This is a genomic window from Collimonas antrihumi (assembly GCF_018304965.1).
In the GTDB taxonomy this organism is placed as follows: domain Bacteria; phylum Pseudomonadota; class Gammaproteobacteria; order Burkholderiales; family Burkholderiaceae_D; genus Collimonas; species Collimonas antrihumi.
On the sequence record NZ_JAGQED010000006.1, the window covers coordinates 1 to 112536 of the forward strand.

General features: G+C 55.2%; 116 protein-coding genes, 4 tRNA genes and 1 pseudogene (1 of these 121 only partly in view). 87 read left to right on the forward strand and 34 right to left on the reverse strand.

From position 1 onward, the window contains the following. Window positions 1–552: 552 nt before the first annotated feature. Both KHU29_RS07415 and KHU29_RS07420 read left to right on the forward strand, forming a co-directional pair. On the forward strand, window positions 553–1251 hold the full coding sequence (locus KHU29_RS07415; protein WP_211452209.1) for a dienelactone hydrolase family protein: 699 nt from the start codon (window positions 553–555) through the stop codon (window positions 1249–1251). A 524-nt stretch (window positions 1252–1775) separates the two neighbouring features. Next, window positions 1776–5513 carry a transporter substrate-binding domain-containing protein gene (locus KHU29_RS07420; protein ID WP_211452210.1) on the forward strand — a complete coding sequence of 1246 codons (3738 nt, stop codon included), beginning with the start codon at window positions 1776–1778 and terminating at the stop codon, window positions 5511–5513. Window positions 5514–5647: 134 nt separating this feature from the next. Here KHU29_RS07420 and KHU29_RS07425 read toward each other — a convergent pair whose 3' ends face one another. Beyond that, window positions 5648–7489 (reverse strand): TRAP transporter large permease, encoded by a 1842-nt coding sequence (locus KHU29_RS07425; RefSeq protein WP_211452362.1) that lies wholly within the window; start codon window positions 7487–7489, stop codon window positions 5648–5650. 26 nt (window positions 7490–7515) lie between these two features. Further along, window positions 7516–8568 carry a TRAP transporter substrate-binding protein gene (locus KHU29_RS07430; RefSeq protein WP_211452211.1) on the reverse strand — a complete coding sequence of 351 codons (1053 nt, stop codon included), beginning with the start codon at window positions 8566–8568 and terminating at the stop codon, window positions 7516–7518. Window positions 8569–8831: 263 nt separating this feature from the next. Here KHU29_RS07430 and KHU29_RS07435 point away from each other — a divergent pair, with 263 nt between their 5' ends. The 5 genes from KHU29_RS07435 to KHU29_RS07455 all read left to right on the forward strand — a co-directional run bounded on the left by KHU29_RS07435 (window position 8832) and on the right by KHU29_RS07455 (window position 13349). Further along, entirely contained in the window at window positions 8832–9752 is a 921-nt protein-coding gene (locus KHU29_RS07435; RefSeq protein ID WP_211452212.1) for a LysR substrate-binding domain-containing protein, read from the forward strand. 342 nt (window positions 9753–10094) lie between these two features. Further along, window positions 10095–11462: an NAD(P)H-dependent oxidoreductase gene (locus tag KHU29_RS07440; RefSeq protein ID WP_211452213.1), complete on the forward strand. Its 1368-nt coding sequence runs from the start codon at window positions 10095–10097 to the stop codon at window positions 11460–11462. An 8-nt stretch (window positions 11463–11470) separates the two neighbouring features. Then, window positions 11471–11806 (forward strand): putative quinol monooxygenase, encoded by a 336-nt coding sequence (locus tag KHU29_RS07445; protein ID WP_246541669.1) that lies wholly within the window; start codon window positions 11471–11473, stop codon window positions 11804–11806. Further along, complete coding sequence (locus KHU29_RS07450) at window positions 11803–12690, forward strand: NAD(P)-dependent oxidoreductase (protein WP_211452214.1); 888 nt, start codon at window positions 11803–11805, stop codon at window positions 12688–12690. Before KHU29_RS07445 ends, KHU29_RS07450 begins: the two co-directional genes overlap by 4 nt. Before the next feature lie 122 nt (window positions 12691–12812). Further along, window positions 12813–13349, forward strand: a complete 537-nt coding sequence (locus KHU29_RS07455; protein WP_211452215.1) for a DUF2058 domain-containing protein — start codon at window positions 12813–12815, stop codon at window positions 13347–13349. 124 nt (window positions 13350–13473) lie between these two features. Here KHU29_RS07455 and KHU29_RS07460 read toward each other — a convergent pair. The 4 genes and pseudogenes from KHU29_RS07460 to KHU29_RS07475 all read right to left on the reverse strand — a co-directional run. Next, window positions 13474–13746: pseudogene (locus KHU29_RS07460) on the reverse strand (GNAT family N-acetyltransferase); the annotation flags it as partial. A gap of 126 nt (window positions 13747–13872) precedes the next feature. Beyond that, window positions 13873–14235 carry a type II toxin-antitoxin system PemK/MazF family toxin gene (locus KHU29_RS07465; protein WP_211452217.1) on the reverse strand — a complete coding sequence of 121 codons (363 nt, stop codon included), beginning with the start codon at window positions 14233–14235 and terminating at the stop codon, window positions 13873–13875. After that, window positions 14235–14489, reverse strand: coding sequence for an AbrB/MazE/SpoVT family DNA-binding domain-containing protein (locus KHU29_RS07470; protein ID WP_211452218.1), 255 nt, complete (start codon window positions 14487–14489; stop codon window positions 14235–14237). Before KHU29_RS07470 ends, KHU29_RS07465 begins: the two co-directional genes overlap by 1 nt. Window positions 14490–14677: 188 nt before the next feature. Then, window positions 14678–15268 carry a substrate-binding domain-containing protein gene (locus KHU29_RS07475; protein ID WP_211452364.1) on the reverse strand — a complete coding sequence of 197 codons (591 nt, stop codon included), beginning with the start codon at window positions 15266–15268 and terminating at the stop codon, window positions 14678–14680. Here KHU29_RS07475 and KHU29_RS07480 point away from each other — a divergent pair. From KHU29_RS07480 to KHU29_RS07495, 4 genes are all read left to right on the forward strand, one after another. Next, entirely contained in the window at window positions 15255–15548 is a 294-nt protein-coding gene (locus tag KHU29_RS07480) for a hypothetical protein (protein WP_246541674.1), read from the forward strand. The genes KHU29_RS07475 and KHU29_RS07480 overlap by 14 nt on opposite strands. A 106-nt stretch (window positions 15549–15654) precedes the next feature. Beyond that, window positions 15655–17100 (forward strand): MFS transporter, encoded by a 1446-nt coding sequence (locus KHU29_RS07485; RefSeq protein WP_211452219.1) that lies wholly within the window; start codon window positions 15655–15657, stop codon window positions 17098–17100. Window positions 17101–17107: 7 nt separating this feature from the next. Next, complete coding sequence (locus KHU29_RS07490; RefSeq protein WP_211452220.1) at window positions 17108–17788, forward strand: aspartate/glutamate racemase family protein; 681 nt, start codon at window positions 17108–17110, stop codon at window positions 17786–17788. Between the two features lie 41 nt (window positions 17789–17829). Then, window positions 17830–18597 carry a fumarylacetoacetate hydrolase family protein gene (locus KHU29_RS07495; RefSeq protein WP_211452221.1) on the forward strand — a complete coding sequence of 256 codons (768 nt, stop codon included), beginning with the start codon at window positions 17830–17832 and terminating at the stop codon, window positions 18595–18597. Window positions 18598–19208: 611 nt separating this feature from the next. Here KHU29_RS07495 and KHU29_RS07500 read toward each other — a convergent pair. Continuing rightward, window positions 19209–19817: a hypothetical protein gene (locus tag KHU29_RS07500; protein ID WP_211452222.1), complete on the reverse strand. Its 609-nt coding sequence runs from the start codon at window positions 19815–19817 to the stop codon at window positions 19209–19211. 214 nt (window positions 19818–20031) lie between these two features. Further along, window positions 20032–20928: a LysR substrate-binding domain-containing protein gene (locus tag KHU29_RS07505; protein ID WP_211452223.1), complete on the reverse strand. Its 897-nt coding sequence runs from the start codon at window positions 20926–20928 to the stop codon at window positions 20032–20034. Between the two features lie 178 nt (window positions 20929–21106). Here KHU29_RS07505 and KHU29_RS07510 point away from each other — a divergent pair, with 178 nt between their 5' ends. The 5 genes from KHU29_RS07510 to KHU29_RS22510 all read left to right on the forward strand — a co-directional run bounded on the left by KHU29_RS07510 (window position 21107) and on the right by KHU29_RS22510 (window position 26170). Further along, a complete protein-coding gene (locus KHU29_RS07510) occupies window positions 21107–21982 on the forward strand; it encodes a transketolase (protein WP_211452224.1) in 876 nt (291 codons plus the stop codon). Beyond that, window positions 21979–22980, forward strand: a complete 1002-nt coding sequence (locus KHU29_RS07515) for a transketolase family protein (protein WP_211452225.1) — start codon at window positions 21979–21981, stop codon at window positions 22978–22980. The genes KHU29_RS07510 and KHU29_RS07515 overlap by 4 nt, the downstream gene beginning before the upstream one ends. 8 nt (window positions 22981–22988) lie before the next feature. Continuing rightward, window positions 22989–23834, forward strand: a complete 846-nt coding sequence (locus tag KHU29_RS07520; protein WP_211452226.1) for an NAD(P)-dependent oxidoreductase — start codon at window positions 22989–22991, stop codon at window positions 23832–23834. Window positions 23835–23905: 71 nt separating this feature from the next. Continuing rightward, on the forward strand, window positions 23906–25225 hold the full coding sequence (locus tag KHU29_RS07525; RefSeq protein ID WP_211452227.1) for an MFS transporter: 1320 nt from the start codon (window positions 23906–23908) through the stop codon (window positions 25223–25225). Window positions 25226–25615: 390 nt separating this feature from the next. Then, on the forward strand, window positions 25616–26170 hold the full coding sequence (locus KHU29_RS22510) for a recombinase family protein (protein ID WP_425514452.1): 555 nt from the start codon (window positions 25616–25618) through the stop codon (window positions 26168–26170). 114 nt (window positions 26171–26284) lie between these two features. On the opposite strand, the gene glmS is transcribed toward KHU29_RS22510, so the two are convergent. Beyond that, window positions 26285–28102: a glutamine--fructose-6-phosphate transaminase (isomerizing) gene (gene glmS / locus KHU29_RS07535; protein WP_211452228.1), complete on the reverse strand. Its 1818-nt coding sequence runs from the start codon at window positions 28100–28102 to the stop codon at window positions 26285–26287. A gap of 162 nt (window positions 28103–28264) precedes the next feature. On the opposite strand from glmS, the gene KHU29_RS07540 reads away from it, so the two are divergent. Beyond that, entirely contained in the window at window positions 28265–28729 is a 465-nt protein-coding gene (locus KHU29_RS07540) for an Lrp/AsnC family transcriptional regulator (RefSeq protein WP_211452229.1), read from the forward strand. Window positions 28730–28792: 63 nt separating this feature from the next. On the opposite strand, the gene glmU is transcribed toward KHU29_RS07540, so the two are convergent. From glmU to KHU29_RS07570, 6 genes are all read right to left on the reverse strand, one after another. Then, the gene (gene glmU / locus KHU29_RS07545; RefSeq protein WP_211452365.1) at window positions 28793–30151 is read right to left on the reverse strand and encodes a bifunctional UDP-N-acetylglucosamine diphosphorylase/glucosamine-1-phosphate N-acetyltransferase GlmU; all 1359 of its coding nucleotides are present in this window, start codon (window positions 30149–30151) and stop codon (window positions 28793–28795) included. A 222-nt stretch (window positions 30152–30373) separates the two neighbouring features. Next, window positions 30374–30967: a YXWGXW repeat-containing protein gene (locus KHU29_RS07550; protein WP_211452230.1), complete on the reverse strand. Its 594-nt coding sequence runs from the start codon at window positions 30965–30967 to the stop codon at window positions 30374–30376. Between the two features lie 147 nt (window positions 30968–31114). Beyond that, window positions 31115–31447 carry a YegP family protein gene (locus KHU29_RS07555; protein WP_211452231.1) on the reverse strand — a complete coding sequence of 111 codons (333 nt, stop codon included), beginning with the start codon at window positions 31445–31447 and terminating at the stop codon, window positions 31115–31117. 159 nt (window positions 31448–31606) lie between these two features. After that, complete coding sequence (gene ttcA, locus KHU29_RS07560; protein ID WP_246541675.1) at window positions 31607–32566, reverse strand: tRNA 2-thiocytidine(32) synthetase TtcA; 960 nt, start codon at window positions 32564–32566, stop codon at window positions 31607–31609. A gap of 54 nt (window positions 32567–32620) precedes the next feature. Further along, window positions 32621–33019: a dihydroneopterin aldolase gene (locus KHU29_RS07565; protein ID WP_211452233.1), complete on the reverse strand. Its 399-nt coding sequence runs from the start codon at window positions 33017–33019 to the stop codon at window positions 32621–32623. Window positions 33020–33026: 7 nt separating this feature from the next. Then, a complete protein-coding gene (locus tag KHU29_RS07570; protein ID WP_211452234.1) occupies window positions 33027–33806 on the reverse strand; it encodes an SDR family NAD(P)-dependent oxidoreductase in 780 nt (259 codons plus the stop codon). A gap of 182 nt (window positions 33807–33988) precedes the next feature. Here KHU29_RS07570 and KHU29_RS07575 point away from each other — a divergent pair, with 182 nt between their 5' ends. Both KHU29_RS07575 and KHU29_RS07580 read left to right on the forward strand, forming a co-directional pair. Next, window positions 33989–35173 carry a class I SAM-dependent methyltransferase gene (locus KHU29_RS07575; RefSeq protein ID WP_211452235.1) on the forward strand — a complete coding sequence of 395 codons (1185 nt, stop codon included), beginning with the start codon at window positions 33989–33991 and terminating at the stop codon, window positions 35171–35173. 35 nt (window positions 35174–35208) lie between these two features. Further along, window positions 35209–35403, forward strand: a complete 195-nt coding sequence (locus tag KHU29_RS07580) for a DUF2905 domain-containing protein (RefSeq protein WP_211452236.1) — start codon at window positions 35209–35211, stop codon at window positions 35401–35403. Between the two features lie 98 nt (window positions 35404–35501). Here KHU29_RS07580 and arsC read toward each other — a convergent pair whose 3' ends face one another. The 3 genes from arsC to kefF all read right to left on the reverse strand — a co-directional run bounded on the left by arsC (window position 35502) and on the right by kefF (window position 38435). Then, window positions 35502–35858, reverse strand: a complete 357-nt coding sequence (gene arsC, locus KHU29_RS07585; RefSeq protein ID WP_211452237.1) for an arsenate reductase (glutaredoxin) — start codon at window positions 35856–35858, stop codon at window positions 35502–35504. After that, window positions 35855–37705, reverse strand: a complete 1851-nt coding sequence (gene kefC, locus KHU29_RS07590) for a glutathione-regulated potassium-efflux system protein KefC (protein ID WP_211452238.1) — start codon at window positions 37703–37705, stop codon at window positions 35855–35857. Before kefC ends, arsC begins: the two co-directional genes overlap by 4 nt. 142 nt (window positions 37706–37847) lie before the next feature. Next, on the reverse strand, window positions 37848–38435 hold the full coding sequence (kefF, locus tag KHU29_RS07595) for a glutathione-regulated potassium-efflux system oxidoreductase KefF (protein ID WP_211452239.1): 588 nt from the start codon (window positions 38433–38435) through the stop codon (window positions 37848–37850). Between the two features lie 208 nt (window positions 38436–38643). Between kefF and KHU29_RS07600 the strand changes: the two genes are divergently transcribed. From KHU29_RS07600 to KHU29_RS07670, 16 genes are all read left to right on the forward strand, one after another. Next, window positions 38644–39723, forward strand: a complete 1080-nt coding sequence (locus KHU29_RS07600; RefSeq protein ID WP_211452240.1) for a gamma-glutamyl-gamma-aminobutyrate hydrolase family protein — start codon at window positions 38644–38646, stop codon at window positions 39721–39723. Between the two features lie 171 nt (window positions 39724–39894). After that, window positions 39895–39980, forward strand: a tRNA-Tyr gene (locus KHU29_RS07605). An 81-nt stretch (window positions 39981–40061) separates the two neighbouring features. Next, a tRNA-Gly gene (locus KHU29_RS07610) sits at window positions 40062–40135 on the forward strand. Window positions 40136–40225: 90 nt separating this feature from the next. Continuing rightward, window positions 40226–40300: transfer RNA gene (locus KHU29_RS07615), tRNA-Thr, on the forward strand. A 170-nt stretch (window positions 40301–40470) separates the two neighbouring features. Further along, the gene (tuf, locus tag KHU29_RS07620) at window positions 40471–41667 is read left to right on the forward strand and encodes an elongation factor Tu (protein WP_211452241.1); all 1197 of its coding nucleotides are present in this window, start codon (window positions 40471–40473) and stop codon (window positions 41665–41667) included. A gap of 126 nt (window positions 41668–41793) precedes the next feature. Continuing rightward, window positions 41794–41869, forward strand: a tRNA-Trp gene (locus KHU29_RS07625). 45 nt (window positions 41870–41914) lie between these two features. Further along, window positions 41915–42298: a preprotein translocase subunit SecE gene (gene secE, locus KHU29_RS07630; RefSeq protein WP_092360182.1), complete on the forward strand. Its 384-nt coding sequence runs from the start codon at window positions 41915–41917 to the stop codon at window positions 42296–42298. Then, the gene (gene nusG / locus KHU29_RS07635) at window positions 42298–42897 is read left to right on the forward strand and encodes a transcription termination/antitermination protein NusG (protein ID WP_061936347.1); all 600 of its coding nucleotides are present in this window, start codon (window positions 42298–42300) and stop codon (window positions 42895–42897) included. The genes secE and nusG overlap by 1 nt, the downstream gene beginning before the upstream one ends. Window positions 42898–43092: 195 nt before the next feature. Then, a complete protein-coding gene (gene rplK, locus KHU29_RS07640) occupies window positions 43093–43524 on the forward strand; it encodes a 50S ribosomal protein L11 (protein WP_038484621.1) in 432 nt (143 codons plus the stop codon). After that, window positions 43524–44219 (forward strand): 50S ribosomal protein L1, encoded by a 696-nt coding sequence (gene rplA / locus KHU29_RS07645; protein WP_211452242.1) that lies wholly within the window; start codon window positions 43524–43526, stop codon window positions 44217–44219. The genes rplK and rplA overlap by 1 nt, the downstream gene beginning before the upstream one ends. 373 nt (window positions 44220–44592) lie before the next feature. Next, on the forward strand, window positions 44593–45090 hold the full coding sequence (rplJ, locus tag KHU29_RS07650) for a 50S ribosomal protein L10 (RefSeq protein WP_211452243.1): 498 nt from the start codon (window positions 44593–44595) through the stop codon (window positions 45088–45090). A 73-nt stretch (window positions 45091–45163) separates the two neighbouring features. Then, on the forward strand, window positions 45164–45538 hold the full coding sequence (gene rplL / locus KHU29_RS07655; protein WP_211452244.1) for a 50S ribosomal protein L7/L12: 375 nt from the start codon (window positions 45164–45166) through the stop codon (window positions 45536–45538). Between the two features lie 292 nt (window positions 45539–45830). After that, window positions 45831–49937: a DNA-directed RNA polymerase subunit beta gene (gene rpoB, locus KHU29_RS07660; protein WP_211452245.1), complete on the forward strand. Its 4107-nt coding sequence runs from the start codon at window positions 45831–45833 to the stop codon at window positions 49935–49937. A gap of 147 nt (window positions 49938–50084) precedes the next feature. Further along, on the forward strand, window positions 50085–54323 hold the full coding sequence (gene rpoC, locus KHU29_RS07665) for a DNA-directed RNA polymerase subunit beta' (protein WP_211452246.1): 4239 nt from the start codon (window positions 50085–50087) through the stop codon (window positions 54321–54323). A 249-nt stretch (window positions 54324–54572) separates the two neighbouring features. Further along, window positions 54573–55004, forward strand: coding sequence for an STM2901 family protein (locus KHU29_RS22515; protein ID WP_425514455.1), 432 nt, complete (start codon window positions 54573–54575; stop codon window positions 55002–55004). Window position 55005: 1 nt separating this feature from the next. Next, window positions 55006–55362, forward strand: a complete 357-nt coding sequence (locus KHU29_RS07670) for a DUF1493 family protein (RefSeq protein ID WP_211452247.1) — start codon at window positions 55006–55008, stop codon at window positions 55360–55362. Here the strand turns inward: KHU29_RS07670 and KHU29_RS07675 are convergent. Further along, the gene (locus KHU29_RS07675; RefSeq protein ID WP_211452248.1) at window positions 55359–55610 is read right to left on the reverse strand and encodes a hypothetical protein; all 252 of its coding nucleotides are present in this window, start codon (window positions 55608–55610) and stop codon (window positions 55359–55361) included. The genes KHU29_RS07670 and KHU29_RS07675 overlap by 4 nt on opposite strands. Before the next feature lie 197 nt (window positions 55611–55807). Then, window positions 55808–57607 carry a phosphoethanolamine transferase gene (locus KHU29_RS07680; protein ID WP_343216037.1) on the reverse strand — a complete coding sequence of 600 codons (1800 nt, stop codon included), beginning with the start codon at window positions 57605–57607 and terminating at the stop codon, window positions 55808–55810. 436 nt (window positions 57608–58043) lie between these two features. Between KHU29_RS07680 and rpsL the strand changes: the two genes are divergently transcribed. The 36 genes from rpsL to KHU29_RS07860 all read left to right on the forward strand — a co-directional run bounded on the left by rpsL (window position 58044) and on the right by KHU29_RS07860 (window position 80713). Further along, window positions 58044–58427, forward strand: coding sequence for a 30S ribosomal protein S12 (rpsL, locus tag KHU29_RS07685; protein ID WP_014004389.1), 384 nt, complete (start codon window positions 58044–58046; stop codon window positions 58425–58427). A 137-nt stretch (window positions 58428–58564) separates the two neighbouring features. Further along, the gene (gene rpsG / locus KHU29_RS07690; RefSeq protein WP_014004390.1) at window positions 58565–59035 is read left to right on the forward strand and encodes a 30S ribosomal protein S7; all 471 of its coding nucleotides are present in this window, start codon (window positions 58565–58567) and stop codon (window positions 59033–59035) included. A 124-nt stretch (window positions 59036–59159) separates the two neighbouring features. Continuing rightward, entirely contained in the window at window positions 59160–61265 is a 2106-nt protein-coding gene (gene fusA / locus KHU29_RS07695; RefSeq protein WP_092440522.1) for an elongation factor G, read from the forward strand. Between the two features lie 102 nt (window positions 61266–61367). Further along, the gene (gene tuf / locus KHU29_RS07700; protein ID WP_211452241.1) at window positions 61368–62564 is read left to right on the forward strand and encodes an elongation factor Tu; all 1197 of its coding nucleotides are present in this window, start codon (window positions 61368–61370) and stop codon (window positions 62562–62564) included. Between the two features lie 108 nt (window positions 62565–62672). Further along, on the forward strand, window positions 62673–62990 hold the full coding sequence (gene rpsJ / locus KHU29_RS07705; protein ID WP_014004392.1) for a 30S ribosomal protein S10: 318 nt from the start codon (window positions 62673–62675) through the stop codon (window positions 62988–62990). A gap of 337 nt (window positions 62991–63327) precedes the next feature. Beyond that, window positions 63328–63984, forward strand: a complete 657-nt coding sequence (rplC, locus tag KHU29_RS07710; RefSeq protein ID WP_092356334.1) for a 50S ribosomal protein L3 — start codon at window positions 63328–63330, stop codon at window positions 63982–63984. A gap of 3 nt (window positions 63985–63987) precedes the next feature. Beyond that, window positions 63988–64608 carry a 50S ribosomal protein L4 gene (rplD, locus tag KHU29_RS07715; RefSeq protein ID WP_014004394.1) on the forward strand — a complete coding sequence of 207 codons (621 nt, stop codon included), beginning with the start codon at window positions 63988–63990 and terminating at the stop codon, window positions 64606–64608. After that, window positions 64605–64919 carry a 50S ribosomal protein L23 gene (rplW, locus tag KHU29_RS07720; RefSeq protein ID WP_092356331.1) on the forward strand — a complete coding sequence of 105 codons (315 nt, stop codon included), beginning with the start codon at window positions 64605–64607 and terminating at the stop codon, window positions 64917–64919. The genes rplD and rplW overlap by 4 nt, the downstream gene beginning before the upstream one ends. Next, on the forward strand, window positions 64919–65746 hold the full coding sequence (gene rplB / locus KHU29_RS07725) for a 50S ribosomal protein L2 (protein ID WP_014004396.1): 828 nt from the start codon (window positions 64919–64921) through the stop codon (window positions 65744–65746). The genes rplW and rplB overlap by 1 nt, the downstream gene beginning before the upstream one ends. A gap of 10 nt (window positions 65747–65756) precedes the next feature. Then, complete coding sequence (rpsS, locus tag KHU29_RS07730) at window positions 65757–66032, forward strand: 30S ribosomal protein S19 (RefSeq protein WP_014004397.1); 276 nt, start codon at window positions 65757–65759, stop codon at window positions 66030–66032. A gap of 6 nt (window positions 66033–66038) precedes the next feature. Then, the gene (gene rplV / locus KHU29_RS07735) at window positions 66039–66371 is read left to right on the forward strand and encodes a 50S ribosomal protein L22 (protein WP_170851020.1); all 333 of its coding nucleotides are present in this window, start codon (window positions 66039–66041) and stop codon (window positions 66369–66371) included. Window positions 66372–66380: 9 nt separating this feature from the next. Next, on the forward strand, window positions 66381–67220 hold the full coding sequence (gene rpsC, locus KHU29_RS07740; protein ID WP_211452249.1) for a 30S ribosomal protein S3: 840 nt from the start codon (window positions 66381–66383) through the stop codon (window positions 67218–67220). Between the two features lie 2 nt (window positions 67221–67222). Continuing rightward, complete coding sequence (gene rplP / locus KHU29_RS07745; RefSeq protein ID WP_092356322.1) at window positions 67223–67642, forward strand: 50S ribosomal protein L16; 420 nt, start codon at window positions 67223–67225, stop codon at window positions 67640–67642. Window positions 67643–67654: 12 nt separating this feature from the next. After that, window positions 67655–67846 carry a 50S ribosomal protein L29 gene (gene rpmC, locus KHU29_RS07750; protein WP_014004401.1) on the forward strand — a complete coding sequence of 64 codons (192 nt, stop codon included), beginning with the start codon at window positions 67655–67657 and terminating at the stop codon, window positions 67844–67846. Then, entirely contained in the window at window positions 67846–68118 is a 273-nt protein-coding gene (rpsQ, locus tag KHU29_RS07755) for a 30S ribosomal protein S17 (RefSeq protein WP_014004402.1), read from the forward strand. The genes rpmC and rpsQ overlap by 1 nt, the downstream gene beginning before the upstream one ends. Window positions 68119–68342: 224 nt before the next feature. Then, window positions 68343–68711, forward strand: coding sequence for a 50S ribosomal protein L14 (gene rplN, locus KHU29_RS07760; RefSeq protein WP_014004403.1), 369 nt, complete (start codon window positions 68343–68345; stop codon window positions 68709–68711). 9 nt (window positions 68712–68720) lie between these two features. Next, entirely contained in the window at window positions 68721–69035 is a 315-nt protein-coding gene (gene rplX / locus KHU29_RS07765) for a 50S ribosomal protein L24 (protein ID WP_211452250.1), read from the forward strand. A gap of 6 nt (window positions 69036–69041) precedes the next feature. Next, window positions 69042–69581, forward strand: a complete 540-nt coding sequence (rplE, locus tag KHU29_RS07770) for a 50S ribosomal protein L5 (protein ID WP_061936382.1) — start codon at window positions 69042–69044, stop codon at window positions 69579–69581. 7 nt (window positions 69582–69588) lie between these two features. Beyond that, entirely contained in the window at window positions 69589–69894 is a 306-nt protein-coding gene (gene rpsN / locus KHU29_RS07775; protein ID WP_014004406.1) for a 30S ribosomal protein S14, read from the forward strand. A gap of 14 nt (window positions 69895–69908) precedes the next feature. Beyond that, window positions 69909–70304: a 30S ribosomal protein S8 gene (rpsH, locus tag KHU29_RS07780; RefSeq protein WP_092356317.1), complete on the forward strand. Its 396-nt coding sequence runs from the start codon at window positions 69909–69911 to the stop codon at window positions 70302–70304. A 10-nt stretch (window positions 70305–70314) separates the two neighbouring features. Beyond that, a complete protein-coding gene (rplF, locus tag KHU29_RS07785) occupies window positions 70315–70848 on the forward strand; it encodes a 50S ribosomal protein L6 (protein ID WP_061936388.1) in 534 nt (177 codons plus the stop codon). Window positions 70849–70860: 12 nt separating this feature from the next. Next, on the forward strand, window positions 70861–71223 hold the full coding sequence (gene rplR, locus KHU29_RS07790; RefSeq protein WP_041741098.1) for a 50S ribosomal protein L18: 363 nt from the start codon (window positions 70861–70863) through the stop codon (window positions 71221–71223). A gap of 12 nt (window positions 71224–71235) precedes the next feature. Then, on the forward strand, window positions 71236–71754 hold the full coding sequence (rpsE, locus tag KHU29_RS07795) for a 30S ribosomal protein S5 (RefSeq protein ID WP_014004410.1): 519 nt from the start codon (window positions 71236–71238) through the stop codon (window positions 71752–71754). 10 nt (window positions 71755–71764) lie between these two features. Next, entirely contained in the window at window positions 71765–71944 is a 180-nt protein-coding gene (gene rpmD / locus KHU29_RS07800; protein WP_041742931.1) for a 50S ribosomal protein L30, read from the forward strand. Window positions 71945–71970: 26 nt separating this feature from the next. After that, window positions 71971–72402 (forward strand): 50S ribosomal protein L15, encoded by a 432-nt coding sequence (rplO, locus tag KHU29_RS07805; RefSeq protein WP_092356311.1) that lies wholly within the window; start codon window positions 71971–71973, stop codon window positions 72400–72402. Between the two features lie 34 nt (window positions 72403–72436). After that, the gene (gene secY / locus KHU29_RS07810) at window positions 72437–73768 is read left to right on the forward strand and encodes a preprotein translocase subunit SecY (RefSeq protein WP_211452251.1); all 1332 of its coding nucleotides are present in this window, start codon (window positions 72437–72439) and stop codon (window positions 73766–73768) included. 35 nt (window positions 73769–73803) lie between these two features. After that, window positions 73804–74022, forward strand: coding sequence for a translation initiation factor IF-1 (gene infA / locus KHU29_RS07815; RefSeq protein WP_014004414.1), 219 nt, complete (start codon window positions 73804–73806; stop codon window positions 74020–74022). A 25-nt stretch (window positions 74023–74047) separates the two neighbouring features. Further along, on the forward strand, window positions 74048–74161 hold the full coding sequence (rpmJ, locus tag KHU29_RS07820; protein WP_014004415.1) for a 50S ribosomal protein L36: 114 nt from the start codon (window positions 74048–74050) through the stop codon (window positions 74159–74161). 27 nt (window positions 74162–74188) lie between these two features. Then, entirely contained in the window at window positions 74189–74554 is a 366-nt protein-coding gene (rpsM, locus tag KHU29_RS07825) for a 30S ribosomal protein S13 (RefSeq protein ID WP_092414068.1), read from the forward strand. 66 nt (window positions 74555–74620) lie between these two features. Continuing rightward, window positions 74621–75025 (forward strand): 30S ribosomal protein S11, encoded by a 405-nt coding sequence (rpsK, locus tag KHU29_RS07830; protein ID WP_014004417.1) that lies wholly within the window; start codon window positions 74621–74623, stop codon window positions 75023–75025. A 191-nt stretch (window positions 75026–75216) separates the two neighbouring features. Then, complete coding sequence (rpsD, locus tag KHU29_RS07835) at window positions 75217–75840, forward strand: 30S ribosomal protein S4 (protein WP_092356384.1); 624 nt, start codon at window positions 75217–75219, stop codon at window positions 75838–75840. 142 nt (window positions 75841–75982) lie between these two features. Then, a complete protein-coding gene (locus KHU29_RS07840; RefSeq protein ID WP_014004419.1) occupies window positions 75983–76960 on the forward strand; it encodes a DNA-directed RNA polymerase subunit alpha in 978 nt (325 codons plus the stop codon). A gap of 170 nt (window positions 76961–77130) precedes the next feature. Next, window positions 77131–77526, forward strand: a complete 396-nt coding sequence (gene rplQ / locus KHU29_RS07845) for a 50S ribosomal protein L17 (RefSeq protein ID WP_211452252.1) — start codon at window positions 77131–77133, stop codon at window positions 77524–77526. A 197-nt stretch (window positions 77527–77723) separates the two neighbouring features. Continuing rightward, window positions 77724–78056, forward strand: a complete 333-nt coding sequence (cutA, locus tag KHU29_RS07850; RefSeq protein ID WP_211452253.1) for a divalent-cation tolerance protein CutA — start codon at window positions 77724–77726, stop codon at window positions 78054–78056. Next, on the forward strand, window positions 78049–79950 hold the full coding sequence (gene dsbD, locus KHU29_RS07855) for a protein-disulfide reductase DsbD (protein ID WP_211452254.1): 1902 nt from the start codon (window positions 78049–78051) through the stop codon (window positions 79948–79950). The genes cutA and dsbD overlap by 8 nt, the downstream gene beginning before the upstream one ends. Before the next feature lie 121 nt (window positions 79951–80071). Next, window positions 80072–80713 carry a peroxiredoxin gene (locus KHU29_RS07860; RefSeq protein WP_211452255.1) on the forward strand — a complete coding sequence of 214 codons (642 nt, stop codon included), beginning with the start codon at window positions 80072–80074 and terminating at the stop codon, window positions 80711–80713. 101 nt (window positions 80714–80814) lie between these two features. On the opposite strand, the gene KHU29_RS07865 is transcribed toward KHU29_RS07860, so the two are convergent. The 4 genes from KHU29_RS07865 to yihA all read right to left on the reverse strand — a co-directional run bounded on the left by KHU29_RS07865 (window position 80815) and on the right by yihA (window position 85407). Next, entirely contained in the window at window positions 80815–81999 is a 1185-nt protein-coding gene (locus KHU29_RS07865; RefSeq protein ID WP_211452256.1) for a magnesium transporter CorA family protein, read from the reverse strand. Next, window positions 81977–83233 (reverse strand): sterol desaturase family protein, encoded by a 1257-nt coding sequence (locus KHU29_RS07870; RefSeq protein ID WP_343216038.1) that lies wholly within the window; start codon window positions 83231–83233, stop codon window positions 81977–81979. The genes KHU29_RS07865 and KHU29_RS07870 overlap by 23 nt, the downstream gene beginning before the upstream one ends. A 173-nt stretch (window positions 83234–83406) precedes the next feature. Further along, the gene (gene hemB / locus KHU29_RS07875; RefSeq protein WP_211452258.1) at window positions 83407–84420 is read right to left on the reverse strand and encodes a porphobilinogen synthase; all 1014 of its coding nucleotides are present in this window, start codon (window positions 84418–84420) and stop codon (window positions 83407–83409) included. 258 nt (window positions 84421–84678) lie between these two features. Continuing rightward, a complete protein-coding gene (yihA, locus tag KHU29_RS07880; protein ID WP_211452259.1) occupies window positions 84679–85407 on the reverse strand; it encodes a ribosome biogenesis GTP-binding protein YihA/YsxC in 729 nt (242 codons plus the stop codon). A 198-nt stretch (window positions 85408–85605) separates the two neighbouring features. On the opposite strand from yihA, the gene KHU29_RS07885 reads away from it, so the two are divergent. The 6 genes from KHU29_RS07885 to KHU29_RS07910 all read left to right on the forward strand — a co-directional run bounded on the left by KHU29_RS07885 (window position 85606) and on the right by KHU29_RS07910 (window position 92265). Next, window positions 85606–86271 carry a c-type cytochrome gene (locus KHU29_RS07885; protein ID WP_211452260.1) on the forward strand — a complete coding sequence of 222 codons (666 nt, stop codon included), beginning with the start codon at window positions 85606–85608 and terminating at the stop codon, window positions 86269–86271. 75 nt (window positions 86272–86346) lie between these two features. After that, window positions 86347–88509, forward strand: a complete 2163-nt coding sequence (locus tag KHU29_RS07890; RefSeq protein ID WP_211452261.1) for a cytochrome c biogenesis protein ResB — start codon at window positions 86347–86349, stop codon at window positions 88507–88509. A gap of 184 nt (window positions 88510–88693) precedes the next feature. Continuing rightward, entirely contained in the window at window positions 88694–89839 is a 1146-nt protein-coding gene (gene ccsB / locus KHU29_RS07895; protein ID WP_211452262.1) for a c-type cytochrome biogenesis protein CcsB, read from the forward strand. 4 nt (window positions 89840–89843) lie between these two features. Further along, the gene (locus KHU29_RS07900) at window positions 89844–90515 is read left to right on the forward strand and encodes an HAD family hydrolase (protein ID WP_246541679.1); all 672 of its coding nucleotides are present in this window, start codon (window positions 89844–89846) and stop codon (window positions 90513–90515) included. Window positions 90516–90593: 78 nt separating this feature from the next. After that, entirely contained in the window at window positions 90594–91580 is a 987-nt protein-coding gene (gene msrP, locus KHU29_RS07905) for a protein-methionine-sulfoxide reductase catalytic subunit MsrP (RefSeq protein ID WP_211452263.1), read from the forward strand. A gap of 16 nt (window positions 91581–91596) precedes the next feature. Beyond that, on the forward strand, window positions 91597–92265 hold the full coding sequence (locus KHU29_RS07910) for a protein-methionine-sulfoxide reductase heme-binding subunit MsrQ (protein ID WP_211452264.1): 669 nt from the start codon (window positions 91597–91599) through the stop codon (window positions 92263–92265). Here the strand turns inward: KHU29_RS07910 and KHU29_RS07915 are convergent. From KHU29_RS07915 to lptM, 3 genes are read right to left on the reverse strand one after another with little or no spacing between them, the layout of a single operon-like run. Beyond that, window positions 92232–92999 carry a transporter gene (locus tag KHU29_RS07915; RefSeq protein ID WP_211452265.1) on the reverse strand — a complete coding sequence of 256 codons (768 nt, stop codon included), beginning with the start codon at window positions 92997–92999 and terminating at the stop codon, window positions 92232–92234. The genes KHU29_RS07910 and KHU29_RS07915 overlap by 34 nt on opposite strands. Window positions 93000–93023: 24 nt before the next feature. Continuing rightward, window positions 93024–94310 carry a diaminopimelate decarboxylase gene (gene lysA / locus KHU29_RS07920; RefSeq protein ID WP_211452266.1) on the reverse strand — a complete coding sequence of 429 codons (1287 nt, stop codon included), beginning with the start codon at window positions 94308–94310 and terminating at the stop codon, window positions 93024–93026. 8 nt (window positions 94311–94318) lie between these two features. Then, window positions 94319–94567 (reverse strand): LPS translocon maturation chaperone LptM, encoded by a 249-nt coding sequence (gene lptM / locus KHU29_RS07925; RefSeq protein WP_343216039.1) that lies wholly within the window; start codon window positions 94565–94567, stop codon window positions 94319–94321. Between the two features lie 41 nt (window positions 94568–94608). On the opposite strand from lptM, the gene cyaY reads away from it, so the two are divergent. Further along, window positions 94609–94935, forward strand: coding sequence for an iron donor protein CyaY (cyaY, locus tag KHU29_RS07930; RefSeq protein WP_211452267.1), 327 nt, complete (start codon window positions 94609–94611; stop codon window positions 94933–94935). A gap of 182 nt (window positions 94936–95117) precedes the next feature. After that, window positions 95118–96425 (forward strand): MORN repeat-containing protein, encoded by a 1308-nt coding sequence (locus tag KHU29_RS07935; RefSeq protein ID WP_211452268.1) that lies wholly within the window; start codon window positions 95118–95120, stop codon window positions 96423–96425. 153 nt (window positions 96426–96578) lie between these two features. Here KHU29_RS07935 and KHU29_RS07940 read toward each other — a convergent pair whose 3' ends face one another. Next, entirely contained in the window at window positions 96579–98951 is a 2373-nt protein-coding gene (locus KHU29_RS07940; protein WP_246541682.1) for a penicillin-binding protein 1A, read from the reverse strand. 483 nt (window positions 98952–99434) lie between these two features. Here KHU29_RS07940 and KHU29_RS07945 point away from each other — a divergent pair, with 483 nt between their 5' ends. From KHU29_RS07945 to KHU29_RS07980, 8 genes are all read left to right on the forward strand, one after another. Further along, on the forward strand, window positions 99435–100514 hold the full coding sequence (locus KHU29_RS07945) for a pilus assembly protein PilM (RefSeq protein WP_246541685.1): 1080 nt from the start codon (window positions 99435–99437) through the stop codon (window positions 100512–100514). Beyond that, entirely contained in the window at window positions 100514–101188 is a 675-nt protein-coding gene (locus KHU29_RS07950) for a PilN domain-containing protein (RefSeq protein WP_211452270.1), read from the forward strand. Before KHU29_RS07945 ends, KHU29_RS07950 begins: the two co-directional genes overlap by 1 nt. Beyond that, entirely contained in the window at window positions 101185–101844 is a 660-nt protein-coding gene (locus tag KHU29_RS07955; protein WP_211452271.1) for a type IV pilus inner membrane component PilO, read from the forward strand. Before KHU29_RS07950 ends, KHU29_RS07955 begins: the two co-directional genes overlap by 4 nt. After that, complete coding sequence (locus KHU29_RS07960) at window positions 101841–102389, forward strand: pilus assembly protein PilP (protein WP_211452272.1); 549 nt, start codon at window positions 101841–101843, stop codon at window positions 102387–102389. Before KHU29_RS07955 ends, KHU29_RS07960 begins: the two co-directional genes overlap by 4 nt. Then, window positions 102386–104560 (forward strand): type IV pilus secretin PilQ, encoded by a 2175-nt coding sequence (locus tag KHU29_RS07965; RefSeq protein WP_425514453.1) that lies wholly within the window; start codon window positions 102386–102388, stop codon window positions 104558–104560. The genes KHU29_RS07960 and KHU29_RS07965 overlap by 4 nt, the downstream gene beginning before the upstream one ends. A 63-nt stretch (window positions 104561–104623) precedes the next feature. Beyond that, window positions 104624–106372: a bifunctional shikimate kinase/3-dehydroquinate synthase AroKB gene (aroKB, locus tag KHU29_RS07970; protein WP_211452274.1), complete on the forward strand. Its 1749-nt coding sequence runs from the start codon at window positions 104624–104626 to the stop codon at window positions 106370–106372. Continuing rightward, complete coding sequence (locus tag KHU29_RS07975; RefSeq protein WP_211452275.1) at window positions 106369–107511, forward strand: deoxyguanosinetriphosphate triphosphohydrolase; 1143 nt, start codon at window positions 106369–106371, stop codon at window positions 107509–107511. Before aroKB ends, KHU29_RS07975 begins: the two co-directional genes overlap by 4 nt. 96 nt (window positions 107512–107607) lie before the next feature. After that, the gene (locus tag KHU29_RS07980) at window positions 107608–108297 is read left to right on the forward strand and encodes a DUF4197 domain-containing protein (protein ID WP_211452276.1); all 690 of its coding nucleotides are present in this window, start codon (window positions 107608–107610) and stop codon (window positions 108295–108297) included. A 126-nt stretch (window positions 108298–108423) separates the two neighbouring features. Here KHU29_RS07980 and hpf read toward each other — a convergent pair whose 3' ends face one another. Beyond that, window positions 108424–108774, reverse strand: a complete 351-nt coding sequence (hpf, locus tag KHU29_RS07985; RefSeq protein WP_061532045.1) for a ribosome hibernation-promoting factor, HPF/YfiA family — start codon at window positions 108772–108774, stop codon at window positions 108424–108426. Window positions 108775–108942: 168 nt separating this feature from the next. Continuing rightward, window positions 108943–110433 (reverse strand): RNA polymerase factor sigma-54, encoded by a 1491-nt coding sequence (locus tag KHU29_RS07990; RefSeq protein ID WP_211452277.1) that lies wholly within the window; start codon window positions 110431–110433, stop codon window positions 108943–108945. 110 nt (window positions 110434–110543) lie between these two features. Continuing rightward, entirely contained in the window at window positions 110544–111290 is a 747-nt protein-coding gene (lptB, locus tag KHU29_RS07995) for an LPS export ABC transporter ATP-binding protein (RefSeq protein ID WP_211452278.1), read from the reverse strand. Then, window positions 111287–111841, reverse strand: a complete 555-nt coding sequence (gene lptA / locus KHU29_RS08000) for a lipopolysaccharide transport periplasmic protein LptA (RefSeq protein ID WP_211452279.1) — start codon at window positions 111839–111841, stop codon at window positions 111287–111289. The genes lptB and lptA overlap by 4 nt, the downstream gene beginning before the upstream one ends. A 101-nt stretch (window positions 111842–111942) precedes the next feature. Beyond that, window positions 111943–112536 (reverse strand): LPS export ABC transporter periplasmic protein LptC, encoded by a 594-nt coding sequence (gene lptC, locus KHU29_RS08005; protein WP_211452280.1) that lies wholly within the window; start codon window positions 112534–112536, stop codon window positions 111943–111945. Then, on the reverse strand, window positions 112533–112536 hold the 3' end of the coding sequence (locus KHU29_RS08010) for a KdsC family phosphatase (protein ID WP_211452281.1). 587 nt of this gene lie beyond the right edge of the window; the window shows 4 of its 591 coding nt (coding positions 588–591); the start codon falls outside the window, past its right edge; it ends in the stop codon at window positions 112533–112535. The genes lptC and KHU29_RS08010 overlap by 4 nt, the downstream gene beginning before the upstream one ends.

Sequence of the window (112536 nt, forward strand, 5' to 3'; positions counted from 1 at the left end):
ACATCGTCGGCTTCTACAACAACGAACGTTTGCATTCAGTTCTGGGCAATCTGCCGCCCTCCGTCTACGAACGGAACATGGCAGCAAACAAACCTATCGTCGTGTCCGAATTTACTTGACCACTACAGACTGATTATTGCCGATGCACCGGCAATGCCAATTCCCAGCAGGGTCTGTCGACGTGTGTTATTCATTGGGTGAGGTGGTTGAAGTCGCTCATATATAAGTAGGGTGCAGGTAGGGTGCAGGTAGGGTGCAGGTAGGGTGCAGGTAGGGTGCAGGTAGGGTGCAGGTAGGGTGGGCAGGTTTTTTTGCCCACGCTGAATTCACTTCTCAGAAGATTGACGTTCCGCGTGGGCACAGGCGCCCACCCTACCCAGGTCCCACGCAACTCGTCGTCCTGGTATCTGGTAGCATGTTATCCGGGCATTGACTTGTACCGATACAGAGGTTCGTCCCAGGTACAGATGAAACCAGATAATTTCTGCTGCCGCAAGCCCGGCTTCCCCCCAAACACACCGATTTTTATTTCTCGCATAGAGAGGACCCATCATGAGCGTTACCACCAAATGGATCGACATCAAGGCCGCCGACGGTGCCTTCGGCGCTTACCTGGCCATCCCGCACACCGGTAAAGGCCCCGGTATCGTACTGATCCAGGAAATTTTCGGCGTCAACGAGCACATCCGTTCGGTCGCCGAGCAATACGCTGCCGACGGCTACATGGTATTGGTGCCGGATTTGTTTTGGCGCAGCGGCCACCGCATCGAATTGACTTATGACGACGCCGGCTGGAAACAAGCCTACGATCTGATGAAAGCTACCGACGTCACCAAGGCGCAATCGGATATCGCACTGACTGTTGCGGCCCTGAAGGCCCAGCCCGGGCTGGACGGCAAGCTGGCCGCCATCGGTTATTGTTTCGGCGGCTTGCTTGCGTATCTCACGGCGGCCGACGGCCTGGTCGATGCGGCGATCGCGTATTACGGCGGCGGTATCCAGAATCAATTGCAGCGCGCCGACGACATCAAGGTGCCGCTGCTGATGCATTTCGGCGGTGCGGACAGCCATATTTCAATGGACGCCGTGCAGAGCATTGCCGAGCGCTTCGAAAACAATGAGGATGTCGAGGTCCACATCTATCCGGGTGCCGAACATGGTTTCAATTGTTCACACCGGTCCAGCTATAACCAGCGCGCCGCGGCAGAAGCACATGGCAACTCCCTGACTTTCCTGAGCGACAACTTGTAAGGAATGACCGCTGGCGGCCTTTGCGGCTGCGAGTTTAAAAAGCGCTTCTCGGGGTAATGCCGTTCAGTTAAGACGCCAGAGATATCTCCGTCATGCGTCGTTCCCGCGAACGCGGGAATCCATTTTCATTGTTTCACTCGGTAATTTGGATCTCCGCGTTCGCTGGGATGACGGAGCCGCCGTGGCGGCTGGCCACGTCATATCACTTAACTGAACGGCATTGGCTCCTCGGGGCGCTTTTTTCATGGTGCGGCGATTTTGCCTACATCACATTGGGAAAATTCCGATATCTATTCCAAATCGAATATCGGACCATACGAACCGGCCTGCCAGGCAAGTTCATAGAGAAATCATGTCAGGGAAATCGGCGTTGACTGACCCCATTCAGTATTGTTACGCGCCAGTAGAGTGTTGTATGGCAATATTGTGTCAATGTGACCATAAAAAATGTCGCGACGGACAAGTCGCCAGATGACGAACATCTCATGAGTCATATTTCATAGACAGATCTTGCGGAGTATAGCTTGGGTAAAATTTTGATCGTCGAGCATCACTCAATCATCCCGCTGGCAATGCGGGCCTTCGCACGGTATATGCTGTGCGCGTTGGCGGTCTGCGCGTTTAGTCTGACTGCAATCACGGCTCAAGGCGCCGACCGTGAGGAAAAGCCCCTCACATTGTTGGGACGTTCCAACTTGGATCAACTTCATTTCAAATTGTCTGGGGACGATTGGGCGTGGCTGGGACGCAAGCGCGAACTCGTGCTCGGGACTGCTGCCCCCGATTTCCCGCCGTTTGATATCACTACCAGTGGCCGCGACTACGAAGGCATCACCGCAGACTACATGGCTATCCTGGGAAAAATAATGGGAGTCAAAGTCAGTGTGCTGCAGTATCCGACACGCGCGGCTGTGCTGAACGCTTTGGCCAATGGCCAGATTGATTTGCTGGGCACTGTAAACAATATCGACGCCAGTGATCGTCGCTTCGTCCTTTCTTCGTCGTATGCTCCCGATCGCCTGGCATTAGTCACTCGCATTGACGAACAACGCGAGATCGGCACCGGCGCCGGCCTGCGCCTGGCGATGGCGGCCGACTATCGCTCACCTGACGCCAGCAAAAAATTATATCCCGACGCAAAATTGGAAGTCTACGCTAGCAATCAAGCCGCGATGGCGAGCGTGGCATATGGCCAGGCAGACATGTTTCTCGGCGATGCCACCTCGGCAAATTATCTGATCACCACAAGTTATTTCAATCAACTTCATTTGGACACGGTGATTCCCGCTGGCGGCAGCGGCTTTGGTTTTGCCATGCGCAAAGAAGATCAACAGTTACTACGCGCGATTAACACGATGCTTGGCGCTATCCCGAAAGAAGAAAGCAGCACGATCGAGCGTCGCTGGAGTCTGGGCAGTGAAGCGTATTTGTCGAGTGCGACATTGGATTTGACCTCGCGTGAGCGGCGCTGGATAGACCAGCATCGCAAAATACGTGTATTGGTCGATGACCAATTTGCACCGCTGACCTTCTTTGAAAAAAATGGCAGGGTATTAGGTCTCACGGCGGATATCTTGCGGCTGATCAGGCTGCGTACCGGATTGGAATTCGAGGTTGTGCGCAGCAAATCGATCACCGGGTTGACGCAGCAATTGCTTGATGGGGATGCGGATTTGATCGCCACGCAGGGCATTAGTGAAGAACGCAGGGATAAAATCGACTTCACGCGTCCTTATTTTGTTAATCCATTTGTCTTGGTGACGCGGATAGGTAAAGATGCGCCGCGCAGCCTTGACGATATGAATGGCCATACGCTGGCACTGTTGAAAGATCATCCGCCGTTACCGATGTTGCGGCAAAAATACCCGGGGATTCGCCTGCTGTTTGTGGCAAATGCATTTGAAGCCTTGGATAAGTTGAAACAGGGTAAGGCTGACGGCGCCATTTTTATTCATGCCGGCGCCAATTTTTTCATTGGCCGTTATTTCAAAGATGATCTGCGGGTTGCCACTGCGGTGGGGGATGAGCCGTCGCGCATTGCTTTTGGCGTGCGTTACAAGACACCGGAATTACGCACGATTCTCGATAAAGCATTATTAACCATCTCACCAGAAGAATTAACCACAATGGCAAGCCGGTGGCACAGCAATGACGCGGTCCCGACAGGCACGTGGAACAACTACCGTGGTTACATCTACCAAATCATCGGCGGCGCCGCATTGCTGGCGATGGGTTTGTTGGCATGGATATTCTATTTGCGCCGCCAGATAACCCGGCGCAAGCTCGCCCAGCTCACCTTGAGCGATCAATTGGAATTCGTGCGCGCCATGATTGACGGCACCCCTCATCCTATTTACGTATTTGATATTCATGGCCGGATGCTCCAATGCAATCGCGCTTATCTGAGTTTCTTTGATGTCGAACCTGAGCAGGTGTTGGGGAAGAATCTGCGAGACTTATCGTATATTCCCAATGCAAATGCCGACAAATACCGGCTTGTCTATCAGGAAATGCTGCGAACCGGCACCCCGTATTTCGAGGAGATCGAGGTCCCCGCACGCGGCAGCGTGTTCCGCATTTATCGCTGGCTGTTTCCTTACAAGGATTCGCAGGGAAATACGGTGGGCGTCATCGGCGGTTGGATAGACATCACTGAACGAGACCATCTGATGCAGGAACTGGTGAGTGCGAAGATCCAGGCTGACGAAGCCAGTCTTGCCAAGAGCACCTTCCTGGCCACCATGAGTCACGAAATCCGCACCCCTATGAACGCCATTATCGGTATGCTCGAACTCTCGCTCAAGTATGCCGATCAAGGACGTTTGGAGCGTTCATCAATTGAGGTAGCCTATAACTCGGCCAATTCATTGCTAGGGCTGATCGGCGATATCCTGGATATCGCCAAGATAGAGTCCGGCAAGCTCGATCTATTTCCGCAACGCGCTAATCTGCGTGAACTGATTGAATCGGTGGTGCGCGTGTTTGATGGCGTGGCGCGGCAAAAGGGCTTGATCCTGCGGCTGCAGATCGATTCGCGGATCCAGGGCGATGTCTTGATCGATCCGCAACGCTTTACGCAGATCGCTTTTAATTTGATCGGCAATGCGATCAAATTTACCGGCCAGGGATCGATCCAGGTTCGCCTGGACGGCGAAATCAAGGGAGCGGATCGTCTCCAGATCCGCCTGAGCGTGGAAGATACCGGAATTGGCATCAGCGCAGAAGATCAGGAAAAGCTGTTCTTGCCGTTTTCCCAGGTCGGGGCAACAAAAAGCCAGGCAAATTCAGGTACCGGACTGGGGCTGGTGATCAGTCGTAAGCTGATTGAAATGATGGGTGGGCAATTGCAGCTCTCCAGCGAACCGGGATTGGGAACCTTGATTATGGTGACCGTATCCGTGTTGAAGCTGGAACCCGTAGCCGCGCCAGTCCATCCGGCGATTGCGGGATCGGGGCCGGCGCAGCCCGCCGGCAGATTGAGCGTGCTGGTGGTCGATGATCACGTACCGAACCGCATGGTGATTACGCAGCAGCTGCAGTTCCTTGGTCATGATGTGACCATCGCAGAGGAGGGCGAAGCGGCGTTGAAATTGTGGGCGCCGGCATTGTTCGATCTGGTTCTCACCGACTGCAACATGCCAGTGATTGACGGCTATGAACTGGCCCGAGCCATTCGCAAAATCGAACAAGCACATCCGGATATCAGGAAATGCACGATTTTCGGCTTCACCGCCAACGCCCAGGCCGAAGAAATCGTCCGGTGCCGCGAGGCGGGCATGGACGATTGCCTGTTTAAACCGATCGGCTTGGAAACTCTCCGTAGTCGCCTGGAGGCATTAGAGACTATCCGCCTGCCGGTACCTACTGGCGGTAGCGGAAAAGTGTCACCGTTGCCGGCCGCAGAAGGAAGCGTGTTCGATGGCGCCGCGCTGGATAAGCTAACCGGGGGTAACGTGGCAATGACTGAAGACTTGTTGAGAGAGATGATTAAATCCAATCAACAGGATCTGATTCAATTAAATGCCCACGCAGAGGGAGAAAAATGGGCCGATGCGGCTGACGTCGCCCACAGGCTAAAAGGTGGAGCACGGATTGCAAAAGCAGATTCTCTCATCGCCGCATGTCTGGCATTGGAGACCGCATGCCGTGAACCGGTCAATATCACCCGGGCACGGGGGAGTGCAGAGATGGTTTATACAGAAATAGGCAAGCTCGAAGCCGCACTAAGCATCGAATTATCCAAACTGGGATCGCTCCCATAATTGCAATACAACGGGAAAAAGTCATCGCCTTTTCAGGACAGCCAGTCGTGCCATTGCCTGGGAAAATGGCAGTGCGGTTTGAATGAGCAGCGTCGTTGTTAACGCTGCTCCCCACGCTTTCCATGGTTTCACTATCAAAGGAATCCGATCGATATCCAGGGAATGAAAGTTATTGCAATCAATCCCAACAACAACATCCCGAGATACAGCCAGATGCGCTTCAATGCGACTTCCGGTTTCACTTCGCCGATGATACAGGCGGCGTAATAGCAAAGACCGAACGGCGGAGCAAAGACACCGAGGCCCATCGCCAGGATCACTACCATCGCATAGTGGATTTCATGAATGCCCAGCTGGCGCGCCACCGGGAACAGCAAAGGCCCGAACAGCACGATGGCGGGAATCCCTTCCAGTACGCTACCCAGCGCGATAAAGGCAACGATGGATATCAGCAAGAAACCGGTAGCGCCGCCCGGAACGACGGACATCATCGCCGCCAGGTCATGCGAAAAACCGGATTGGGTCAATGCCCAGCCCATCGCGCTGGCGGCGCCGACGATGAACAGAATCGCTCCCGATAGCGCCGCGGTCTGTACCAGAATCGGCAAGGCCATGTGCCACTTCAGGCTGCCGCGATAGATGATCAGTCCCACAACCAGCGAATAGGCGATGCCGATGGTCGACACCTCGGTCGCAGTCGCCACACCTTCCACCACTGCCGTGCGGATGACAAACGGCAGCAGCAGGGCAGGCAAGGCAATCGCGAATGTCTTCAGCACATGTTTGAGTGGCGCACGGCCGGTCTCTACATGATCCGGTCCGGCGCGCCACCAGGCGACAACGGCCAGCACGATCGCCATCACAATAGCGGGCAGGATGCCGGCGGTAAACAGTGCTGCGATCGAAATGCCGGTGACCGAGGCAATCGCGATCAGCACCAGCGACGGCGGGATGGTTTCGCTCATTGCGCCGGAAGCCGCCAAGAGCGAAATCAATTCGCTGTCCTGCATGCCGCGCTTGCGCATTTCGGGAAACAGCACTGGCGCGACTGCCGCCATATCTGCGGTTTTGGAACCGGAGATGCCGGACACCAGCAGCATTGCGCCAAGCAGCACATATGACATGCCGCCGCGCACATGACCCACCAGCGCCGCCAGAAATTCAACCATGACGCGCGCCAGTCCGGTGGCATGCACCAGCTGGCCCAGCAGCACGAACATCGGCACCGCCAGCAGGATCAGGCTGCTCATGCCTTCATCCATGCGGCCGACAACGATCACGACCGGGGTTGAGGTGGTTGTCAGCAGATAGGCACAGGTGGCCGTGGCGAAAGCAAAGGCAATCGGCGCACCGGCCATCACTGCCGCGCCAAGCACGCCGATGAAGAAAATCGGCAAGGCGCTCTGACCCATCGCCGTCAGCATCGGCGCCGCCAGGTAACAGGTGCCGGCAACGATTGCCAGCAGCGCGGCGACACTGATGATGTCCCGCTTGTTGTGATGCATCAAACGCAGGCCGCAACTGGCAAAAGCGATCAGGAAGCCGACCGGCAACGCCAGCGCCCGCACCGTGCCGCTCCAGCCAAGGGCCGGCGTTTCGACGAAACCCTGGTCCTCGACGTAGTCGAAGCTCGGATGCAGCAGCATCGCCAGCAGGACGGCGGTAATGCCGACCGCCAGGGTTTCGGCCCATGCCTGCGCGCGCGGCGACAGCTTCGAGACAAAGAAAGTCAACCGCATATGGCATGAACGCTGTACCGCCAATGTGCTGCCCAGCATTGCCAGCCACAGGAACAGGATGGATGCCAGTTCGTCGCTCCAGATCAGAGAGCTATGCAGCACCGAACGGGCGATGATACCGATGAACAGCAGCGCCACCTCGGCAACCAGCACGCCGGCAGTGACGATTTCGACCGATTTCTCCAGCCAATGCTGAACGTTATCCAACAGTTTCCCGGTCGGCCCGTTCAGCGGCATCGGCGGCGCCACGCTATGCACCGCGCTCACGACATTTTCCCTACGGTGGCCTCCAGCGCAGCCCACGGGGCAGCGCCGAATTTATCGCGCCATTCCTTGTAAAAGCCTGCGTCGGACAGCGCCTTGCGGAAAGATTCGCGATTGGCGGTGTCGAAAATGATGCCTCTCTTGGTCAACTGTTCTTTCAGCGTTCTGTTGAGCTGTTCGACGTCGCCGCGTTGTTCCATGCTGGCGCGGTCGAATTCACGCTGCACGATTTTCTTCAGGTCGTCCGGCAGGTTGGCGTAGGCGCGGCGATTTCCCAGAAGCCAGAACGGGTCCCAGATGTGATTGGTCTGGCTGATGTATTTCTGCACCTCATACAGTTTTCCGGACTCGATGGCGACCAGGCCGTTTTCCTGGCCATCGACCAGTTTGGTTTGCAGCGCGGTGTACAACTCGTTGAAGTTGATTGAGGTCGGATTCGCGCCCAGCGATTTGAACAGCGAAGTAAACATCGGCGATACCGGAACGCGGATGCGGTAGCCCTGCAGATCGGCCGGCGTTTTGATCGGCTTGGTCGCCGACGAAATCTGGCGGAAGCTGTTGTCGCTTGCTTTCGATACCGAGACGAAGCCGCTCTTGTCGATCTGCGCGCGGATCAGTTTGCCGAGCTCGCCATCGACGCTGCTCCATACCTGCTGATAATCGGAATAGGCAAAACCGACATTGGTGATCGCGGCAAGCGGCACCACCGTCGAAAGAACCGATCCGGCGATGTTGAGAAATTCGACGCCGCCTGAGCGGACCTGGGTCAACAGATCGGTATCGGAGCCTAACTGGCTGGCCGGGAAGAAACGGATATCGATACGCCCGGAAGTGGCTTCCCGAATGCGGTCGGTAGCTTGTTTCAGGCGGGCGTTGATCGGCTGGTCGAGCGACTGCCCGGTGGCCAGCTTGTAGTTGAATTCGGCAGCGCGCGCAGGGCGTGACCAGACCGTAAATAACGGCAATGTCGCAGCCGCAGTCAGTATGGTGCGGCGTTTGGCGGAAGGCAGGGTAGACGATGAGTCGCCACCCGGCGGTTTAGCTTTGTTCATGCTGTTGTCTCCAATTTTTTATAGTCCAAGATCCGGCGCCCAACGCTGATCCATCGATGGATCAGCCGTCTTGCTTCCAGACTAATGCGATGCAGCCTTGGTTAGCTGCTGCAATCGGCAAATATGCCGGTGCATTCGAGATCCCCGGGGTGTCTTCTGCGAGCTTTCCAGGGGAGTTCGTGAATTGAATGTAAAAGATTTGTCGGTGAAGTACAATTAATTTAATTTTGACTATTGTGTAGAAAATTTAAAGAGTCGATTCCATGTATCTTCCTCTTCGCTCCATCAGTGTGTTTAACGCGGTAGCCCGCTCCGGCAGTATTTCCAGCGCAGCGGAGGAACTCAATGTTACGCCATCGGCGGTCAGCCAGCAGATCCAGGCGCTGGAGACCCACCTTGGTACCTCCCTGATGGTCAAGGTCGGGCGAGGGGTGGCGCTCACCGAGGCCGGTGAACGCTATTTTTCGATGATCACAGAGGAAATCGACCGCATATCCGAGGCCACGCAAAGCATACGCGGCCTGCGCCCGGTGACTTTGCTGACGGTAAGGGCAACGCCGACTTTATCGAGCAAGTGGCTGCTGCCACGCCTGCGCTCGTTTCTGGATGCCAACCCGGATCTCGAAGTCCGCCTCAACGGCACCAACGAAGTGACCGATTTCACCCGTGAAACGGTGGACGTTGAAATCCGCCATGGGCGCGGACAGTGGCCGGGTTTGCATACGGAAGGCTTGACCGAAGAATGGTTTTTCCCGGTGTGCCGGCCGGACTATGCCGCTGCCGGCAGCCTGGAAGTGGCCGATGTGGCGCAGCATCGCCTGATTCAGTCGGTGAAGTCCCAGGTGCAATGGCCGTTTTGGTTCTCGATGAGTAAAATCACGCCGCCAAATCAAATCCGGCGTGTGCTGTTCGATCGCAGCCATATGGCAATCGACGCAGCGGCTGACGGCATCGGCCTGGCTTTGGAAAGCAGCCTGATGATGTGGCGTGAGCTACGCGACGGCAGTCTGGTGTGCCCGGTGCGAAATCCGCCTAGAATATCCCAGACCACGCAGTGGATCGTCTGCCCCGTCGATCATCTGCGCAAAAACAAGGTCAGCCTGTTCATCGACTGGCTGCGCGCGGAAGTGGCGCAATGGCAGGCAGAGCAGGCGCAACAATTGAAGTTGCCGTTTCTGGATTAACGTCACATCGAACGCCGTTTCATCCCCCGCGTTCTCCGCCTCCCGTCATTGCCTCCTTTAATTACTTAGGAAAACTAAGTAATTCGATCATAAATGTTAATTGTTTTAACAGGACGTGCTGAGTAAACTTTTTACACGAATCAGGCGAAGTTCCAAATTGCAAGAGAAGCAGTTCGCCCGGTACGTAAGAGTCTGTCGGCTGGCTGGTCCGATGGCGTCGGTTGTTTCGGCGCGGCCGGACCAGGCATTGCGGCAATTTCACGCTTCCCGGCATCGCATCCAAAGCCTAAAACGCGAGAGACAAATGCGATGCCTCCTGTTATTGACGAGAAGGATTTAAAAATGAATCTGTACAGCTTGCTGCGCGAACGCGCGGCGGCCGGCCGCCCGGTGCGCGTCGGTTTGGTTGGCGCCGGTAAATTCGGTTCGATGGTTCTGGCCCAGGCCCAACATATCGAAGGCATGCATATCGTCGGCGTTGCTGATTTGAATGTGGAAAAGGCGCACGCATCGCTGGCGCGCGTCGGCTGGGCTGCGGACAAGTACAAGGCAAAAAGCCTGGGCGAAGCCGTCAAGAACGGCACTACTTGCGTGCTGGAGAATGCGGCGGCGCTGGCCGACTGCGAAGAGATAGAGTGCATCATCGAAGCCACCGGCCATCCGATTGCCGGCGTGCGCCATGCGCTGGCGGCCATTGAAGCGGGCAAGCATGTGGTGATGGTAAATGTAGAAGCGGACGCCATGTGCGGGCCGTTGCTGGCGGCGCGAGCCAAAGCCCGGGGCGTGGTCTACAGCATGGCCTATGGCGACCAGCCGGCGATCATCTGCGAATTGGTCGACTGGGCGCGCTCTTGCGGTTTCGAGCTGGTCTCTGCCGGCAAGGGGATGAACTTCGAGCCGCGCTATCGTTATTCGACGCCGGATACGGTCTGGGGCTTTTTCGGCTGGACCGAAGAAGAGGTCGCCAAGGGCGATTTCAATCCCAAGATGTACAACTCGTTCACCGACGGCACCAAAGCCGCAATCGAAATGGCCGCTGTAGCCAACGGTACCGGTCTCGATTGTCCTGACGACGGCCTGGCGTTTCCGCCGGCCGGCCTGCATGACCTGGCCAGTGTATTCCGTCCGGCGGCAGACGGCGGCCGTCTCTCGCGTAGCGGCCTGGTGGATATCGCCGCCAGCCAGGAACCGGATGGCCGTGAAGTGCTCAACAACATCCGCTATGGCGTATTCGTCACCTTCAAGGCGCCGACTGAATATGCGCGCGCCTGCTTCAAGCAATACGGGCTGCTGGTCGACAAATCCGGCTGGTATGGATCGATGTGGAGACCGTTCCACATGATCGGCCTGGAAACCAGCATCAGTGTGTTGTCGGCTGTGTTGCGCGGCGAAGCCACCGGTTGTTCGAAAGAATTCCGTGGCGATGCGGTAGCGACTGCCAAACGCGATCTGCAAGCTGGCGAAATGCTGGACGGCGAGGGCGGTTACGCTGTATGGGCCAATGCCATCCCTGCTTCGAAGAGTCTGGCAATAGGTGCCTTGCCGATCGGCCTGGCGCACAACGTCAAGCTCAAACGTCCGGTCAAGAAAGACACCATCGTGCGCTTTGAAGATGTCGAACTGGCGCACGATCTGGACGTCGTGAAGCTGCGCCAGGAAATGGAGCGCCATGCACGGGCGAATCTCGGCAGCAGCATCTTGCTGCGCTAGGAGCGGCGATGACAAATGCAATGGAAGTTGCAACCACAGCAACTGCATTTGTCGTCATCGCAGAGTTCGAGGTCAAATCCGCTTGCGTGGCGGATTTCCTCGCGCTCGCGCATGACGACGCGCGGCATTCGGTAGCTGACGAAGCCGGTTGCCGGCAGTTCGATGTAGTTTGTTTCCCGGACTCGACGCGGGTTCTGTTCTATGAAGTCTATGCCGATCGCGCTGCTTTCGATGCGCATCTGCAAACACCGCATCTGGCGCGTTTCAAGGCTGGCTTTCCTACCTGTATCGAGCGTGAGTTGCCGGTACGTTTTGGCGTCCTGGCGGCGGGAGCCGCAGCATGACGGCGCCGCTCACAATCGGGTTTGTCGGCACCGGCATCATGGGATATCCGATGGCGCGCCATCTCGTGCAAGCTGGCTATCACGTACAGGCCTGGAATCGTACCAGGCAAAAAGCACAGCGGCTTGGCGAGTTCGGCGCCTCAGTGGTCACCGAAACCAGAGATGTGGTGCGCAATGCCGACGCGCTGGTGTGCATGCTCAGTTCTGGCCCCAGCTGCGATGAAATCCTGCTGGGTGAGCATGGCTTGATCGCGGCCATGCAGCCCGGATCGCTGCTAATCGTGATGAGCTCGATTCCGGTCGAGACCGCGCGCAATCAGGCGCAGCAGGCGGCGGCGCGCGGTATCGCCTACGTCGATGCGCCGGTGTCAGGCGGCGAAAAGGGGGCGATCGAAGCAACACTGGCGATCATGGCCGGCGGCACTGCGGAAGCGTATGAACAGGCGCGCCCGTTGCTGGAAAAAATGGGCCGCCCCACCCATGTCGGACCGGCAGGCTCCGGCGAGTTGGCCAAGCTGGTCAATCAGATGATGGTGGCAAACAACATTGCCAGCGTCGCCGAAGCCATGTTGCTGGCCGAGTGCGGCGGCGCCGATCCCGCCAAAGTAAGAGAGGCGCTGCTAGGTGGCTTTGCCGATTCGACGATATTGCGGCAGCATGCCTTGCGCATGATTTCCGGCGATTTTGTCCCGGGAGGGCCGGCGCGTTATCAGGTCAAGGACACAAGCACCGCAATTCATTTCGCGCGAAGCGTGGGATTGGATTTGCCGATGCTAAACAAGGCCGATCAATTGTTCTCCGACATGCTGGAAAGTGGCGATGGAGATCTGGATCACAGCGGAATCATCCGTGAATTACGTCGCCACAACCATCTTCCAGCATGAGAAGGAGATTCGATGCAACAAGTAGTCCGGCCTGCGGGAGGCGATATTTTTGCTATGCTAGCGTCTTTCCAATGGTCGGCACCGCTATCTGAGCCGGCCACCCTATTTGCGGAGCAGTATATATGGCCTCGTTACAAGAGCAATTTTTGAAAGCCGGCCTGGTCGACAAAAATAAAGTCAAACTGGTCAACCAGGACAAGAACAAGCAGAAGAAGGCCGAGCGTCGGAGCGGCACGACCAGTGTCGACGAAACGCGTCTGGCGGCACTCGAAACACAACGCAAGAATGCCGACCGGGCTCGCGAACTGAACGCCCAGCGCGATGCAGCCGCCACCCAAAAGGCGATCATGGCGCAAATCGCCCAGATGGTGCAGAAAAATCGCCAAAGCAAGGGCGCCGGCGACATCGCCTACAATTTTACCCACGACAAGAAGGTTGAGCGGCTATATGTGTCGGCCGCGGTCCAGGCGCATTTAATGGCCGGGCGCCTGGTGATCATCTGCCAGGGCGATGCCAGAGAATTGGTGCCCAGGATAATCGCCGACAAGATCGCGGAGCGCGATGCCTCGCTCGTCGTGCGGGTGAACAAGACCAGCACCGAGATCGATGCCGACGATCCGTATGCGGCCTTTCAGATTCCGGACGACTTGATGTGGTAGCTTCGGCGCTTGTTATCGCTGAAAAATTTCCTTTTCGCAACTATTGGCGAACATAGAGTCTTAACAGCGATCGCCCCAGATAATGGCCACGACATTATCTGGGGCGATTGACCGGCCTTCATGATCAGGGCGTTTTTGTACTGTCCGGATCGGTGCGCGAGTCCAGATTGAGTTGCAGAAACGCCAGGTCGAGCCACTGGCCGAACTTGGTCCCGACCTCCGTCAGCAGTCCTGCTTCCTCGAAACCGAACTTCTTGTGCAGCGCAATCGAACCGACGTTCTTTGCCTCGATGCCTGCAACCATGACATGCTTGCCGATGGCGCGGGCACGCTCGATGAGGGCCACCATCAACGCCTTGCCGATGCCGCCGCCCTGGCAGTCTGTGCGCACCTGCACGAAAAGTCACCCGAGATGCTGGTGGCGTATGAGCCGGTTAAACACCAGGATAGTGCGGCAGCCCGTGTGTTTGGTAAAACCAACGTCACCATAGCGGTTAATGCCGAAAGCTGCTTTCGTGCTGCCCTATTCGCAAATTGAAATAATTTGATTCAACATTTCACCCGCAAGAATCAGAACTTCTTCCGGTACTTTCTTCCAAGGGTGCGGCTTCGCGTCTCTTAATCGCCAATCGAAGCTTTTGGGCTGATGGGCAAGTACGTAGCTGACCTTACCCTTCCCGCCAATGAATTTCACTGCAAACGGGTTGTTTTCGTTGGACTCCGCCGTTGTCATCGGCAGGCCAATCACGATCCTTGTACGGTCGTTAAATTCTTTTGGCGACAAGACAAGCAACGGGTGAACATCTTTCATTTCTCGCCCGACTTGCGGGTTGCAATCGATCCAAATAATGTCACGGCGCTCTGGCACCCAAATCTTGCTCGCCATCAAAATGCCTCGGCACCAATGCGGCCTGATGCCATCGCTTCACCGCCGTGCTTTTCTGGATCAAACGCTGCCAGCCTTTGCTCAAGCGTGAGTTTCGGTGAACCCTTTCGGTGAACCACTACGCCGAAATCGTCAGTGGTGACTTCTACTGGCTGTCCCGCCACAAAATGCACTTTCCGCGCAATAGCTGCAGGAATTCGCACCGCCAGGCTATTGCCCCATTGTTGAACAGTTAAGGTTGCTGTCTTACTCATAGTAACTCCTTCTATGTAGATACGAGTATATACAAAATGCCTGACGTGTCAACGCGTATATACTTAATGGAGAGACTATAGTCTGTATCCAAAATCCACCATCGCCCTAGAGGCTGTCTTGGCGTGAAAGCCAGAACCAACTTTAGGGGGAGACTTACCGCTGAACACTGCGGGTCATGAGCCGGTAGTTAACTTGATCTTTGCTTTAACTGATCCACAAACCACCTGCCCGCTGGACCAGGCGGCATATCCTTGCGGTATATGGCATGCATGGAAAAGGCTGAGCCAATCGAAGGATGGGCTTCCAGTTCAATCGTCACGAGTGTCCCGCGTGCGATGTCTTCTTCTACCATGTGTTGCGGCATGATGCCCCAACCCAGGCCCGCACGCAAAAAAGCATGCTTGGCGCCCAGGTCTGCAAGTCGCCATATCAGCGGTGACATGACGCCAAAATTACGACCTTCCGTGAGGGTGGATCGGTCCGTCAACACCAGTTGCACATAACCGGCGGCAGTGGCGCGAGGAATCATGCCGCGCAGGCTGGCGAGTGGATGCGAGGGAGACACTACCGCAATGGCAGGAACACTCAATAGATATTCGGATCCGCAATTGCTTGGCACTTCCGGCAGAGAACCGATGATGCCGATCCGGCTGCGGCCATCCAGAACTGGCTGGATTACTGCTCCAAGCGCCTCGACATACAGCCTCAGCGGTGTGATGGGAAATGCGGCATGAAAGGCGCGTACCGCTTCAGTAAGCGCTGCAATGGGATACCGGATCGACGCTTTGGCGTTTCCGCATCAACGCCGCTTGGTTGCTCCCATCGGCGAGACGCAATCTGAACGCAACGGCGTACTCGCATCTGCCACCGGTTTCCCATCCATTGCGATCCCGGCAGGTTTTTCCACGCCAGGTCAGAATGCGCCGCTGGGCGTTCCGGTAGGCATGGAATTTTTTGGCCGCCCCTTTTCCGAAGCTGTCCTTATCAGGCTTGCTTACGCGGCAGAGCAAGCCATTCATGCACGCAAAGCCCCTTATGCAACGCCGGCACTGGAGTGAACGAAGCAAAGAGAATTTTCACGGCCGAACCTAAAACATAAAACGATCCCGGTGGCAAATAGTCCGAGGCACACCTCGGCAACCCCCAAACCTGCAGGAGACAACCATGGGTGCAGAAGTAACGGTTCAAACGTCGAATTCCCCGCAACAGCATGAGCTTGATCGGGCGATGGACGATATCGGTGTAACGGCTTCTCATAAAAAAATCATCTTCATGATCATGCTCGGTGTGATGTTCGACGTATTCGAACAGAACGCCGTGGGATTGATCGGGCCCATGTTGCGCGAGCAATGGGGTATTTCGATTGCACAGATAGGCTTTCTGAATACCCTGACCTTCAGTGCCGCCGCACTCGGGCGCATCGGCTCAGGCTATATCGCCGATCGATACGGCCGGCGCACGATGCTGAGCGCCAACCTGCTGCTGTTCACGTTGGGTGCAATCATTTGCGCACTCGCACCGAACTATACGGTGCTGGCAGCGGGCCGCTTTATTGTCGGCATGGGTCTTGGTGGAGAGATTTCCATTGCCGTGACGATGCTGGCCGAACTGTGCTCCACCCGTTTTCGAGGCACTGCGGTGGGTATGGTCAGCGTGGGCAGCGGCGGGCTCGGCAATATGCTGGCCCCAGCGTTCGGCTTAGCTGTATTCGCCATGTTTCCGGGACCGGACAGCTGGCGCTGGCTGTTCGGCTGCCTGGTCGTGCCTGCCTTCTTCGTGGTGTTCTACCGACGCTTTATTCCGGAGACCCCGCGTTTCCTGTTATCTAAAGGCCGTGTCGACGAAGCTAATCGTGTGTTGTCGATCTTGGCCTCGGGGCGGCTGGGTAAACTTGAGGGACAACCAAAGGCCTATATCAAAGCATGGACGCAAGACAATACCTCGCACCAGAAAGTGCGGCTGCGCGAGGTATTTTCAGGACAGTTAAGGCGCCGCACAATTGCCCTCGGCATTGCGGTTTCGATGACCTATGGCGCCCAGATTTCAGTGTTGACACTAATGCCCACCATCTTGATCGCCCAGGGCTACACCATCTCGAAGAGCTTGATTTTCACGATGGTGATGCAAAGCGGTAGTCTGTTCGGTGCGTTGGCAGCTTCCTATTGCGGCTATCACATCCCGCGCAAGCGCGTGCTGACCGTCGGTGCGGGATTGGCCTGCACTGCCGGTTTGTGCTTCGCTTTCCTCACCTTTAACGTGGCGTTGGTACTGTTATTCGGAGCAGCCTTTACGTTTTGCGTGGTACTCCTCAATACCTCGATCTGGATTTTCGCTCCGGAGCAATATCCGACCCGTGTGCGCGCCTTCGGCACATCTATGATCCTGGCGCTCGGCACACTGGCAGGCGCATTGACGCCGCTGGTCAGTGGCCGAGTGTTCCAGTCTTATGGAGTCGGCGGTATGTTTACCATGCTAGCGGCGATGTATGCAGTGTTTGCGCTGAGCGTGCAATTTGCGCCCGAAACTTTTGGCCGCCCTATGGGCGACACAGCGGACGATGAACAGGCAGATGCCGAGGTGAGCGATGCAGCCGCCGCAAGACAGGTTTGAGGATCGCATGAAGCCCATCTTGCTAATCAACCCGAACACGTCCGTGCTCACCACCCAGATGATGGTTGACATCGCTCGTGCTTGCCTGGCCGACTGGCCGGGCAGGGTGCCGGCGATACACGGTTTAACGATGCCGCATGGGGTACCGATGATCATCGAAGAAGCTGACTTGCAGGCTGCTGCGCAGGCTGTAGGTGAATTGGCTTTCACTCAAACGGAATTGGTGGCAGATGACGTGTGCGGTGTCATCGTCGCGGCCTTTGGCGATCCTGGAGTGACGGCGCTCAGGCAACGGCTGGCTGTGCCCGTCGTGGGTATCGGCGAAGCCGCAATGCGTGAGGCTGCGCAGCATGGGCGCCGGTTTGGCATTGCGACTACTACACCATCCATGGCCGCCTCGATAGTGGCTAATGTGCGGCGCCATGGGCTCGAAGCTGCTTTTAGCGGCGCGCGCTTCACGAGTGGCGATCCGCAGGCGTTCGCCCGACAGCCGGCGGCGCTGGAAGCCGCGCTGGCTGATGCAGTGGGAGCGTGCATCGACATCGACCGCGCGCAGGCCGTGGTGATCGGCGGCGGCCCGCTCGGCCAGGCGGCACAAGCCTTGAGCAAGCGCTTCGATATTCCCGTTATCGGTCCGGTGCCGGCAGCATGCCGCAGCCTGTTGCACATGCTTGCCGGCATGCGGTGATCTACTGATTCCAACAAAGTCTTTGTACAGGATGTCGAACCATGAATACCTCAAATATTGCCGCCGTGACAGAAGCACTGACTCGTGCAAGACACGAACGACGCACAGTGGACTCTGCGTCCTATGCCGATGTGCTTGGTAATGCCGCCGAGGCTTACGCTGTGCAATCCGCAGTGGCGCAATCGTTGGGCTGGCAGACGCCAAGCGCAGGGCGGTATTGGAAATCCGGCGGCTCATCGCGTGATGCGGAGTTGACCCACGCGGCATTACCACCTGCAGGTGTGTGGGGCAGTCCGGCGGATGCCGGTAGTTGGCCATTTACGTGGCGTGGCATTGAAGCGGAGATTGCATTGCGCCTGGGATGCGATGTCGATGCCGCGCTGGCCGCCAAGCTCGACTACACAGCTGCCGCAGAGTTGATCGATGCTATGACAGTCTCCATTGAAATTGTCGACTCCCGCTGGGGGCAATACATCAATGCACCCCCGTTGCTGAAGTTGGCAGACCTGCAGTCACATGGCGCGCTGGTACTTGGCGACTGGCAGGCTTTTGAGCCAAGAGATTGGGCTGCACAACGCTGTCGAGTGCAGATCGCCCAGAAGATCACGGAACGCTGTGGCACGCATGCACTTGGCGATCCAGCTTTCTGTCTCCCCGCATGGTTGCGCCACGCCACGCGTGAAGACCGGGTCGTCGAAGCTGGCAGCGTAGTTACCACTGGAACATGGGTCGGTATTCTCGACGCTGCGGTCGGGGATCTTGTGACCGTAGTGTTCGAGGGCGTTGGACACGCGTCAGTCCAACTATAAGCGGGTTTGGCATCATGCTGGCGTAGTTATTTTATTAATTTTATGGGGAGGGAGGGCGAAGCCGATTTTGGTGAAGGAGTTTAGAGAAATCGTTACCGATTATACGAATTGCAGGAATGATGGGAGCAACTCGTCTCGTGTGGTTTTGTCGCGTTAGCGAAAACAAGTCGGATTTTTGGTGGGCAGTTGTATCAGTTCTCACACTGGAGAACGAGTGGCGCGTCAGCTGCCCGTCGCAACACGCATCAGTCGGTCATGACGCCCCGTGAGGTCAACGCGGGTCAGTGGAGTCGGTCATTTCGTACCAGCGCATGAGCAACTAGCGCATTTCCACAAGCGTTACTATTCCGACCAATTAAAGTCGAAAACAGGGCCATAGTATCCATGCGGGTTCCAGACCTCGCGGATCCAGCTACAAATTTTCCAAAGTCGAAAACACATTGGTGCAAGCTCAAGAAGTCGGCATTCTTCCAGCAAATAAAGTCGAAAACTAACCGTTTCGATACGTCGGCATGCTGCGAAAACCTTGGCCCAGCCCGAGGGGTTCACTCCAAAGTATATCAATTGCTTGTTATACGTACCTATACTTAGTTATATATTGGTAGATATCGTTATATAGCATCCGGTGTCCAGCGCCTGAGATAATCGGCCAGCCGGATGAATTGGCCGTCATCTGCCAAATTCGGATCAACGTCGCGAATGGTGCGGAGGCAATCAGCCAAGTGGGTTGGAGGCCACTGCGTGGCGTCCCCAATTACGATATTTAGAAATTCAAGAACAGACTTGGGAAATTGATCAGAAAGTCTGGTCTCATTGATCAGATGCACAATAAAATCTGGATGCTCGATTGCTTGCAGCCAGTGCCTCAGAGTGTCTAATGCATCTGGGAAAGAAAATTGAGCAGCCACTGCGAGGCGTGCAAAGCTTTCGGAAATGTCGGGTGTAACGGCGGCGCGAGATTTTGGCCAAATTGACTTCAGATATGGTTGAACACGGTGTTGCCAATATTCGGATCGTTGGTCGCCGGCTCCCTCGAGTGCGCGAACGAGAGCCTGTGCAGCTTCGGCCAATCCGTTCGCAGGTAGCGAGCGGGTTCGGCCCACAAAATTGTCCTGCAGAGTGCTCGCCATTGGTTTTGTTGCGGCATACCGTGCCGATGCGACGAAGGCCAGCACAAAAATTGCTGCTTGCCGGTTGGCGTTGGAAAAAGCGGTGTCCATTGGCGCGACTGAGCTGCATCTGGATGGCGTTGGTGCAACGACGGCGGTAAAGAAGGAAGGCCTTGTTTGGCGCAGCCATCATCATGGAATATGTCTGTAACACCGAAGATCCATATCGGTAAATGACTTTAACAAATCGAGTAGTCGCCGCCGTCGCGTGCAATCAAGAAACTGGAAGAAGACCTGGGCGTGACGCTATCCCATTCAGAGCGCATCAGAATACCCAGTCCTTCGATAGTCCTAACTCAGCTAGCAGCCAAGTCTTAAACGTTTCAAAAGCCTCATTGCGGTGAAGGCGCCGTGGATGTACCAGATAATGCCCGATATATTTAACCTCGCGCGTGCTGCCCGTCAGAGGCCGCACGAGCGCGCCACTTTTCAACTCCCGCTCAGCCAGCAGTGTCGATTCGAGCACTACGCCCAAGCCGTCGACAGCAGCGGCGATCGCCATCGCACTACGGTCGAAGCGCAACCCATAGTGGATCGGTGGCGCCAGTTGGTTGACCTCGAACCAGCCCTTCCACTGGAAAAGCTGAACCTCGCACTGAATCAGTTGCTGACGATACAGATCCTCAGGCGTGCGGATGTCCCGTGCGAGTTCGGGTGTACACAGCGGCGCAAGCCCCTCCACACCCAACGGAATGATTTCGTGCGGCGACAATTTCGGCTCGCCGTACACGATATCCAGATCGAAGTCGTCGTCGAAGCGCGCGTATTCCGTGCTGGCCGAGAAGCGTAGGTCGATGTTCGGATGCGCCTTCACGAAACCGGCGAGCCTTGGTAGCAGCCACTGCGTCGCGAAGCTGGGCGCCGTGTGCAGTCGCAAGGGTGTCGGCTCATCGCTCGTGATGAGCGCAAAGCCGCGCTGCATTTCCTCCATGCCGCGCTGGATGTGCTCCAGCAGCACCGCGCCTTCATGTGTCAGCTTGACTTCCCGTGTGCTGCGCTGAAAAAGACGCAGGTTTAGCATTTCCTCCAACTTGCGGATCGAATGGCTGACCGCACTCGGCGACAGATTCAGTTCATGCGCCGCCACGGCGAACGACGTCATGCGCCCTGCCGATTCGAAGACGCGGATATACGAGAGCGGGATTTTCCGGAAAATGCTCATTAGTGAATCACATTCAACAGTTGTTGCATTTTTTTCTTTTGTCGACGGACATTTCGCAGAATATATTAGCACCACTTCGTTTCCACACGTCCTGATTATTGAATGGGAGACACCTGTTTCAACCGGCGTTGTCGAAGTGTTCGTTACCTTCCAGCAGGAATTACATAGGAATTGCATAATGACAACGATTGCAGAAGCCGAGCCTCTGGCCGACTCCAACCTGGCGAAGCTCGCTGATCACGCTTACCGCATCCGGCGTTTCGCGCTGCGCATGGGTGAAGTGCAGGGCCAGGGTTACATCGGTCAGGCGCTTGGCCTCGCCGACGTACTCGCCGTAGCCTGGTGCCACGCCATGAATGTTCGCGCGAGCGACCCGGAATGGGAAGGACGCGATCGCTTCCTGTTGTCGCACGGACACTATGCGATTGCTCTCTACGCCGCGCTGATCGAAGCCGGCATCATCCCGGAAGCCGAGCTCGAAACCTACGGCTCCGACGACAGCCGGCTTCCGATGTCGGGGATGGCGACTTACACACCGGGCATGGAAATGTCGGGCGGATCACTCGGCCAGGGCCTGACGATAGCCGTGGGCATGGCGCTCGGCTTGCGCCAGAAAAAAAATCCCGCCTTCGTCTACAACTCGATGTCCGACGGCGAACTCGATGAAGGCGCAACCTGGGAGGCCGCGCTTTCCGCTGCGCATCATCATCTCGGCAACTTGATCGTGCTCGTCGACGTCAATCGCCAGCAGGCGGACGGCCCGTCGAACGACATCCTCAGGTTCGAGCCATTGGCGGACAAATGGCTGGCCTTTGGCTGGCACGTCGAGCGCGTCGACGGCAACGATCTCCGCGCAGTGGTTGACGCATTCGATCGGGTGCGCAAGCTTCCCGATGAAAAGCCGCGCGTGATCCTGTGCGACACCCTGATGGGCAAGGGCGTTCCGTTTCTGGAGGAGCGCGAGAAAAACCACTTCATTCGCGTAGATCAGGAAGAATGGCAGCAAGCGATTGCCGTACTTGATGAGAACCACACCCAAGGAGATCGCTCATGAGCGCCGTCACTGACAAGAAGCCTCGCCTGACCACATCTGCGATGATCGCATCCATTGCGTCGGAGGGGCAGCGCACGCGCTCGGCGCCCTTCGGTCACGCGCTGGTGGCAGAGGCGGAGAAGCGCCAAAACATCGTCGGCATGTCCGCAGATCTGTCGAAGTACACCGACCTGCACATCTTCGGCAACGCCTTTCCCAAGCGATTTTTCCAGATGGGCATGGCCGAGCAGCTCCTCATGGGGGCCGCAGGCGGAATGGCGAAAGAAGGCTTCATCCCCTTTGCCACGACGTATGCAGTCTTCGCGACACGCCGGGCCTACGACTTCATTCATCAGGTTATTGCCGAGGAAAACCTCAACGTCAAGATCTGCGCCGCGTTGCCGGGACTGACAACGGGCTATGGGCCGAGCCATCAAGCAACCGAAGACATTGCGCTGATGCGCGGCATTCCCGGATTAACTATCGTCGACCCGTGCGACGCGCTCGATACCGAGCAGGCTGTGGCGGCGATCGCGGCCCACAATGGTCCGGTTTATATGCGTTTGTTGCGTGGCAATGTCCCGGTCGTGCTTGACGAATACAACTACCAGTTCGAACTGGGCAAGGCGAAGCTCCTGCGCGACGGCCGCGATGTGCTGATCGTCTCGTCCGGGATCATGACCATGCGGGCGCTAGAAGCAGCGCAGCAACTCGACGACGGATCCGCGAGCGTAGGTGTGCTGCACGTCCCGACGATCAAGCCTCTCGATGAAGCCACCATCATCGAGCAATGCAAACGCCCGGGGCGGCTCGTCATCGTCGCGGAGAATCACAGTTGTGTCGGCGGACTGGGCGAAGCCGTGGCAACCGCGCTGATGCGCGCGCGTGTCATGCCCGAGTTCCGGCAGGTAGCGCTTCCCGATCAATTCCTTGACGCAGGTGCCTTGCCGACGCTCCACGACCGCTATGGCATCTCCACCTCGTCGATCGTCGATAACATCAAACACTGGCTGAAGTAGGAGGTATCATGAACGTAACTTTTGTGGGTATCGGTGCAATCGGTCTGCCGATGGCGCTGCAGGTCAAGAATGCAGGTCACAGCGTGACCGGCGTCGACCTTTCGAGTGTTGCGCGGAAAATCGCGCAGACGACAGGCCTCAGCGCTGTCGACGCCTACGATGCAGCGCCGGCCGCCGAGGTGGTCGTTGCGATGGTTGCAACGCCTGCGCAACTGGCCGCGTTGATCGACGGTGTCGGCCAAGCGGTTGCTGGCCAGTACTGGGTAATCATGTCGACAGTGGGCCCCGCGAGCGTACGCGAGCAGGGCGAGCGCCTGCGCCGGGCTGGCGCGCGCGTTGTCGATGCTCCTGTGACTGGTGGCGTCGCGCGGGCGCAGACAGGCCAACTGGTGATATTCGCCGCCGGCGACAAGGACGACATCGGTGCCGTGCGCCCGGTGCTCGATGCGATGGGTAGCGTGCGTATCACCGGCGACAACCTCGGCGATGGGCAGAGCATCAAGGTGGTGAATCAGCATCTTTGCTCGGTGCATATCGTCGCTGCTGCCGAGGCGCTGAACCTGGCTCGCTTGCTTGGCCTCGAACCTGCTACGGTGCTTGAACTGATTGAGAAAGGTGCTGCCGGTTCGTGGATGCTTTCTGACCGCGGTCCGCGCATGCTGGCGGGAACGGATGTAAGCGTAACAAGCGCAATCAACATCTTCGTGAAGGACAGCGACCTGGTAGCCGCAGCCGCCGAGGGCTGCGGCGCAGAGATTCCGATGCTGGCGGTGGCGAACGCCCGATACCACCAGGCAGCCGACACCGGGCTCGGAACCCGCGACGACAGCCGGGTAATCGAAACCTGGTCCTGAGTCAAAAATTCGGCACCCACACAAACAAACAAACGGTCAATGTAACCGAAGCAAATATTGGAGACAGCATCATGGATACGAACATAAGCACTTATTCCGCCCCGGCGGGAAAGCCCTTCAAGGTCGCCTTTGCGTCGATGATCGGTTCGGCGGTGGAAAGTTACGACTTTTTTATCTACGGGACCGCAGCCGCGGCGTGGTTCGGCAAGATTTTTTTCCACACCACTGAACCGATCATCGGAATACTCGCGTCCTTTGCGACGCTCGCAATCGGCTTCCTGATGAGGCCGCTCGGTGGCTATCTGGCCGGCCACTACGGAGACCGTATTGGACGCAAGGCCGTGTTGTTCTGGTCACTGGTATTGATGGGCGGAGCAACGGTCCTGATCGGCATGCTGCCCACTTACGACCAGGTTGGTGTGGCAGCGCCGATCATGCTGATCCTGCTTCGCATGCTTCAGGGGATCGGCTTTGGAGCCGAGTGGGGCGGCGCCGTGCTGATGGCGTGTGAGCATGCACCGGCGCGACGGCGCGGATTCTTCGGCGCGGTTCCACAGGTCGGCATTCCGATGGGCCTGCTACTCGCGAACGGCGCATTCTTGCTATCGGGGTCGCTCTTCGAAGGCGACTGGGTGTGGCGCATGCCGTTCTTGCTCTCGTTCGTCATGGTGGCGGTCGGTATATTCATCCGTCTGGGTGTCGACGAATCACCCGCGTTCGAAGCCGTCAAGGCTGAGAACAAGGTAATGAAGCAGCCGGCGCTCGAGGTGATTCGCAGCGACTGGCGCATCATCCTTAAGATCGTCGGCCTGCGCCTCGCGGAAACCGGTGGTTACTACATCACGACCAGTTTCATGCTGTCGTACGCGGTGCTCGCTCACGTATCGACGACCCGGCAGATCCTGTGGGGCACGCTCATCGGCTCGGCGATTGGCCTCGTAAGCCACCTGATCTACGGAGCCTTAAGCGACAAGATCGGGCGCCGCCCGGTCTTTATGTTCGGCGCGCTCTTTACCATCGCCTTCGGCGTGCCTATGTTCATGCTGATCAACACCGGTGCCGGCATCATGATAGTGGTCGCGGTCTCCATGTCGCTGCTCTTCAGTCACGATCCTATTTTCGCGGTGGAAGCGAGCTGGTTTTCCGAGCAGTTCCCTGCGAACGTACGTTCGTCCGGTATCTCGCTCGGCTATAACGGCGCGTCGGTGATCGCAGGCCTCCTTCCCATCGCCGCCACGGCAATGTATGGCAGCTTCGGTTGGATCGGACCGGCGCTCATGTTCTCCTCACTGGGTGTGATCTCGGCGTGCTGCGCGCTATCGATGCGAGAAACCGCACCGGCGGTCGTCGACAAGCAGAGCGCTTCGTCGGGGCGGAGGATCACCGCATAGCTGTTGGTTGCGACGGGTATCCAAATCTTGTTCGGCATCAAAATGTCACAGCACCGATGCAACCAGAAGTCATTGGCCCGCCACAGTGCTTCTCCGGATCAAACGCTGCCAGCCTTTGCTGTAATGTGAGCATTTTTTGGGCGGGCTTCCAGTGAAAGACTGAGCCGACATCGTCGCTTGAAACTTCCACTGGCTGTCCCGCCACAACATGCACCTTTCGTGCAAGAGTTGCTGAAATGCGGACAGCCAGGCTATTGCTTGTTACTGTACCGTTGAGGTTGCCATCTTGCTCAGAGCAACTCCTTTAATGTAGAAGCCGGTAATGTCATGTTTTTGACTTTAATTGTAAGGAATATTAGCTAGAATCGGCGCAGTGGTCATTTCGCGCCAGTGCCTGCAGTTGGTTCTTGTGTCAAACTTTTTTATCTTGAGTCAAACATTGTTATTTTGTGTCAGACTTTTTTATTCGCCGATAACTTGGCTGACGGCGTGGTAGAAGGCAATCTCGAGGATTTGCGCCGCATCGTGCAAACGCTGACGCAGCGCGGCGTACATATTGAATTCGTCAAGGAGCATCTTTCTTTCACCGGCGAAGACTCGCCGATGGCGAACCTGATGCTGTCGGTCATGGGTGCATTCGCCAAGTTCGAACGCTCTCTGACCCATGAGCGCCAGCGTGAAAGTATCGCGTTAGCCAAACAGCGCGGTGCCTATCGCGGCCGCAAGAAATCGCTCACCGATCTGGAAATTGCCGGACTGCGGCAACGGGCCGCTGCCGGCGAACAAAAAAACCACTCGCTCGTGAATTCGGCATCAGTCGGGAAACGCTGTACCAACATTTGCGGACGACGGAGTAGCGCATGCCACGCCGATCGCTCCTTGCGCTCCAGACAAACAAAGGGGTGGTATCAACCACGACTGGCACTGGTATGTTTTCGACTTTAATTGTAAGGAATAATTGTCCGTAATGATATTTTTTAGTTACAAATAGACTTCTTCCTTCTCGTAAATATCCGTTTTGTTTGTTACTCAAGGAAAGAAGCTGTCGATATCCAAAACCTACTCAACAGTCACAGATTTTGCCAAATTCCGAGGCTTATCAACATCCGTCCCCCGCGCCAACGCAGTGTGATAAGCCAACAACTGCAATGGCACCACATGCAGAATCGGCGACAACAAACCATAATTCTCCGGCAGCCGGATCACATGCACGCCATCGCTCGATTTGATATGCGAATCGGCATCGGCAAACACGTAAAGTTGGCCACCGCGAGCACGCACTTCCTGCATGTTCGATTTCAGTTTTTCGATCAATGCATCATTCGGCGCCACAGTCACCACCGGCATTTCTTCAGTAACCAGCGCCAGCGGACCGTGCTTCAGTTCGCCAGCAGCATAGGCTTCTGCGTGGATGTACGTAATTTCCTTCAGCTTCAACGCACCTTCCAATGCAATCGGGTAGTGAATACCGCGACCCAGGAACAATGCGTTTTCCTTGCGCGCGAAGGCTTCAGCCCAGGCAACGATATGCGGTTCCAGGGCCAGCACGCTTTGCAGCGCTGCAGGCAGGTGGCGCATAGCTTTCAGGTGAGCGGCTTCTTCTTCGTCGCTGAGGCGGCCTTTGCTTTGCGCGAGCGCCAGCGTCAGCAGGAACAGCGCGGCCAACTGGGTGGTGAAGGCCTTGGTCGAGGCGACGCCGACTTCAACCCCGGCGCGCGTGATGTAAGCCAGCGCACATTCGCGCACCATGGCGCTGGTGGCGACGTTGCAGATGGTCAGCGTATGTTGCATGCCTAGTGAGCGCGCATGTTTGAGCGCGGCCAGCGTGTCGGCGGTTTCACCGCTTTGGGTGATGGTGACGACCAGCGAGTTTGGATTCGGCACGCTGTCGCGGTAGCGGTATTCGCTGGCGATCTCGACGTTGACCGGTATTTTTGCGACCGATTCGATCCAGTATTTGGCAGTCAGGCCGGCGTAGTAACTGGTGCCGCATGCCAGGATCAGGACTGAATCGATTTGCTTGAAGACGTTGAAGGCGCCGTCGCCGAACAGTTCCGGCATGATGCCGGTGACACCTTCGAGGGTGTCGGCAATTGCGCGTGGCTGTTCAAAGATTTCTTTCTGCATGTAATGCTGATACGGCCCCAATTCGACCGCGCTGGTGTAGGCATGTACGGTCTTGACTTCGCGTTCGACTGCTTTGCCGGCGGCGTCGACGATCCAGACGCGCTGCAATTGCAGGTCGACCACATCGCCTTCTTCCAGGTAAATGATCTGATCGGTGGTGCCGGCCAGCGCCATGGCGTCCGAGGCGACGAAATTCTGGCCTTGGCCGACGCCGACAATCAATGGCGAACCTTGGCGGGCAGCGACTACGCGGTGCGGTTCATCCACGCAGAATACGGCAATCGCATAGGCGCCGGTCAGGCGTCGTACGGCTTGCTGCACGGTGGCAAACAGGTCGCCGTTATACATATGGTCGACCAGATGCGCGATTACCTCGGTGTCGGTCTGGCTTTCGAAGTGATAACCGGCGGCTTGCAGTTCGGCCCGCAGTTCATCGTGGTTTTCGATAATGCCGTTGTGGACCAAGGCGATGCGGTCGCGCGAAAAATGCGGGTGGGCATTGTGAGTTGCAGGTGCGCCGTGGGTGGCCCAGCGGGTATGTGCAATTCCGGTGAAGCCCGACAGATGGGCTTTTTCGACTTGCATTTCCAGGTCTGCCACGCGCGAAGTGCTGCGCGAACGCTGCAATTTGCCATCTACGTGCAAGGCCACGCCGCATGAGTCGTAACCACGGTATTCGAGCCGTTTCAATCCTTCCAGCAGGATGGGCGTGACATTAATCTGGGCAACTGCTGCGACGATACCGCACATGGCTTTCCTCGTTGATTAGGTGAATGGGCGTATCTTAGGCCAGCGCTTATGAAATATGATTACTAAATTCATTGATATTTGACTGAATATTTCACTGCATAAACTATGTGGAATATTATTTCATTTATACTTTAATTTATTCAATAAATTGCATATTTCCATATGGATATTGTTTTGGACGAGCTGGATAAGCGGATTTTGAATGCATTGCAGGTCGATGCAGCGCAAACCAATCATCAGCTGGCGCAACAGGTGCATGCGTCGCCGCCGACTTGTTTGCGGCGCGTTAAACGTCTGACCGATGCCGGCATCATCTTGCGGCAAGTGGCGATTGTGGCGCCCGACAAGGTTGGCGCCGGCCTGACGGCGATTGTTGAAGTCACGCTCGATAATCAAGCCGCGGAACGCTTAGAGGAGTTTGAGGCGCTGGTGGCGAATGAGTCGATGCTGTTGCAATGTTACCGGGTGTCGCCGGGACCGGACTTCGTGCTGGTGGTGCAAGTGGCGGATATGGCGGCGTACCACGCGCTGGCGCACCAGCTGTTTGCCGCGCAAAAGAACGTGCGCAACGTGCGGACGTATTTTTCGATTTACCGCAGTAAGTTCGATACGCGGCTGGCCGTATAGAAGAAAACGCCGGTCGTAACCGGCGTTCATTCATTCCATCTGTTTCTGTTTTTGCTTCTGGTTTTATTTTTTTATCTTCACCGGCCGCTGCCAGCCGTCGATCGTGATTTGGCGTGCTCGCGAGACAGTCAGCTTGCCTTCCGGCGCATCCTTGGTCAGCGTGGTGCCGGCACCCAGGGTCGCGCCTTTGCCCACGCGCACCGGCGCCACCAGCTGGCTGTCGCTGCCGATGAAAGCGTCGTCTTCGATGATGGTGCGGAATTTGTTGGCGCCGTCGTAGTTGCAGGTGATGGTGCCGGCGCCGATATTCACGCGCGACCCCACCGTGGCATCGCCGACATAGGCCAGGTGATTGGCTTTGCTGTGCGCGGCGATCTGGCTGTTTTTGACTTCGACGAAATTGCCGATATGGACGTCCTCACCAAGTTCGGTGCCGGGCCGCAAGCGTGCATAAGGCCCGATCTGGGAAGCGGCGCCGACCACCGCATCTTCGATGTGGCAGAACGGTTTGATGTTGGCGTCGCGGCCGATGCGGGCATTCTTGATGACGCAATGGGCGCCGATGACAGCGCCGTCTTCGATGCTGACTTCACCTTCGAAAATGCAGCCGACATCGATGCTGACGTCGCGTCCGCATTTCAGCGTGCCACGCACATCAAGGCGCGCCGGGTCGAGCAGGGTGACGCCTTGTTCCAGCAAACGTTCGGCGACGCTGCGTTGATGGATCCGCTCCAGTTCGGCTAGTTGCACCTTGCTGTTGACACCGAGGGTTTCCGCGACAGTGTCAGGCTGGGCCGATACCACGGGTGTGCCGTCAGCGACGGCGCTGGCGACGATATCGGTCAGATAGTATTCGCCTTGGGCATTGTTGTTGGACAGGCCCGCCAGCCATTTTTTGAATTGCGCGGTTGGCGCCACCATGATGCCGGTATTGCATTCCCGGATTGCACGCTGCTCCGGCGAAGCGTCTTTTTGCTCGACGATGCTGACGATTTTGTTGTGTTCACGGACGATGCGGCCGTAACCGGTCGGGTCAGGCAGATCTACCGTCAGGATTGCCAGTTTGTCGTTGCCGGCACTGTCGATCAGCCGTTGCAGCGTGCTGCTGGCGATCAGAGGCACATCGCCATAGAGCACCAGGGTAGGCACGGCGTCGTCCAGATGCGAGGCGGCTTGCGCCACTGCATGTCCGGTGCCGAGTTGCGGCTCTTGTTTGGCGAACACCAGGTCTGCAGCTGCCAGCGAGCGCGGTACGGCGTCGCCGCCATGACCGTAGATGACGCACAAGGTGGTGGGAGACAGGGCACGCGCTGCGCTGATCACATGTGACAGCAGCGGTTTGCCCGCCAGCGGGTGCAACACTTTTGGCAGCGCGGACTGCATGCGCTTGCCCATGCCGGCAGCGAGAATGACAACGTTCATGGTCGATAGAGAAAGGGTAGTGGAAAGGGTAGAGAAAGAATTGGTGGGAAATTTTATCATGCGCGGTAGCTGCAAAATCAGCATGCGTATTGCATGCATGATAAGGCGATGACAACGCAACCGGGTTGGCCTGGCGGCTTTGACTGCAGAAAAGAAATCGCCTCAAGACCGCATGCGCGGCATTGAGGCGAAATCAAGTCTGCCAAGCTGATCAGGCGAAGATTAATACCGTTGCCAGAAACCGCCCGAGAACGACCAGCTGTTGCCATTGCGGACCCAATGCCCCGGTGCCCAGAAATAACCGTCGCGGCGCGCTTCCCAATGACCGTTGACCCAGTCGTGGCGACCGTTGTTCCAACGCCAGTAACCATCGATCCAGACATGATTAGGACTAGGCGCCGGTGTAATGACTTCGATCCGCGGCGGTGGCGGCGCAACGGTGATCACGACCGGTGGCGCGCTGTTGTAAGTGTTGTTGATCGTTACCCAGGCGCCGCCATGGTATATCCACTGGCCGCCTTCGTTGGTCCAGTAGGCGTGCCGGTACACCATGTTTTGCCGCGCTTGTTCCCAATGACCGTTATTCCAGACGTAGCGGTTGTTCTCCCACTTCCAGTGACCGGCGATCCAGTAAGAATCCGGATAGGGAGCCGGCGGCACCACTTCCACCAGCGGCGCCGGCGGTGCTTGCACTACTTTGACTTCGCGGTATTCGACACGGGTGCGGGGCGGTTCTACTACGCAGCCGGCAAGCGACGCGGTGGCCGCTGCTACAGCTGACAAGACGAGATAACGTTGAAAACGACGGCGGTTCATTTATGTCTCCAGAAAAAGATCCTGGGTATTAAACGGTTTGCCGTCAGGAATGAATACAGGGCTTACAAATAGTTGCAAATGGCGTTGCAAATAGCGTTGCAAATAGTCGCCGCAGACGCCAGTCGTTTGCGCCGCCTGGCCGCCTGTTCAGGCTTCGTCTGTGACGTCGGTACTGGGGCCGTTCTTCTTTACCGCATCGATGCCGGCGTCGCGCGCGCTGGTGGTGGTGTACATCTGGCTGCTGCCGATGACCTGGTGATTCGCCGCTTTCAGGTTGAAATAGAATTTGCCGTTGGAAGCCTGGTTGCGGCTGTAGCGGTCGTCTTGGGTGCTGTTGTTCTGGACCGAGGCGATGCCGTTTTCGGCGGATGCCTTGGCAACATACATTTCGCTATTCAGGACCACTTCGCCGTTGCTAGAGTAGAGCAGGAAATAGTACTGTCCATCCACCGACTTCTTGAGAACATAGGACCCTGCCATTGAGCTTCTCCTGATAAGTTGCCGACCATGCAACGGCGCAAATCGCTCTGGATATTCAGCCGATGATAAAGCCGAGCATCCAGCTGATTGCACTTGATCGCTGCTGGTCCGCTTTGATTATATAGTCCGGCCGGGAATCCGATACGGGGATCGGGCAAATTAATCCACGGATCGTAACGGAATAATGCTGGCCATTGTGGCCGGCGTCGAGCAAGGATCGTCGTCAAAGGCGATATCGCCGTTGGGATCGGCAATCCCGCTCGCCTTCAGTTCGGTGAAGCGGAACAGGTTGCGGTCCATCAGGTGCGATGGCGCGACAGTCGACAGCGAGGAGAAAATGTTTTCCACCCGCCCCGGGAATTTCTTTTCCCAATCGCGCAACATGCCCTTGATCTGCTTGCGCTGCAGGTTTTCCTGGCTGCCGCACAGGTCGCACGGAATGATAGGGAACTGCTTGACCTCTGCGTAGCGGCTGAGGTCGGCTTCTTTCACGTAAGCCAGCGGCCGGATCACGATTTGCTTGCCATCGTCCGATTGCAGCTTGGCCGGCATGCTCTTCAGTTTGCCGCCGAAGAACATGTTCAGGAAGAAGGTTTCCATGATGTCGTCGCGATGATGGCCGAGCGCCACCTTGGTCGCGCCAAGTTCGGTGGCGACCCGATACAAAATGCCGCGCCGCAGGCGTGAGCACAGGGAGCAGGTGGTCTTCCCTTCCGGGATCAGGCGCTTGACGATGCTGTAGGTATCCTGGTTTTCGATATGGTAGGCAACGCCCAGCTTGTCCAGGTAGGCCGGCAAGATATGGTCGGGGAAATTCGGCTGTTTCTGATCCAGGTTCACCGCGACGATCTCGAAATTGATCGGCGCCCGTTCGCGCAAGGTCATCAGGATATCCAGCAGGGCGTAACTATCCTTGCCGCCGGACAGGCAGACCATCACCTTGTCGCCGTCTTCGATCATGTTGAAATCGCCGATCGCCTGGCCAACCTGGCGGCACAGGCGCTTGTGCAATTTATTGTTTTCGTGCGCGACTTTGTCGACGCTCTTCTGGCTGGGAGCGCTCGCGGCGCTGTCGGCCTGAGCTGACACTGGCGCGAGTGCCGATAATGGGTCTTGCATAAGGACTTCCTGTTTCAATAGCTCATTCATGGTGACACTCATGGGGATTCGGTTTCAGGCTTTCGGTTTGATCCGAAACACTTCGACGCCAACCGAGCGGCAATCGGGATAGGCGTCAGGTTTCTCGGAGGATACCCGTACCGCGCGCACCCTCGGGTGCAGCAGCATGGCGTTGACGAGGTCGTCGCACAGGGTTTCCTGCAAATGGATATGGCCTTGCGCCATGCGCTTTGCCACGGTATTGCGCATGAAATTGTAATCCAGCACGTCATCCACATGATCTTTGGTGGGCGTCGACAAAGCCAGGGGCACAAACAGGTCGACATTGATCAGCGCGCGTTGCGTGCCTTGTTTTTCGGATTCGTAGACGCCGATATTGATCTGCACTTCGTAGTCGCGCAGGAACAGGCGGCGGCAATCGCTAAGGTCGGGGTGGATGAGTGCGGAGAGCATGATATTTTCAGTGAGGATGGGATGATTTGCCGTGAGCGGCACCTTGGTCCCGTGGGTCGGGATACAAATGTTGGCCGCCATCGACCACTAGTGTACTGCCGGTAATGGCGGAGGAGGAGGCGATAAAACAAACTGTCGCCGCGATGTCTTCTAAAGTGGCCGGCAATCTCGGTTGCTGGCCGTTTGTTGTCAATGGCATGGTCAATGAGGGGGCAACGCCTGCTACCCGCAGCTGCGGCGCGTAAGCCTGCGCCAGCAAGGCGGTGGCGCTGTGCAGCGCTGCTTTTGACAGTGTATACGACAGGAAATCCGGCTGGGGGTTGAACAGCTTTTGATCCAGCACATTGATCACCACCGCTTGCGCGCCTTCGTTCTTGAGGGTAGCAGCATACAGCGCCTGCGCCAACAGGATCGGGGCGGCGAGATTGTTCTGCATGTGACGCTCCAGGCTTGCCGAGGAAAAGCTGGCAGGGTTGTCGTGTTCCATGTGGCTGGCATTATTGACGATGCAGCTGATGTAACCGAGTCCGCCGAGTTGCTGCATCGCACGCGGTAGCAGCGTATTTATTTCAGTTTCCTCGGTCAGCCCGCACTGGATGGCGACGGCCTGCGTGCCCAGCGCCTGGCATTCCTGCACCAATGCCGAGAGCGCCGGCGCTGTGCTGTCATCCTGATAATGCAGCGCCAGATGCCAACCCCGTTGCGCCAGCGCCAGCGCAACGGCGCGGCCGACCGGACTGGCGGCGTCGGTGACAAGGGCAACGGTTGGGGCAACTGGTGTAGGCATGGGTGTAGGCAGATTCATTTACGCAAACTCATGTTCGCAAATTCAGGTGTGCAAATTTATGCACGAATGTTATCTGATCATTATCGCTGAACGGGATTCCAGACGCGTGGCCAGACACTTATTTGCACTGTTTCAATAGCTTCGATTGCTTTCAGCCTGGCGTTATCTTCTACAATAGCGCCATGCAACTGCAATTACCCGAAGCTTCGGTCGAAGCACAGCGCGCATCGCGCCTGTTACACAATCTGATCGCCACTGAAATCCGCCTGCAACATGGCTGGATTTCATTCGCGCGTTATATGGAACTGCTGCTGTACGCGCCGGATCTCGGTTATTACAGCGGCGGCGCGGCAAAATTGGGCAAAGACGGTGATTTTACAACCGCGCCCGAGATTACGCCGCTTTTTGGCGCAACTTTGGCCCATTTGACAACAGAATTACTGGTTTCGTCGCCTGCGCTGCAGCCGCAGATACTGGAATTCGGCGCGGGTAGCGGTCAGCTCGCCTATGACATCCTGACCGAATTGGCCTCCGGCGAAAACGGGTCTGTCGGACTGCAAGCTTATTACATTGTCGAATTGTCAGCTGAGTTGCGGGCGCGTCAGCAGCTCAAATTGCAGGCATTTCCGCAAGTGCAGTGGCTGGATCGCTTGCCCGAGTCCTTTTCCGGTGTGGTGATCGGCAACGAAGTGCTGGATGCAATGCCGGTCGAACTGGTGCTGCGCGGCGCTGAAGGCTGGCTCCAGCGCGGAGTCGGCCTGAGCCAAACCGGTGCGGATGGCGGCGATGGTCAATTTATCTACATCGATCGTCCGGCTGAACCGGCGTTGATAGCGCAAATCCCCGATGCAGAATCACTGACTGTAGGCCATCTGACTGAAGTGCATCCGGTGGCGATCGGTTTCATGCGCTCGCTGGGCACGATGCTGAAGGCGGGGCAGGGCGGCGTTGCCCTGTTCATCGACTATGGTTTCCCCGCCGCGGAATATTATCTGCAGCAACGCGATCAAGGTACGCTGATGTGCCACTACCGTCATCACGCCCATCCCGATCCGTTTTACCTGCCGGGTTTGCAGGACGTCACTGCGCACGTCGATTTCACCGCGATGGCAGTCGCCGCCCTCGATACCGGGCTGGATCTGCTGGGCTATAGCAGTCAAGCTGCTTTCCTGCTGGAAGCCGGGATCGGCAAATTATTGCTGCGCACGCCGCCAGAGAATGCGCTTGCCTATCTGCCGCAAGCCAATGCTTTGCAAAAACTGGTGTCGCCGGCCGAGATGGGCGAGTTGTTCAAGGTTCTGGCAGTAGGCATCAATGCCGAGTTGCCGGCGCGCTTTGCCAGCCACGATCGCAGTCACCGCCTTTGAGTGCAAGATGATGAGCATAAGATGATGAGTACAAGATGATCCGCTGGATGCTGGTGATTTTCGTCGCCGTCATCGTATTTTCCAGTGCGTTGCCCTGGCTGGAAAAACTCGGCCTCGGCCGCTTGCCCGGCGATGTGCGATTTACCCTGTTCGGCAAGAAATTCTCCTTGCCGTTCGCGTCCACAATCCTGCTGTCGACAGTACTGTTCCTGCTGGTCCGGTTGTTGTAGGGCGGGCACATATGCCCACGCGGACCTCAAAATAACCTGAAACGCACGGGCAACTTGAAACACGCGGGCAAAAAAGCTTACCCATCCTACCTGATGTTTTATGTGTCGAGCAGCTCGTTGAACACGCCGGGCGGCCGCGCGATCACCGCCCGATCCTGGTAAGTCACGACAGGCCGCTGCAACAGTTTCGGATGCGCGGCGAGCGCTTGCAGCAATGCTGCATCGTCGGCCTGGACCAGGTTGAGCTCTGCGTATTCAGCCTCATTGTCGCGCACCATGGCGCTGACCGGTCCGCCTAGCTGGCTATGCAGGGTTTTCAGTTGCGCCAAAGTCAGCGGCGTTTTTTGATAATCGATGACTTCCAGTTTGATCTTATGCTCGTTGCAGTATTGCTCGGCAAGAGCCAGTGTTTCGCGTGACTTCGAGCAGCGCGGATTATGGTAGATCGTGATCATGTCGGTTCCTGTGATGTTGGTGTTTGATCCATCGGTATTATTTCATCGTCCCAGCCGCTGACGGGCATGTCTTCACGCAAGATGCGGTCGTGCGCAAACATTTCCTCCAGTTCCTCGCGCGCTTTCTTGGCGATCGAGACGAGTTCTTTCTGGTTCTTCTGGTGCGGGTACATATCGTGCAGGGTTTGCAGGTTATGGGCGCGGAATTTCATTGCGGCCTGGCGTGCCCGGTAGGCGCCGAAGCCCATCTTGCGTAACGCCTGCTGTCCGAGCTGCAAGGCCGACTCGAAGGTTTCGCGCTCAATCACGGTGACGCCCAGATCCATCAAGTCAAAGTAATGTGAAACGTTGCGCGCCCGCGCGACGATCGGCAGATCGGGGACCACGCGCCGCACCGCCGCCACCAGCTTCAGGCTGCCTTCGATGTCATCCAGCGCCACTACCAGCAGGCGCGCCTTGGTGATGCCGGCGGCACGCATCAGGTCCATACGGGTGGCGTCGCCATAGAATACCTTGAAGCCGAATTTACGCAGCATATCGATCTGGTCGGGATCGTGATCGAGCACGGTCAGGCCGATCTTGTTAGCGTGCAGCAGGCGGCCGATGATCTGCCCGAAGCGGCCGAAGCCGGCGATGATGACCGGATTTTCATTGTCATCGATTTCATCGTCGGGACGTTTCTGCGCGGCCAGGAAGTACGGCGCGATGACTTTGTCGTAAATCACCAGCAGCAACGGTGTAGTGACCATCGACAAGGCCACCACTACCACCAGGATCGACGAGGTTTCCTGCGAAAACACGCGGGCGGTGGCGGCAGCGCCGAATACCACGAACGCGAATTCGCCGCCTTGCGACAGCAATGCCGCAAACAGGAATTGCTGGGCACGGGCGATCTGAAACACTTTGCTGAGCAGATACAGCACCGCCAGTTTGATCGCCAGGAAGCCGGCCACCAGGCCCAGGATCAGCCACGGCTGGCTTAGCAGCAAACCAAAATCGACCGACATGCCGACCGCAATGAAGAACAGTCCCAGCAGCAAGCCTTTGAACGGTTCCAGATCGGTTTCCAGCGCATGCCGATATTCCGAATCGGCCAGCAGAACGCCTGCCAGGAAGCTGCCCAATGCCATCGACATGCCTACCGATTCCATCAGCAGCCCGATGGCGATCACCAGCAATAGCGCGAATGCAGTGAAAATTTCGCGCAGTCCGGTGCGGGCAATAATGCGCATCAGGGGCCGGATCAGATAACGGCCGCCGATGATCAGCGTGGCGATAACCGCCACCACCTTCAGGCCGCCGATCCAGCCTTCACCGCTGCCGTGGGCGGCCGCAACGCCGAGCACCGGCACGATGGCGATCATCGGGATCGCCGCGATGTCCTGGAACAGCAAGATGGCAAAGCCGGCATTGCCGGCGGGAGTGGCGTTCAGCTTGCGCTCGTTGATGGTAGCCAGCGCGATGGCGGTGGACGAGAGCGACATGCCGAGCGCGGCGATCAGCGCGGTTTTCCAGTCGACCCCCGCAACCACGGCGGCGCCGAACAGCGCCAGCGAAACCGTCGCCACCTGGGCCGTGCCCCAGCCGAAAATCGAGCGCCGCAACGACCACAGGCGCTTGGGATCAAGCTCCAGGCCGATCATGAATAGCAGCAGCACCACGCCGAATTCGGAGAAATGCAGGATGTCTTCGACATTGTCGATCAGGCGCAAGCCCCAGGGGCCAATGGCCATGCCGGCCAGTAAATAGCCCAGCACCGCACCCAAGCCAAGGCGTTTGGCAATCGGCACTGCTGCGACCGCCGCCGCCAGGTAAATCAATGCGTTGAACAGGAGGTTTTTTTCCATAAGGTGGCTTTTAAAATTCCGTCATCCCCGCGCACGCGGGCACCAAGGTGGGGAATCCAAGTTGCAGCATGACATTGCAACTAAGATGGATTCCCGCGTGCGCGGGAACGACGCAAGGAAGGTTATTCGATTTCCCCATAAATCAAGCGCCTGTTAGCGATGTCAATGGCTCTACTGCCACTAGTTCCGGCCAGTTCGGGTAATTCGCCAGGCGCTTCCGGTAGATCTCGATGTGCGCTGCCAGGGTTTTCTGGTTGACTTGATGTGCGCCAAACAGCAGGTGCGGCGGTAACCAGCGCATGCCGCATAACTGCGCAGTTTGCTGGAACGGTGGCAGGAACGCCGAGAAGGGAAACAGATTATGACCTTCCGTCTGATACGAGCGATCCGAGCCGCCGGTGGTGGCGACCAGCCAGAAATCCTTGCCGTGCAAGGCGTCGCCGCCCGCGCCATAGGCCCAGCCAGGCGTAAATACGCAGTCGAGCCACTGTTTCAGCAGCGCCGGCATGCTGTACCACTGGACCGGGTGCTGGAACACGATCAGGTCGGCTTGTGCCACCAGCGCCTGCTCACGCCGTACGGGGATATGGAAATCCGGATACAGCTCGTACAGATCGTGTACGTGTACATTGGGCACTTTGGCGGCGGCTTCGGCCATTCGCCGGTTGGCGCGCGAGTGATGCGGCGTCGGGTGCGCGTACAAGATCAGGATTTGCGGTGGTTTAGTCATGACGAGCGATGATGGTTGCGGGCTAAATGGTAAGAATGCGTAACACTGGATGAACTGATACTGAAAACATTGCTCACACAGGAATCAAGTCTATACTTTGGCGAACTGATTTGGACCAGGTCCGGCGCCAGGGCATTATTTTTGCTTGCAGCGGACATGCTAGCAGCACTTCCTCAAATTTATTTATTTCTGACAATTTCTGACAACTATGTCTGACGCCAAAGATCCCCAATCAAACGACCCTGCCCAGCAAGCCTCGACGTCGGCGCCTGATGCCGCCGTCGACGCGAAGCCTGTTACCCCTCCTGAGCCAGCTGCAGCCGAGCCGATGAAGGCCGAACAACCGATTCACGCCCATGCCGCGCCCCAGCCTGCCGCAGCCAGCCCCTTCCGGGCATCCGGCCCGGGCGGCGACGACAGTCCGCCGTGGCCACAGACCTGGAAGTTGATCGCGGCGCGTTTCCGTGCGTTGTCGGACAAGGCTGGCCGGCGCATGATGCAACGGACCTTGAAGATCGGCATTTCGGCGCGGATCTTCCATCCGGAAGAGGGCGCCAAAGGATTGCGTGGCCGGACGCTGCAATATCTGGAGGAATCCATCGCGCAGTGGGTCATGTCGCGCAATGTGCTGGTATTCATGATTCCTACCGTCAACACCAATGGCCTGGTCCATCCCAGCTCGATCCGGCTGCGCGACTACGCCAAGCACCTGGACGGCCTGGTGTTGCAAGGCGGCGCCGACGTCTCGCCGCAAAGTTATGCGCAAGCTGCCACCCGGCCCGAATGGGGCGGCGACCGGGTGCGCGACATGTACGAGCTGGAGCTGCTGCATGAATTCATCGAAGCAGGCAAACCGGTGCTGGGGATTTGCCGCGGTTGCCAGTTGATCAATGTTGCCTTCGGCGGCACCTTGTACCAAGACATCGCGACCGATGTCCCTACCTCGATCAAGCATGTGAACGACGAATACGACCGGCTGCACCATGCGATCCAGTTCCCGCCGGGTTCCTCGTTGGCAACTTTGTTCAATAGCCATGGCAGCGAGCAAAACGAGTGGGTGGTCAATTCCATCCATCATCAGGCGGTGCGCGACCTGGGGCGCGACCTGACGGTAGAGGCGATCTCCGGCAGCGACAATATCGTTGAGGCAATACGTTACCGCAAGGCAGCTTTTGTCATGGGTTTGCAGTGGCATCCCGAATTCCATCGCGCCGGCGGCCCGCAGTTGCTGGATTGCACGCCGATACTCGATGGGTTTTTAAGAGCTGCACGCGAGACGCGTTTCTGATATTATCTTGCGCCTTGGCCGGTGAAGCATTTTTCCCCGATTTTTCCGATTCCGGCCAGGCCCGGTGACGATCCGACGGTGAAATTGAAAAAAACTAAGAAATTTTTAGAAGAAATCAATTTTCATGGTTGACACTCAAAGGGTGCTTTACTATAATCTGGGGTTCCCTGCGGAGAGGTGGCCGAGTGGTTAATGGCAGCAGACTGTAAATCTGCCCTCTTACGAGTACGCTGGTTCGAATCCAGCCCTCTCCACCATTTTGGGAAGAAGTAAAAAGCAGTTGCAGTAAAAAATTGTTGCAGCGGTAGAAGTGAAGTGAGCTGAATTGAAGTGATCTCGCGGGTGTAGCTCAATGGTAGAGCTGAAGCCTTCCAAGCTTATGACGAGGGTTCGATTCCCTTCACCCGCTCCAGTAGATTTTGCAAGAACTAGCAAGAATCAGTAAGAATATAAAGTTGGGCGTGTTGTTGGTGTAGTTGCCAATAAGTGCGCATACAGCATAGCCCTTGTAGCTCAGTGGTAGAGCACTCCCTTGGTAAGGGAGAGGCCACGTGTTCGATCCACGTCAAGGGCACCAGATTTAGTTGTTTTCGGTGCTCGCATTGGGCGCTGTAGAAGCTGAAGCTTCAAAAGTTCAGTATCACAATAGATTCGAATTTAATGCGTGAGCTTCTGATTCGGGTTTTCAAACTGTAAGACGGTCGGGCGCGTGCCTGAACATTCTCATCAAATCTTTAGGAGTCTAAGATGGCAAAAGGCAAGTTTGAGCGGACCAAGCCGCACGTGAATGTGGGCACGATTGGCCACGTTGACCACGGCAAGACCACGCTGACAGCAGCGATCGCGACAGTATTGTCGAAGAAATTTGGCGGCGAAGCCAAAGCGTACGATCAAATTGACGCAGCGCCAGAAGAAAAAGCGCGCGGCATCACGATCAACACTGCGCACGTTGAATACGAAACTGCAAGCCGCCACTACGCCCACGTTGACTGCCCAGGCCATGCTGACTATGTGAAAAACATGATCACCGGCGCGGCACAGATGGACGGTGCGATCCTGGTTTGCTCCGCAGCTGACGGCCCGATGCCACAAACGCGTGAACACATCCTGTTGTCGCGTCAGGTTGGCGTGCCATACATCATCGTGTTCCTGAACAAAGCCGACATGGTCGACGACGAAGAGTTGCTCGAGCTGGTTGAAATGGAAGTGCGCGAGCTGTTGACCAAGTATGATTTCCCGGGCGACGACCTGCCAATCATCAAGGGTTCGGCGAAGCTGGCTCTGGAAGGCGACACTGGCCCATTGGGCGAGCAAGCCATCATGGCACTGGCTGAAGCGCTGGATACTTACATCCCGACACCGGAACGTGCTGTTGACGGCGCCTTCCTGCTGCCAGTGGAAGACGTATTCTCGATCTCCGGCCGCGGTACTGTGGTGACCGGTCGTATCGAGCGCGGTATCGTCAAGGTTGGCGAAGCCCTGCAAATCATCGGTATCCGTGATACTCAAGATACAACCTGTACTGGCGTTGAAATGTTCCGCAAGCTGCTGGACCAAGGTCAGGCAGGCGACAACGTAGGTGTGTTGTTGCGCGGTACCAAGCGTGAAGACGTAGAGCGGGGCCAGGTATTGGCTAAGCCGAACTCGATCAAGCCACACAAGCATTTCACTGGCGAGATCTATGTTCTGTCGAAAGACGAAGGCGGCCGTCATACACCTTTCTTCAACAACTATCGTCCACAGTTCTACTTCCGTACAACGGACGTGACTGGTTCGATCGAGTTGCCGAAAGACAAAGAAATGGTGATGCCAGGCGATAACGTGTCGATCACCGTGATGTTGATCAACCCGATCGCGATGGAAGAAGGTCTGCGTTTCGCGATCCGCGAAGGTGGCCGTACTGTTGGTGCGGGTGTTGTTGCCAAGATCCTGCCTGACGCGTAATAGCAAAAAGTTGTAATCGCCGCGACCCGGGAAATTCCCGCCTCGCGGCGTTGATGTCTGAATGGTATGCAAACGTTAAGTATCAAGTTGGCTGGCCAAGCCGTTCAGATAAAGTGTTTTAAGCGTAGGGGTGTAGCTCAATTGGCAGAGCGCCGGTCTCCAAAACCGGAGGTTGGGGGTTCGATGCCCTCCGCCCCTGCCACCGATTCAGGTGTAGGGTACTGAAGTTACTGAAAGTAAGCCGCGTATGTCTAACCACCCTGTGCAAACTGTCGGCGAAGCCGGTAGCAAGCTCAAAGTAATACTGGCAGTTTTGGCTGTCGTTGCCGGCGTTGTCGGCTTTTATTTTTTGTCGGGCCAGTCTGGTCTGGTGCGCGCTGGTGCACTGGTTGCCGGTTTGGTGGTGGCAGTCGCGCTGGCATGGACTTCGACCCAAGGTCGTGAGTTCCTTGGTTTTGCCAAAGAAGCCGTGCGTGAGACCAAAAAAGTTGTTTGGCCGACCCGCAAGGAAGCGATGCAGATCACTGCCATCGTTTTCGCATTTGTGCTGGTAATGGCAATTTTCTTGTGGGGCATCGACAAGCTCCTCGAGGTCTTGTTGTACGACGTGATTTTGGGTTGGAAACAATAATGAGCGATAGCACACAAAACGATGCGCAAGCAACTCCGCCTGCTGTGACGCCTTCGGCGCCAGCGGGCAAAAAGCGCTGGTATGTGGTGCATGCTTATTCCGGTATGGAAAAGAGCGTGCAACGCGCGCTGACCGAGCGGATCGACCGCGCTGGAATGCAAGAACAGTTTGGCCAGATCCTGGTGCCGACTGAAGAAGTGATTGAAGTCAAGAATGGCCAGAAAGCCGTTACCGAACGTCGTTTCTTCCCAGGCTATGTTCTGGTTGAGATGGAAATGACCGACGAAACCTGGCATCTGGTCAAGAACACCAACAAGGTAACCGGTTTCATCGGCGGCAAGTCGAACAAGCCTACCCCGATTCCGCAGCATGAAGTCGACAAGATCATGCAGCAGATGCAAGACGGCATCGAGAAGCCGCGGCCTAAGGTCTTGTATGAAGTTGGCGAGCTGGTACGTATCAAGGAAGGTGCTTTCACCGACTTCAACGGCAACGTGGAAGAAGTGAATTACGAAAAATCGCGCGTTCGCGTGACCGTCACCATCTTCGGCCGTGCTACACCGGTTGAGCTGGAGTTCGACAAGGTTGAAAAGGTCTGACCTGGTTTTGCCGGGCTAGATAGCAGATAGCACAGTAATAATTAATACCAGTAACAAGAAGAACAACAAATTAAACGCCGTTCGGAGCGTCATGAATTAAACCTCATGGAATTCGATGCAGTAAGAGGAGCCCCACTAGATCAGATCGTGGTTTGATCGACCGGGCGCTAATACTCACAACAATCAGGAGCCATCATGGCAAAGAAAATCATTGGTTTTATCAAGCTGCAAGTTCCAGCTGGTAAAGCAAACCCATCCCCACCAATTGGTCCAGCACTGGGTCAGCGCGGTCTGAACATCATGGAATTCTGTAAGGCATTTAATGCCCAGACCCAAGGTGTTGAGCCAGGTCTGCCAATTCCAGTCGTGATCACAGCGTTCGCCGACAAATCCTTCACATTCGTGATGAAGACTCCTCCGGCAACGATCCTGATCAAGAAGGCTGCTGGTATCACCAAGGGTTCGGCTAAGCCGCATACCGACAAAGTCGGTTCGATCACCCGTAAGCAAGCAGAAGAAATCGCTACCTTGAAGAAGCCCGATTTGACTGGTGCTGATCTGGAAGCTGGCGTACGTACTATCGCCGGTTCTGCTCGTTCGATGGGCATCACGGTGGAGGGTCTGTAATGGCTAAGTTAACTAAACGCGCAAAAGCGATCAAATCCAAGATTGATAGCACCAAGGTATATCCATTTGACAGCGCTGTTGCGTTGATCAAGGAATGCGCTACTGCAAAATTCAATGAATCGATCGATGTGTCCGTCCAATTGGGCGTTGATGCAAAGAAATCGGACCAAGTGGTTCGCGGTTCCGTCGTGCTGCCAGCTGGCACCGGCAAGACCGTTCGCGTTGCAGTATTTGCTTCCGGCGAAAAAGCCGAACAAGCTAAAGCTGCCGGCGCCGACATCGTTGGTATGGACGACCTGGCTGAGCAAATCAAAGCCGGCAACATGCCTTTCGACATCGTGATCGCATCGCCAGATACCATGCGTATCGTTGGTACCCTGGGCCAGATCCTGGGACCACGCGGCCTGATGCCAAATCCGAAGGTTGGTACCGTGACTGCTGACGTTGCTACTGCCGTCAAGAATGCAAAAGCCGGTCAAGTGCAATACCGTACCGACAAAGCCGGTATCGTTCACGCAACTATCGGTCGTAAATCGTTTAGCGATGCAGAACTGAAGTCCAACTTGTTGGCACTGATCGACGCATTGAGCAAAGCTAAGCCAGCTACCAGCAAGGGTGTATACCTGCGCAAGGTTTCCCTGTCTTCGACAATGGGTGCCGGCGTTCGTGTCGATCAGTCGACACTGGCTGCGTAATTAAGCTAGCTGTATTGAATCAAGTCCTGAAGGCGGTGCGTAAGTCGCATTGTCATCAGGCGAATCTTTGGGCTGGATCTGTATTGGCGGTATCGATGCAGGTCCAGGCAATCAAAGACCGTTGGGCGGCGTGTAGCAGGTAGTACACAAAGTTAAACATCAAACGGGCAATCGTTTGGCACCCAACGCAGATGGTGTACCCGAACAAGTTTTGTAGTCTCATCGCTGTGTGTGAATTTACTTCGAGTATTTACCCCGAATATTCATGCGCAAGTTCTGAACTCCTAACTTCGGACGCCGTGTTCGAACCGATGTGAGGTAAGTAGCCATTTGAGGTTATGTAATTTCCGAGCATCATTTTTGGAGGTTGATCTTGAGTCTCAATCTGAATGACAAAAAGGCCGTAGTCGCCGAAGTCTCTGCAAAAGTAGCTGCTGCTCAGACTATCGTCGTGGCCGAATATCGTGGCATCCAGGTTGGTCACTTGACCCAACTGCGCGCTAATGCGCGTACCCAGGGTGTGTACTTGCGTGTATTGAAAAATACACTGGCACGTCGCGCCGTTGAAGGTACCGCGTTTGCCGACCTCGCCAAAGACATGACCGGCCCGTTGATCTATTCGATCTCCGCGGACGCCGTTGCTGCTGCAAAAGTCATCAACGACTTTGCAAAAACCAACGACAAACTGGTCGTCAAGGCAGGTAACTTCGCTGGTAAGTCGCTGGATAAGGCGGCTGTACAAGCGTTGGCAAACATTCCAAGCCGCGAAGTTCTGCTGGCCCAAGTTGTGGGCATGATGCAAGCTCCGTTGTCTGGATTTGTGCGTGGTTTGGCTGCTCTGGCAGCAAAGAAAGAAGCCGAAGCTGCTTAATTGCAGTTTTCTGGCGCTTTCTTGGCGTTAAAACCAATCTGATGTTATTACTGTAAAAAATTAGGAGTTTCACATGGCACTTGACAAAGACGCAATCCTGGACGCAGTTGGCGCCCTGACCGTTTTGGAATTGAATGACCTGGTAAAGGCATTTGAAGAGAAGTTTGGCGTTTCCGCAGCTGCTGTTGCAGTTGCTGGCGGCGCAGGCGGCGGCGCTGCTGCTGCTGCTGAAGAGCAAACCGAGTTCACCGTTATGCTCAAAGGCATCGGCGCGAACAAGGTTGGCGTAATTAAGGCAGTTCGCGAAATCACCGGTCTGGGCTTGAAAGAAGCTAAAGACCTGGTTGACGGCGCACCGAAGGCAGTTAAAGAAGGCGTTTCGAAAGCCGACGCTGATGCAGCAGCCAAGAAATTGGTTGAAGCCGGCGCAGAAGCTGAAATCAAGTAATTTCAGCTTTTTAGAGCGCATTAATTGCGCTGGAGTCAAAGTGCAGAACTCTCGAAAAGGAGAGTTCGGCTTTGGCTCCTTTGTCGTTTTCGATTTTGTTTAGCGCTTGTTGTTTTATTAAGCGTCCGTTGCCATCAAGCTCGAAGGGCTGAGACTTGAGGAATTGTTGGTTAAGACAGTTCAACTTAGACCATTACTAGATCATTACTAGATCATTAGTTTTATCTACTTTGACTGAAAGATCCAGCGAATCCTGAATTCTCTATCCTTCCTGTCACTCACGGAGTGTTCAATGCACTACTCATTTACTGAGAAGAAGCGTATTCGTAAATCTTTTGCGAAACGCGCTAACGTTCACCACGTTCCGTTCCTGCTGGCGACCCAGCTCGAGTCGTATCTTGGCTTTTTACAAGCAGACAAAGTACCGTCTCAACGTAAGAACGAGGGCCTGCAATCGGCTTTCACTTCTATTTTCCCTATCGTTTCGCACAATGGTTTTGCGCGTCTCGAGTTCCTGTCGTACGTTCTCGGTGATCCACCGTTTGACGTCAAGGAATGCCAACAGCGCGGACTGACGTTCGCGTCGCCACTGCGTGCCAAGGTACGTCTGGTGATTCTTGATAAAGAATCGCCGACCAAGCCGGTCGTCAAGGAAATGAAAGAGCAAGAAGTTTACATGGGCGAATTGCCGCTCATGACAACTACCGGCTCGTTCGTGATCAACGGCACCGAGCGCGTTATCGTATCGCAGCTGCATCGCTCACCGGGCGTGTTCTTTGAACATGACCGCGGCAAGACGCATTCGTCCGGTAAGTTGCTGTTCTCGGCACGTATCATTCCTTACCGTGGTTCATGGCTCGACTTCGAGTTCGATCCGAAAGACATCCTGTTCTTCCGCGTCGACCGTCGCCGCAAGATGCCAGTCACGATCCTGCTGAAAGCAATCGGCATGTCGGTCGAGCAGATCCTGGCTAACTTCTTCGTATTCGACAACTTTGCGTTGCGTAACGAAGGCGCCGAGATGGAATTCGTCGCAGAACGCCTGCGCGGTGAAGTCGCGCGTTTCGACATCACCGACAAATCGGGCAAGGTCCTGGTCGCTAAAGACAAGCGTATCAACTCCAAGCACGTGCGTGACGTTGAAGCTGCCGGCATCAAGCATATCTCGGTACCGGAAGACTATCTGCTGGGCCGCGTCCTGGCGCGCAACATCGTTGACGGCGACACTGGCGAAGTGGTTGCCAACGCCAACGACGAGTTGACTGAAGAGTTGCTGGCCAAGCTGCGCGAAGCAGACGTTACCGATATCCAGACTCTGTACACCAACGATCTGGACCAAGGTAGCTACATCTCGCAAACTCTGCGTAGCGATGACACCAACGACCAGATGGCTGCCCGCGTTGCGATCTATCGCATGATGCGTCCTGGCGAACCGCCAACCGAAGATTCGGTTGAAGCGCTGTTCAACGGCCTGTTCTACAACGCCGATCGTTACGATCTGTCGGCTGTCGGCCGCATGAAGTTCAACCGCCGTATCGGCCGCGATGAACTGACTGGCGCCATGACGCTGTCGAACGAAGACGTGCTGGCTGTGATCAAGATCCTGGTTGAATTGCGTAACGGCCGCGGCGAAGTGGACGATATCGATCACTTGGGTAACCGTCGTGTGCGTTGTGTCGGCGAACTCGCCGAGAACCAATTCCGTGCCGGTCTGGTGCGGGTTGAGCGCGCAGTCAAGGAACGTCTCGGCCAAGCCGAAGCGGACAACCTGATGCCGCATGACCTGATCAATTCCAAGCCGATTTCGGCTGCTATCCGTGAATTCTTCGGTTCGTCGCAGTTGTCGCAGTTTATGGACCAAACCAATCCGCTGTCGGAAATCACCCACAAGCGCCGTGTATCGGCACTTGGACCGGGCGGTTTGACCCGTGAGCGTGCCGGCTTTGAAGTCCGCGACGTGCATCCGACCCATTACGGCCGCGTTTGCCCGATCGAAACACCGGAAGGCCCGAACATTGGTCTGATCAACTCGCTGGCTTTGTATGCTCGCCTGAACGAATACGGTTTCCTCGAGACACCGTACCGCAAGGTTGAAGACAGCAAGGTTACCGACCAGATCGATTATCTGTCGGCTATTGAAGAAGGTCGCTACATCATCGCCCAGGCGAATGCGACTATCGACAAGTCCCTGAAATTGTCCGATGAACTGGTTTCTGCACGTGAAGCCGGCGAAACAATCCTGGTCTCGCCAGAACGCGTCCAGTATATGGACGTGGCGCCAGGCCAGGTGGTTTCGGTTGCCGCTTCGCTGATCCCGTTCCTCGAACACGATGATGCGAACCGTGCGTTGATGGGTGCCAACATGCAACGTCAGGCAGTTCCTTGCTTGCGTCCAGAGAAGGCATTGGTCGGTACCGGTATCGAACGTACCGTGGCTGTCGACTCGGGTACCACCGTGCAGGCACTGCGTGGCGGTATCGTCGATTACGTCGATGCGGGCCGTGTCGTTATTCGTGTGAATGACGAAGAAGCGACTGCCGGCGAAGTCGGTGTCGATATCTACAACCTGATCAAGTACACACGTTCGAACCAGAACACCAACATCAACCAACGGCCAATCGTGCAAGTTGGTGACCGCGTCGCCAAGCATGACGTGATCGCCGATGGCGCATCGACCGATCTGGGCGAGCTGGCGTTGGGTCAGAACATGCTGGTGGCGTTTATGCCATGGAACGGTTACAACTTCGAAGATTCGATTTTGATCTCCGAAAAAGTCGTGGCTGACGATCGCTACACTTCGATCCATATCGAAGAGTTGTCGGTGGTTGCACGTGACACCAAGCTGGGCGCTGAAGAAATCACCCGCGACATCTCCAACCTGGCCGAAAATCAGTTGGCGCGTCTGGATGAATCCGGCATCGTCTACATCGGTGCTGAAGTTGAAGCCGGCGATACGCTGGTCGGTAAGGTGACACCTAAGGGTGAAACCCAGCTGACACCTGAAGAAAAGCTGCTGCGCGCGATCTTCGGTGAAAAAGCATCGGACGTAAAAGATACATCGCTGCGCGTGCCTTCGGGCATGGTCGGTACGGTGATCGATGTGCAAGTGTTTACCCGCGAAGGCATCCAACGCGACAAACGTGCACAACAGATTATCGACGACGAACTGCAACGCTATCGCCTGGACCTGAACGACCAGTTGCGGATTGTTGAAGGCGATGCCTTCGAGCGTCTGGAACGTATGTTGATCGGCAAGGTTGTCAACGGTGGTCCGAAGAAATTGGCCAAGGGCGCCAAGCTGACCAAGGAATACCTGGCAGACCTGGACAAATACCACTGGTTCGATATTCGTCCTGCGGATGACGATGCTGCCGTGGCACTGGAAGCGATCAAGGAATCGATCGCCGAGAAGCGCCACCAGTTCGATCTGGCATTTGAAGAAAAGCGCAAAAAGCTGACCCAGGGCGATGAGCTGCAGCCTGGCGTACAAAAAATGGTCAAGGTTTACCTGGCTGTCAAGCGCCGTCTGCAACCAGGCGACAAGATGGCCGGTCGTCACGGTAACAAGGGTGTGGTTTCGCGCATTCTGCCGATCGAAGACATGCCGCACATGGCTGACGGTACACCAGCAGATATCGTGCTGAACCCGTTGGGCGTTCCATCGCGGATGAACATCGGTCAGGTTCTGGAAGTGCATCTGGGCTGGGCTGCCAAGGGTCTGGGTCTGCGTATCGGCGAAATGCTGAAGGCGCAAACCAAGATTGCCGAGCTGCGCAAGTTCCTGAACACGATCTACAACGAATCGGGCAAGACGGAAGATCTGGACGGCTTGAGCGATGACGAAATCTTGCATCTGGCGGATAACCTGAAGCAGGGTGTGCCATTCGCTACACCAGTGTTCGACGGTGCGCACGAAGAAGAAATTCGTCGCATGCTGGATCTGGCATACCCGGAGGCAATCGCCAAGCAGCTCGGCATGACGCCATCGAAGAACCAGGTCACGATGTATGACGGCCGTACCGGTGAAGCCTTCGAGCGTAACGTCACGGTCGGCTACATGCATTACCTGAAACTGCACCATCTGGTCGATGACAAGATGCATGCACGTTCCACCGGCCCTTACTCGCTGGTTACTCAGCAGCCGCTGGGTGGTAAAGCGCAGTTCGGTGGCCAGCGTTTCGGTGAGATGGAAGTTTGGGCATTGGAAGCTTACGGTGCGTCGTACGTGCTGCAAGAAATGCTGACAGTGAAGTCGGATGACGTAAACGGCCGTACCAAAGTGTATGAAAACCTGGTCAAGGGTGACCATGTAATCGATGCTGGCATGCCGGAATCCTTCAACGTGTTGTTGAAAGAAATCCGCTCGCTGGGTATCGACATGGACCTCGACCGCGAGTAATCCGAGTACAGAGAAGTAGGGTGGGCAGATTTTCTGCCCACGCTGAATCGGCTCCCTTAAAGAGCAACGTTCCGCGTGGACACTGGTGCCCACCTTACGCAGCAACAGTAAAGAATCTTAGTTTCTTCACGCCAACTGGAGTGATACATGAAAGCACTGCTCGATTTATTCAAGCAAGTTCAGCAAAATGAACAGTTCGACTCGATCAAGATTGGTCTGGCGTCGCCCGAAAAAATTCGTTCGTGGTCTTATGGCGAAGTAAAAAAGCCTGAAACCATCAACTATCGTACCTTCAAGCCAGAGCGCGACGGTCTGTTTTGCGCCAAGATTTTTGGCCCGATCAAGGATTACGAATGCCTCTGCGGTAAGTACAAGCGTCTGAAGCATCGCGGTGTTATCTGCGAAAAGTGCGGCGTTGAAGTCACGCTGGCAAAAGTGCGTCGCGAACGCATGGGTCACATTGAACTGGCCTCGCCAACTGCGCATATCTGGTTCCTGAAATCGCTGCCGTCGCGTCTGGGTATGGTCCTCGACATGACCCTGCGGGATATCGAACGCGTATTGTATTTTGAAGCCTACGTCATTACCGATCCAGGTATGACTCCGCTGAAACGCTGCCAGATCATGTCGGAAGACGACTACGCTGCCAAGTACGAAGAGTACGGCGACGATTTCACCGCATTCATGGGCGCCGAAGGCATCCGTGAGTTGCTGCGCGCGATCGATATCGATCGTGATGCGGAAACCCTGCGTCAGGAATTGAAAGAGTCGAAGTCCGAAGCCAAGATCAAGAAATACGCCAAGCGCCTGAAAGTGCTGGAAGCGTTCCAACGTTCGGGCATCAAGCCTGACTGGATGATCATGGAAGTGTTGCCGGTGCTCCCGCCTGAGTTGCGTCCGCTGGTACCGCTGGATGGCGGCCGTTTCGCTACCTCCGACCTGAACGACCTGTATCGCCGCGTCATCAACCGTAACAACCGCCTGAAGCGCCTGATGGAATTGCGCGCTCCGGAAATCATCACCCGCAACGAAAAGCGGATGTTGCAAGAAGCGGTCGACTCGCTGCTGGACAACGGCCGTCGCGGTAAGGCAATGACTGGCGCCAACAAGCGTCCGCTGAAATCCCTGGCAGAAATGATCAAGGGTAAGGGCGGCCGTTTCCGTCAGAACTTGCTGGGTAAGCGCGTCGACTATTCCGGCCGTTCGGTTATCGTGGTGGGTCCGCAACTGAAACTGCATCAATGCGGCTTGCCGAAATTGATGGCGTTGGAACTGTTCAAGCCATTCATTTTCCACAAGCTGGAAGTGATGGGCATCGCCAGCACGATCAAGGCAGCCAAGAAGGAAGTTGAAAACCAGACATCCGTGGTGTGGGACATCCTGGAAGACGTGATCCGTGAACATCCGGTCATGTTGAACCGTGCGCCTACATTGCACCGCTTGGGTATCCAGGCGTTTGAGCCGGTCCTGATCGAAGGCAAGGCAATCCAATTGCACCCGCTGGTCTGCGCCGCATTCAACGCCGACTTTGACGGCGACCAAATGGCGGTCCACGTGCCACTGTCGATCGAAGCACAGATGGAAGCGCGCACTTTGATGCTGGCTTCCAACAACATCCTGTTCCCATCGAACGGCGAACCGTCGATCGTACCGTCGCAGGATATCGTGTTGGGTCTGTACTACGCCACCCGTGAGCAAATCAACGGCAAGGGCGAAGGCATGATGTTCCCTGACGTGTCGGAAGCGATCCGTGCCTACGACAACAAGGAAGTCGAGCTGACTACCCGTGTTACCGTGCGTATTACCGAGTATCCGAAGGATCCGGTCACAGGTGAATTCGTCAAGACCATCAAGCGTTACGAAACGACTGTCGGCCGTGCGATCCTGTCGGAAATCCTGCCTAAGGGCTTGCCATTCACCGTGCTGAACCGCGCGTTGAAGAAGAAGGAAATCTCGAAGCTGATCAACACGGCATTCCGTAAGTGCGGCCTGCGCGCTACGGTGGTGTTTGCCGACCAGCTGATGCAGTCCGGTTTCCGTTTGGCGACCCGCGCTGGTATCTCGATTTGCGTGGATGACATGCTGGTACCGCCACAAAAGGCAACCATCATCGCTACCGCAGAACAAGAAGTGAAACAGATCGAACAGCAGTACTCGTCCGGTCTGGTCACTGCCGGCGAACGCTACAACAAGGTTGTGGACATCTGGGGCAAGGCTGGCGACGACGTCGGCAAGGCCATGATGGAACAGCTGAAGGTAGAAGACGTGGTTCGCCGCGACGGCACCAAGGGTACGCAAGAATCGTTCAATGCGATTTACATGATGGCCGACTCCGGTGCGCGCGGTTCCGCGGCACAGATTCGTCAGCTGGCCGGTATGCGTGGCCTGATGGCGAAACCGGATGGTTCGATTATCGAAACGCCGATCACCGCGAACTTCCGCGAAGGTCTGAATGTTTTGCAGTACTTTATTTCGACCCACGGTGCACGTAAAGGTCTGGCCGATACTGCGTTGAAGACGGCGAACTCGGGTTACCTGACACGTCGTCTGGTTGACGTGACCCAGGATCTGGTGGTGATCGAAGACGACTGCGGCACTTCCAACGGCGCCTCGATGAAGGCGATGGTTGAAGGTGGTGAAGTTATCGAAGCGCTGCGCGACCGTATCCTCGGCCGTGTTGCTGCTAACGACATCGTCAATCCGGAAACCCAAGGCACGCTGTACGAAGCCGGCACGTTGCTGGACGAAGATGCAGTTGAAGAAATCGAACGCCTGGGCATCGATGAAGTCAAGGTTCGTACACCACTGACATGTGACACACGCTACGGCCTGTGCGCACAATGTTACGGTCGCGACCTGGGCCGCGGCTCGTTGGTCAACAACGGTGAAGCAGTCGGTGTGGTTGCTGCGCAGTCGATCGGTGAACCTGGTACCCAGCTGACCATGCGTACGTTCCACATCGGTGGTGCGGCATCGCGTTCGGCAGTGGCATCCAGTGTTGAAGCCAAGTCCAACGGTACGGTCCGCTTCACGGCGACCATGCGTTACGTGACTAACGGCAAGGGCGAGCTGATCGTGATTTCCCGTTCCGGTGAAGTCCTGATCACCGACGACCATGGCCGTGAGCGTGAGCGTCATAAAGTACCTTACGGTGCAACCCTGATCGTCAAGGATGGCTTGACCATCAAGGCCGGCACGGCATTGGCGACATGGGATCCGTTGACCCGTCCGATCATTACCGAGTACACCGGTACCGTCCGCTTCGAGAACGTCGAAGAAGGTTCGACCGTTGCCCGTCAGATCGATGAAGTTACCGGTCTGTCGACATTGGTGGTTATCGATGCGAAGCGTCGTGGTTCGGTTACCAAGACTGTTCGTCCACAGGTCAAACTGTTGAACGAGCAAGGCGAAGAAGTCAAGATCGCCGGTACTGAACACGCAGTGACGATCGGCTTCCAGGTCGGCGCGCTGATTACCGTGAAAGACGGTCAGCAAGTGCACGTTGGTGAAGTGCTGGCACGTATCCCGACTGAATCGCAAAAGACGCGCGATATTACCGGTGGTCTGCCACGCGTTGCCGAGCTGTTCGAAGCACGTTCGCCGAAGGATGCGGGTATGCTGGCTGAAGTCACTGGTACTGTGGCGTTCGGTAAGGAAACCAAGGGTAAGCAACGTCTGGAAATCACAGACATGGACGGTAACAAGCACGAGTTCCTGATCACCAAGGACAAGCAAGTGCTGGTACATGACGGCCAGGTTGTGAACAAGGGCGAAATGATTGTCGACGGCCCGGCCGATCCGCAAGACATCCTGCGCCTGTTGGGTATCGAAGCGCTGGCACGTTACATCGTCGACGAAGTTCAAGACGTGTACCGCTTGCAAGGCGTGAAGATCAACGACAAGCACATCGAAGTGATCGTACGCCAGATGTTGCGTCGCGTTCAGATCGTTGATGCCGGCGATGCGTCTTACATCACTGGTGAGCAGGTTGAGCGTTCGGAACTGCTGGACGAAAACGATCGCGTGATTGCAGCGGGCAAGATTCCTGCAACATACGAAAACGTATTGCTGGGTATTACCAAGGCATCCTTGTCGACCGATTCGTTCATCTCGGCCGCATCGTTCCAGGAAACCACCCGGGTGTTGACCGAAGCCGCAATCATGGGCAAGAAAGACACTCTGCGCGGTCTGAAGGAAAACGTTATCGTCGGCCGTCTGATTCCAGCCGGCACCGGTCTCGCGTTCCATCGTGCACGCAAGGAAAAAGACAGCTGGGAAGCGGAAGAGCGCACAGCACTGTTGCAATCCGAGCAGGCAGCACGTCTGGCTGCAGCGGAAGCACGCGCAGCTGAAGAGCTGGGCGCACAGGAAAGCGGCGAAGCTTAATCCTTTAGTTGGGTAAGTAAGCAAAACGGCAGTGGATGAGAAATCATCCACTGCCGTTTTTATTTGTGCGAATCATATGAACACGTATCTTGAATGTGATTTTGGTACGTCTGAATTAATTCTTTGGCAGGTTTCAAAGAGCGGCTTTTAGGGCATGTCTTAGAAGATTGCCTGCAAAATCTACTAATGCAATATCGTTTTTAGTTACAATTGAATGTCAATTAAATAACTAAATGACGAAGGAATTGGATAAGCAATGTGTATAGTTTCGGAATTCATCAAAACCTTACCCCGCCACAGCTCTTTTTACTGATCACGGTGGATGAGACGTGCAAAGAGTTGGGTATCGAGGACGCGGGAGGTGTAGCGATGGTTCTTTTGGGGCAACCAATTATCAAGACGCGAGGAAAATTTGCAGGGGCTGTCAAAGGCACTTCTGTGGCTTCTATTATTTCGCGCCGTGCCCTTCCGTTTCAACTTAAGCATAGAATCCTTCCAACCGTTACGTCCTTTAAAAGTCTCATGTTTTTGCGAATCAAATTCACTAAAAACCTCGGGGCGTTTGTCGGCAGGGCAGTTCCAGGGGTGGGGTGGGTGATACTTGGTACAGACGTTTCGAAAATCTTGTACCGCTCCGTGATGTTATATCAGCAGATGGTCAGTCCTAAGGATAGGATCTGAAATGGCACAATCCGCTGCGGCTTGGGATGGACTGGTTACATTTCTTGTCGCGAAAATTGGTAAGCCATTGTTCGGACGGGATGAGATCACGAGAGATCAAGATCTTTATCATGATCTTGATCTTGAACCGCAAGCAATTGACGAGCTGATGAAAGATTTTGCACTTCGTTTCCAGGTGGATATCTCCGAATTTGATTTGCAATACTACTACCCTCTTTTCGGGGCTGGGCATCTTGAATTTCTAAAATGCCTTATGGCATCACCGATCTCAGCATCAGCGAGAGAGCGGTTGGGAGGGCGGATGATCACCATCGGCATGCTTGAAGATGCAATGAAGATCAATAAATGGACACGCTAGTTCGGTAGAATGTCTAATTGCTTGAACAGGTCGGATGCGGTGAGAGCCTGGAATATATCTTCACCCTTGCGCCCGTTGAGTATCGTCTCAGCCGTCAGCATGTTTGGCGTCTCGTAGCTGGTGACGTGGGGGCGCATAAGGTCGCGAATGCTCTGGGCAGCAGAGCGACGGCGAACTGCAGCGACAGCCCTGAATTGGTAACATCGTTCCTGCTCCATATTGATCGGCATTTGCGCCCCCTTGTCCATGTAAAGCTCCTCCGTCATATTAGCGACATTCGGCCGACGCCATATTCATATAACGCAAATTTAGCCCGAAACTTATGCAGTTAAGTAGGGTGGGCACAAATGCAGGCTCACCTTACGCGGAGATTTACTGGGGGGCTCTTGACTGAACCGGACTACATTTATGGTCTTTATTGTTTCGTGCCCTAAACATCGAATGCTTAATCCCGCTGTTGCTTCAACGGCTTGCCATTGTCGATCACTTCCCTGCAGTCACCCTTGAACGTAGAGTTGTCGTAGTCGGTCCAGCCGTAGCTGTCGACATAGCGCTTGTGCGGCCGCAGCTTGCTGCTAAGGAAGCTCCATTCCAGGTGCTCGTCGGGATAGCGGATGTCGGCCAGGTCGAGCAACGAGTGGAAGACGTTTTCGGTCGTCATCCGCGTGCGTTTATGGCGCAGCAGTTGCTCCACCTTGTCCGGATAGGTTTGCTTGTACAAATCGGAATACCACATCAGGGCCGGTATGTGGAACTCGAACTGGGTGTTGTGGCCGTGGAAGGCGATCTTGCAGCTGCCGTCGTACAGCGTCTGGCCGTGATCGGAGAAGTACATCATCGCGCTCAACTGCTTCGAATCCCTGAGCGTATCTATTACCTGTGACAGGAACCAGTCCACATACCGTATAGAACTGTCGTAACTGTTGTTCAGCGCCGCCTTGTTCGCCAGGTTGGTGTAGGCAGGGTGTTCAATACCGAACAGCGACGGTTGCCATTTGTCGAATTCCTGTGGATAGCGGTGGCTGTAGTTCCAATGGTTGCCCAGCGTGTGCAGCACGATCAGCTTCTTGGTGGCGGGATCGGCCATCGCTTTCTGCAGTTGCGGCAGCAGGATGGCATCCAGGTTGGAGGTATCCGTGAAACCACCCAGGTTGAGGAACTGCACCACGTCCGCTTCATTGGCGAAGACCGACACCGGCGTATCGAATTTGCCGTACGACATCTGGTTCGAAATCCAGTAAGTCTTGAATCCTGCTTCCTTGTAGGCGGAGATAAAGGATTTTTCGGCGAAACCGGCTTTCAGGCTATCCGTAGCCGGCTTGCGCGACACCATGACCGGTACCGATAGCCGGGTCGCCGAAACCGACGTGATGACATCTGAAAAACTGACCAGGTTGCTCTCTTTGCTCAGCAGGGGATTGGTGTCACGTTGATAACCATTCAAGCTCCAGCGATCATAGCGGGAAGACTCGCCGATGACCATAACGACAATTTGCGGTGTATTTTGCTGGCTGACCTGATGGGCGCCAAAATGAAATTCGCGGTTCTTGTGTGCAAGTTCGTCCAGGTATTCCCGTTCTTTCCAGAAATCGTAACCGCGCACCGCCAGGCCGAACGGCCAGGTGCGGCTGACCGGATCCGCTTCCAGCGGTGTCGCCGCCCATGTGGGAAGTTTGCCGAAATGCATGCCTTGGGAAGCGGGCAGGGAAGCCGTCTTGTTGCTCGCACTAGCCGCAGGCGTAGCTTGGATGCCGATCTGCTGCCCATACAACCAAACGCATAAGCCGACAGTAAGCACTAACCAGCCAAACCAGCGCGAAGGTCCTTCCAGGTCAAGATCGCGGGTGCGACTGGCTGCCAGCCAGCTTAGCGCCCACCACAGGATGACCAGGGCAAGGATCAGCGCCAGCCACCAGATCTTGTTCCCGAGGAACTCCATAGCTTCGCCTGGACTGGTTTCGGCGATGATGCCGAGGTGATGGGTGGAAATACCCTGGCCGTAAAACTTGCGCAGATAGATCTCTGTGGGTAAGGCAAAAAAGGCCGGGAACAGCAGCCAGTGAAACCAGGCAGGACGTTTGAAGATGGACCAGATGACCAGCCAGAGTGCAATTTCCGTGACAATGATCCGGATCGGGTGATCGATCGTCTGGCCAAAGAGCAGCGGCACGAAGGGAACCAGGGACAAGGCAAGGTAGGTAACCAGCACGAACAGGTTATTGCGGCGAAACAGGGCTGGCATCATAGGTGAGAAAAATAGTCGAGCCTTATTATCCCGCAAAGCTGGTATCGGGAACCGGGGCGGGTGAGATATAGCGAGATATAGGCAACGCAGGCAATAATAGTGTTTATTGTCAAATAAGCCATGTTCCGGTGCGGCGGCGGGGCTGTTGCAATCTGTTGCGTTTGTGTTGTGTTTACGGGCCGCGCATCCAAGACAGCGGTTGACTGCCAGGCATCATAGGGATATACTCGCGGGTTCTCGATTGTAGGCTCTATGGGCCGAACGTTCTTTGGTCTGCTTCCGCTTTCTATAGCGCGTTTCTCCTCTACTGCCGAATGTCGAACTGCGCGAACGGTGCGCAAATTGTGCGGTTCCTAGCGCAAGTATCTGTCCAATCCCGGACAACCGATTTCGGGATTGTTGTTATTAACGTCGTAATTTTGTTGGATATATAACGATGCCAACCATCAATCAATTGATTCGCCAGCCGCGCGTTTCTGCGGTCGTAAAGAGCAAATCACCAGCGCTGGAAAACAGCCCGCAAAAACGCGGCGTTTGCACCCGCGTTTATACGACAACTCCAAAGAAGCCAAACTCGGCTCTGCGTAAAGTTGCCAAAGTTCGTCTGACCAACGGTTTCGAAGTCATTTCGTACATCGGCGGTGAAGGCCATAACCTGCAAGAACATAGTGTCGTGTTGTTGCGCGGCGGCCGTGTAAAAGACTTGCCGGGTGTGCGTTACCACATGGTTCGCGGTGCACTGGATACCCAGGGCGTCAAGGATCGTAAGCAAGCACGTTCGAAGTACGGTGCAAAGCGTGCTAAGGCTGCAAAGAAATAATAGTTTTCGTACGGCGTAAGCCAAGCGAATAAGTGTCGGTCCCCCATGGGCCGAGTAAGTGGGTAGCTATGATGGCTGTCCGCGAGCGTGCAGAAACAAAAGATCTGCTGCTCAACTGAAGATTGAAAGGAATCGAAATGCCACGTCGTCGTGAAGTCCCCAAGCGGGAGATTCTGCCGGATCCAAAATTCGGTAATGTTGATGTTGCGAAATTCGTCAACGTCCTGATGTTGTCCGGTAAGAAATCGGTCGCAGAAAACATCATTTACGGTGCCTTCGAGCACATTCAAGCCAAATCCGGCAAAGATCCGCTGGAAGTGTTTGCCCTTGCTATCAGCAACGCCAAACCATTGGTTGAAGTTAAGTCGCGTCGCGTTGGTGGTGCAAACTACCAGGTGCCAGTTGAAGTTCGTCCTGTCCGTCGTATGGCTTTGTCGATGCGTTGGTTGCGTGAAGCAGCTAACAAGCGCAGCGAAAAATCGATGCCGCAACGTCTGGGTGGCGAATTGCTGGAAGCCGCAGAAGGCCGCGGCGGCGCAATGAAAAAGCGTGACGAAGTTCACCGTATGGCAGAAGCGAACAAGGCGTTCTCGCACTTCCGCTTCTAATAGACTGGGCAGCCGGCTCCCTGAATCGAGTCGCTGTCCGCATCTGAAATTTGTTCGAGCCGAGCGCATATTTTTATCAAAAATGGCGCTCGGTTTCGTGCATTAAAAGACTTAGGATTAAATCATGGCTCGCAAGACCCCCATTGAGCGCTATCGCAATATCGGTATCTCCGCTCACATCGATGCAGGTAAAACCACGACTACAGAACGCGTTCTGTTTTATACCGGTGTGAATCACAAAATCGGTGAAGTGCATGATGGCGCAGCCACCATGGACTGGATGGAACAGGAGCAAGAGCGCGGTATCACCATTACTTCCGCTGCAACGACTTGCTTCTGGAAGGGTATGGCGGGTAATTTCGCTGAACACCACATCAACATCATCGATACTCCGGGCCACGTCGACTTCACGATTGAAGTTGAGCGCTCGATGCGTGTTCTGGACGGCGCCTGCATGGTTTACTGTGCAGTTGGCGGCGTGCAGCCACAATCGGAGACAGTTTGGCGCCAAGCTAACAAGTACAAGGTTCCACGTCTGGCATTCGTCAACAAGATGGACCGTACCGGCGCGAACTTCTTCAAAGTGTACGAGCAAATGCGCTCGCGCTTGAAGGCGAACCCGGTGCCTATGCAAGTACCAATCGGTGCTGAAGAAAAGTTTGAAGGCGTGATCGATCTGGTCAAGATGAAGGCTATCTACTGGGACGACGCTACCCAAGGCATGAAGTTCGACTACCGTGATATTCCTGCCGACCTGGCTGCTGACGCTGCCAAGTGGCGCGAAAACATGGTTGAAGCCGCTGCTGAAGCATCGGAAGAATTGATGAACAAGTACCTGGAAGAAGGCGACCTGACCGAAGCTGAAATCAAGGCTGCGATTCGTCAACGTACCCTGGCCAGCGAAATCGTTCCGATGATGTGCGGCACTGCGTTCAAGAACAAGGGCGTGCAAGCCATGTTGGACGGCGTGGTCGAGTACCTGCCATCGCCACTGGACATTCCGCCAGTACCTGGCCTGGACGAAGATGATGCACCGATCTCGCGTAAGCCGGAAGACGGCGAAAAGTTCTCCGGCCTGGCGTTCAAGATCGCAACCGATCCGTTCGTTGGTCAGATCTGCTTCATGCGCTGCTACTCGGGTACATTGAATTCGGGCGACACCGTCCTGAACTCGATCAAGGGTAAAAAGGAGCGTATCGGCCGTATCGTGCAGATGCACGCGAACCAACGCGAAGAAATCAAGGAAATTCTGGCCGGTGACATCGCTGCACTGATCGGGATGAAGGATACAACCACTGGCGACACACTGTGCGACGCCAATGCATTCATCATCCTGGAACGCATGATTTTCCCTGAGCCTGTGATTTCGCAAGCGGTTGAGCCTAAGACCAAGCAAGACCAGGAAAAAATGGGCTTGGCTTTGAACCGTCTGGCGGCAGAAGATCCTTCGTTCCGTGTTCGCACAGATGAAGAATCGGGTCAGACCATCATCGCCGGTATGGGCGAGTTGCATCTGGACATTATCGTCGATCGTATGAAGCGTGAATTCAACGTTGAAGCGACCGTTGGTAAGCCGCAAGTTGCGTACCGCGAAACCATCCGCAAGACTTGCGAAGAAATCGAAGGCAAGTTCGTCAAGCAATCAGGTGGTCGTGGTCAATACGGTCACGTGGTTCTGAAGATCGAACCGCAAGAACCGGGCAAGGGCTTTGAGTTCGTCGACGCGATCAAGGGCGGTACTGTTCCACGCGAATACATCCCTGCAGTTGAAAAGGGTGTTCGTGAAACATTGAACACCGGTGTCCTGGCCGGCTACCCGGTGGTAGACGTCAAGGTAACCCTGTTCTTCGGTTCGTACCATGACGTCGACTCGAACGAAAATGCGTTCCGCATGGCCGCTTCGATGGCGTTCAAGGACGGCTGCCGTAAAGCCAGCCCGGTTATTCTGGAGCCGATGATGGCTGTTGAAGTTGAAACTCCGGAAGACTACGCCGGTACTGTGATGGGCGATCTGTCGTCGCGTCGCGGTATGGTTCAAGGTATGGATGAAATCGCCGGCGGTGGCGGCAAGATCATCAAGGCCGAAGTACCTCTGTCGGAAATGTTCGGTTACTCGACTTCGTTGCGTTCGGCTACTCAAGGCCGTGCAACTTACTCGATGGAATTCAAGCATTACGCCGAGGCGCCGAAGAACGTTATCGATGCAATCGTAACCTCCAAAGCTAAGTAATCAAGTATCTAGCCCTTGCCCGCCACGAGCAGGCGAGGGCTGAAAATGTTTAACTCATTGTTCATTGTTTAATGACATCGTTCTTTTTGAAGGAAGAATAAAATGGCAAAAGGTAAATTCGAGCGGACCAAGCCGCACGTCAACGTTGGTACTATCGGTCACGTTGACCACGGCAAGACCACGCTGACAGCAGCGATCGCGACAGTATTGTCGAAGAAATTTGGCGGCGAAGCCAAAGCGTACGATCAAATTGACGCAGCGCCAGAAGAAAAAGCGCGCGGCATCACGATCAACACTGCGCACGTTGAATACGAAACTGCAAGCCGCCACTACGCCCACGTTGACTGCCCAGGCCATGCTGACTATGTGAAAAACATGATCACCGGCGCGGCACAGATGGACGGTGCGATCCTGGTTTGCTCCGCAGCTGACGGCCCGATGCCACAAACGCGTGAGCACATCCTGTTGTCGCGTCAGGTTGGCGTGCCATACATCATCGTGTTCCTGAACAAAGCCGACATGGTCGACGACGAAGAGTTGCTCGAGCTGGTTGAAATGGAAGTGCGCGAGCTGTTGACCAAGTATGATTTCCCGGGCGACGACCTGCCAATCATCAAGGGTTCGGCGAAGCTGGCTCTGGAAGGCGACACTGGCCCATTGGGCGAGCAAGCCATCATGGCACTGGCTGAAGCGCTGGATACTTACATCCCGACACCGGAACGTGCTGTTGACGGCGCCTTCCTGCTGCCAGTGGAAGACGTATTCTCGATCTCCGGCCGCGGTACTGTTGTGACCGGTCGTATCGAGCGCGGTATCGTCAAGGTTGGCGAAGCCCTGCAAATCATCGGTATCCGTGACACCCAAGATACAACCTGTACTGGCGTTGAAATGTTCCGCAAGCTGCTGGACCAAGGTCAGGCAGGCGACAACGTAGGTGTGTTGTTGCGCGGCACCAAGCGTGAAGACGTAGAGCGGGGCCAAGTATTGGCTAAGCCGAACTCGATCAAGCCACACAAGCATTTCACTGGCGAGATCTATGTTCTGTCGAAAGACGAAGGCGGCCGTCATACACCTTTCTTCAACAACTATCGTCCACAGTTCTACTTCCGTACCACGGACGTGACTGGTTCGATCGAGTTGCCGAAAGACAAAGAAATGGTGATGCCAGGCGATAACGTGTCGATCACCGTGATGTTGATCAACCCGATCGCGATGGAAGAAGGTCTGCGTTTCGCGATCCGCGAAGGTGGCCGTACTGTTGGTGCAGGTGTTGTTGCCAAGATCCTGCCTGACGCTTAATAGCAAAAAGTTGTAGTGCAATAAGCAGGCCGTTTCGGCGGTTTGCTGTCAACGTAACAATATGCCGTGGGTGATAGTCATCCACGGTTCGTTCTTTAAAGGAAAATCATGTCCGCTGCTAACCAAAAAATCCGCATCCGCCTGAAGGCGTTCGACTACAAACTGATCGACCAGTCCGCACAGGAAATCGTTGATACAGCCAAGCGCACCGGCGCAGTTGTCAAGGGTCCGGTACCACTGCCAACACGTATCCAGCGTTTTGACGTATTGCGCTCGCCGCACGTCAACAAGACATCGCGCGATCAGTTCGAAATCCGTACGCACCAACGCCTGATGGACATCGTTGACCCAACCGACAAGACTGTCGATGCGTTGATGAAGCTGGACCTGCCAGCTGGCGTAGACGTAGAAATCAAGCTGCAGTAATTCGTATTTCGTAGGGTGGGCACGTATGCCCACGCGTGAACTCACTCCACGTACATGCTTTTTTAGCATTGCGAGGGCCGGTACTCCGGTTATTGCGGTCACGCGTGGGCAAAAAGCTTGCCCACCCTACATGTCGGATTCAGTAGTGTTGTAAATAAGGTGTAGCCGGCTAAAGTTTGACATACCACGACAAAGATGGTCTTGCAAATAAAAATTTACCCGGTTATACTGATCGGCTTCGGTGCGATTGCGGCTGCTTTGGCCTAATGCAATCGCACTTATTTTAGTTGTACAAACATCAGCCCCGCCCAATCGTAGGCGGGAATGGAGAAAAACAATGAGCTTAGGCCTTGTTGGTCGCAAGGTTGGTATGATGCGCATTTTCACGGAAGATGGGGATTCAATCCCGGTAACCGTGTTGGACGTATCGAACAACCGCGTGACCCAAATCAAAACGCCTGAAACAGACGGTTATACCGCTGTTCAAGTTGCATTCGGTCAGCGTCGCGCTTCACGCGTGACTAAAGCTGCTGCTGGTCACTACGCCAAAGCTGGCGTCGAGGCTGGTACCATCCTCAGAGAATTCCGCATTGACGCAACCAAGGCTTCCGAGCTGAAGGCCGGCGAAGTTATCGCTGCAAGCCTGTTCGAAGTCGGTCAAAAGGTTGACGTTCAAGGTGTCTCGATCGGTAAAGGTTACGCCGGTACTATCAAGCGTCACAACTTTGCATCCGGTCGTGCCAGCCACGGTAACTCCCGTTCGCATAATGTCCCAGGTTCCATCGGTATGGCGCAAGATCCAGGTCGTGTTTTCCCTGGTAAACGCATGACCGGTCACATGGGTGACGTTACTGTAACCACGCAAAACCTCGAAATCGCACGTGTTGACGCTGAGCGCCAACTGTTGCTGATCAAGGGCGCGGTTCCAGGTGCAAAGAACGGCCAAGTCGTGGTCAGCCCTGCGATCAAAATCAAAGCTAAGAAGGGAGCCTAATTCATGGAACTCAAGCTCCTGAATGACCAAGGTCAAGCTGCTTCGAACGTTGCTGCACCGGATACCATTTTCGGTCGCGACTACAACGAAGCTCTGATTCACCAGGTCGTAGTTGCTTACCAGGCTAACGCTCGTAGCGGTAACCGTAAGCAAAAAGACCGTGAAGAAGTTCATCACACGACTAAAAAGCCATGGCGCCAAAAGGGTACTGGCCGCGCTCGTGCCGGTATGTCGTCTTCGCCACTGTGGCGCGGCGGTGGTCGGATTTTCCCGAACTCGCCTGATGAAAACTTCACGCACAAAGTAAACAAGAAGATGTATCGCGCAGGTCTCTGCTCGATTCTGTCGCAGTTGGCACGCGAAGGTCGTTTGTCGGTCGTCGAGAATTTCTCGGTCGAGGCGCCAAAGACTAAATTGCTGTCACAAAAGCTGAAGACCATGGGTCTGGATTCCGTGTTGGTGATTACCGACAACCTGGAAGAAAACCTGTTGTTGGCGTCGCGTAACCTGCCAGGCTTCCTGGTATGTGAGCCACGTCACGCTGATCCAGTATCGCTTGTGTTCTACAAGAAGATCCTGATCACCAAGCTGGCTTTGGCGAAGATTGAGGAGATGCTGGCATGAACGCAATTAAACATAGCGAAGAACGCTTGATGAAAGTGTTGCTGGCGCCAGTGATTTCCGAAAAGGCAACGATGGTTGCGGAGAAGAACGAGCAAGTCGTTTTCCGTATCGCACCAGACGCTACCAAGCTGGAAGTCAAGGCTGCTGTCGAACTGCTCTTCAAAGTTCAAGTTGAGTCGGTACAAGTTGCCAATCGTCTGGGTAAGCAAAAGCGTAGCGGCAAGACCATGGGTCGCCGCAACCATACCCGTCGCGCATTCGTATGCTTGAAGCCGGGTCAAGAGATCAACTTCACCGAGGAGGCTAAATAATGGCACTCGTTAAAGTTAAACCAACCTCGCCGGGCCGCCGTGGCATGGTCAAGGTCGTTAATCCCGACCTGTACAAAGGCCGTCCATTTGCTGCCCTGATCGAGAAGAAGTCGAAAACAGCTGGTCGTAACAACAACGGTCATATCACTACTCGCCATATCGGCGGTGGTCATAAGCAACATTACCGTCTGATCGACTTCAAGCGCACCAAAGATGGTATTCCAGCGAAAGTGGAACGTATCGAATACGATCCAAACCGCACAGCGAATATCGCTCTGTTGTGCTACGCCGACGGCGAACGTCACTACATCATCGCCACTAAAGGCATGGCTGTAGGTGATCAGGTAATGAGCGGCTCGGAAGCGCCGATCAAATCCGGTAACTGCTTGCCAATCCGTAACATTCCGGTTGGTACGATTCTGCATTGCGTCGAAATGCTGCCAGGTAAGGGTGCCCAAATGGCCCGTACCGCCGGTGCTGGCGTGGTGTTGATGGCTCGTGAAGGTACTTACGCTCAAATTCGTTTGCGCTCCGGTGAAGTTCGCCGCGTGCACATCGAATGCCGCGCTACCGTAGGTGAAGTCGGCAATGCCGAACACAGCCTGCGCAAGATCGGTAAAGCGGGTGCGATGCGTTGGCGTGGTGTTCGTCCTACCGTTCGCGGTGTGGTCATGAACCCGGTTGACCATCCTCACGGTGGTGGTGAAGGTAAGACCGCAGCTGGTCGTCATCCAGTTTCGCCATGGGGTCAACAGACTAAGGGTAAGAAGACACGCAGCAACAAGCGTACTACTTCCATGATCGTCTCGCGCCGTGGCAAGAAATAAGGGGTAACACATGACACGTTCATTGAAAAAAGGGCCGTTCTGCGACGCCCACCTGGTGAAAAAAGTTGAAACTGCGCAAGCAGTCAAAGACAAAAAGCCAATCAAGACTTGGTCCCGTCGCTCGACCATCATGCCGGATTTTATCGGTCTGACGATTGCTGTGCATAACGGCAAACAACACGTCCCGGTATATGTGTCCGAGAACATGGTTGGTCACAAGCTCGGCGAATTCGCGCTGACCCGTACGTTCAAGGGTCATGCCGCTGATAAGAAGGCTAAGAAATAAGGTCCGATGATGGAAACTAAAGCTACCCTCCGCGGCGTGCGCCTGTCGGCCCAAAAGGGCCGTCTGGTCGCCGACCTGATTCGCGGCAAAAAAATTGATCAAGCACTTAACATCCTGGCCTTCAGCCCGAAAAAAGGCGCGACTATCATCAAGCGTGTTCTGGAATCCGCAATTGCGAATGCCGAACACAATGATGGCGCCGATATCGACGAGTTGAAAGTCACGACGATATATGTGGAAAAAGGTTCGGTCCTCAAGCGCTTCACCGCGCGTGCTAAAGGCCGTGGCGATCGTATCTCGAAGCAATCCTGTCACATTTACGTGACTGTCGGAAACTAAGGAGTCACGATGGGACAGAAGATTCATCCAACCGGTTTCCGTCTTGCGGTTACACGTAACTGGGGATCCCGCTGGTATGCAGGCAATAGTAATTTTGCCCAAATGCTCGGCGAAGATTTGAAAGTACGCGCTTTCCTCAAGAAGAAACTGAAGAACGCATCGGTCGGCCGCGTTGTTATCGAGCGTCCTGCAAAGAACGCACGCATCACGATTTACAGCTCGCGTCCTGGTGTCGTTATCGGTAAAAAAGGCGAAGACATCGAAGTATTGAAGTCGTCGCTGACCAAGCTGATGGGTGTGCCGGTTCACGTTAATATCGAAGAAATTCGTAAGCCTGAAATCGACGCACAACTGATCGCTGATTCGATCGCGCAACAGCTCGAAAAACGTATCATGTTCCGCCGCGCGATGAAACGTGCGATGCAGAACGCAATGCGTCTGGGCGCGCAAGGGATCAAGATCATGTCGTCCGGTCGTTTGAATGGTATCGAAATCGCACGTACCGAATGGTACCGCGAAGGTCGTGTACCACTTCACACACTGCGCGCTGACATCGACTACGGTTTCGGCGAAGCTGAAACTACATACGGCATCATCGGCATCAAGGTCTGGGTTTACAAGGGCGATCGTCTGGCTAACGGCGAAGCGCCGGTAATCGACGTACCTAACGACGACGACAAGAAACGCCGTGGCCCACGTCGCGATGATGGCAAGCCATCTAGCCGTCCACGTCCTAAAACTACGGCAACTGCCGGTGCGCCTGGTGCGCGTCCTGCACGTGCCAAGAAGCCGGATGGCGCTGCTGAAGGTGTTGCTGTTGCTGCGCCGGCTGAGAAAGCAGGAGAATAATCATGCTGCAACCAGCACGCAGAAAATATCGTAAAGAGCAAAAGGGCCGCAATAAAGGCATTTCGCATTCGCGCGGCACTGCCGTGTCGTTCGGCGAATTTGGCTTGAAGGCGATTGGCCGCGGTCGTATCACCGCGCGTCAAATTGAAGCAGCTCGTCGCGCAATGACCCGTCATATCAAACGGGGTGGTCGTATCTGGATCCGTATTTTCCCAGATAAGCCAATTTCGCAAAAGCCTGCTGAAGTCCGGATGGGTAACGGTAAGGGTAATCCCGAGTACTACGTGGCTGAAATCCAGCCAGGTAAAGTGCTGTACGAGATGGATGGCGTCGACGAAGCTCTGGCGCGTGAGGCATTCCGTTTGGCTGCAGCTAAATTGCCGCTTTTGACCACGTTCGTCGTGCGTCAAGTTGGCCAATAATTGGAGTGAATCATGAAAGCATCTGAACTCCGCGACAAAGATCAAGCGGCCTTGACGAAAGAGCTGAACGAGTTGCTGAAGGCGCAGTTTAGCCTTCGCATGCAAATCGCTACTCAGCAATTGAGCAATACGTCGCAATTGAAGAAAGTTCGTCGCGATATAGCACGGGTCAAGACCGTCATCAATTCGAAGGGCGCCCTGTAATGAACGATCAAGTGAAACAAGCGCTCAAGCGCACGCTAGTTGGTAAAGTTGTGTCCGATAAAATGGACAAGACTGTTACCGTCCTGATCGAACGCCACGTCAAGCATCCTCTGTATGGCAAAATCATCGTGCGTACTAACAAGTACCATGCACATGACGAAACCAACCAGGCCAAGGAAGGCGACGTAGTCGAGATCCAAGAAGGCCGTCCGATTTCCAAGACTAAAGCTTGGAGCGTGACACGCGTGGTACAAGTAGCACAGGTATTATAAGTATTTGTTGCGAGCCAAGCATTTTGATGTAATAATGCTTGGCTTCGCTCCTGTTGGCTTCCAATAAGAGCGATAGCAGTAGAAAAACACCCTGCAGTATCTAGCAAGAAGTTTTGGAAGTCGTCCACCTAAGCAGTGCGCTCAGCAGAGTTGCCCTGACAGGACCAAGACTGACCGTAAATCCGCATCGTGCGGCAGCGAGTTAAGTTGGGAAAGAAAATATTATGATTCAAACGGAAAGCCGGCTCGAAGTAGCCGACAACACTGGTGCACGCGAAGTTATGTGTATCAAAGTTCTGGGTGGTTCCAAGCGTCGCTATGCCAGCATTGGTGATGTGATCAAGGTTACCGTCAAAGTGGCAGCGCCACGTGGTCGCGTCAAAAAAGGCGAGATCTATAACGCCGTTGTCGTACGGACCGCTAAAGGTGTTCGTCGTCAAGATGGTTCGTTGGTCAAGTTCGATGGCAATGCAGCAGTGCTGCTGAACGCGAAGCTTGAGCCAATTGGTACGCGTATTTTTGGACCAGTCACTCGTGAATTGCGCACTGAGCGCTTCATGAAGATTGTGTCGCTCGCGCCTGAAGTGCTGTAAGGAGTCGAGATGGATAAGATTCGGAAAAGCGACGAGGTAATCGTCCTGACTGGTAAAGACAAGGGCAAGCGCGGTGTTGTAAGGCAACGCGTTGATGCTAACCACGTTGTCGTAGAAGGCATCAACGTTGCTAAAAAAGCGACCAAGCCTAACCCGATGACTGGTGTAACTGGTGGCATCATGGACAAGTTGATGCCAATTCACGTGTCAAATGTTGCGTTGTTCAATGCAGCAACTGGCAAGGCAGATCGCGTTGGTTTTAAAGATGTGGACGGCAAGAAGGTCCGCGTTTTCAAGTCCAGCGGCGAAGTTGTTAAGGTTTAAGAGATCATGGCCCGTCTCCAAGAATTCTATAAAGAAAAAGTCGTTGCCGACTTGACAGCGAAATACGCTTACAAGTCCGTGATGGAAGTGCCGCGCATCCTGAAGATCACCCTGAACATGGGTCTGTCGGAAGCGATTGCGGACAAGAAGATCATTGAACACGCTGTTGGCGATTTGACCAAGATTGCAGGTCAGAAGCCAGTCGTGACCAAGGCACGGAAAGCTATCGCGGGTTTTAAAATCCGTGAAGGCTATCCAATCGGCTGCATGGTTACATTGCGTGGCGCTCATATGTACGAGTTCCTGGATCGCCTGGTTACTGTCGCGCTGCCGCGCGTTCGTGACTTCCGTGGCGTCTCCGGTCGTGCATTTGACGGTCGTGGTAACTACAATATCGGTGTGAAAGAGCAGATCATTTTCCCCGAAATTGAATACGACAAGATTGATGTGTTGCGTGGTATGAATATCAGTATCACGACGACTGCAAAGACCGACGACGAAGCAAAATCGCTTCTCGCCGCATTTAAATTTCCGTTCAGAAACTGAGGTTGCCATGGCAAAACTGGCACTGATTAACCGTGAACAAAAGCGCGCTGACCTGGTAAAGAAATACGCCGGCAAGCGTGCCGAGTTAAAGGCAATCATTGATGACCAATCGAAGTCGGAAGAAGAGCGCTACGAAGCTCGCTTGAAATTGCAAGCGCTGCCACGTAACTCGGCTCCGACCCGTCAACGTAATCGTTGCTCCCTGACTGGTCGTCCACGTGGCACTTTCCGCAAGTTCGGTCTGGGCCGTATTAAGCTCCGTGAAATCGCCATGCGTGGCGAAATTCCGGGTATGACTAAAGCAAGCTGGTAATAGGAGAATATGCAATGAGTATGAGCGATCCTATCGCCGATATGCTGACCCGTATCCGCAATGCGCAAGTAGTTCACAAGACAACCGTGGCAATGCCATCGTCGAAGGTCAAGATTGCGATTGCCAACGTCCTCAAGGACGAGGGTTACATTGAAGATTTCGCTGTCGCAGAAGAAGGCGGCAAAGCGGAACTCAAAATCGGTTTGAAGTATTACGCCGGCCGTCCTGTTATCGAACGCCTTGATCGTGTATCCCGTCCAGGGCTGCGGATCTACAAGGGCAAAGATGACATCCCTAACGTGATGAACGGCTTAGGTGTGGCAATTATTTCGACACCTTCTGGTGTCATGACGGACCGCAAAGCGCGCGCAACCGGTGTCGGTGGCGAAGTTATTTGCTACGTCGCCTAAGGAGTGCAACATGTCTCGTGTAGGTAAAATGCCGATTGCACTGCCAACTGGCGCGGAAGCGACCATTACAGCAGCGCAGATCACAGTCAAGGGCCCATTGGGCTCGCTTTCCCAGGCTTTGAATGGCCTGGTAAAAATCGAAAACAACAACGGCACGCTGAATTTCGCTGCCGCTGACGACAGCCGTGAAGCCAATGCGATGTCAGGCACCTTGCGTGCTCTGGTCAACAACATGGTCAATGGTGTTACCAAAGGCTTTGAAAAGAAGCTGAACCTGGTTGGCGTTGGTTTTCGTGCGCAAGCACAAGGTGACAAGTTGAACCTGTCGCTCGGTTTCTCGCATCCTGTTGTGCACCAAATGCCGGAAGGCGTGACCGTGGCAACACCGACGCAAACCGAAATCCTGATCAAGGGTATCGACAAGCAACGTGTTGGTCAGGTTGCTGCTGAAGTTCGTGCTTACCGCGAACCTGAGCCTTATAAGGGCAAGGGCGTTCGTTACTCGGACGAAGTGGTAATCCTTAAAGAAACCAAGAAGAAGTAATAGGGGTTGACGATGGATAAGAAACAATCACGTCTGCGCCGTTCACGCCAAACGCGTGCCAAGATCGCAGAGTTAAAGGTGAACCGCCTGGCAGTGCATCGTACCAACTTGCACATTTACGCCAGCATCATCGGCCCTGACGCTAAAGTGCTGGCTTCGGCCTCCACACTGGAAGCTGAAGTACGTGCAGAACTGGCCGGCAAGTCCGGTGCAGGCGGCAATACAGCAGCTGCATCTCTGGTTGGCAAGCGCGTTGCCGAGAAGGCACTGAAAGCAGGAGTTACCGAAGTTGCGTTTGATCGCTCCGGTTTCCGTTACCACGGCCGCGTCAAGGTGCTGGCAGATGCCGCCCGTGAAGCCGGTCTGAAGTTCTAAGGAAGAATCGTCATGGCAAAAATGCAATCAAAAATGCAAAGCGATAAGCCGGATGATGGCATGCGCGAAAAAATGATCGCGGTCAACCGTGTGACCAAAGTGGTCAAGGGTGGTCGTATCATGGGTTTCGCAGCATTGGCTGTTGTTGGTGATGGCGATGGCCGTATCGGCATGGGCAAGGGCAAATCGAAAGAAGTGCCAGTTGCTGTGCAGAAGGCTATGGAAGAAGCCCGTCGCAAGATGATCAAGGTAACGCTGAAGAACGGTACATTGCAACACGCAATCTCCGGCAAGCACGGTGCTTCATCGGTGCTGATGTTGCCTGCTAAAGACGGTACTGGCGTTATCGCCGGCGGTCCAATGCGCGCAATCTTCGAAGTACTGGGTGTGACGAACGTTGTGGCCAAGTCCACTGGTTCGACCAATCCGTACAACATGGTTCGTGCTACTTTGAACGGCTTGTCTAAGATGAACACACCATCGGAAATCGCGGCAAAACGCGGCAAGTCCGTTGAAGAAATTCTGGGCTAAGGTGATCAAAATGACAAAAACTGTAAAAGTACAATTGATCAAGGGTTTGATCGGCACGCGCGAAACTCATCGCGCGACAGTTCGCGGTCTGGGCCTGCGTCGCGTTAATTCGGTTTCCGAGTTGCAAGACACACCATCCGTGCGCGGCATGATCAATAAAGTGTCCTATCTTGTGAAAGTGGTGTCGTAAGCTTAGGCTTGCGAACGGAGCAAATTATGGAATTGAATACTATTCAACCTGCAGATGGCGCCAAGCATTACAAGCGTCGCGTTGGTCGTGGTATCGGCTCAGGTATCGGTAAGACAGCCGGCCGCGGTCACAAGGGTCAAAAATCGCGTTCGGGCGGTTTCCACAAAGTAGGTTTTGAAGGCGGTCAGATGCCTTTGCAACGTCGTTTGCCAAAACGCGGCTTCAAGTCGATGGCAACCCCGTTCAAAGCTGAAGTTCGTTTGTCGGACCTGGAAAACCTGCCGGTAACTGAAGTAGATATCCTGGTGTTGAAGCAAGCTGGCGTGATCGGCGAACTGGCACGTGTTGTACGCGTGATCCTGTCCGGCGAACTGACCAAAAAGGTAACGCTCAAAGGTTTGATCGCTACTAAAGGTGCAAAAGCTGCGATTGAAGCGGCTGGCGGATCGGTTGCTTGATTTGTCGTTCTAACTCGTAGCAATGGAGCAATAAGTGGCGACTTCTCCCCAACTTGCAAAGAGTGCTGCGAGCGGCTTCCCTTGGGGCCGTCTGTGGTTCTTGCTTGGTGCATTGGTTGTATATCGTGTTGGTGCGCATATTCCTGTACCGGGAATCGACCCATCGCAGTTAGCGCAATTGTTTAAGCAACACCAGGGTGGCATTTTGGGCATGTTCAACATGTTCTCTGGTGGTGCGTTGTCGCGGTTCACCGTGTTCGCGTTGGGGATCATGCCGTATATCTCGGCATCGATCGTGATGCAATTGATGTCGATTGTGTCGCCTCAGCTGGAAGCGTTGAAGAAAGAGGGCGAATCAGGTCGCCGCAAGATTACCCAATACACCCGTTACGGTACGCTGTTGCTGGCGACGTTTCAGGCTATGGGGATTGCGGTAGCACTGGAATCGCAACCTGGCCTGGTGTTGGATGCAGGTCTGGCTTTCCGCTTCACGACAGTTGTAACGCTGGTAACAGGAACAATGTTTTTGATGTGGTTGGGCGAGCAGATTACCGAGCGTGGCCTTGGTAATGGTATCTCGATCATCATTTTTGCAGGTATCGCAGCTGGTTTGCCAAATGCGGTCGGTGGTTTGTTCGGACAGGTCAGTACCGGTTCCATGAGTGCTTTGTCGGCGATTTTGATTTGTTTGATCGCTGCCGGCGTGACATTCCTGGTGGTATTTATCGAACGTGGCCAGCGCAAGATTTTGGTGAATTATGCCAAGCGTCAGGTAGGTAACAAGATTTATGGCGGTCAAAGCAGTCATTTGCCGCTGAAGCTGAATATGGCAGGTGTAATTCCTCCAATCTTTGCTTCCTCGATCATCTTGTTTCCTGCGACAATCACGAGTTGGTTTACTTCCGGTGATTCAACTAACGCGGTAGTCAACTTTCTGAAGGATATGGCGGCTTCTTTGGCGCCAGGCGAGCCGATTCATGCTTTGCTGTATGCGATTGCCATTGTTTTCTTCTGCTTCTTCTACACCGCGTTGGTGTTCAACAGCAAGGAAACAGCTGACAACCTGAAGAAGAGCGGCGCGTTTGTGCCAGGGATTCGTCCAGGTGAGCAGACTGCACGTTATATCGACAAGATTCTGATGCGTTTGACTCTGGTTGGCGCGGTCTATATTACGGTTGTGTGTCTGGTTCCGGAATTCTTGATCGCTCGCTGGAAGGTGCCGTTTTATTTTGGTGGTACATCGCTGTTGATTATCGTAGTGGTTACCATGGACTTCATGGCGCAGGTACAGAATTACGTGATGTCGCAGCAATATGATTCGCTGCTGCGCAAGGCAAATTTCAAGGGCGGCGTTTCGACGCGGTAAGTTGAAATGAACGACCAGAGGAACCAGTAGACCGAATGGCAAAAGACGACGTTATCCAGATGCAAGGCGAGATTCTTGAGAATCTCCCCAATGCAACATTTAGAGTCAAGTTGGAAAACGGACATATCGTCCTCGGTCATATTTCTGGCAAGATGCGCATGAACTATATTCGCATCCTCCCAGGAGATAAGGTGACGGTAGAATTGACACCTTATGATTTAAGCCGGGCACGGATTGTGTTCCGTACCAAGTAACTTTTAGTATAGAAAGAAGACGAAAATGAAAGTGCTCGCATCAGTCAAGCGCATCTGCCGCAACTGTAAGATCATTAAGCGCAAAGGCGTGGTTCGCGTCATTTGTACAGAGCCGCGCCATAAACAGCGCCAAGGTTAATTAACGTTATTGATCGAGGAATAACGAATGGCACGTATTGCAGGGGTAAACATCCCCAATCATCAGCACACTGTTATCGGCCTGACAGCCATCTACGGTGTTGGCCGCCCACGCGCACAAGAGATTTGCGACGCAACGGGTATTTTGACTACGAAGAAGATCAAAGATCTCGACGATAACGAGCTGGAAAAGCTGCGCGACGAAATTGCAAAATTCGTCGTCGAAGGTGACCTGCGTCGTGAACTGTCGATGAACATCAAGCGTTTGATGGATCTGGGTTGCTATCGTGGTATGCGTCATCGCAAAGGCTTGCCTTGCCGTGGCCAACGTACTCGTACTAATGCACGTACCCGCAAGGGCCCGCGCAAAGCCGCTCAATCGCTGAAGAAATAATTAAGGTGCCACGCTTCCGTGGCAACTGATTGTTTCATTTAGGTAGTCGGATTCAAGGAAATTATTATGGCAAAGTCCCCAAATAACGCCGCAGCAGCACGTGTGCGTAAAAAAGTTAAAAAGAACGTTGCTGAAGGTATCGCGCATATCCACGCGTCTTTCAACAACACCATCATCACGATTACCGATCGTCAAGGTAATGCGTTGTCGTGGGCGACATCTGGTGGCGCTGGCTTTAAAGGCTCCCGCAAGTCGACTCCATTTGCAGCGCAGGTTGCAGCCGAAGCCGCTGGTAAAGTGGCTGTGGAATGTGGCGTGAAGAACTTGGAAGTACGCATCAAGGGCCCGGGCCCAGGTCGTGAATCCGCTGTTCGTGCATTGAACAATCTGGGTATCAAGATCACCCAGATTCAAGATGTGACACCGGTGCCACATAACGGTTGCCGTCCACCTAAGCGTCGTCGCATCTAAGAATTATATTTGAATCGATTTTGATTTCGCTGTTGTTCTGCAGTAGCGATTGCAAGTTGCCCGCCAATGACCTTGGCGGGTTTTGTTCTTAAGCCCACCGTCTGATTGAAAGCAAATCAGACTAGCGCTGTGTCATCAGCAACCCTGGTTGCTGGTAGCAACACGACGTCATATTTTTAAAAGGAAACACCGTGGCACGTTATATCGGACCTAAAGCAAAACTTTCCCGCCGTGAAGGTACGGACCTGTTCCTGAAGAGCGCACGCCGCTCGCTCGATTCCAAGTGCAAACTGGATTCCAAGCCAGGTCAACATGGCCGCACATCTGGTGCACGTACCTCCGACTACGGTAACCAATTGCGCGAAAAGCAAAAAGTTAAGCGTATGTACGGCATTCTGGAACGTCAGTTCCGTCGCTATTTCGCTGAAGCGGACCGTCGCAAGGGCAACACCGGCGAAACACTGCTGCGTTTGCTGGAAGCGCGTCTGGACAACGTCGTATACCGTATGGGTTTCGGTTCGACCCGTGCTGAAGGCCGTCAATTGGTCTCGCACAAGGCGTTCACCGTCAACGGTAACGTAGTCAACATCGCTTCTTACCAAGTGAAGCCAGGCGACGTAGTTGCCGTTCGCGAAAAGGCCAAGAAGCAAGTACGTATCGTTGAAGCTCTGTCGTTGGCAGAACAAGGCGGCATGCCATCGTGGGTTTCGGTTGATGCGAAAAAAATGGAAGGTACTTTCAAGTCCCTGCCAGACCGCAACGAAATCGCTAACGATGTCAACGAATCGCTGATCGTCGAACTGTATTCGCGTTAATTTTAGTTTTTTCCGGCCTGGCCTTTCGGGGTTAGGTTTTTTTATCAGGGTGCCGCTGGTGATCTTCGGGATTGTCGGCGGCACCCTTAATGCCATCAGCCTTATCGGTGTAATGAGCCGAGGGTATTGAAAAGGACATTTCATGCAAAACAGCTTGTTGAAGCCACGTATTATCGAAGTAGAAGCACTGGGTGCCGGCCACGCTAAAGTCGTGATGGAACCGTTTGAACGTGGTTACGGCCACACCCTGGGCAATGCGCTGCGTCGCGTGCTGTTGTCGTCGATGGTTGGCTACGCGCCGACTGAAGTGACGATCGCTGGCGTCGTGCACGAATACTCGTCGCTCGATGGCGTGCAAGAAGACGTAGTCGACATTCTTCTGAACCTGAAGGGTGTCGTATTCAAGCTGCATAACCGTGACGAAGTCACGCTGACTCTGAAAAAAGATGGCGAAGGCGCAGTTTTGGCTTCCGACATCGATCTGCCGCATGACGTCGAACTGGTTAATCCGGATCACGTGATTGCCCACCTGACAGCTGGTGGCGCACTCGACATGCAGATCAAGGTTGAAAAAGGCCGTGGTTACGTGCCAGGCAACGTCCGTCGTCTGACGGAAGATGCTAACAAGACTATCGGCCGTATCATTCTGGACGCATCGTTCTCGCCAGTACGCCGTGTTTCATACGCTGTTGAATCGGCGCGTGTGGAGCAACGTACCGACCTGGACAAGCTGGTCATCAACATTGAAACCAATGGCGTGATCACTCCGGAAGAAGCGATTCGCCAATCGGCACGCGTGCTGGTTGACCAGCTGAACGTGTTCGCTGCGCTGGAAGGCACAGAAGCTGCTGCTGAAGCGCCATCGCGTGCACCGCAAGTCGATCCTATCCTGTTGCGTCCGGTCGATGACCTGGAACTGACAGTACGTTCGGCAAACTGCCTGAAAGCAGAAAACATCTACTACATTGGCGATCTGATCCAACGTAGCGAAAATGAACTGCTGAAGACGCCAAACCTGGGCCGCAAGTCCTTGAACGAAATCAAGGAAGTTCTGGCATCCCGTGGTTTGACACTGGGCATGAAGCTGGAAAACTGGCCGCCTGCAGGCTTGGAAAAGTAATATTTGTTGTTCGGCCGGGGGTAGGTTAAAATCCCGCCCTTGGCTTGTTTTACCGCTTTACCCTTGTTGTATTCATTGTTGTACCTAATTTCAACCGGCCCGCGACCAAGGCAAGACGCCGAAGTCGATCGAAGAGCTGGATGTAAACTCAAAAACTGAAAGGAATTACCATGCGTCACCGTCACGGCCTTCGTAAATTAAATCGTACTTCTTCCCACCGTCTTGCCATGTTGCGCAACATGACTGTTTCGCTGCTGCGTCACGAAGCAATCAAGACCACGTTGCCAAAGGCAAAAGAACTGCGTCGCGTGATCGAACCGATCCTGACACTGGGCAAGACCGATACACTGGCAAACAAGCGCCTGGCATTCGCCCGTCTGCGCGACCGCGAAATGGTGTTGAAGCTGTTCGCCGAACTGGGCCCACGTTACGCTAATCGTAACGGCGGCTACCTGCGCATCCTGAAAATGGGTTTCCGCGTTGGCGATAACGCTCCTATGGCTTACATCGAACTGATGGACCGTCCGGAAATCAGCGACAACGCTGAAGTACCGACAGCTGACTAAGCTTAGTTAGTCGATTTCGTAGCAAACTTAACCAGCCAAGCTGCGTTAAAATAAAAAGCCAGGCATAGCCTGGCTTTTTTGCATTGTGCGCCTAGTGGAATAGGGTGGGCACCTGTGCCCACGCGTTACCGCGATATCCGGAGTGCGGGCCCACGCGACACCACGCCAGTTGTAAGGAACGTCCCCGGAGATCGACTATGTCAGAAGCCTTGCTCATACTTACCAATTTACCCGACGCAGCCAGTGCCCAAGCGCTGGCGCTGGAGCTGGTGGAACGTAAACTGGCAGCTTGTGTCAATATCATGCCTGCCGTGCAGGCGGTATATCGCTGGCAAGGGGTGGTGGAGCAGGCTAGCGAGGTGACTGTGCTGATCAAGAGCGTCAGCAGTCGTTACGCGGAGCTGGAAGAGGCGATCAGAGCGCTCCATCCATATGCATTACCGGAAATAATCGCCTTACCGATTGTGGCTGGTTTGCCGGCCTATCTGAACTGGATTACTGCAGAAACCCAAAAGGACGTGAATGTTTAAGCTTTTCAAGCAATTGTCTGTGCTGTTTGCCATGATGTTCGTGTTTTCGCTGGCGCATGCCGATGACGACGACTACCTGGCGCCGGAAGTAGCGTTCAAGTTCTCTGCCCGCATGGCCGATGCCAAGACCGCTGAAGTGACCTATGCGATCGCCGACGGCTATTACATGTACCGTGAGCGCTTCCATTTCAAGGCTGAAGGCGCTACCTTGGGTGAGCCGCAGATCCCGGCCGGCACCGTCAAGTTCGACCAGACCTTCAACAAGAATGTCGAGACTTATCACCACAGCGTCACCATCCGCTTGCCAGTAGAGGCGAATGGCAATTTCACGCTGATTTCCACCGGCCAGGGCTGCGCCGACAAGGGCTTGTGCTACCCGCCCATGGATTCAAGTATCACCCTCTCCACAACCGGTGGCAGCGCTGCTGGCGGCTTGTTGAGTGCAATGGGTCTCGCTAAAGGTGGCGATGCCGCTATCGATACGCCGCAAGCGAACTCTGCGGTTAATAGCAACAGCAACAATAGCAACAATAGCAACAATAGCAACAATAGCAGCAATACGCCTGCCGCCGCTCAGGCGTCAGGCAATGCGCTTACGTCAACCCCGGTGGATTCCGAAAGCGGCCGCATCGAATCGTCGCTGAAGGGCGGCAAATTGCTGGTCATCATGCCGTTGTTCCTGCTGCTTGGCTTGGGGCTGGCCTTCACCCCTTGCGTCTTGCCGATGGTGCCGATTCTGTCATCGATTATTGTCGGCGAGGGCACCAAGGTCAGCCGCCGCCGCGGCTTCCTGCTCTCCGTCACCTATGCGCTGGGAATGGCATTGGTTTACACCGCCCTGGGCGTTGCTGCCGGCCTCGCAGGCGAAGGTTTGGCTGCGACCTTGCAGAATCCCTGGGTATTGTCAGCGTTTGCGTTGCTGATGGTGCTGATGTCCTTGTCCATGTTCGGCTTCTATGAGTTGCAGCTGCCCGCAGCCCTCCAAACCAGATTGACTAAGGCTTCCGGCCAGCAATCCGCCGGTAAGCTGATCGGCGTGTTTGTCATGGGTGCGATTTCGGCATTGATCGTCGGACCATGCGTGGCTGCACCGCTGGCTGGAGCTCTGGTGTATATCAGCCAGACGCGCGATGTGGTGATCGGCGGCAGTGCTTTGTTTGCGATGGCGGTCGGCATGAGTGTGCCGCTGATGCTGGTCGGGATTTCTGCTGGTTCTTTGCTGCCGCGTGCCGGCGCCTGGATGGAATCGGTGAAACGGTTCTTCGGCGTGTTGATGCTGGCGGTCGCATTGTGGATGGTAGCGCCGGTTATTCCAGTGCTGGCGCAGATGCTGGGCTGGGCGGCCTTGGGTATCGGCTATGGCGCGTTTTTGTTGTGGGGGAAGTCGTCAGCATCATCCGCCTGGTTCGCCAAAGCATTTGGCGTGGCATTCATGGTGTGTGGCGTGCTGCAACTGGTTGGCGGCCTCACGGGCGGTCGTGATGTCTGGACGCCGCTGGCCCATCTGGGCGGCGCGCAGCAAAGTGCTCACACGCAATTCATCAAGGTCAGATCCGTGGCTGAACTGGACGCTGCATTAGCCCAGACCAATGGCAAATCCGCATTGCTGGATTTCTATGCCGACTGGTGTGTGTCATGCAAGGAAATGGAAAAATTCACGTTCACCGACCCACGCGTACAAACACGCTTTGGCGACATGATCTTGCTGCAAATCGATGTCACCGCCAACAACGCAGATGACAAAGCGATGCTCAAGCGATTCAATCTGTTTGGCCCGCCCGGCATCATATTGTTCGATGGACGTGGGCACGAAGTGCCGCGTGGCCGTGTCATCGGCTATCAGAATGCCGACAAATTCCTGCAATCGCTATCGGTTCTGGACGCAAAAAGGTAACTCGCTTCTAACCGCAGGTTATGTCGATAGTCGATAAAATTCTTTAGGCGATTACCGGCGCAACGCTATAGTTTCAGTTCTATGTTTTTTACACACCCCGTGCAATTTAAAGGAGCCTGAAATGACTTTACGCCTTGGCGATGTCGCCCCCGATTTTGAGCAGGATTCTTCACTCGGCAAGATCAGATTTTACGATTGGGCCGGTGCTTCGTGGGTGGTGCTGTTCTCACATCCGGCGGACTTCACACCGGTCTGCACCACCGAGCTTGGCCTGACCTCCAAATTGAAATCGCAATTCGAACAGCGCGGCGTCAAGGTGATCGCATTGTCTGTGGATCCTGCTGACAAGCATCAGGAATGGATCAAGGATATCAACGAAACACAGAACACCGTGGTCGGTTTCCCCATCATTGCCGATGCCGATCGCAAGGTGTCGGAGCTGTACGACCTGATCCACCCGAATGCCAGCGCGACGGCAACCGTGCGTTCGCTGTTCGTGATCGACCCATCCAAAAAAGTGCGTCTGATCATCACCTATCCGGCCAGCACCGGCCGTAACTTCGACGAAATCCTGCGCGTCATCGATTCCTTGCAGCTGACCGACAATTATTCGGTTGCCACGCCGGGAAACTGGAAGGATGGCGAGGATGTCGTGATCGTTCCGTCGTTGCAGGATCCTGAGGTTCTCAAGCAGAAATTCCCTAAGGGTTACAAGGCGATCCGCCCTTATCTGCGATTGACTCCGCAGCCTAACCGCGATTGATTTTTTTGCCGGCTTCTGAAGCCGGCAGATAAACATGAAAAAGCCCCGTCGTTATCTGACGGGGCTTTTTCGTTGCGGCCAGCGATGTTCAGCGTCTGCGTTCAGCGTCGGTCCAGAGCCTGGCTTTCCAGATAACGCCGGCGCTGGAAAAACACCAGCATGCCGACTACGATCAGCACCATGCTACCCATCGTGAGCCAGAATCCGGCATTGTTTTTCAGCAGCGGCATCTCGATAAAATTCATGCCGAAAATCCCGGTGATCAGCGTCAACGGCATGAACAGCGCGGTAATGACGGTAAGTGTGCGCATGATCTCATTGGTGCGATGAGCGACTGCGGAAAAATGGATTTGCACCGCCGATTCAATCGATGATTCCAGCCGGCGCGCGTGATTCAATACCCGCGTAATGTGTTCCATCACGTCATTGATGCGCACCAGCAGCAGATCCTTGGCGCGGCTGATTTCGATACCGTCGTCGATGTCGACGAAATAATCGCGCAGCTCTTGCATGGCATCGTGCTGTTCTTCACACAGGTTTTCCAGCTTGCGCAATTCAATCCGCGCATCCAGCAGCGCCATCCAATCCTTGAACGGCTTGCGCGGATCCAGCAGCGCCCGCTGCCAGCGATCCAGTTGCGTCGTCAGCGGCTGGCGCAGATCCAGGTATTGATCGACCATGGCGTTGATCAGCCGCAGCAATAAATCTTCCGGCGATGTCGGAGGGCGGGTCGAGTGCGGCGTCTTTTCCGGTTTGTCGCACAGATCGAGCAGACGTGTGCGCGCCGCATCGATGGTGCGGCTATAGCGCTCATGCACCGTAACCAGCGCATGGTCCATGATCAGGAAAGTTACCGGTTGTGTCGCCAGTTTGCTCAATGCCGCGGGTATCCGGCGCTTGCCTGGTTCGCTTTCGGGCGTAGCTGCGGGCGGCGCAGTATTTTTGTCGCCGGTATTCTGCGCATTGTTTTCAGCAGCGCGGGAATGACCGTTGCCGTTACCGTTCCCACCGCCGGCGCCATTCAGCATCAACTTGCGAAACACCACCATGCCGTAATCCTGAGTCGAATCGAAATACGACGGGTGATTCGGATTGAGCGCATCCGTCATGTGCGGGTCGTAGATCTGGACGCCGGTGGCCAGAGCAATGGCATTGCGCCAGGCTTCCGGATCGGCGCCTACTTCTTGGTGGGTGGCGTCAATCCACAGGAAACCTTTGACCGGTACGGTGTCGGGTATTTCCTTGCTTTGGCTGACCTGGTTGTCACTGATGAGAAAGATGTCCATGCATTGTCGATAAACGTTTGAATATAAGCCAGAGGGCGATCATGGAAACCAGCGATAAGCCGATGACAGCGCCCTGCGCCAGCGGTGATAAGGATACCGCGCCGAACCAGACTTTGCCGATTACCACGCCGACGCTGGTTGCCGCCAGGCGTAATGCTTCCAGCGCGATGTAGCGGGGCCGCATCTCCATCAGGCCGCCGACAATCCAGAGTCCCGCCACCAGCCAGATCGCGTAAGCCAGCTCTTGAGGCCAAGGCATGGCGACTTGTGCAGCCAGGAAGTGGGTGGTTGCCAGCAACAGGATGGTGAATTGCAACAAGCAATAGACCTGGGCCGCGCGACTTAGTTGCGGATGATACAGCGGCCGGGCGATGTCGAACGGTGCGCTCGGCCATTTTGCAGCAACATCGGCAGGCCGCCAGCCTGGTGCGGTAAGCCAGACCCGCAACTTGTCTGCAAGGTTCTGCGCGCGCCAGGCATCCAGCCAGAGCCCTTTGTACACGTCGAAATTGGCCCAGATCGGGTTCCAGCTGCGCAACGGGCTGCGGGTGCCGTAGACTACCGGTTCCTGCTCGCGTTCTTCGATGAAGGTGCCGAACAGGCGATCCCACAGGATCAGGATGCCGCCGTAATTCTTATCCAGGTAGATGTCGTTGACGCCATGATGGACGCGATGATTCGACGGCGTGACGAGCACCCGGTCGAGCCAGCCCAACTTGCCTATCTGTTGCGTGTGGACCCAGAACTGATACAGCAGATCGATCAGCGCCAGCGCGGCAAATACTTCCACCGGATAACCGAGGATGGCCAGTGGCACGTAGAAAATCCAGCCCAGGAGATAGCCGCTGCTGGTCTGGCGCAGGGCGGTGGAGAGGTTGTAGTCTTCGCTTTGATGGTGCACCACATGGGCTGCCCACAAGACGTTGACTTCGTGGCCGTAGCGATGCAGCCAATAGTAGCAGAGATCGTAGAGCAGCAAGCCGGACAGCCATACCCAGATGCTGTCGGCAGGCAGCTTGAATAGCCCGATATGGCTCACTAGCCAGGCATATATGCCAACCCGCAGTACTTGCATGAAAACACCTGACACCTGGCTCAGCACGCCAAGGCTGATGCTATTGATGGCATCGTTGAGGCGATAGGTGTTGCGTTGACGCAGCAGGCCGACAATCAGCTCGATGAAGATCAGTAAAAAGAACACCGGCGTCGCCAGCGTAATTACCTTTTCTTGCACGTCAGTCTCCTTGTCGCCCGGAGGGCGATCGATCGTTATGTGCTTGCATGGTAACCAGTGCAAGCCGCATTTGGATTAGAGAGTCGTGTCTAGTAAACCAAGGGCCTGGCAAGAATCGCATTCTCACGCGTTCTTGCCATTCCTTAATATTTGTTGCCGTCGCCGGAGGTACTTCAACCCTTTTTCAGGTGACGGGCAATATCCAATGCGAAATAGGTCAGCACGCCGTCTGCTCCGGCACGCTTGAAAGCCATCATGGCTTCCATCATGGTCTTGTCATGATCGAGCCAGCCATTTTGAGCCGCCGCCTTGATCATCGCGTATTCGCCGCTGACCTGATAGGCAAAGGTCGGGACTTTGAATTCGTCCTTGACGCGGCGCACGATATCCAGATACGGCATGCCCGGTTTCACCATCACCATGTCGGCGCCTTCGGCCAGGTCCAGCGCGACTTCATGCAACGCCTCGTTGCTGTTGGCCGGATCCATCTGGTAGGTGTTTTTATTGCTCTTGCCCAGCGTTGCGGATGACCCGACAGCGTCGCGGAACGGGCCATAAAAAGCCGAGGCGTACTTGGCGGAATAAGCCATGATGCGCGTGTAGATATGGTGATGCGCTTCCAGCGCGTTACGGATCGCGCCGATGCGGCCATCCATCATGTCGGACGGCGCCACGATGTCCACCCCGGCTTCGGCCTGGGTCAGGGCTTGCCTGACGAGAATGGCGCAGGTTTCATCATTCAACACGTAACCGTCGGCGTTCAGCACGCCGTCCTGGCCGTGGCTGGTGTAGGGATCCAAGGCGACGTCGGTCAGGATGCCGAGTTCAGGAAAACGCTGTTTCAGCTCGCGTACCGCGCGCGGGATCAATCCTTGCGGGTTGGTGGCTTCGATGCCGTCAGGGGTCTTCAGCGATGGATTGATTACCGGAAATAAAGCAATGACCGGGATCCCCAGCGCTACGCACTCTTCTGCCACATTCAACAGCAAATCAATCGACAGGCGTTCAACTCCCGGCATTGAACTTATTTTTTCGCGCTGCTGCTTGCCGTCCAGCACAAATACCGGATAAATCAGATCGGCAGCGGTGACGGTATTTTCCCGCATCATTGCGCGCGAGAAGGCATCTTTGCGCATACGGCGCATGCGAATGGCTGGGAATTGGGCAGTTTTCTGAGAGAGTGGCATGTCGGTCTTTTGAGATATCAGGTGAGTGGAGAGCGATTTTTCCCGCATCGCTAATATTTTCGCCGAAAAGTAAAAAAATCGTGAACTTTTTCGGCCTAGTCCTTCTCCTAGCAATAGGTGCATCATTCGCCTCCCGCTTCCCTCCCTGAGCGGGGCCGTATCGCTTTTGGTGATAAGGCATTACGCCCTGGAGATATTCCCCTTTCTCCAGGGCTTTTTTATGCTTATTTTATGCGCACTTCGTGTTTAGTTAGTTGACTAAACTTGTTCCCCGTCGTCGCCTGATGCCGCTGCATCGCCTGCGTCAGTCTCGCCACCGGCCGCGCTTGTCAGGCCGGCAAGTTCCAAAATACGATCATTGGCTTCTTCCAGCCCACTGCGGTTCAGTGCTGAAAACAGCTGCGCGGTAAACGGCAGTTGCTGATTGTTTTCATCAACGTAACTCCCTAGGAAAGTGCGCGCCTGGCGCAGGGCATTGGTCGCGTCATTGCGGTTGAGCTTGTCGGATTTGCTCAAGATGCAATGAATCGGCTTACCGGTAGGCGCAAACCATTCCACCATCTGGACATCGAGTTCCGTGAACGGGCGGCGCGAGTCGACGATCAGCACCAGCGCAGCCAGCTGTTGGCGGCGGCGCACGTAATCGCCAAGCAATTGCTGCCAGTGCAGCTTGGCCGAGCCGGACACTTCAGCATAGCCATAACCGGGCAAGTCGACCAGCAAGGCACGGATTTCGTCGATCTTGGTTTCATCCTTGCGGTGCTGGGCGACGTGGGCGCCGCCTATGGAAAAGTAGTTGATATGCTGGGTACGGCCGGGTGTTTTAGACGCGAAAGCCAGCTTCTTCTGATTGCACAAAAGGTTGATGGCGGTCGATTTGCCGGCGTTGGAACGGCCGGCAAAAGCGATCTCGGGGACTTGCAAAGTTGGCAAGTCTCGAAGATGATTAACCGTAGTAAAGAAGCGGGCTTGCCAAAGTAGGGACATGTGTTGAGCAGAAAATGCGGTAAGGGGGGCAAAAATGCCGGAAAGCTATTGTACAATAAGGGGTTATGTACTGCTGTTCTGCTTAGCTTTGCCTTATACGCAATCGATAGCCTTTGGGAGCCAGGCGATCAATTGATGGTGCTCAGCCGGTCAGCTTCGTCGCCACCGAATTCTAAAATCAAGTCTCAGGGTGTTTGAATGAACCGTGCGTTTTTTCCAGTAGTGACATCTTTCTTCGTTGCAGTGCTAGCGCTTTCCTCCGTGGCTTATGCTTCGGACGCGCCAAATGCCGGGCCTGCCAAAGCGGATCCGGCCAAGGGCGAAGCACTGTATACCAACGGCGACGCAGCGCGCAACATTACCGCTTGTGTCTCTTGCCACGGCGCAGCCGGTGCTTCGACCATCAGCACCAACCCGAAACTGGGCGGCCAGCACGCGGCATATATCCACAAGCAGTTGACCAATTTCCAAGGTGCCGACCGGAACAATCCGATCATGTCGCCGCTGGCCAAGCTGTTGACCGACGATGAAATGAAAAATATCGCCGCTTACCTGGATGCGCAGCCGGCCAAATCGGGCGCCGCCAAGAGTAAGGATACGCTGGACCTGGGCAAAAAGATCTATCGCGGCGGGATTGCCGAAAAGAGCGTTCCGGCCTGTGCCGGTTGCCATAGCCCGAACGGCGCCGGTATCCCGGCCCAGTTTCCGCGCATCGGTGGCCAGCATCAGGACTACACCGTGGCTGAGTTGACCAATTTCCGCGACGGCGTCCGCAAGAACGGACCGATGATGACGACGATCGCCAAGCGCATGTCTGATGATGAAATCAAAGCGGTAGCTGACTACATCGCCGGCCTGAAGTAAAAATAATAATAATAAAACATGCATTCAGGGGTGGCCTAGGCCACCCCTTTTTCTTTTCAAAAAGATGAATTGGCTATGAGCAAAAGTAACAACGAAATCAAGGACGGCGAGATTACGACGGCCGGCATACAGCTGAAAACCAACCGGCGCTGGCTGGCGGACGCCGTTGAATTATTGTCATCGATGCGATTCGCCATCAGCTTGCTGACGATTATCGCCATCGCCTCCGTGATCGGCACGGTGCTCAAGCAAAACGAACCGATGCCGAACTACGTCAATCAGTTCGGCCCGTTCTGGTTTGAAGTCTTCGGCAAGCTGGGTTTGTACGCAGTATATTCATCCTGGTGGTTTTTGCTCATCATGACATTCCTGGTGATTTCCACCTCGTTGTGCATCGCCCGCAATGCACCCAAGATGTTGAAGGACATGCGCAGCTGGCGCGAAAATGTGCGCGAGCAATCGCTGCGTAATTTCCATCATAAAGCCGAGTGGACTTCTGCTACGGCGCCTGCCGTGCTGACGCAGCAACTGGTCGCACGGATTGCCGCCAGGGGCTACAAGACCAAGCTGGTAGCGAAAGACAATGCCACCCTGATTACGGCCAAGCAAGGCGCCGCCAATAAATGGGGCTATATCTTCGCCCATAGCGCGATCGTGATCATCTGTGTCGGCGGCTTGCTGGATTCCGACATGCCGATACGTGCGCAGCAATGGTTCTATGGCAAAACTCCATTTAACGGCAACGGCATCATCGCTGAAATCCCGGAAGAACATCGTTTGGGACTGGGCAATCCTACATTCCGTGGCAATACCCTGATTCCAGAAGGCTCCGCCAGCAGCACCGCCATCATCCCGCAAAAAGACGGTGTGATGATTCAGGACTTGCCGTTCACGATTCAACTGAAGAAATTCATCATCGATTTTTATAGCACCGGCATGCCGAAGCTGTTCGCCAGTGAAGTCGTGATCAGGGATAACGCCGACGGTCATACTTTCCCGGCAACCATCAAGGTTAACCAACCGCTGATTTACAAGGGTATAGCGGTCTATCAATCGAGTTTCGAAGACGGTGGCAGCAAACTCAAGCTGACGGCCTATCCGATGGCCGGCAGCAGCGAAACCAGCTTTCCGGTGACCGGCGAAGTCAATGGCACCACGCCTTTAGCCAACCCGGCGTTAGCCAATAACGGTAATACCGACTATACGATTGAATGGTCTGGTTTCCGCCCGTTTAACGTGGAAAATATGGCTCAGTCAGGTGACGATCTGCGTGCCGTGACCAAGGTCAAGAGTCTCAATCAGCGCCTGAGCGACGATTTGAGCAATCATCTTGGCAATGCAGCAAAAAGTGCCAACAAGAAAGATCTGAGGAACGTCGGGCCAAGCGTGCAATATAAATTGCGCGACAAGACTGGCCAGGCCCGCGAGTTCAGCAACTACATGCAATCGATCAAGGTTGACGATGCCTACGTGTTCCTGGCCGGCGTGCGCGATACGCCGGACGAGCCGTTCCGTTATTTGCGGATTCCCGCCGATGACAATGATTCGGTGCAAGAATGGATGCGCATGCGGGCGGCCCTGTTGAATCCGGAATTGCGCGCAGCGGCGGCACACCGCTATGCGCAGCGTGCGATTCCCGAAAGCCGCGAAGGCATCGCCGTCTTGCGCGTCCAGTTGGAGCAATCGGCCTTGCGTGGCTTGTCCTTGTTTGCGGGCGACGGTAAAGAAGCTGGATACATGGCGATTTCCAAATTCCTGGAGCAAGTACCGCCGCAGGAGCAGGAAAAGGCGGCAGACATTTTCATGAAGATCCTGAACGGCAGCATGTGGGATCTGTGGCAGGTTGCGCGTGAGAAAGACGGGTTGAAGGAACTGCCGGCCGATGACAAGCATGCCCGCTTCTTGCAATTGAGTACCAATGCACTGTCGGATGCAAGCTTCTATAATGCCCCTGTGTATCTGCAGATGACTGGTTTTGACGAGATCAAGGCATCGGTATTCCAGGTCACCCGTTCGCCGGGCAAGAAGGTGGTGTATCTGGGCTGCCTGTTATTGGTGCTGGGCGTGTTCTCGATGCTGTATGTGCGTGAGCGCAGGTTGTGGGTGTGGGTGCGTCCGGACAAGAATGCAGAAGGGCAGTCGCATGCATTGATGGCGATGAGTTCGCAGCGCAAGACGCTGGACTTTGAAAAAGAATTTGAAGTGTTGAAAACACAATTGAAGCAATCGGAAGCTTAAGGTGAATTCAAATCCACCGTCATCCCCGCGAACGCGGGGATCCAGGTTCCACCATAAGATGGATTCCCGCGTTCGCGGGAATGACGGGGTCGCCAAGACGGGGTCGCCAAGACGGGGTCGTCAAGACGGGGTCGTCAAGACGCCGGGGTTGTCTGAGTTTGCTTGAAATGCAATGGAGAAAATGATGGAACTGACGCAAACGTATTCCCCCCCTGGCAGCTTTATCAAGCGACTGTCTGCGATCGACTGGTTGTTTGCCATCGCGCTGGTGGCCGCTTCGCTGTTCGCCCTGTACCGCTATGGCAGCCACATGGATTATTACGAAAAAGGTGTGCTGCTGCTGGCTGCGCCGACTTTCTCCTGGCTCGGCTGGCACTGGAAATCGGTGCGCTGGCTGATGGCTTTGCTGGCGGTATTGTCGCTGTCGGCGATCGCCATGTATGGCGGCGCGCTCGACATGTCGAACCAGAAATTTTTCCTGAAATACCTGCTTTCCAGTCAGTCCGCGATTCTGTGGATGAGCACGCTGTTTTTCCTGTCGACCTTGTTCTTCTGGGGCGGCTTGGTCACGCGCTCTGATTTTGGCGCATCGATCGGTTCCAAGCTGTGCTGGGCTGCGGTGGTGATGGGCTTCACCGGCATGCTGGTGCGCTGGTACGAGTCGTACCTGATCGGCGCCGACATCGGTCATATCCCTATTTCCAACCTGTACGAAGTATTTGTTCTGTTCAGCCTGATTACCGCCCTGTTTTACCTGTATTACGAACATCACTACCGTACCCGCCAGCTCGGCGCTTTCGTGTTGCTGGTGATTTCGGCTGCGGTAGGATTCCTGCTGTGGTACATGGTGTCGCGCGATGCGGCGGAAATCCAGCCGCTGGTGCCGGCGCTGCAAAGCTGGTGGATGAAGATCCATGTGCCGGCCAACTTCATCGGCTATGGCACGTTTGCGCTGTCGGCGATGGTGGCGGTGGCGTATCTGCTGAAATCGCATGGCTACCTGGTTGATCGCCTGCCGACGCTGGAAGTGCTGGACGACGTGATGTACAAGGCGATCGCCGTCGGCTTCACCTTCTTCACCATCGCCACGATTCTCGGCGCGCTGTGGGCAGCAGAAGCCTGGGGCGGCTACTGGTCGTGGGATCCGAAAGAAACCTGGGCCCTGATCGTCTGGCTCAACTACGCAGCGTGGCTGCATATGCGCCTGATGAAGGGATTGCGCGGACGGGTCGGGGCATGGTGGGCGCTGATCGGCTTGCTGGTGACGACGTTTGCCTTCCTTGGCGTCAACATGTTCCTGTCCGGCCTGCATTCTTACGGAGAATTGTGATCCGATGGTAAAGGCACAAGCGGACGCAGACATGGTGCCAGTGGATTTGGTGATTTTCGATTGTGACGGTACGTTGGTTGACAGTGAAACTGTCGCGACCGATGTGATGGTCGCTTATCTGGCGGAGCTGGGCATGCCATTGTCGGCCGACGAAGCATTATCGCGCTTCAAGGGCGGCAAGATGGCGGATTGCGTGACTGAACTGGAACGGATGTTCGGCCGCGCTCTGCCGGTCGATTTCACCAAAGTCCTGCGCGACCGTATCGCCCCCGTTTTGCACCAGCGCCTACAGCCGATTGAAGGCGCGCTGGAGCTGGTGAAATCCCTCAAGGTACCGTTTTGCATGGCGTCCAACGGGCCGTTGCACCAGATAAAAGTATCGCTTAGCGTCACCGGCTTGTGGCCTTATTTCGAAGGTCGTATCTTTAGCGCCTATGAAGTATCTTCCTGGAAGCCGGCGCCGGACCTGTTCCTGCATGCCGCCAAAACCATGGGTGTAGAACCTTCCCGTTGCGCTGTAGTCGAAGATAGCCTGCCGGGAGTACAGGCTGGTGTTGCTGCCGGCATGCAGGTATTTGCGCTGCAGCCTGACCAGGTTAAAGCGCAGTTCCCCGCGCAGGCAAAAATCATTTCCCGATTGGCGGAGCTGCACGACCATATCAATATCGCCGGATAAGCGATTTTTCTGCGCTCCTCCTTGTAAGGAATTGTCAGTCTGAGTGACTAAGTTCTATCTACCTCACAGGAGAGCCGCATGCCGCTGTATCGTCGCCCCAACGGAATCGATCTACCGTTCGCTTCCGAAATCACCCCGCAAGCAGTATTTGAATCCCGCCGCAGCTTTATCAAGCAAATTGCCGTAGGCGCAGTCGGCGCCGGCTCACTGCTGGAGCTGACGACTGGCGATGCCTTCGCCCAGGCGGGCACCGGCAGTGGGCAAAAACTGGCCGCAAAGGCCAACCCGGCTTATGTCGTGATGGACAAGGCGACGCCCTATAAAGACGCCACTACCTACAATAATTTCTATGAGTTCGGCACCGAAAAATCCGACCCTGCCGAAAATGCCGGCAACCTCAAAACGCGGCCTTGGACGATAGCGATTGAAGGTGAAGTCAAGAAGCCAATGACGCTGGATATCGACAGCCTGTTGAAACTGGCGCCGCTGGAAGAACGGATCTACCGCCTGCGCTGTGTTGAAGGGTGGTCGATGGTGATTCCCTGGATCGGTTACTCCTTGTCCGAGCTGATCAAGAAAGTGGAACCGACCGGCAACGCCAGGTACGTTGAATTCACAACCCTCGCCGATAACCGCCAGATGCCGGGTTTGCGCAGCCCGGTGCTGGAATGGCCGTATGTCGAGGGCTTACGCATGGATGAGGCAATGCACCCGCTGGCTTTGCTGGCAGTGGGCATGTATGGCCAGGTATTGCCGAACCAAAGCGGGGCGCCGGTGCGCATGGTGCTACCCTGGAAATACGGCTTCAAATCCGCCAAGTCGATTGTCAAGATTCGCTTCGTCAAGGATCAGCCGCGGACGGCATGGAATATTGCCGCGGCGCGCGAATACGGGTTTTATTCGAATGTGAATCCCGGCGTCGATCATCCGCGCTGGTCGCAAGCGACCGAACGCCGCATCGGTGAAGACGGTTTCTTCACCAAGAAGCGCAAGACCTTGATGTTCAACGGCTATAACGAGGTTGCCTCGCTGTATGCCGGCATGGACTTGAAGAAGTACTTCTAGACCTGGAATGCGCCGCATGTTCAATCCGACACCAAGACAATTCAAGTGCCTTAAAGTAGCCCTGTTTGCGTTGGCCTTGCTGCCGGCTGCAAGGCTGCTGCTGTTTGGCTTTACCGATCGGCTGGGCGCCAATCCGATCGAATTCATCACGCGCAGCAGCGGCGACTGGACCCTTTATTTCCTCTGCATCACCTTGGCCGTAACGCCGTTGCGTCGTTTCACCAACTGGAACTGGCTCATCAAGTTACGGCGCATGCTGGGTTTGTTCGTCTTTTTTTATGCCAGCCTGCATTTCACGACATTTCTCTGGTTCGATCATTTCTTCGATGTTGCGGAGATGCTCAAAGACGTGGTCAAACGTCCTTTCATCACAGTTGGTTTCATCGCTTTCGTCTTGCTGATACCGCTGGCGCTCACCAGCACCAACGGCATGATCCGCCGCCTCGGCGGCAAGCGCTGGCAATGGCTGCATCGCAGCCTGTATGCAATTGCCATGCTGGGTATCTTGCATTTCTGGTGGATGCGCGCCGGCAAGCATAATTTCGAAAAACCGATTCTGTTTGGGACTATCGTCGGCGCGCTGCTGCTGGTGCGAGTGTGGTATGCCTGGCGCAATCGCGGCGGCGGCGCTGCAAGATCGCCTGCCGCCGTTCAGAAGCGCCAGGTCACCCCGACGCCGACCTGACGATGGGTCTGGGCCGCGCAAGGACCGCAGCCGATGCCGAATTTCAGTCCCAGATCGAGGTCGAGATTCGGCGTTGGCGAATAGACTATCCCGGTCAGTACATAGCCCGGATTGCTACTCGAATGCGGGTCGCCGCCGGTATCGCTGGCGCGTTCGGTATTGCTCAGGATGCCGCCGTCCAGAGCCACGCTCCATTTGGGATTAAGCGCATACAGCACATACGCCGATAAACGCCACTGCATGGTGCGGTTGGCTTGCTGATCGGTAGCCAGGCGATACCGGTTGTAATACGCGGCCAGGTTGCCGCTGAAGGCCCAGTCGCCGTTTTGATAGCTGCTGATCAGCGTCAGCGACATGCTAGTGGCGCCTCGTCCCAGGCCACGGTTGGGATCGCCGCTCGGGAATGTTATCTCAGGCTTCACGCCAAGGCTAAAGTCATCGTGTTCCAGCAGCCGCCATTTCACGCCCAGTGCAATGTCATTGATGCCCGAGGGCTGTGACAGGGTTGCGGGTGGATTGACGTAGATATCGAGATTTTTCAGTAAACCATAGCTGTAGGTAAAGTTGGCCACATGCGTATGCACCTCGTTCTGGCGCAACCAGTCGGTGTTCAGCTCCAGCTGATGATTGCCGCTATCCTGGGTGTTGGTGTCGTCGGTCACCAACGGATGGTTGGCATGTGCGGCTTGCATCAGAAAACAGGAAGATATGGCAGTGAGCACGAGCTGTCGCATGGTCTTCCTGTTTCTTTGATTTGATTAAGGCGATATGAGTGATTCCAGGGCAAACAGATCGGCTGGATTCTCGCGTTGACGGATCAGGTGCACTTGCGCGCCGTCCACCATCACTTCAGCGGCGCGGCCGCGTGTGTTGTAGTTGGAAGCCATCGTCATGCCGTAAGCGCCGGCTGACATCAGCGCCAGCAAATCGCCTGCTTCGATCGACAGCGAACGGGAGCGCGCCAGCCAGTCGCCCGACTCGCACACCGGGCCGACCACGTCATAGGTCTGCGCCGCAGTGTCTCGTTGAATGACGGTCTGGACGCCGTGCCACGCTTGGTACATTGCCGGCCGCATCAAGTCGTTCATGGCGGCATCGACCACCGCAAAATTCTTCGCTTCCGAATGTTTCAGGTACTGAATCTCGGTAAGAAGGATGCCGGCGTTACCGACAATCGAACGGCCCGGTTCAAACATCACCTTGATCGGCGCACCCTGGTATTTTTGCTGGCGCCAGGCGTCGATCCGGGCAAACAGGCGGCCCAGGTAATCGCCGATGGCGACCGGCTGTTCGTCGTCATAGGTAATGCCGATGCCTCCGCCAATATCCAGGTGGTGCAAGTGGATGCCTTCGCTCGCCAGCTGGTCGATCAGTTCAATCAACTTGTCCAATGCTTCCAGCATGGGTGCGTCGTCCAGCAACTGCGAACCGATATGGCAATCGATCCCGGCCACATCGATATGCGGCAGCGCGGCAGCGGTCCGGTAGCACGACAGGGCGTCCTCATACGCCACCCCGAATTTGTTTTCCTTGAGGCCGGTCGAGATGTAAGGATGGGTTTTGGCATCGACGTTAGGATTGACGCGCAGCGAAATGGCAGCGCGCTTACCCATGGCGCCGGCAACTTCGTTCAGGCGATGCAGTTCCGGGATCGATTCAACGTTGAAGCAAAGAATGTCATGCGACAAGGCCAGGCGCATTTCTTCACGCGATTTGCCGACGCCGGAAAAAATTACTTTGGAGGGATCGCCGCCGGCGGCGATTACACGTAATAATTCGCCACCTGAGACAATATCGAAACCGGAGCCAAGCTGATTCAGCAATTGCAGCACAGCCAGATTGGAATTGGATTTGACCGAATAACAGATCAGCGCGCCATCCGGCTCACGGCTGTGTTGTTTGCAAGCATCGGCGTAAGCTGAAAAATTGGCGACCAGTGCGGCTTTGGAATAGACGTAAGTGGGGCTGCCAAATTGCTGCGAAATTGCGCTGAGCGCGACGTTTTCAGCGTGCAGGACGCCATTCTTGTATGAAAAATACGACATAGGGCAGCTTATTTGGGGGCAGATGTTGTTGGAGTGACTATGGTTTTCGGTTGCGCCGCGGAGGTTGGATCGGCGGATTCGCCAGATGTCTCAGGGGTAACATTTGGCTTAGCTGGCGCCGGTGCAGTTCTGACCACAGGCGGCGGTAGCTTGGCCGGCATGAACAACGGGCCTTTTTGGCCGCATGCTGCCAGGCTGAGCGTAACCGGGATCACGGCGATCATGGTGATGCGCGACAAATCAAAAATGGGTTTCACGGATTAGAATCACAGTTTAACGAAACGGATTGGAGTGTAGCATGACAGAATCAGAATTCCTGGCTGCGGCAGAGGCTGCCTTGGGCAAGATCGAGACGGCGCTGGAGCATGCCGCCGATAATACCGATCTGGATGTCGAGTGCAGCCGTAGCGGCAACGTGCTGGAGATCGAGTTCGTCGACAATGGCAGCAAGATTATCGTCAATAGCCAGGCGCCAATGCAGGAATTATGGATTGCCGCAAAATCCGGCGGCTTCCACTTCAAGCAAAAAGGCGATATCTGGGTCAATACACGCGACGGTTCAGAATTCTTTACGGCCTTGTCGGCGATGATCAGTGCCCAGGGCGGCGTAGCGATAGCGCTGTAAATTTTTCTTGCCGGTATAGTCAGGCAAAGGATTTCTCGCGGTGCATTTGTCGTAAGATATGAACAACGCAATGTTGTTTTGATACATTCGTTCGCCAGCTGTACCACGGGCTTGATTTGAAGGTTCGCAAGAACTGCATCAAGAAGAGTTGTTCAACGCTTCTCAACTATCGATAGCGACCAATGGACACGATAATAGTCAGGGATTCGGAAGAACCAGGTGTTTGGGGATCTGCCTGCGGCGACGGCAAGCCAGGCGGCTATCGACAGTGGCGCCGGGCGAGCGCCATCTTTTTGACAAGCGCATTCCTGGCGACAATCGAACTGGCAGGGGCGGCCAACGCTCCCGCCTTGGCCGCTGCGGCCAACCAGAACAATCCAATCGGCAATCCGGTCAGCAACGGCGCGGCCGAAGCGCCCAGACACTGGGCCGCGGATACCACCAACGGCTGCAAAGTCTGGAGCGCTGGAGAGATCGCGAGTGACGTCACAGCGCGTTGGAGCGGGCGCTGCGAAAATAATTTTGCACAAGGTCCGGGAACCGTACGCTGGCTGAGTAACAACAAGCAGGTGGCGGAACTGACCGGCACCATGGAGCAAGGGAAAATACGCGGTCACACTACCGGCGTCGAAGAACCGGGCAATCGTATTGATGGCATGTTTATCGATTCCTTGCCGGAGGGCGAGGGCAAGGCCAGTTTTGTTGACGGCTCGGTTTATAACGGCATGTGGCATCGCGGCCGCCAACTGGGCTACGGGATCATGACGTTTCCGCCGGCGCATCCGCAATATCAGGAGATGCTGAACGAAGGCAGGGGCAGAAGAACCGAGAATGGCACTTATGAATTGCGCGGCTGGTGGGAGGGGAAAACCTTCGTCACTCCCTGCGACAGCGAAGATGAGTGTGAAAAAAAATTGGTGGCCCAGATCAAGCGCGAGCAAGAAGCAGCCGCTGCCAAGGCAGGCACTCCTGTGGCACCCGTACCAGCCGCGACGGTTACTCCCGCTGCCGGGCCTGTCGCAACGACACCTGCAACAACTCCTGCAACAACTCCTGCTGCGGCGCCTGGAGCTACGACGCCGGCAATTCCTGCAACCGAGCCAGTAGTTACGGCACCAGCAATTCCTGTTGTCGAGCCCGTCACTGCGACGCCGGCAATTCCTGCAGCTGAGCCTGCAGTTACGACACCAGTAACTCCTGCTGTCGAGCCCGTCACGACGACGCCAACGATTCCTGCTGCTGAGCCCGTAGCTACGACGCCAGCAATTCCTGTTGTCGAACCCGTAGCGAACACACCAAAAACCGAATTGCCTGCAATGGAACCTGCGCCAGCGGCAACCGCGCCGATGCCGGAATTACCTGCCGTGGCGCCGTCGACTTCAGCGCCCGCTACTCCCGTTGCAGAGCCTGTCGGCGAGCCTGCCAGCGAACCTGCGGCAGTGCCTGACGACAAGCCTGCTGTTGTGCCAGAGGCGGCGCCGGTTACCTAGGATTCCGGGCATGAAGCACCACTTGATTTAAAACGGATCCAGCTGATCAAGGCTGCACCACATATTTTTGAAACGACCGAACCCGGCGCTTGCTGGACCTGTATTCGAATTGAAACGCAGGGTGGGCAATCAAGCTTGCCCCCTGCATATCGATCAGAACAATTCGTTCTTGACTTCGTCCCTGGCTTTCTCTTCTTCCGTTGGCGCGGTGCTGCCGCCGCCAAGGCTTTGGGTAGCGATGCCCGGCGGGTATTCAGCGTAGTAGTATTCGCCGCCGGAATGCACCAAGCCTTCCGGCACCACGCGGTCTTCCATCGGCACGCCCTTCAACGCCTGTTGCATGAAGCTGATCCAGATCGGCAGCGCCAGGCCGCCGCCGGTCTCCTTGTCGCCCAGGCTGCGCGGCTGATCGTAACCCATCCAGCCGACTGCCACCAGCGATGGCTGATAACCGGCAAACCAGGCATCCAGCGAGTCGTTGGTGGTGCCGGTCTTGCCGGCCAGGTCGGTACGGTTGAGCGACAGCGCCTTGACTGCGGTGCCGTAGCGCACGACGTCACGCATCATGCTATCCATCATGAAGGCGTTGCGCGGATCGATGATGCGGTTGGCTTCGTCGCCAGCGATCTCCGGATGGACTTGCGACAACACATTGCCATCGGCATCGGTAATCTTGCTGATGATGTAGGGACTGACTTTATAACCACCGTTGGCGAAGACGGCATAACCGTCCACCATTTGCAGCGGCGTCACTGCGCCGGCGCCCAGGGCCAGTGTCAGGTATGGCGGATTTTTGTCAGCATCAAAACCAAAACGCGTCACATATTCCTGCCCGTATTTGGCACCGATCCTATCCAGGATGCGCACCGAGACCACGTTTTTCGACTTGGTCAGTGCACGGCGCATGCTCATCGGACCTTCGTACTTGTTGCCGTAGTTCTTCGGTTGCCAGATCTGGCCGCCGGTCTGGCCGCCGCCGTAGGTGAGCGGCGCATCATTGATGATGGTGGCCGGCGACAAGCCCTTTTCCAGCGAGGCGGAATAAATGAATGGCTTGAATGACGAACCCGGCTGGCGCCAGGCTTGCGTGACGTGATTGAATTTATTGCGGTTGAAGTCGAACCCGCCTATCAAGGCGCGGATGGCGCCATCCTTGGTGTCGGCGGCGACAAAGGCCGATTCCACTGCCGGCATCTGGGTGATACTCCAGTTTTTTCCTTCCAGCATGACGCGGATGATGGCGCCGCGTTTGACTTTACGTTGCGGCGGCGCTTTGTCGCTCAGCAAATTTGTGGCGATGCTCAGGCCGGCGCCGCTGATACTGATTTCCTGACCCGAGGACAGTAGTGCACGGACCAGTTTCGGGGTTGCCTCCAGTACCACCGCCGCCACGATTTCATCGCTGTCAGGATGGTCTGCCAGTTCTACTTCGATCGCGTCTTCGGCTTCTTCCTTGGTGCCGTCCGGGATATCCATATAACCCTCCGGGCCCCGATAGCCACGTCGCTTCTCATAATCCATGACGCCGCGGCGCAGCGCTATATAAGCGGCGTCCTGGTCGGCCTTGGTGATGGTGGTGAAGACGTTGAGGCCACGCGTATAGGTATTTTCCTTGAACTGCTCGTACACCAGCTGGCGTGCCATTTCGGCGACGAATTCGGCGTGCACGCCAAACTCGCTGGCGCCGCTCTTGATGTGCAAGGTTTCGTTCTTGGCCTGTTCGTATTGCGCTGGAGTGATGTAGCCCAGCTGCAGCATGCGCAGCAAGATATATTGCTGCCGCACTGTAGCCCGTTTCGGATTGACGACCGGATTGTTGGCTGATGGCGCTTTCGGCAACCCGGCGAGCATCGCGGCTTCGGCGGTGGTGATGTCTTGCAGCTTCTTGCCGAAATAGATCTGCGCCGCCGAAGCAAAGCCGTAAGCACGCTGGCCCAGATAAATCTGGTTCATGTAGACCTCAAGAATCTGGTCCTTGGTCAGGTTGCGCTCGATTTTCCATGCCAGCGGAATTTCATATAGAAATTTGCGCGACGCTTTCTGGAAGAAGGTCGGCTCGTTGCTGGTCAGGAAAAAATTGCGGGCGACTTGCTGGGTGATGGTACTGGCACCGCCGCCACCGCCGGTCAGGTTGGAAAAACTGGCGCGCAAGATGCCCTGATAGTCGACTCCGCCATGTTGGTAAAAACGATCGTCTTCGATCGCCAGCACAGCCTTCTTCATCACATCGGGAATCTCGTTGATGCGCACCAGGCTGCGCCGCTCTTCGCCGAATTCGCCGATCAGGACGCCGTCGGCCGAGAAAATGCGCAACGGAATCTTGGGTTTGTAGTCGGTCAGCGAATCCAGTTCCGGCAAATTCGGGTAAGCCATCGCCAGCATCAGGAAAAAAGTCAGGCAGCCGATAACCACCAAACCGACAATAATCCCGAAAAAACCAAGTACCAACCGTAGCAACAGCGGCAGGCGACGGCGCGAAGGGGGAGTGGTTTGCCGGGTGTCGCTGGCTGTGTCTGGTGGCGTCATGCGATGTGTTTTATGAAAGATGGATGCCACGCATTATAGCGGCACAGCGTCTGGCGCTCGTTAGGTAATACGCTGAACTGTTGCCGAATTGTTCTCGATTTACCTCCGGATTGTCCTCGAATTTCCCCGAACTATCCTTTAACTGTCTTTCAATGCGCCCTTGGCTCAAAACTTGCTCTGCATCATGCGTTCTTGATGAACAGCAAGCTGCGTTGCGAAATTCAGACAGAAATTGTCGGTGAAAAACAAATTAGGTTAAGTGGAGTCGCTGCGGCGTCTATTTTAGTACTATTTAAACAATTGCCATGTGGAAATTTCTTTACAGCACCGCATTCTTATTGCTACGATTTCACCTTATAAAATTTAACATTGCTGTAAGCCCTGTTTTACAGGTTTTTCCTAACTTCGAGACGGAATCCCGCTAATGGGATCGCCTTGCAGGCAGAATGTTCCCCAAATAATACATACTCGGGAGAAATGCTCTTGGCATTAGATCTTGGATCGCTGATCGGTAAAAAGAACCCGCCTCTGGTGGGGATTGATATTAGTACGTCGGGCGTCAGGCTGGTCGAGCTGTCCGAGACGGGTAAGGATCAATTGCGTCTTGATCGCTTCGCTTCGGAACCATTGCCGCGTGGCGCAGTGGTGGATGGCAACATTGAAAATATCGAGCAAGTCACGGAGGTAGTGCGGCGACTGTGGAAAAAAAGCGGCTCCGGCACCAAGCTGGTCGCTTTGGGCATGCCGCCGGCATCGGTGATTACTAAAAAGATCATTCTGGCCAGCGGCATGCTGGAAGAAGAACTTGAGATGCAGGTCGAATCCGAAGCGAGCCAATATATTCCGTTTGCGCTGGATGAGGTAAGCCTTGATTTTGACGTTATCGGCCCGGCGCAGCATTCGCCGGACGACGTTGAAGTGCTGCTGGCGGCGACCCGTAAGGAAAAGGTCGAGGACCGTGTGGCGGTGGCGGAGGCGGCTGGCCTCAAGCCTACCGTGATGGACATCGAGTCCTACGCAGCGCGCGCGGCGATCAATCGCATCATCGGGCAATTGCCGAAAGCCGGACAAGGGCAGATTGTCGGCCTGTTTCAAATCGGCTCGCAAACCACGCATGTATCGGCTTTGCTGGACGGCCAGCTGATCTATGAGCGCGAGCAGCCGTTCGGCGGCAATCAGCTGACGCAGGACATCGTGCGCGCCTATGGCCTGTCATATGAAGAGGCGGATACCAAAAAGCGCAGCGGCGATCTGCCTGACGGCTATCAGCAAGAGGTCCTCAACCCGTTCCTGGAGAGCGCTGCACTGGAAGTCACGCGGGCCATCCAGTTCTTCTTTACCTCGACTCCGTACACCCGCATCGACCAGTTGTTCCTGGCTGGCGGCTGCGCCACTATTCCCGGCCTGGTTGAAGTGGTGGCGGGACGCGCCAAGATTTCCACCTCGGTAGTCAGTCCGTTTACCGGCATGCAACTGGGGCCGAACGTGAGAGAAAAACAATTGCGCATGGATGCACCGTCTTACCTGGTTGCCTGCGGTCTGGCCATGCGGAGGTTTGGCTGATGATCAAGATTAACTTACTGCCGCATCGCGAAGCCAAGCGCAAACAGCGCAAGAACGCTTATTTCGCCATGCTGGCGCTATCCGCAGTTATCGGTTTGATAACGGTGTTGGTGGTCGGCGCATTTATCGCTAACAGTATCGCTAACCAGACTCAGCGCAACAATTTTATTACGGCAGAAAACAAGCGTCTGGACGGAGAGATCGCGGAAGTTGCCACTCTCAAGCAGGAAATCGAGGCATTGAAGGCGCGCCAGCAAGCCGTGGAAGATCTGCAGAGCGATCGCAATCAGCCTGTGTATCTGATGGATGAATTGGTCAAGCAGGTGCCGGAAGGCGTCTATCTGAATTCCTTCAAGCAGGAAGGTCAGCGGGTGGCGTTGAATGGTTATGCGCAGTCGAATGAGCGGGTGTCTGAATTGCTGCGTAATTTGGGTAACAACTCAGCATGGCTGGAGCGGCCCGACCTGATCGAGATCCGTTCCGCCAATATCGGCACTGGCCGCGATAGCAAGCATGTGTTCGCGTTCACCGTGAATGTCGGCATCAAACGGCCGTCTGACAAGGACGCTAAAGATACCGCTGCAACGCCAAAAACTGCGGCAGCCGGGGCAGCTGCTGCGGCCGCCGGCGGTGCTGCAGGGGCACCAAAAGCAACTTTGAAAGACGCCAAATGACGGATCTGAATAATTTGGGCGCCTCGCTGAGCGCGCAGTTTCGTGGATTGAACGGCCGCCATCCAGGCCAATGGCCGATAGTCCCGCGTGTTTTATCCGGCGTCGGGGTATTTCTGCTGGTGCTGCTGGTGGGTTGGTTTCTTTACTGGAGTGACCAGAAAGATGAGCTTAACGCTGGTGAACAGCAGGAAGTGCAACTGAAAGAACAGTACAAGTCGAAAGTCCAGCAAGCCATCAATCTGGAAGCATTGCGAAAGCAAAAGCTGCAGGTAGCCGATTACGTCGCCACCTTGGAAAAGCAATTGCCTAGCAAGGCGGAGATGGACGCACTGCTGTCCGATATCAACCAGGCTGGCCTGGGACGCGGACTGCAGTTTGAATTGTTCAAGCCGGGCCAGGTGGTAGTGAAGAATTACTACGCCGAGCTGCCGATCAATATCAAGGTCACCGGCAATTATCACGATGTCGGTTCGTTCGCCAGCGACATCGCCAACCTGCCGCGCATCGTAACCCTGAATAACATGAATCTGGCAACCGGCAAGGATGGCACGCTGAGCCTGGACGCGATTGCCAAGACCTTCCGGTACCTGGATAAGGACGAAGTGGTGGCGCAACGCAAGGCTACCGATGAAGCTAAGCAGAAAGGTCAAAAATGACGTTTTTTCGCATTGGGCGTCTGACCCAGGTGACATTTTTTGTCGTATTCATCTCAACTTTGTCAGGTTGTGGTGACAGCGGCTTACCGGATCTGAAGGAGTGGATGGCCGACGTCAAGAGCCATACCAAGATCGGGATTCCTAAGCTGACCGAACCGAAGAAGTTCATTCCCTTTACGTATGCCGGCGCGACCAGCGTCGATCCGTACAACCCCAACAAGCTGTTGGTGGCACTGGCCAAATTGCACGGTAATTCGACCGGCTTGAAGCCAAACCTGGATCGCCGCCGTGAAACGCTCGAAAACTATCCACTGGATACGATCAAGATGGTCGGAACGTTGCAAAAAGTGGGTTTGAGCTATGGCTTGCTGCAAGTCGACAAGACCGTGTTCCAAACCAAGGTGGGGAATTACGTGGGGCAGAATTTCGGCATGGTTACCAAGATCACTGAGTCCGAAGTAATTTTGAAAGAAATCGTACAAGATGCGTCCGGCGAATGGGTCGAGCGCGAAGCCAAGTTAGCGTTGCAGGAGAGCACAAAATGATTGCAGCAGGAAAAAAATTCGTTAACCTGAGCGTAAGCCGGCTGAGCGTGATGCGACAGAAGGTATTGATGTTTGTTGCGCTGGTGTGTTTGCTGGTAATCGGAACATCGGTAATGGCGGCCGAAGATAATGCCATTACTTCGATCAGTGCCAATCAGCAGGGCGCCAACGTCATCGTCAAGATCAGTTTCAAGCGTCCTTTAAGTGCGCAGCCAACGGCGTTTTCGGTGGTTAGTCCAGCCCGCATCGCTTTTGATTTTGTCGGCGTCGGCAACGCCACCGGCAAAACCTCGCAAGACATCAGCCTGGGCGACGTGCGCAATGTGGTCGTGGCGCAAGCTGACGATCGCTCACGTTTGGTATTCAACCTGAAACGCTCCTTGTCGTATGCCACCGCGATGGACGGCAATGCCTTGATCGTCACCATCGACGGTTCCGGCGCTCTGGCAACCCCGGTCAATGCTGCTGGCATGCCGGTTCGTCCAGCGGTAGCCGGAGCGGCAGCGGTAGCCGGAGCCCCAGCGCCAGCGCCTTTGTTAAACGGCAAACCGGCCCTGCGCGATATCGATTTCCGTCGCGGCACTGCCGGTGAAGGCCGGGTCGTGATTGATTTGCCGAACACCCAGGTTGCTGTCGATGTGCGCCAGCAAGGCCAGACGATTGTGGTGGACTTCCTGAAGACCAGTTTGCCGGATGTCTTGCGCCGCAAGCTCGATGTCGGTGATTTCGGTACACCGGTCAAGACCATCACGACTGTGACACAGGGTGAAAATGTACGCATGATCATCGAGCCGAAAGGTCTTTGGGAACAAAGCGCTTATCAAAGCGACAGCCAGCTGGTGATCGAAGTCAAGCCGCTCAGGGAAGATCCGAACAAGCTGGCGCAAGGTACCCAAGGTTATCATGGCGACAAGCTGTCCTTGAATTTCCAGAACGTGGAAGTGCGCTCGGTGTTGCAGGTGATTGCCGATTTCACCGGCCTGAACATCATTACCAGCGATACCGTCGGCGGCAATCTGACCTTGCGCCTGAAAGACGTTCCTTGGGATCAGGCTTTGGATATCGTGATGCAAGCCAAGGGCCTGGATATGCGTAAAAACGGTTCGGTCATCTGGATCGCGCCGAAAGACGAATTATTGACCAAGGAAAAGCTGGAGCTTGAGCAGCGCTCGCAAATTGCCGAGCTGGAGCCGCTGCGTACCGAGTCATTCCAACTGAATTATCAGAAAGCCGAAGCTTTCAAGAAAGTATTCGGGATCGATGATACCGGCGGCGGGGCTGGCAAGAAGAAGAATTCCATTTTATCAAGCCGCGGTAGCGCCGTGATCGATCCGCGCACCAATCAGTTGTTCGTGACCGATACACCGACCACCTTGCAGAGCATCCGCAATCTGATTCAAAAAATCGATGTCGCCTCGCGGCAAGTCTTGATCGAGGCACGTATGGTCGAAGCGAATGATGGCTTCAGCCGTAACCTTGGCGCCAAGCTTGGATTTGGCTTCAATAGCAAGAACGTCTCCTCCGGAGGTACGCAAAATGCGACGACCACGACGGGCACTATTCCTCTAACTTCAGGGAATTCGGTGAATTTGCCGGCTAATCCGAGTGTTGGTACAGCGGGTTCGGTGGCTTTGACTCTGTTCAATTCTGCTGCGTCGAAATTCATCAGCCTGGAGTTGTCGGCTCTGGAGGCGGACGGACAGGGCAAGATCATCTCCAGCCCACGTGTGGTTACAGCGGATCAGCAAAAGGCCTTGATTGAACAAGGTACTGAAATCCCTTACCAAAATGCAACTAGCAGCGGCGCTACCTCGGTCGAGTTCAAGAAGGCCAACCTGAAGCTGGAAGTGACCCCGCAGATCACCCCGGACGGCAATGTCATTTTGACAGTGGATGTAACCAATGACAGTGTGGGCGTGGTCGTTCCTGGCGGCGTTTCAATCAATACCAAGCATGTCCAGACCCAGGTACAGGTTGAAAATGGCGGCACGGTGGTGATCGGCGGTATCTATACCCAGACGATTTCAAATAACGTTAATAAAGTGCCACTGCTTGGAGATATTCCGGTTCTGGGTTATCTTTTCAAACAAACGGCAGTTGTTAACAAACGAACTGAATTATTGATTTTCCTGACACCGAAGATTGTCATCGACCGGATCTCTGGGCAGTAATTGCGCAGAAGGCACCGGTTAGACGCCGGTGTCTGCATTTTGAGCAAAAGGTTGAGTGGTGAAATGGTGCGGTACACAGGCAATATCTTTCTGGTAGGCCTGATGGGCGCGGGCAAGACTACGGTTGGCCGTGCCCTGGCAAAAAAACTCAACAAGCTATTCATCGATTCGGATCACGAAATCGAGGCGCGTACCGGCGTCTCGATTCCGTTGATTTTCGAAATAGAAGGCGAAGAGAGCTTCCGTCAGCGCGAGACGGAGGTGATACGTGACCTGAGCGGCCGGCGCGGCATCGTGCTGGCCACTGGCGGCGGCGCCGTCATGCGGCCTGAAAATCGCGAATATCTTAAAAGCCGCGGCACTGTGATTTACCTGCGTGCCAGCATTCATAACATCCTGCAACGTACCAGCCGCGATAAAAACCGGCCGCTGCTGCAAACCGCCGATCCGCGCCGACGCCTGGAAGAGCTGTCGCGGCAGAGAGAGCCTTATTATCGCGACGTGGCCGACATTGTCATCGACACCGGCCGACCTAACGTACAATTCCTGGTACACAGCATTTTAAGCCAGCTGGAATTGTTGCCAAACCAGTTGCCAGACGAGCTTGAGCAAGAACAAGAGTCGCAAGCCGGCACAATGAGCCAGGCAGGCGGCAGCGTCCCTACTTCATCAAATTTTTCTATGAATCAGCCGTCGACCCTCCCGGCCTCAGCGCCGACCATCACACTCCAGGTAGAACTGGGTGAGCGCAGCTATCCGATCGAGATCGGGCCGTCGCTGTTGACCGACCGCGAGCGCATCGCCCGCCTGATCACCGGCAAGCAGGTTGCCGTGGTGACCAACACCACCGTCGCGCCCTTGTATCTGCAAGGTTTTAGCCAGGCGTTGAAAGATGCCGGCAAGAGCGTACTGGAAATCGTATTGCCGGACGGCGAAGAAGAAAAGAACTGGGCTAGCCTGATGCAGATCTTCGATCGCCTGCTGAGCGCGAAATGCGATCGCAAGACTACCCTGATCGCCTTGGGCGGCGGGGTGATCGGCGATCTCACCGGTTTCGCTGCTTCGGCCTACATGCGCGGTGTGCCATTCGTGCAAATCCCGACTACCCTGCTGGCACAGGTCGATTCTTCGGTGGGTGGGAAAACCGGCATCAATCATCCCTTGGGCAAGAACATGATCGGCGCTTTCTATCAGCCGCAAGCTGTGATCGCCGATACCATGACCTTGCATACCCTGCCGGAGCGCGAACTGTCGGCGGGGCTGGCAGAGGTGATTAAATACGGCGCCGTGATCGACGCCGCATTTTTCAAATGGATAGAGGACAACATCGACGCGCTGATGGCGCGCGATAACGTCGCCTTGGCTTATGCCATCCGCCGTTCCTGCGAGCTGAAAGCTGACGTCGTCAGGCAGGACGAGCGCGAGGGCGGTTTGCGCGCCATCCTGAATTTCGGCCACACCTTCGGCCACGCGATCGAATCCGGCCTGGGTTACGGTAAATGGCTGCATGGCGAAGCGGTCGGTTGCGGCATGGTGATGGCGGCGGATCTGTCGCATCGATTGGGGCATATCAGCGCCATTGACAAGGAACGGGTTTGCGCGCTGGTGCGCGCCGCCGGTTTGCCGACCGAGGCGCCCAATCTTGGTGCCCAGCGCTGGCTGGAACTGATGCAGATCGATAAGAAGAACGAAGACGGCCAGATCAAGTTTATCTTGATGAAACCTTTAGGTGGCCATCTGATCACCACCGCGCCGCAAGAGGCCTTGCTGGCGACACTTCAGCAACTAGCTTCCGGAGACATGCCACAATGACCCAGGAAACGTCCCTCGCACCCTATGCCGCACATTCTGCGTTGTCGCGAGGACGTTTGTTCGAGGAAGCGCCACCCAGTGCGCGCAGCGAGTTCCAGCGCGACCGTGACCGTATCATTCACTGCACCGCATTCCGCCGGCTGGAATACAAGACTCAGGTATTCGTCAATCACGAGGGCGATCTGTTCCGCACGCGTCTGACGCACAGCATCGAAGTAGCGCAAATCGCCCGTTCGATTGCGCGCAACCTGCAGCTGAACGAAGACCTGGTGGAAGCCATTTCACTGGCCCACGACCTGGGGCACACGCCATTCGGCCATGCCGGCCAGGATGCCTTGAATGACTGCATGGAAGGCCACGGTGGCTTCGAGCACAATTTGCAAAGCCTGCGCGTGGTCGACCAGCTGGAACAGCGCTACGGCGCTTTTGACGGCTTGAACCTGATGTTCGAAACCCGCGAGGGTATCCTGAAGCATTGTTCTCTGGCCAATGCCAAGAAACTAGGCGATATCGGTGAGCGCTTCATCCTGCGCAAGCAGCCGACGCTGGAAGCGCAAGTCGCCAATCTGGCAGATGAGATTGCTTATAACAACCATGATGTCGACGACGGTTTGCGTTCAGGCTTGCTGACGCTGGAGCAGATGAACCAGATTGAGTTCTATGCCACGCACAGCCGCCAGGTCGAGTTGCTGTTTCCGGGGCTGAGCGGGCGCCGTGCCATCAATGAAACGGTGCGGCGCATGATCAATGCCTTGATCACCGACCTGATCCGGACATCGCAGCAACGCATCCTGGATGCGCGCCTGCAGAGCGTCGACGATGTGCGTAATGCGCCACCCTTGATCGCATTTTCCGATGGCATGGCGCAACAGGCCGCCTTGCTGAAACGCTTTTTGCGCGAAAACCTGTACCGCCATTATCTGGTCAACCGGATGACCGCCAAGGCGCGCCGCATCGTTGCGGAATTGTATGCATGTTTCAGCGCCGAGCCGAGTCTGCTGCCACCCGACTATCAGCTCGGCCAGACCGGGACGCAGCAGCAAGCGCGCGCGATTGCCGATTACATCGCCGGTATGACCGACCGCTATGCAATACGTGAACACAGGCGTTTGTTTCTGGTGGATGAAGGGCATCTTTGACATTCGTGCACCAAAGCCGTTTTTAGCGTATTAATTTAATTGCAATATATCAGGTTAAACTTGACCGTTGTCCATTTAACTTCACGAGGATCAATTATGCGCCGCGCATACCAAACAGCACTGACTTTGACTCTGGCAGTGACGGCTTCTGCCGCGCTAGCTTTATCGATAGGCGACCTGAGTAACCAGGACGCCAGCAGCGGCTTGAAAGCTGCGTTGCAAAAAGGCGCGGATGTTGCCGTGTCCAAGCTAGGCGTCGAGAATGGTTTCCTGAATAATGACAAGGTCAAGATCGGTTTGCCCGGTGTGCTCGATAAAGCCATGCCTCTGTTGAGGATGACTGGCCAGGGACAGAAACTGGACGATCTGGTGGTGTCGATGAATCATGCGGCGGAACAGGCGGTACCGTTGGCCAAGCCATTGCTGCTGAATGCGGTCAAAACGATGTCGGTGACAGATGCAAAAAATATCCTGACCGGCGGCGATACTGCGGTCACCGATTTTTTCAAACAAAAGACTTCGGCGCAATTGGGGCAGAAATTCCTGCCTATCGTCAAAGGCGTGACCGACCGCAACGGCCTGTCGGCGCAATATAACTCGGTCATGGGACAAGTCGGTAAAACAGGCATGGTGCCGGCTGAGCAAAGCACCGTGGAAGGCTACGTTACCCAACGCGCGCTGGATGGCTTATACACGATCATCGGTGAAGAGGAAAAGGCGATTCGCCAGGATCCTGTCGGTGCGGGCAGCGCGATTATCGGCAAGGTGTTTGGCGCACTCAAATAAGCGCATTTCAAAATCAATAATATGATTTACCAATAATCAAGCTTACCAATAACAAAGGGCGCATTGACTGCGCCCTTGTTCATTTATTGGCGCGAGCTAATCAGCTCGCGCGGCTCGGCGACCGGTTCAGGTCGCGGCGGGGAGTTCTTCCGGCAGATGCTTGATAGCATCGTGCTGATGGTCCTGCATCTTGTCCTTGTATTTGATCACCTGGCGATCGAGCTTGTCGATCAGGGCATCGATGGCGGCATAAAGATCGTGAGCAATACTCTCGGCATGCAAATCTTTTCCTTTTACGCGCAGATTGATTTCCGCTTTTTGGCGCTTTTCTTTTTCAGTAATTTTGTCGACGGTCAGAATCACACTGATATCGATGACCTGGTCGAAGTGGCGTTTGATACGCTCTAGTTTGCTTTGTACATATTCGCGAATGGCAGGGGTTAATTCGAGGTGATGCCCACTGATGGTGAAGTTCATACAGCGCTCCTATCAAGAATATTGCTGGCGGTCCGGAACAGAATAGGCTGAATCTTTAGGTGGACGGTTCAAGAGCAACTGTCCTGGCAAGAATCAATGAAAACCCAATGAAAACCGCTTGATCCAAACACAGCAAGGGTAAGCTTTACAATCAAACCAGAAAAAAAACTACAAGGCCTTGCGCAGATTAACAGACGGAATTTTCAGTGCTTCGCGGTACTTTGCGACGGTGCGGCGGGCGACCACCATACCTTGTTCCGCAAGCATGTCGGCAATCTTGCTGTCAGAGAAAGGACTTTTTGAATCTTCCGCTCCTATCAGTTGCTTAATGAGCGCCCTGATTGCTGTTGAGGAAGCCTCTCCACCGGCCTCAGTAGCAACATGGCTGCCGAAAAAATACTTCAGTTCAAACATCCCGTGGGGAGTGAGCATGTATTTTTGTGTGGTTACACGAGAAATAGTACTCTCGTGTAGTCCCAGTGTATCAGCTATTTCACGCAACACAAGCGGCCTCATTGCGACCGCCCCGTGAGAGAAGAAGTTCTTCTGGCGCTCCACTATTGCTTGTGCAACGCGCAAGATGGTGTCGAAGCGTTGACGCATATTCTTGATCAGCCATTTGGCTTCCTGCAGCTGGGACGTGAGGGCGCCGTCGCCCTTGCTTTGCTTCAGAATGTTGGCATACAGGACATTTACCCTCAACCTTGGCATGACGTCATTATTCAGCATCACCTGCCAGCCTTGCTTGCTGCGCCTGACGATCACATCCGGCACCACGTAATCTGAAGTGTTGGCGGCGAAGGGCGCACCGGGGTGCGGATTGCACTGCTTGATGACGGCCTGCGCTTCACGCAGATCTTCGTCGTCGCAATCGAGCGCTTTCTTGATTTTATTGAAATCACGTTGCGCAAAAAGCATCAGGTGATCTTGCACAATCGCCAATGCCAGGCGGCGCGTGACAAATGGCACTTTGATAAAACGCTTGATCTGCAAGCTCAGGCATTCCGAAGCGTTACGCGCGCCGACGCCTGCCGGGTCGAAACTTTGCACCATTTTCAACGCCATCGATAACTCTTCGATAGCGATCTCCAGCTCTGGCGGCAGGCGCTCCAGAATTTCTTCCAGCGATTCTTCCAGGTAGCCGTTATCGTCCAGCGCGTCGATGGTCAGTTCGACCAATGCCCGATCGCGTATATCGTGTAGCGTTTCGCGCATTTGCTGCAGCAGATGTTCACGCAACGTCAATTCGTGGGCTTCCAGTTGCGGCCGCGCATCCTCGTCGTCCGAGGTTTTCGAACTGCGTGCGATATCGTCAAAACTCCATTCGCTATCGCCGTTATCACCGTTTTCGGGGCTGCCATCCGCTGCCGGCGGCGTATCTAGACTGGCTTCGCTTTCGCTGGGCGAGCTGCTGACTTCACTATCGCCGACCGGCGCGTCCATGGTTGAGGTACTACCGCTGATAGCGCCATCCGCCAGCAAGCGTACGGAATTATCGAGCGGGTCGTCGACCCTCTCCAACAGCGGATTGTCCGACAAGATCTGTTCCAGTTCCTGATGCAGTTCGAGCGTAGACAGTTGCAACAGTCGTATCGACTGTTGCAATTGAGGCGTCAGCGCAAGATGCTGGGAAGTGCGAAGCTGGAGTGATTGTTTCATGGCTACCGTGCGGACAATTCACTTCTATTGTTTGTTGTAAGGAGTTTAAGCGCCGCCGTGCTGCGGCGAATTACGCTGCCTGCAATTACATCGTTCTCATGTTCGTGAAGCTACATGCGGAAATGCTCGCCCAGATACACGCGCCGCACCGACTCGTCGGCGATGATGTCGTCCGGACTGCCGCTGGCCAGCACGCTACCTTGATTGATGATGTAGGCGCGATCGCAAATGCCCAATGTTTCGCGCACATTGTGGTCGGTAATCAGCACACCGATGCCGCGTTCCTTGAGGAAGCGGACGATACGCTGGATCTCGATCACGGCAATCGGGTCGATCCCGGCAAACGGTTCATCCAGCAAAACGAAGCGCGGATTGGTGGCCAGTGCGCGGGCAATTTCGACACGCCGGCGTTCACCGCCGGAGAGCGACAAGGCCTGGCTTTCACGCAGTTTTTCGATTTGCAATTCGTGCAGCAGTTTACGCAACTGTTCGTCGATCTCGGCCTTGGTGAGCGCCTTGCCATTAGGGCGCTGCAACTCCAGTACGGCGCGGATATTGTCTTCTACCGTCAGCTTGCGAAACACCGATGCTTCCTGCGGCAGGTACGACAGGCCAAGCACTGCGCGCCGATGGATCGGCAGACGTGAGATGTCGACGCCGTCCAGATCGATCTCGCCGCCATCCGATGGCACCAGGCCGACGATCATGTAGAAGGAAGTGGTTTTGCCGGCGCCGTTAGGCCCCAGCAGGCCGACCACTTCGCCGCAACGGACTTCCAGCGACACGTCATGCACTACCTGGCGCGCGCCATAACTTTTTTGCAGACCTTTAGCGATCAGGGTGCTAGGCGCGTTCATGGTGTCGCCTTCGGACGTGGCTGGATCACTGCGCGTATGCGTCCGGCGCCAGACTGGCTGGTGCCGTTGACCGTATTGTTGACTGAATAGAATTCAGTGCGGCTGTCGTAGGAAATGAATTCGCCGTTCACTTCGTCAGTCGGCTTGTCGCCTTGCAGGCGGCGCATTTGCGCCTTCGAAAACAGCTTGGTGACTTCGGTCTTGCCGTCGTATTCAATGCGTTCGGCATGGCCGTCGATCCACAGGTCCGGACCGCCGTCGCGCTTTTGACGGAACGTCGCCAGCTTGCCTGCATCCGCATATAAGGTGGCGTATTGATAGCCCGACGGATCGGTGGTCACCACCACGCGATCGGCTTTCATCAGCAGCGTGCCGCGCGTCAGGACCACGTTACCGGTGGCGACGTTGACTTGCTTGACGTCGTCATAAGTAAGCTGGTCGGAATCGATCAGTGTGGGTTTCTCGGAGTCTGCTTTTTCCGCATGCGCCACACCTGTGGCGCCGATGCTGATGCCGAGTAATAGCAGAGATATGAAAAAGATTCGTTTCATGAAAAATCCTGGGTAAAGGATAGAGCTGTATGCATAAAATTGGTTGTGATGATTGCGATGGATCGCAATGAGTTGCAAAGGGTGCATATGATCGTCGTCGCTCAACGCGGTGTCGGCGGAAAGACGCCATGCACCTTGCTGAACAGTTTCAGTACACGCGTGGAATTGTTGAAATCCATGCCGGTACCGTGCAGTATCGATTGCCCCAGCGTGAGTTCCACCGGTTTGTCTGATTGCATGACATCGTCGTCTGGCAATAACAGCAGATACTCGGATTTCAGGTGAAAATTATCTGCCTTCGGCGTCTTCGGCCGATCCGCATTAACGTCGCCGTATAAATGCACCTTGCTATTGTTGTCTTCAATCTTGCCGCGGTTCGCGCGCAGGTTCATCGGCGGCTTTTCTTTGTCCAGGCTATGGATCAGCGGCTTTTGAACGTCAAACGAATCGTCCGCCGGATTGTGCGTCAGCCGATCACCGGAGATGTTGTAGCGCGGCAGTCCGCTGGGTGACATTTGCACGTAGTTGAAATGCTCGACAAAGTAATCCGGCTCGGTGCGCGCCGCCTTGGGCAGCGAATCCTCTGTATGTTTGTTCATCACCTGCACCAGCCAGAAACTGCCGAGCGCCAGCAAGATGAACAATATCAGCAACAGCAGGAAGCGAAAGCGATAAGCGGTGCGCAGATTTTTCAT

Excerpts from the sequence above, each read along its gene's own strand:
- KHU29_RS07415 (WP_211452209.1), top strand. The coding sequence starts at position 553 with ATGAGCGTTACCACCAAATGGATCGACATCAAGGCCGCCGACGGTGCC.
- KHU29_RS07425 (WP_211452362.1), bottom strand. The coding sequence starts at position 7,489 with ATGCCGCTGAACGGGCCGACCGGGAAACTGTTGGATAACGTTCAGCAT.
- KHU29_RS07430 (WP_211452211.1), bottom strand. The coding sequence starts at position 8,568 with ATGAACAAAGCTAAACCGCCGGGTGGCGACTCATCGTCTACCCTGCCT.
- KHU29_RS07435 (WP_211452212.1), top strand. The coding sequence starts at position 8,832 with ATGTATCTTCCTCTTCGCTCCATCAGTGTGTTTAACGCGGTAGCCCGC.
- KHU29_RS07440 (WP_211452213.1), top strand. The coding sequence starts at position 10,095 with ATGAATCTGTACAGCTTGCTGCGCGAACGCGCGGCGGCCGGCCGCCCG.
- KHU29_RS07445 (WP_246541669.1), top strand. The coding sequence starts at position 11,471 with ATGACAAATGCAATGGAAGTTGCAACCACAGCAACTGCATTTGTCGTC.
- KHU29_RS07450 (WP_211452214.1), top strand. The coding sequence starts at position 11,803 with ATGACGGCGCCGCTCACAATCGGGTTTGTCGGCACCGGCATCATGGGA.
- KHU29_RS07455 (WP_211452215.1), top strand. The coding sequence starts at position 12,813 with ATGGCCTCGTTACAAGAGCAATTTTTGAAAGCCGGCCTGGTCGACAAA.
- KHU29_RS07465 (WP_211452217.1), bottom strand. The coding sequence starts at position 14,235 with ATGGCGAGCAAGATTTGGGTGCCAGAGCGCCGTGACATTATTTGGATC.
- KHU29_RS07470 (WP_211452218.1), bottom strand. The coding sequence starts at position 14,489 with ATGAGTAAGACAGCAACCTTAACTGTTCAACAATGGGGCAATAGCCTG.
- KHU29_RS07480 (WP_246541674.1), top strand. The coding sequence starts at position 15,255 with ATGGGATACCGGATCGACGCTTTGGCGTTTCCGCATCAACGCCGCTTG.
- KHU29_RS07485 (WP_211452219.1), top strand. The coding sequence starts at position 15,655 with ATGGGTGCAGAAGTAACGGTTCAAACGTCGAATTCCCCGCAACAGCAT.
- KHU29_RS07490 (WP_211452220.1), top strand. The coding sequence starts at position 17,108 with ATGAAGCCCATCTTGCTAATCAACCCGAACACGTCCGTGCTCACCACC.
- KHU29_RS07495 (WP_211452221.1), top strand. The coding sequence starts at position 17,830 with ATGAATACCTCAAATATTGCCGCCGTGACAGAAGCACTGACTCGTGCA.
- KHU29_RS07500 (WP_211452222.1), bottom strand. The coding sequence starts at position 19,817 with ATGGACACCGCTTTTTCCAACGCCAACCGGCAAGCAGCAATTTTTGTG.
- KHU29_RS07505 (WP_211452223.1), bottom strand. The coding sequence starts at position 20,928 with ATGAGCATTTTCCGGAAAATCCCGCTCTCGTATATCCGCGTCTTCGAA.
- KHU29_RS07510 (WP_211452224.1), top strand. The coding sequence starts at position 21,107 with ATGACAACGATTGCAGAAGCCGAGCCTCTGGCCGACTCCAACCTGGCG.
- KHU29_RS07515 (WP_211452225.1), top strand. The coding sequence starts at position 21,979 with ATGAGCGCCGTCACTGACAAGAAGCCTCGCCTGACCACATCTGCGATG.
- KHU29_RS07520 (WP_211452226.1), top strand. The coding sequence starts at position 22,989 with ATGAACGTAACTTTTGTGGGTATCGGTGCAATCGGTCTGCCGATGGCG.
- KHU29_RS07525 (WP_211452227.1), top strand. The coding sequence starts at position 23,906 with ATGGATACGAACATAAGCACTTATTCCGCCCCGGCGGGAAAGCCCTTC.
- glmS (WP_211452228.1), bottom strand. The coding sequence starts at position 28,102 with ATGTGCGGTATCGTCGCAGCAGTTGCCCAGATTAATGTCACGCCCATC.
- KHU29_RS07540 (WP_211452229.1), top strand. The coding sequence starts at position 28,265 with ATGGATATTGTTTTGGACGAGCTGGATAAGCGGATTTTGAATGCATTG.
- glmU (WP_211452365.1), bottom strand. The coding sequence starts at position 30,151 with ATGAACGTTGTCATTCTCGCTGCCGGCATGGGCAAGCGCATGCAGTCC.
- KHU29_RS07550 (WP_211452230.1), bottom strand. The coding sequence starts at position 30,967 with ATGAACCGCCGTCGTTTTCAACGTTATCTCGTCTTGTCAGCTGTAGCA.
- KHU29_RS07555 (WP_211452231.1), bottom strand. The coding sequence starts at position 31,447 with ATGGCAGGGTCCTATGTTCTCAAGAAGTCGGTGGATGGACAGTACTAT.
- ttcA (WP_246541675.1), bottom strand. The coding sequence starts at position 32,566 with ATGCAAGACCCATTATCGGCACTCGCGCCAGTGTCAGCTCAGGCCGAC.
- KHU29_RS07565 (WP_211452233.1), bottom strand. The coding sequence starts at position 33,019 with ATGCTCTCCGCACTCATCCACCCCGACCTTAGCGATTGCCGCCGCCTG.
- KHU29_RS07570 (WP_211452234.1), bottom strand. The coding sequence starts at position 33,806 with ATGCCTACACCAGTTGCCCCAACCGTTGCCCTTGTCACCGACGCCGCC.
- KHU29_RS07575 (WP_211452235.1), top strand. The coding sequence starts at position 33,989 with ATGCAACTGCAATTACCCGAAGCTTCGGTCGAAGCACAGCGCGCATCG.
- KHU29_RS07580 (WP_211452236.1), top strand. The coding sequence starts at position 35,209 with ATGATCCGCTGGATGCTGGTGATTTTCGTCGCCGTCATCGTATTTTCC.
- arsC (WP_211452237.1), bottom strand. The coding sequence starts at position 35,858 with ATGATCACGATCTACCATAATCCGCGCTGCTCGAAGTCACGCGAAACA.
- kefC (WP_211452238.1), bottom strand. The coding sequence starts at position 37,705 with ATGGAAAAAAACCTCCTGTTCAACGCATTGATTTACCTGGCGGCGGCG.
- kefF (WP_211452239.1), bottom strand. The coding sequence starts at position 38,435 with ATGACTAAACCACCGCAAATCCTGATCTTGTACGCGCACCCGACGCCG.
- KHU29_RS07600 (WP_211452240.1), top strand. The coding sequence starts at position 38,644 with ATGTCTGACGCCAAAGATCCCCAATCAAACGACCCTGCCCAGCAAGCC.
- tuf (WP_211452241.1), top strand. The coding sequence starts at position 40,471 with ATGGCAAAAGGCAAGTTTGAGCGGACCAAGCCGCACGTGAATGTGGGC.
- secE (WP_092360182.1), top strand. The coding sequence starts at position 41,915 with ATGTCTAACCACCCTGTGCAAACTGTCGGCGAAGCCGGTAGCAAGCTC.
- nusG (WP_061936347.1), top strand. The coding sequence starts at position 42,298 with ATGAGCGATAGCACACAAAACGATGCGCAAGCAACTCCGCCTGCTGTG.
- rplK (WP_038484621.1), top strand. The coding sequence starts at position 43,093 with ATGGCAAAGAAAATCATTGGTTTTATCAAGCTGCAAGTTCCAGCTGGT.
- rplA (WP_211452242.1), top strand. The coding sequence starts at position 43,524 with ATGGCTAAGTTAACTAAACGCGCAAAAGCGATCAAATCCAAGATTGAT.
- rplL (WP_211452244.1), top strand. The coding sequence starts at position 45,164 with ATGGCACTTGACAAAGACGCAATCCTGGACGCAGTTGGCGCCCTGACC.
- rpoB (WP_211452245.1), top strand. The coding sequence starts at position 45,831 with ATGCACTACTCATTTACTGAGAAGAAGCGTATTCGTAAATCTTTTGCG.
- rpoC (WP_211452246.1), top strand. The coding sequence starts at position 50,085 with ATGAAAGCACTGCTCGATTTATTCAAGCAAGTTCAGCAAAATGAACAG.
- KHU29_RS07670 (WP_211452247.1), top strand. The coding sequence starts at position 55,006 with ATGGCACAATCCGCTGCGGCTTGGGATGGACTGGTTACATTTCTTGTC.
- KHU29_RS07675 (WP_211452248.1), bottom strand. The coding sequence starts at position 55,610 with ATGGACAAGGGGGCGCAAATGCCGATCAATATGGAGCAGGAACGATGT.
- KHU29_RS07680 (WP_343216037.1), bottom strand. The coding sequence starts at position 57,607 with ATGATGCCAGCCCTGTTTCGCCGCAATAACCTGTTCGTGCTGGTTACC.
- rpsL (WP_014004389.1), top strand. The coding sequence starts at position 58,044 with ATGCCAACCATCAATCAATTGATTCGCCAGCCGCGCGTTTCTGCGGTC.
- rpsG (WP_014004390.1), top strand. The coding sequence starts at position 58,565 with ATGCCACGTCGTCGTGAAGTCCCCAAGCGGGAGATTCTGCCGGATCCA.
- fusA (WP_092440522.1), top strand. The coding sequence starts at position 59,160 with ATGGCTCGCAAGACCCCCATTGAGCGCTATCGCAATATCGGTATCTCC.
- tuf (WP_211452241.1), top strand. The coding sequence starts at position 61,368 with ATGGCAAAAGGTAAATTCGAGCGGACCAAGCCGCACGTCAACGTTGGT.
- rpsJ (WP_014004392.1), top strand. The coding sequence starts at position 62,673 with ATGTCCGCTGCTAACCAAAAAATCCGCATCCGCCTGAAGGCGTTCGAC.
- rplC (WP_092356334.1), top strand. The coding sequence starts at position 63,328 with ATGAGCTTAGGCCTTGTTGGTCGCAAGGTTGGTATGATGCGCATTTTC.
- rplD (WP_014004394.1), top strand. The coding sequence starts at position 63,988 with ATGGAACTCAAGCTCCTGAATGACCAAGGTCAAGCTGCTTCGAACGTT.
- rplW (WP_092356331.1), top strand. The coding sequence starts at position 64,605 with ATGAACGCAATTAAACATAGCGAAGAACGCTTGATGAAAGTGTTGCTG.
- rplB (WP_014004396.1), top strand. The coding sequence starts at position 64,919 with ATGGCACTCGTTAAAGTTAAACCAACCTCGCCGGGCCGCCGTGGCATG.
- rpsS (WP_014004397.1), top strand. The coding sequence starts at position 65,757 with ATGACACGTTCATTGAAAAAAGGGCCGTTCTGCGACGCCCACCTGGTG.
- rplV (WP_170851020.1), top strand. The coding sequence starts at position 66,039 with ATGATGGAAACTAAAGCTACCCTCCGCGGCGTGCGCCTGTCGGCCCAA.
- rpsC (WP_211452249.1), top strand. The coding sequence starts at position 66,381 with ATGGGACAGAAGATTCATCCAACCGGTTTCCGTCTTGCGGTTACACGT.
- rplP (WP_092356322.1), top strand. The coding sequence starts at position 67,223 with ATGCTGCAACCAGCACGCAGAAAATATCGTAAAGAGCAAAAGGGCCGC.
- rpmC (WP_014004401.1), top strand. The coding sequence starts at position 67,655 with ATGAAAGCATCTGAACTCCGCGACAAAGATCAAGCGGCCTTGACGAAA.
- rpsQ (WP_014004402.1), top strand. The coding sequence starts at position 67,846 with ATGAACGATCAAGTGAAACAAGCGCTCAAGCGCACGCTAGTTGGTAAA.
- rplN (WP_014004403.1), top strand. The coding sequence starts at position 68,343 with ATGATTCAAACGGAAAGCCGGCTCGAAGTAGCCGACAACACTGGTGCA.
- rplX (WP_211452250.1), top strand. The coding sequence starts at position 68,721 with ATGGATAAGATTCGGAAAAGCGACGAGGTAATCGTCCTGACTGGTAAA.
- rplE (WP_061936382.1), top strand. The coding sequence starts at position 69,042 with ATGGCCCGTCTCCAAGAATTCTATAAAGAAAAAGTCGTTGCCGACTTG.
- rpsN (WP_014004406.1), top strand. The coding sequence starts at position 69,589 with ATGGCAAAACTGGCACTGATTAACCGTGAACAAAAGCGCGCTGACCTG.
- rpsH (WP_092356317.1), top strand. The coding sequence starts at position 69,909 with ATGAGTATGAGCGATCCTATCGCCGATATGCTGACCCGTATCCGCAAT.
- rplF (WP_061936388.1), top strand. The coding sequence starts at position 70,315 with ATGTCTCGTGTAGGTAAAATGCCGATTGCACTGCCAACTGGCGCGGAA.
- rplR (WP_041741098.1), top strand. The coding sequence starts at position 70,861 with ATGGATAAGAAACAATCACGTCTGCGCCGTTCACGCCAAACGCGTGCC.
- rpsE (WP_014004410.1), top strand. The coding sequence starts at position 71,236 with ATGGCAAAAATGCAATCAAAAATGCAAAGCGATAAGCCGGATGATGGC.
- rpmD (WP_041742931.1), top strand. The coding sequence starts at position 71,765 with ATGACAAAAACTGTAAAAGTACAATTGATCAAGGGTTTGATCGGCACG.
- rplO (WP_092356311.1), top strand. The coding sequence starts at position 71,971 with ATGGAATTGAATACTATTCAACCTGCAGATGGCGCCAAGCATTACAAG.
- infA (WP_014004414.1), top strand. The coding sequence starts at position 73,804 with ATGGCAAAAGACGACGTTATCCAGATGCAAGGCGAGATTCTTGAGAAT.
- rpmJ (WP_014004415.1), top strand. The coding sequence starts at position 74,048 with ATGAAAGTGCTCGCATCAGTCAAGCGCATCTGCCGCAACTGTAAGATC.
- rpsM (WP_092414068.1), top strand. The coding sequence starts at position 74,189 with ATGGCACGTATTGCAGGGGTAAACATCCCCAATCATCAGCACACTGTT.
- rpsK (WP_014004417.1), top strand. The coding sequence starts at position 74,621 with ATGGCAAAGTCCCCAAATAACGCCGCAGCAGCACGTGTGCGTAAAAAA.
- KHU29_RS07840 (WP_014004419.1), top strand. The coding sequence starts at position 75,983 with ATGCAAAACAGCTTGTTGAAGCCACGTATTATCGAAGTAGAAGCACTG.
- rplQ (WP_211452252.1), top strand. The coding sequence starts at position 77,131 with ATGCGTCACCGTCACGGCCTTCGTAAATTAAATCGTACTTCTTCCCAC.
- cutA (WP_211452253.1), top strand. The coding sequence starts at position 77,724 with ATGTCAGAAGCCTTGCTCATACTTACCAATTTACCCGACGCAGCCAGT.
- dsbD (WP_211452254.1), top strand. The coding sequence starts at position 78,049 with ATGTTTAAGCTTTTCAAGCAATTGTCTGTGCTGTTTGCCATGATGTTC.
- KHU29_RS07860 (WP_211452255.1), top strand. The coding sequence starts at position 80,072 with ATGACTTTACGCCTTGGCGATGTCGCCCCCGATTTTGAGCAGGATTCT.
- KHU29_RS07865 (WP_211452256.1), bottom strand. The coding sequence starts at position 81,999 with ATGGACATCTTTCTCATCAGTGACAACCAGGTCAGCCAAAGCAAGGAA.
- hemB (WP_211452258.1), bottom strand. The coding sequence starts at position 84,420 with ATGCCACTCTCTCAGAAAACTGCCCAATTCCCAGCCATTCGCATGCGC.
- yihA (WP_211452259.1), bottom strand. The coding sequence starts at position 85,407 with ATGTCCCTACTTTGGCAAGCCCGCTTCTTTACTACGGTTAATCATCTT.
- KHU29_RS07885 (WP_211452260.1), top strand. The coding sequence starts at position 85,606 with ATGAACCGTGCGTTTTTTCCAGTAGTGACATCTTTCTTCGTTGCAGTG.
- KHU29_RS07890 (WP_211452261.1), top strand. The coding sequence starts at position 86,347 with ATGAGCAAAAGTAACAACGAAATCAAGGACGGCGAGATTACGACGGCC.
- ccsB (WP_211452262.1), top strand. The coding sequence starts at position 88,694 with ATGGAACTGACGCAAACGTATTCCCCCCCTGGCAGCTTTATCAAGCGA.
- KHU29_RS07900 (WP_246541679.1), top strand. The coding sequence starts at position 89,844 with ATGGTAAAGGCACAAGCGGACGCAGACATGGTGCCAGTGGATTTGGTG.
- msrP (WP_211452263.1), top strand. The coding sequence starts at position 90,594 with ATGCCGCTGTATCGTCGCCCCAACGGAATCGATCTACCGTTCGCTTCC.
- KHU29_RS07910 (WP_211452264.1), top strand. The coding sequence starts at position 91,597 with ATGTTCAATCCGACACCAAGACAATTCAAGTGCCTTAAAGTAGCCCTG.
- KHU29_RS07915 (WP_211452265.1), bottom strand. The coding sequence starts at position 92,999 with ATGCGACAGCTCGTGCTCACTGCCATATCTTCCTGTTTTCTGATGCAA.
- lysA (WP_211452266.1), bottom strand. The coding sequence starts at position 94,310 with ATGTCGTATTTTTCATACAAGAATGGCGTCCTGCACGCTGAAAACGTC.
- cyaY (WP_211452267.1), top strand. The coding sequence starts at position 94,609 with ATGACAGAATCAGAATTCCTGGCTGCGGCAGAGGCTGCCTTGGGCAAG.
- KHU29_RS07935 (WP_211452268.1), top strand. The coding sequence starts at position 95,118 with ATGGACACGATAATAGTCAGGGATTCGGAAGAACCAGGTGTTTGGGGA.
- KHU29_RS07940 (WP_246541682.1), bottom strand. The coding sequence starts at position 98,951 with ATGACGCCACCAGACACAGCCAGCGACACCCGGCAAACCACTCCCCCT.
- KHU29_RS07950 (WP_211452270.1), top strand. The coding sequence starts at position 100,514 with ATGATCAAGATTAACTTACTGCCGCATCGCGAAGCCAAGCGCAAACAG.
- KHU29_RS07955 (WP_211452271.1), top strand. The coding sequence starts at position 101,185 with ATGACGGATCTGAATAATTTGGGCGCCTCGCTGAGCGCGCAGTTTCGT.
- KHU29_RS07960 (WP_211452272.1), top strand. The coding sequence starts at position 101,841 with ATGACGTTTTTTCGCATTGGGCGTCTGACCCAGGTGACATTTTTTGTC.
- KHU29_RS07965 (WP_425514453.1), top strand. The coding sequence starts at position 102,386 with ATGATTGCAGCAGGAAAAAAATTCGTTAACCTGAGCGTAAGCCGGCTG.
- aroKB (WP_211452274.1), top strand. The coding sequence starts at position 104,624 with ATGGTGCGGTACACAGGCAATATCTTTCTGGTAGGCCTGATGGGCGCG.
- KHU29_RS07975 (WP_211452275.1), top strand. The coding sequence starts at position 106,369 with ATGACCCAGGAAACGTCCCTCGCACCCTATGCCGCACATTCTGCGTTG.
- KHU29_RS07980 (WP_211452276.1), top strand. The coding sequence starts at position 107,608 with ATGCGCCGCGCATACCAAACAGCACTGACTTTGACTCTGGCAGTGACG.
- hpf (WP_061532045.1), bottom strand. The coding sequence starts at position 108,774 with ATGAACTTCACCATCAGTGGGCATCACCTCGAATTAACCCCTGCCATT.
- KHU29_RS07990 (WP_211452277.1), bottom strand. The coding sequence starts at position 110,433 with ATGAAACAATCACTCCAGCTTCGCACTTCCCAGCATCTTGCGCTGACG.
- lptB (WP_211452278.1), bottom strand. The coding sequence starts at position 111,290 with ATGAACGCGCCTAGCACCCTGATCGCTAAAGGTCTGCAAAAAAGTTAT.
- lptA (WP_211452279.1), bottom strand. The coding sequence starts at position 111,841 with ATGAAACGAATCTTTTTCATATCTCTGCTATTACTCGGCATCAGCATC.
- lptC (WP_211452280.1), bottom strand. The coding sequence starts at position 112,536 with ATGAAAAATCTGCGCACCGCTTATCGCTTTCGCTTCCTGCTGTTGCTG.